Source organism: Desulfuromonas carbonis, from assembly GCF_054658035.1.
On sequence record NZ_BAAHXR010000002.1, the window covers coordinates 507185 to 621637 of the forward strand.

The window sequence follows — 114453 nt, forward strand, 5'->3', positions numbered from 1 at the left end:
CTACCTCTGATCATACAAAAGTTGTGCCGGAAAAGGAGAATTATTTTCCCAAAAAAGAAAGGCGTCACTCCTTGACAGCCACGACATCTTGTGGTTTAAATCACTCCCATCCACACAATGTTGAATTTCCTCCCCTGTAACTACCCGCTTCCCTGGTACCAATTCGGGCCCCCGGGTTCCGCTACCCAGCCGTAAAGGATAAGGATCATGAACAAAAAGACCAGTTCTGCCACCCTGGCCCTGTCGAAGAATGCCCTCACCGTGCTCGAACGGCGCTACCTGAAACGGGATGCCGAGGGAAAGGTCCTCGAAACGGCCAGCGACATGTTCCGGCGCGTCGCCGAGACGATCGCCAGCGCTGAGGACAAACTAAAGACCGGCATCGACAGCAAGGCCCTCGCCGATGAATTCTTCCGCATGATGACCAGCCTTGAGTTCCTGCCCAACTCGCCGACCCTGATGAATGCCGGGCGCGAGCTCGGCCAGCTCTCCGCCTGCTTCGTGCTGCCGGTCGGCGACTCGATGGAGTCGATCTTCGAGGCGATCAAGAATACCGCGCTGATCCACAAGAGCGGCGGCGGCACCGGTTTCTCCTTCTCCCGCATCCGCCCGGCCAACGACGTCGTCCTCTCCACCAAGGGGGTCTCCTCCGGCCCCCTCTCCTTCATGAAGGTCTTCGACGCCGCCACCGAGACGATCAAGCAGGGCGGCACCCGCCGCGGCGCCAACATGGGGATCATGCGGGTCGACCATCCCGACATCATGGATTTCATCATGTGCAAGCGCGACCAGACGGTGTTGACCAACTTCAACATCTCCGTCGGCATGACCGAGAAGTTCATGGAGGCGGTGGAGAGCGATGGCGAATACGAGATCATCAACCCCCGCGACGGCGAGGTCATCAAGATGATGCCGGCGCGCAAGGTCTTCGAACATATCGTCGATCTTGCCTGGACCAACGGGGAGCCGGGGATCATCTTCCTCGATCGCCTCAACCGCGACAACCCGACCCCCCTGGTCGGCGAGATCGAAGCGACCAACCCCTGCGGCGAGCAGCCGCTCCTCCCCTACGAGAGCTGCAACCTCGGCTCGATCAACCTGGCGAAGATGGTCAAGAACGGCGACGTCGATTGGGACCATCTCAAGAAGGTGGTTCATGCCGGCACCCGCTTCCTCGACAACGTCATCGAGGTCAACAAGTACCCGATCCCCGAGATCGACGAGATGACGCGCAGCAACCGCAAGATCGGCCTCGGCGTCATGGGCTGGGCCGACCTGCTGATCCTCTGCGGGATTCCCTACAGCTCCCCCGAGGCGGTGGCGCTGGGCGAGAAACTGATGAAGTTCATCACCGACGAGTCACGCAAGGCGTCGCAGGAGCTCGCAAAAGAGCGCGGCCCCTTCCCCAACTACAAGGGAAGCATTTTTGACAAGAAGGGCGCCAAGCCGGTGCGCAACGCCACCTGCACCACCATCGCCCCGACCGGCACCATCTCGATCATGGCCAACGCGTCAAGCGGCGTCGAGCCCCTCTTCGCCGTCTCCTATGTGCGCCAGGTCCTCGACAAGGACAAACTGATCGAGGTCCATCCCCTCTTCGAGCAGATCGCCAAGGAGCGCGGTTTCTACAGCAAGGAACTGATGGAGGAGATCGCCGAGCACGGCACGGTGCAGGATGTCAAGGGGGTTCCCGCCGACGTGCGCCGGGTTTTCGTCACCAGTCACGACATCACCCCGGAAGACCACATCAAGATGCAGGCGGCGTTTCAGAAATACACCGACAACGCCGTCTCCAAGACCGTCAACTTCACCCACGACGCCAGCCGCGAGGATGTCGCCACTGTCTACCGCCTCGCCTACAAGATGGGCTGCAAGGGGGTCACCATCTACCGCGATGGCAGCCGCGACATGCAGGTCCTCTCCGTCGCCAAGAAGGAGGAGCACCCGGAAAACGTGGTGCCGATGGAGTCGCGCAAGGGGAGCCGGAAACGTGACCGGCCCCGTGCGCTGAAAGGCGCCACCTACCAGATGGAGACCGGCTGCGGCCCCCTCTACGTCACCATCAACGAGGACAACGAGGGTCTCTTCGAGCTCTTCACCACCATGGGCAAGGCCGGCGGCTGCGCCGCCAGCCAGTGCGAGGCGATCGGCCGCCTCGTCTCCCTCGCCTGGCGCTCCGGCGTCCAGGCCCGCCAGGCGGTCAAGCAGATGATCGGCATCACCTGCCACAAGCCGGCCGGTTTTGGCGACAACCGCGTCACCTCCTGCGCCGACGCCGTCGCCAAGGCGATCCAGATGCATATGATTGACGAGGAAACGGACATGCACAGCCAGACCGGCGGCGCCTGCCCCGAGTGCGGTGGGCCGGTGGAACACGAAGGGGGTTGCTGCGTCTGCCATGCCTGCGGGTACAGCGAATGTGCCTAGGCTTTTAAAGCGATGAAGTCGGGAGGGGGAACCGATGAGTGAAACAACATTGAGATAAACGACCGTGGGGCAGATCGGCGCAAGCCGGCCTGCCCCGCTTCGTTTGAAGTTCATAGGACCTATGGGTCCCATAGGTCCTATAGGACTTAGGAACACAAGCGAGGGGGGAAACATGCCGGAGGGTTTCATCCCGCCGCACGGCGGCTATCGCAGTCTGTTGTCCTATCGCAAGGCCGAGATTGTCTACGACGCCACGGTCTTCTTCTGCGAGCGCTTCATCGACCGGCGCAGCCGCACCCGTGACCAGATGGTGCAGGCGGCGCGCTCCGGCAAACAGAACATTGTCGAGGCCAGCGTCGCCTCGGGGACCTCGAAGGAGATGGAGATCAAGCTGACCAACGTGGCGCGGGCCAGCCTGGAAGAACTGCTGGAGGACTACCGGGATTTCCTGCGCGTTGGCGGTGCGCCCCTGTGGGACAAGAACAGCCGAGAAGCCCGCTTCGTACGCAATCTCGGCAGTCGGTCCCAAAAGTCTCATGAGTCCTATGCGACCTATAGGACCTATATTGAAACCCGCCCGCCCGAGGTGGTGGCCAACATCCTCATCTGCCTGATCCACCAGGCCAATTACCTGCTTGACCGGCAAATCAGGCAGTTGGAGCAGGCGTTTCTTGAGGAGGGGGGCTTGCGCGAGCGGATGACCAAGGCGCGGTTGGAAGCGCGGAAAGCAAAATGAAGGTCTGAAGACCTTGGGGGTGATGGGAGGCCAGCGATGGACAAACCCCTGGGAATAAATTGGAAAACCTTTCGCAATTGGGTCCCGGAGTGGCGGGAGCGGTATCTTGAGGAGCAGAGGTTGAACTCGTGACGCGGGAGAAACTGAAGAAGCTGTCTAAAAGCGGTCTGGCCTGCGTTCATGGATGCCCTCCTGAAGTGCCAGGAAGGTATCACTCGAAGGCAGGTCGAAGCGATTTCAAATCGAAAAAAGAACAGTTATGTCAAAGATCAAAAATATTCAGTAAGTTACATGAGGGTGTAAAAAAGATTGTGTAAATGGCCATTCAGGGGTACACCGGGACCCCACCCTCTAAGGAGCCCCCATGGCCATCGAAAAAGATCTGCTGGACCGCCTGCTTGCCGACTACAAGAAGCCCGAAGACCTGATCGGCGAAACCGGCTTGCTTAAACAGCTCACCAAGGCCCTTCTGGAACGAGCTTTGGAAGCGGAATTGACCCAACACCTGGGGCACGAGAAGCATGCTCCCGTGGCCACGAAAGGCGGCAATGCCCGCAATGGCAAGTCGGCCAAAACCATCAAGGGCGAATTCGGCAAACTGCCGATCGAGGTTCCGCGTGACCGGGACAGCAGCTTCGAGCCGCTCATCATTCCCAAGGGCCAGACCCGCTTCGCCGGCTTCGACGGCAAGATCATCTCCCTCTACGCCCGGGGGATGACGACCCGGGAGATCCAGGGGCATCTGGAAGAGATTTATGGCGTCGAGGTCTCTCCCGCCCTCATTTCCAGCGTGACCGATGCCGTCGCGGACGAGGTCAAGATCTGGCAGAACCGACCGCTCGACGCCCTCTATCCCATCGTCTATATGGACGCGGTCCGGGTCAAGGTGCGAGACAACGGCCACGTCAGCAATAAAGCGGTCTACCTGGCCCTGGGCGTCACCCTGGACGGCATCAAGGAGGTCCTGGGCATGTGGGTGGCCGAGAACGAGGGCGCCAAGTTCTGGCTACAGGTGGTGACCGAGTTGAAAAACCGGGGTGTCGAAGACATCTTCATCGCCTGCGTGGACGGGCTCAAAGGTTTCCCCGAGGCCATCGAAGCAGTCTTTCCTCGCACCCAGGTCCAGCTCTGCCTCGTTCACATGGTGCGCCATTCTCTCCGCTACGTCTCCTGGAAACAGCGCAAGGAAGTGGCGGCCGATCTGAAGTCCATTTACCAGGCCGCGACGGCCGAGCAGGCCGAAATGAACCTGACGGAGTTCGAAGCGAAGTGGGATAAAACCCACCCCTCCATCGGCCAGTCCTGGCGGCGCAACTGGGAGAGAATCACCCCTTTTTTCGCCTACCCGGCGGAGATTCGCAAGGTGATCTACACCACCAATGCGATCGAATCGCTGAACATGTCGCTGCGCAAGGTCACCAAGAACCGGGGCTCATTCCCCAGCGATGCAGCCATGTTCAAACTGCTCTACCTGGCGCTGAATAATATCGCCAAGAAATGGACCCTGCCGATTCGGGACTGGAAGGCCGCCCTCAACCGGTTCTCCATCTTGTTCGAAGGCAGGTTGCCGGTTTACTGACGACAAAAACCCAAGCCATTTACACAAACTGATTTACACCGCCAGTTACATACGTACATTCGAAATTAGCCTTTATTCACCGCCATCCCCCACGGCCGCTTCCTGACCCTGCTCCTCGCCTACCCGGTGCGGGAAATCTATTTCCGCATCGCCAACGCCGAAGGTTTCTGGGGCTATTTTTCCCCCTCGACTTCATCATGTCGACCTCGATGATCTATAAGCTGGTCGAGTGGGCAGTGGCGGAAGTGTTCGGCGGCGATTTCGGTATGGCCTACCTGGGAACCCAGGGGGACATCTGGGACGCGCAAAAAGACATGGCGATGGCAAGTCTCGGCGCCCTGATCGCGATGCTTTTGACCCTGGCGTTGAACCGTTACATCCAGCGGGATTTTGCCCGCGAGTGGGCCGACAGCCTGCGCATCAAGCATCCGCAACCACTCCGGGAAGAGGAGATCGCCCGGCTCTGGAAGGAGAAAACGGGTCGTAACTCCTGACCTCCGGGAAATCACTTTATCGCGTGGCCGCGTTTGGCGTACAATCCGGCAACACCGGGAGAGGCATCCAATGCAAGAGGCACTGAACGATCTGGAGAACGCCGGCATCCTGAACCGGGAGCAGGCAGGGCTGCTGCGCCGGATCTACAGCCGCGAGCTCTTTTCCGTCCATTGGGAGCTGCGCCTGCTCCTCTACGCCGGCATCCTGCTGCTGACCACCGGCCTCGGCCTTTTGATCGCCAGGCACTTCGCGTCCATCGGCCACCTCGCCCTGCTCGCCGCCATCGCCCTCGGCTGCGCCGGCTGCTTCGCCTACTGTTTCAGCCGCGGCGGCGGGTTCTCGACAGAGAAGTTGTCGCCCCCCAATGCCGCCTACGACTACCTCCTTTTCCTCGGCTGCCTCCTCCTCGGCACCCTGCAGGGCTACCTGGAAATCCACTACCAGCTGCTGGCCGGGCGCTGGGGCTGGTGGCTGCTTGGCTCCGGGCTCTTCTACCTGCTCTGCGCCCACTACTTCGACAACCGCCTCGTCCTCACCCTCGCCCTTTCCACCCTCGGCGCCTGGCTCGGGGTCAAGTCCAGCCTGCTCGGCGGCGCCATGTGGGAGCATATCCTGCGCGGCAACGGCCTGCTCTTCGGCACCCTGGTGATCACCGCCGGCGTGGCCCAGCACCGGCTCGGCTGGAAGCGCCACTTCCTGCCGATCCACCTCCATCTCGGCGTCAACCTCCTCTGCGCCGCCCTCGTCGCCGGGGTCGGTTCCCGGCCGCAGGGGAGCTACTACCTCGCCGGGCTGCTCCTGGTCGGGGGCGGCAGCGCCTGCTACGCCGAGCGCAGCCGCAACTTCGCCTTTCTTCTCTACGCCGTTCTTTATGGCTACCTGGGGCTCACGATCTTTATCCTTTCCCGCACCCACTGGGACCTGATCGGCATCCTCGCCTACTTCCTGGTCACGGCCGCCGCCCTCGTTTCGGCCCTGGTCGTCTTTCACCGTCGCTTCCGGAGCGCCGAATGATCGAACTCTACCGCAACGGTGAAAAGCGGGTGCAGGTGGTGGAAGAAGCGCGGCGCTGGGAGCAGGCCGGCATCGTCTCCCCCGCCCAGGCGACGGTGGTGAGCGAACGCTATCGCCCCGAGCTGGTGCAGGTGAATCTCTTCATCCGGATTTTGCTCGCCCTCTTCACCGCCCTCGGTCTGGCCGCCCTGGCAGCCCTCCTCGCCGTCATCCTCGATGTCGAGGAGCTTGGCCTGGCAATCTTCTTCCTCCTCTTTGCCCCGGCCTGCACCATGATCGCCGATCGCACCCTGATTCACGGCCGCCGCCTCTACCGCTGCGGCGCCGAAGAGGTCCTGCTCGGCTGTGCCGTCGGCTTTCTCGCCCTGGCGGTGGGCATCTTCGGCCACGAACTGGGACGTACCACCGAGCAATTCGGCTGGCTCCTGGCACATGTGGTCGTCCTGGCCGGTGCGACGGCACTGGCGGTCCGTTACGGCTACGCGCTGGCAGCGCTGGCGGCCGTGGCAACCCTGGCCGCCCTCCCCTTCCATCTCGCCGACGCCCTGCCCTGGTACGGCCAGGCCTGGTCCCGGGCCATTCTTTTTCTTCTCCTCGCCACCACCGGGATCTGGGCGCAGTGGCAACGGGCGCGCCGGGACGACCTCCCCCGCGGTTACCGCTGGTGCCTGGAGGTTGTGCGCCTTGGCGCCCTCACCGGCATCTACCTTGACGTCAACCTCTACGCCCACCGCCTTCTCTGGCGGCAACTGCTCGGCGAGTCGCCCGGCACCGGTTCGGTCCCCTGGACCGACCCGCTCTGCGCCGCCCTCACTGCCCTCCTCCCGCTGGCGGCCCTGCTGCTGGGGCTGCTGCGCCGCGACCGGGCGCTGCTCTGGTACGCGGTGCTGACCGCCATCGCCTCCATCCTCACCCTTAAGTATTACATCCACTTCGGGCACCTCGCCGAGGAGCTGACCGCCGCCGGGCTGCTGCTGGCGGGGCTCGCTTTTTTTCTGCTGCGCTGGCTGCACAACGGCAAAGACCGGCGCCGCGGCGCCTTTACCGCCGAACCATTGCTGGAGCCCCGTCTCTACGGGCTCGACGCCGAGGCGTTGGCTGCGCTCCAGCCGGTCGCGCCGACCCCGCGGGAGGCAGCGCCCGCGGGATTCACCCCGGGAGGCGGCAGTTTTGGCGGCGGCGGGTCGTCCGGGGGGTATTAGGCATCCGGCAAAAAACGTCGCTGACGGCAGGAAAAGGGAAACCCGATCCCCGGATTGGCGGTTTTCGTCCGTCGCTCGACCTGCGACCGCAGGCCATTCTCAGCGGTTGTGCAACGACCGGAAGCTGACCATCTTTCCCGCTTCTTCATCGTAGAGGTTGAGGCACAGCGAACCGAGACTCTGGCGCCAGGAGAGGGGCGGTACGGTTTGCAGTTCGGGGACAGCCTCGTAACATTCCTGCAGGTGATAGTTCGGAATGCCGGGGCGCATGTGGTGGACATGGTGGAAACCGATATTGCCGGTACACCACTGCAGGAGTTTCGGCAACGGGTAATAGGAGGCGCCCCGCATCACGACCTGCCAGGGGTCCCAGGCGTCATGACGCGCCCAGTAGACCCCCTGGAACTGGTGCTGGATGTAGAAGAGCCAGACCCCTCCGGTCGCGGCGACCATCAGGACCGGCAGCTGCACCAGCAGGTAGGTTTTGAATCCGATGGTCAGGCTGGCGACGACGATAATGGCGGCGAGGGCGAGGTTGGTGGCGATCACGCTGAAAAAATCGATTCGCTTCGCGCCCGGTGAGGGGTAGCGGTTGCGCAGCAGAAAGTAGTAGAGGGGGCCGATACCGAGCAGAACGAAGGGATGCCGGTAGAGCCGGTAGGCAAGACGCTGCCGTGGCGGCGCGGCGCAGTATTCCGCCACGGTCATGGTGGTGATATCTCCCAGCCCGCGCCGGTCGAGGTCGCCGGCCGTGATATGATGCCCGGCGTGACTGCGCCGCCAGTCGTGAAAGGCGGTAAAGGCCAGGATGCCGCAGAGGTAGCCCAGATTCCGGTTCCAGCGCGGCGATTTAAGCAGGGAACCGTGGGTACAGTCATGAAAGAGGATGAAGATTCGGACCAGAAGGCCGCCGGCGATCACCCCGAGGGCGAGAGTAAGCGCATAGGGGACCCCCTTTTTGATAGTCCACACCATCAGGGCCAGCAGCAGGAGATACGGCAGGAGGGTGGTAAAAAGTTGCCGCCGGGCAATACCGGTATCACGCTCTGCGAAGCGGGCCGTCGACCGGTACCATTCCGGTTTCTCAACCCGGGTGACGACCAGGACGGGATTGAAGGACATGGCAAGCTCCTTCGCTATTGAGTGGGTAGGATGACAACGAAATCCTGCGCCAACGCAGCACACAATTCGCAGATAAATTTACCCAACCACCCTTCCCTCGTCAAAAGCATTTCTGCTAGGCTTTGCGTAGAGATAAACGACTGGCAGCTCTTCGCGGCCAGCGGAGGGATCATGTCCCCAATCCAATCTTGCCATCGCTATTGGAGATTACTTGGTGCGTTTTTTCTTGCCGCCCTACTGCTGGGCGTTGCGCCAGCTCTTGCGGCTCCCGCCAGCCCTCCCATCAGCGAACACCTGAAAAATTTCCACCGGCTCGATGACCGGGTATACCGCTCCGCCCAGCCGGACGAAGCGGGGTTTGCCGAACTCAAGTCCCTGGGAATCACCCATATCCTCAATCTTCGCGAATTCCATCGCGACGCCGCCGCCGACATCACCGGTCTCACCTTCTATCGGGTGCCGATGGCCGCCGGCTCGATCACCACCGAACAGGTCGTCGAGGCGCTGCGCATTATTCACCAGAGTGAAGGACCGATCCTGGTCCATTGCTGGCACGGCTCCGACCGCACCGGCCTGGTCAGCGCCATGTACCGGATTGTTTTCCAGGGCTGGGACAAGGAAGCCGCCATCCGGGAACTGACTGAGGGTGGCTACGGGTTCCACGCCTTCTGGTACGGGAATATCCCCAGGTTCATTCGTGACGCCGATATCGCGGCGATCCGGCAAGCGGTCCTGGCACCGCCGGACGACAACTGTTAGAATCGTCCCGGACCGGCGTATCGAGCGGAGATCCTTCACCACGAACGGGACCTCGCCCGCCGAACAGGAATAAACCGGATGAAAGCAGCCACTTTCAGCCCGACCAGTCGCACCCCCCGGGTTCTCCCCCATTGCACCGGTTGCGGCCACTGCGTCGCCGCCTGCCGTCCCCATGCCCTGAGCCTGGAGACGGAGAATCCCAACGGTTTCGGCCGCAAACGGGCCCGGATCGACACCGCACGCTGCAGCGGCTGCGGCGAATGTCTCCCGGCCTGCCCTTACCAGGCCCTGATTTTGTGAGGATTGACGATGCGAAGGATGCGCAGAAAGGATCGGGAATTGGCGGTGGATGCCGCAATGGAACTCCTCGCCCGGGGGGAATACGGGGTGCTGTCGACCACAGATATCGATGGCCAGCCCTATGGTATCCCGGTCAGCTACGCCTACCGCCATCCGGCCATCTACATCCACTGCGCACCGGAGGGGCACAAGCTCGACAACCTGCATTTCAACCCGAAGGTCTCCTTCTGCGTGGTCGGCAAGACCAGAGTACTGCCGGAGCTGTTCAGCACCGAATACGAGAGCGTCATCGCCTTCGGCGTTGCTGCCGAGGTGGCCGGCGCCGAGCGGGAGAAGGCCCTGGTCTGGTTGCTGGAAAAGTATTCGCCGCAGCAGATCACTGCGGGCGAGGCCTATATCGCCAGCACGGGGCACCTTGCCAAGGTGATCAAGCTGGAGATCACAGCGCTATCCGGCAAGGCGCGCCGCGCCTGAATCGTTCCGCCGGGCTCCTGGCATCGCCCTTCGGCTGCCAGGGACTTTATGGGCGGTAATTTATTTGCCCCGGGGGTTGGACAAACCCGTTCTCAAAGTTTAAAGTTTTCAGACTGTTGGAGAACGACCAGACGATTTGAGCCGGCTTTGGCCGCCTCTTTATTCCCCCGGATCGGCCCCTAAGCATATTCCGGCAGGCGCCCCCGCAATGGAGAACCTCAATGTCCCAGGCCCTCTTGATCATCGATATTCAGAATGACTACTTTGAAGGAGGTACCATGGAACTGGTCGGCAGCGCCACAGCGACGGCGCAGGCCGGGCACCTGCTGCGAACCTTCCGCCAGCGGGGGCGCCCCATCTTCCATGTCCAGCATCTTGCCGCCCGTCCTGAAGCGACCTTTTTTCTTCCCGGCACTCCCGGCGCCCAGATCCACCACGAGGTGGCGCCGCAGGGGGACGAACCGATCTTCCAAAAGCATTATCCCAACAGTTTTCGCGACACCGGGCTCCTCGCCGCGCTGCGGGAGCAGCGCATCGAAACCCTGCTGGTGGCGGGCATGATGACCCACATGTGCGTCGATACCACGGTGCGGGCCGCCTTTGATCTCGGCTTTTCCTGTACCCTGGCCGCCGACGCCTGCGCCACCAGGGCTCTCGACTACGGCGGGGTGACGGTCCCGGCGGAGCAGGTGCAGGCGGCCTATCTTGCCGCTCTGAACGCTGTCTTCGCCAAGGTTTTGCCAGTAGCGGAGATCCTCCCCTGAACCCCTCCCCGGTCAAGGAGCAAGCCATGGACCCCTTCCTGCAGGCCGCTATCGAAGAAGCACGCCAAGGACTCGCCGAAGGGGGTATCCCGATCGGCTCGGTCCTGGTTCTCGACAACAAGATTATCGGGCGCGGTCACAACCGGCGGGTGCAACGCGGCAGCACAGTCCTGCACGCCGAAATGGATTGCCTGGAAAACGCCGGTCGCCTGAAAGCCGCCGACTACCGGCGCTGCACCCTCTATTCGACCCTTTCCCCCTGCGACATGTGCAGCGGCGCCGTCCTCCTCTACGGTATCCCCAGGGTAGTCATCGGCGAGAACCGGACCTTCCAGGGGCCGGAGGATTACCTGCGCGCGCGCGGGGTGGATCTGGTTCTGACGGGGAACCTTGAATGCCAGAGTCTGATGGAAGATTTCATTAAAGCCAATCCTGAGCTCTGGAATGAAGATATTGGGGAATAAAGGGATTTTTTTGGTATTGCAGATATTTTTCCCAGCGGAGGATAGATGAAAAACCTGGTTTGCATCCTGCTCCTCGCCCTGTTCTGGGCCACTCCCGCCGTTCCCCTCGAGGCACCCGGCATAAAGGCGCAGCAACTGGCAAAATCGACCCGAAGCTGGAACGGCGAGCCCCTCTCTACCTACCCGTCTGGCCAGCCTGAGGTCACGATCCTGCGCATCACCATTCCGCCAGGGGCCAAACTCCCCCGCCATGAACATCCGGTGATCAACGCCGGAGTCCTGCTCAAGGGGGAACTGACGGTGGTCGCCGACAACGGCCAGACCCTGCACCTGAAGGCCGGGGACCCGATCGTCGAGGTAGTCGAGACCTGGCATTACGGCCGCAACGAGGGGACCGAACCGGCGGAAATCCTCGTCTTCTATGCCGGTGTCGTCGGCACGCCGATCACCATCAAGGAAACAACGAATCCCTGAAGCGCCCCCTTCCCTGGCAAAAGACTTGCCCGGAAAAGAGATTGCGGCACCCCCGGCTTCGAACCGGGAGGTGCCGCAATGGGCAAAGAGGCGGAGGGTATCGCATCTTTGGTTTAGAAACGGTAACCAACTCCCAAGCCTGCCACGACCGGGTTAAGGTCGAGATCATACTTGACGCCGGCGATTTTCATCTCCGTCTCCACACTGAGATATTTCACATCGACATTGGCAAACCAGCTGTTTCCAAGCGCCACGTCGGCACCAACCTGGGCGGCCCAGCCGAGGCTGTTGCTGATATTGAAATCATTGATTCCGTTGGCTTTTTCTTTGAAGGGAATCACGCAATTGACTCCCAGCCCCAGATAGGGACTGATCATATTGTTCGGCACGAAATGGTATTTGACGGTCAAAGTCGGAGGCAGGAGCCAGGTCGACCCCAGGGAATCACCCTTGGAGGTGATTTCGTGGCGGCTTACACCCAGAATCAGTTCGGTGGACAGGCTGGGCAGGAAAAAATACTCGAGGTCAAGCTCAGGAGTCAGGTCGTTGGAAACTTCCAGGTCAAGGCTGGCAAGTTGGCTGTCGGCATCTTCGTTCGGGATGACGGCCAGTCCCCGGAGACGGATACCGTAGGGTTTGAAGTCTTCGGCGGCGGCGGTAGCAACAAGACCACCGACCATGATAGAAGCTGTTAACAGGCAGACAACGACCTTCCAAATCCTCTCGAATTTCATAGTGCTCTCCTTAGGTTGTTTGTGCATGATGGCGCAGCTGTTTGCGGCAATACCCTCCGCTCCTGACCTTGCATTTTCTTCCCCTTTCCCTCGGCGTGAATGGACCGCCCGGCGATCCAAAATATAACCGCAACGGTCATCTTTGTTGTCACAGGGCTACGTAAACGACCAACCAGGAAGGTCAGCGACATTTGCTGACCTTCCTGGTTATATTTTAATTCGTCTTTATTTAAAATATTCCAACCTTGTTGTCAAGCGGATTTTTTACCTGAGGTGAATTTTCAGCCTGGCTCCAGACACCTGCCGTTGTCACCGAGGTGAGCCAGTTCCCAAGACAGAGGTGGCAGGAGGATGTACTTCTGGGCCGGTTTGCTGATCAGGGGGATTTCCTTGTTGCCTCATGCCCACCCCTCGCCCAATCGGCGCCGCTGCCAAGGAGAGTGGACAGGATCGTGGACAGGAGGAACGGGGCAGGCTACCTGTAGCGATCGGAAGCGCCGATTACCAGGAAGTTTCTTCCCCGAGTTGAAAAAGGGAGGAAATGCGGGTTGCATTTTCTCCGGCCACTGCGGCATGATGACCTCCGCCGCCGTACCTGCGGCGAAGTCGTCCCGGAACCGACCAGGCCCTCTTGCAGCTTTGGGCGCAGCGGCAACGCCGGGGCTTACCCGAAGACTCAACAGGAATAACCTCAAGGAGACTGTTATGAGTGAGCTCCCCCCCTGCCCCGAGTGCGGTTCGCCCTACACCTACGAGGACGGACCCCTCTATGTCTGTCCGGAATGTTCACACGAATGGGCGATAACCGGGGAGATGGCCGCGTCGGAAGAAGAGGGTCGTCCCAGTCGGGATGCCAACGGCAACCTGCTCGCCGACGGCGATACGGTGACGGTGATCAAGGACCTCAAGATCAAGGGTTCTTCGGCGGTGGTGAAAGTGGGGACCAAGGTCAGGAATATCCGCCTGGTCGAAGGCGATCACGACATCGACTGCAAGATCGACGGCATCGGCGCCATGAAGCTGAAATCGGAGTTTGTCAGGAAGGTTTGATCTCCGGAACTAAGGGCCTGCAGCCGGGATGGAGCAGGAAGGAGCGGTTTTCGGATTATCGACCCATCTTCAAGGAGATACCATTCGATGCGGGTACATATTCTCCAGCATGTTCCTTTCGAGGGGATCGGCAGCATCGCCGAATGGCTGGCGGAGCGCGGGGCCCGGGTGACCACGACCCGGTTTTTCGTCGATCCGGCCCTCCCCTCCGCCCATGACCTCGACCTGGTTATCGCCATGGGCGGACCGATGAGTGTCAACGACGCCGCCGACTACCCCTGGCTGGCTGCCGAGAAAGTATTCCTGCGGGCGGCTATCGAGGGTGGCGTGGCGGTCCTCGGCGTCTGCCTCGGGGCGCAGCTGATTGCCAGCGCCCTCGGCGCCGCCGTCTACCCGAATACCCACAAGGAGATCGGCTGGTATCCGGTCCGGGGCTGCCCCGGCCCGGCGGACCTTTTCACTTTCCCGGCCAGCTGCAAGGTCCTCCACTGGCATGGAGAAACCTTCGACCTCCCGCAGGGGGCCCACCTGCTTGCGAGCAGCGAGGCCTGCCACAACCAGGCCTTCCAGCTCGGCGACCGGGTCATCGGGCTCCAGTTCCACCTCGAATCGACACCGGAGAGTCTCGATGCCCTGCTGGAAAACGGTCGGGAGGAACTGGTCGGCGCACCCTTCATCCAGACCGAGGAGGCGATTCGCGGCGCCGCCCCCCAGTGGCTGCCGGCGGCCAACCGGCTGATGATTGAAGTGCTGGACTATCTCTGCCGCTGACCGCTTCACCTTGCCAGGGGCGCTCCCTTCATCCTCTTTCCATGAGTTCTGACAGAAGACGGGAAAATGGCCGTCGATTTTACCGGCGCCGGTTCTCTGCCAGCGAATCCCCCTCCTGAACCGGGAAGAAATATCCGGCCAGCATGCCGCTGCAAAGACCGACGAGGGGGACCAGCTGCCAGCCAAAGGCGGCGCGGAAGCTGTGCTCGATGGCGAAGCCGCCACCAAGTCCGGCGTAAAGAAAAAAAGCGAGCAGGGCCAGGGTGTTGAAGCGGACCGCGAAACCGAGGGGATAGACCAGCGGCAGGGCTCCGAGCAGGGGGAGGGAGAAGGTCAGAATCGGTCCGATCCCGCCGGTCAGACAGAACCCGAAAAGACCGGCAATCGCCCCGACCGGGCCAAAACCGTGGGGCAGGCTGCCGAAGAGGAGAAGGTGCAAAAGGCTGCCCAGCCCGCCGGCGACAACCGCCAGGCCGAAATAAAGCAGTCCAAAGCGCAGGCTGCCAAGGCGTGGTTCGAGGGCCATACCGAGCGCCCAGAGAAAGAGGAGGCTCCCCCAGAGTTGCCCACTGCGCACGTGCAGCAGGGGCGAGAGAAGCACACCCGGAATGACATTCCAGGCCGCCGGTCGCCCGGGGAAGAATGCGAGATTGTCCGCTACCATCCCTGGCGACAGATGGATTACCAGCCCGTAATAGAGGAGCGCTCCCAGCACCACCAGGGTATAGGTCACCTTGCGCGGCCACCATTCCTGGCGCCGATCGATGCGCAGGTAGGGTTCCATCTCGACGGCAAGGTTGTTGCCGAAGCCGTCAAGGAGGTCATGGTCACTGAAGACCGAGGAGAACAGCAGGACCAGCAACAGAATAGTCGTCAGGATGATAAAACCGATCAGTTCGAGGTGCCGGCCAAAGAAGTACCCCTGCAGCAGGGAGACCCCAATCCCCACTGCCAGCCCCGCCAACGCCAGCCGGGCGCGGGTGTCGAGTTGGGAAAAGGCGGGGCCTGCCTTGACGCTGACCTCATCGGCTTCGTTCGAGACGCCGAACATGCTCTGCTGCAGTTCCTCGGCCTTGCGTTTCTGTGCCGCCTCGTACTTCTCAAAGAAGATCCCGCAGGCGACGCAGGTTTGCCCCTTGACCTGAGCCTGCCCGCAGGCCGGGCACTTGAAGTCGGGGACCGCCCGGCGCGCCGGCGCCACCGTCCGCGGCCGCTCCGGCATCGGCGGCGACGGCGCCTGCATCGGTTCAACCTCGACCAGTGCCCCAAGCCGCATCAGGGCATCCCGAAAACGGTTTGCCGCGTCCAGCTCGGCATTCTTCTTCAGGACATGGGCCCCCCCTGCGAAGAGGCGCTCGATTTTGTCCATGCTGAACCCGGAAAACTTCTGCAGGTTGGCCTTGACTTCATCCTCGTCGAAATCGAAGCCGATCTCCCCCTTGAACACGACCTTGAACAGGTTCTCACTCATACCGGTCCTCCTGCAAAGCACGTCAAAAAACCGATCGCGTGCTCATTTTTGTCATTCCAGGCAGCACCCCTCCCCAGAGCCACCGGAGCATCCGCGTCCATACCCGCCACGGCAAAGCGCCGGAACCAACAGCTTCTGCACACCCCTCGCGAAAATTCACGGTTGCAGCAGCCTTGAACCGGCCAGGCAGAGGGTCGTCCGTTCGGGGATTGGCGTTCAACCGTAGCAAATAAAAGGCCAATCCGACCGCCCCTTGACAATCGCCGGGGATGGCGGCATAACAGCCCCATTGGCAACCCCCAACCATCCCCTTCCCTTTTCGATCAGGAGTTCGACGATGAGCACTGGCAACCCGTTAATCCAGATGGAGACCTCCCTGGGTGAAATCCTCCTCGAACTGGATGCCGCCAAGGCCCCCCTTTCGGTGGCCAATTTCATCCGCTATGCCCGGTCCGGCCATTATGACGGCACGATCTTTCACCGCGTCATCCCCGGGTTCATGATCCAGGGGGGCGGCATGACGCCGGAGATGCAGGAACGGCCGACCGCGGAGCCGATCCGGAACGAGGCTGCCAACGGGCTCAAAAACCGGACCGGGACGATCGCCATGGCCCGCACCGCGGAAGTTGACAGTGCGACCGCCCAGTTTTTCATCAATACCGCCGACAACAAATCTCTCGATCACGGCGGACTGCGCCCGGAACTCTTCGGCTACGCCGTCTTCGGCAAGGTCGTTGACGGCATGGATGTGGTCTACACCATCGAGCAGGTCGCCACCGGCGCCAGCGCCGGCCACCAGGATGTCCCCGAAGAACCGGTGGTCATAACCGCCGTAACGGTGATCGACTGACCGCCAAGGATCATAGCCTCTGCCACTCTGGCCGTCCGCCTGTTTCAAGGTAAACTGGAGAGAAGCCACTCCCTTGCCCTGCAACGAAAGAGGAAACCATGGCCGCAACTCTCGCCTTTGATGTCTACGGCACCCTGATCGACACTGCCGGAGTGGTCACCGGACTGCGCCAGCTGGTGGGAGACCGCGCCACCGAGCTATCCACCCTTTGGCGCAACAAGCAGCTTGAATACTCCTTCCGCCGGGGCTTGATGCAGAATTACGCCGACTTCTCCGTCTGTACCCGCCAGGCCCTCGACTGGAGCTGCCATACCCTCGGAGTCCCCATCGCAGCTTCCGACCGCGAGGAACTTCTGGCCGGGTATCGACGCCTCCCGGCCTTCCCGGAGGTGACGGAAGCCCTGCCGGCGCTGGCTGCGGCGGGCCATCGTCTCTTCGCCTTTTCCAACGGCAGGGCGGATGATGTCGCTTCCCTGCTGGAGCATGCCGGCATCGCCCATCACTTCCGGGACGTGATCAGCACCGGCGAGATTTCGAGTTTCAAGCCGAACCCCGCAGTCTATGCCCACTTCCTGCGGCGTGCCGGTGCGGCCGGGGCCGCCGCCTGGATGATTTCCGGCAATCCCTTCGATGTCATCGGCGCCCTCTCCGCCGGCATGCGTGCAGCCTGGGTACGCCGCAGCACGTCGAGCAGCTTCGACCCCTGGGAATTCACCCCGACCCTGACCGTCACCTCCCTAGGCGAATTGCAGCAGGGCCTGGCCGATGCCGCCTGCTGCTGAGATGCAACTGCGCAGCGTCGGTCACATCGAGACACCCTGGCGGCGGCTTGAGGATTGCCCGCGGAATATCGAGCCCGATGGCCCCGTCTGTCGGCTGGTGCTCGCTCCCGAGTATGCCCCGGCGCTCTGCGGACTGCAGCCGGGGCAGACGATTCTCGTGCTATACTGGCTCGACCGTGCCGACCGCCTCCGGCTTCACCAGGCCTCCCGCATTACCGGGGAAGAGGGCGGAGTCTTTGCCCTGCGCACCCCCAACCGCCCCAACCCGATCGGCGCCGGCGTGGTACGGATCGAACGTTGCTCCGGAAACAGCATCGAGGTACGGGGGCTCGATTGCCTCGACGGCACCGCGCTGCTCGATATCAAGCCGGCAGCGAAAGTCGAGCAGCCACCTTCTCCCGGGAAGAAAGGATCGAGATGAACGAAGCTGAAATCATCGAAGGGCTGAAGGTGGTCTGCATCTGCAAGGGAATCCGCCGCCGGACCTTTCTCAACCTGGTCGCCGCCGGAACCAGGACGCTCCCCGAATTGCAAAAGGCGACCGGCGCCGGCAGCGGACCCTGCGGCGGCAGGCGGTGTACGCCACGCCTGCAGGAGCTTCTTGCCAGCCTGGAAGACCTGGGCAGCAGCACCGCTGAGGAGAGTTTATGAAGAGCTGGCGTTACCTGTTCGCCCCCTTGACCGCTGCCCTGTTGCTGGCGACCGGGCCCGTGGCCGCCGCGGAGAACCGTCCCCTCGACCGCGGCGCCCTCTTCCCCGAGGTTACCCTGCCGACCCCCATCGATCCGGCCCGGCGCGCCTACCTCGGTCTCGGTGACCAGCCGACCTTCCGCCTTAGCGAGGTGGCCGCCGAAGTCGTCCTGGTGGAACTCCTCAGCGTCTATTGTCCCCACTGCCAGATGCAGGCGCCCTCCTACAACGAACTCTACCGGATGATCGAGGCCGACCCCGCCACTCGCGGCCGAATCAAGCTCCTCGGTATCGGGGTGGCGAGCAAATGGGATGAGATCGATCGCTTCACCAGCAGTTTCCAGGTTCCGTTCCCGGTCCTCCCCGACCCGGAATTCGCCGTCTGGCGGGCGGTCGGGGGGACGGCGACCCCCTTCAGCCTCTATGTCCGGCAACGTCCCCAGGGAGAGGCCGGGATCGTGGCCGCCACCCACCTCGGGCTCAACACCCATTACCGGGAACTCTTTGCCGAGCTCAAGGCGCTGGCGAATACGGACCCGGGCACCATTCGCCAGGCGGCCGGGCAGAATGCCGAGGGTCGCCAGGCGATCCGCCAGCTATTCACCTCCGAGGAACTCGATTCCCGGGTACGCCAGGCCTTTATCGCCCATGCCGACCGGATTGTCGATCTCGCCCCAGTAGAGCTGCCGAGCGGCCGCCAGGTCTACCGCGGCCTGGTGCAAAGCGGGGCCGAGCGCCGGACCCTCTTTGCCGAGGTCGTCAGCCGCTCCTCGATCTGCGATATCTGCCATGACGTTCACTTTATCTATCTCTTCACTCCCCAGGGAGAGGTGATCGGCTTTGTCCCGCTGCAATTGACCAAGTACGGCAATGTCGACTGGAACGAGGCTGAAATCGCCACCATGCGCCGGCGGCTCCTCGGGAGTTCCCTGGCCAGTCCCCGCCCCTTTTCCGCCCAGGTCGACGCCATCACTTCGGCGACGATGACATCAGCGATTATCTTTGACAGCTTCGCCCAGGGGCCGGCGCTTCTTGCGGAACTCGCCGCCAAGGGGTTGCGTTGACGCACCGGGGACAAGGAGGAGAATTATCGCCAGCGAACTTTCCAGCAGCCTGCTGCACATCAGCCCCGATCTGGCCATTCCTCTCAGCGAAGTGGAGCTGACCGCGATTCCCGCCCAGGGGGCCGGCGGCCAGAATGTCAACAAGGTCGCCACCGCCATCCATCTACGATTTGCGGTGGGCCCCTCCTCCCTTCCGGACTTCTACAAGGAACGCCTCCTCGCCCTTCATGACCGCCGCCTTACCAGCGACGGCGTCATCATCCTCAAGGCCCAGCGGCACCGCACCCAGGAACGAAACCGCGCCGATGCCCTGGAACGCCTGGCCACTCTGATCCGCAGCGTCGCGGCGGTCCCGAAGGCACGCCGTCCGACCCGCCCCGGCAAGGCCGCCCGGGAAAAGCGGATCGCCGGCAAGAGCCATCGCGGGCGCATCAAGGCCCTGCGCGGCAAGGTTTCCGAATAAATCGCCCCCACCAATTCCCTTCAAGGCCATCTCCAGGGCCCATAACTCAGCGGGGCGACCAGCCATTGCAGGTCGCCCTTTTTTTCCATGCGCCGGCGATGGAAATTTTTCCCGATCGGCATATAATGGCCAAAGGAGAACCTTGCTGGTCATCTTTAAAAGCCATCCGCACAAGGAGACATGACCATGATCCGGAACTTCCTCCTCTGCCTTGCTTTTTTCGCCCTTACCGGTACCGCCCTTGCTGATGTAGAGGGGCATGAAGTCGACTACTCTGCCGGTGACGGCACCACCCTCAAGGGATTTCTGGCCGCCGACCCCGCCCTCACCGGCAAGCACCCGGGCATCCTCGTTGTTCATGAATGGTGGGGCCTTAACGACTATGCCCGCACGCGTGCCAAGATGCTGGCCGGAATGGGGTATACCGCCCTGGCGGTCGATATGTACGGCGACGGCAAGACCGCCATCCATCCGGAAACCGCCGGCAAGTTCTCCAGCGCTGTCAGCAAGGACCTGCCGCTGGCAAAGAAACGCTTCCTCGCCGGCCTCGAACTTCTCAAGCAGCAGCCTGGGGTCGATCCCGACCGGATCGCCGCCATCGGTTACTGTTTCGGCGGCGGCATCGTCCTCGCCATGGCCCGGGCCGGTGTCGATATCGACGGCGTCGTCAGCTTCCACGGCAGCCTCGGCACCGGAGCCCCGGCGGAACCGGGGAAGGTGAAAGCCCGCATCCTGGTACTGACCGGCGCGGAGGACCCCTTCGTGCCGCCGGAACAGGTCGCCGCCTTCAAAGAGGAGATGACGACGGCCGGCGCCGACTTCCAGTTGATCAGTTACCCTGGCGCCAAGCACAGCTTCACCAATTCCGATGCCGATGCCTATGGCCAGAAGTTCAATCTCCCCCTGGCCTACAACGCCAAGGTGGACCAGGAATCGTGGCAGGCAATGGCCGACTTTTTCCAGCGGATCTTTTCTTCCCCGGCATCGCACTGATCCGGGGGCATCGACCGGTTCCCTTCCGCCCCGGAATAAGGGAGGACCGGAGAGGTGAAGATGGCAAGGATCGAAGACGAAGCAGCGCTCCCCTGGCAACCGGTTCGGCCACAATTTACCCAGGGGGTATTCGGCAAGACCCTGCTTGACGGCGCGACCCGGATCGTCTTGACCCGGGTCGCGCCGGGAGGTTCTTTTGCCGAGCACGCGGATTCCTACGACCACCTCTTCTACATCCTGGAAGGGGTCGGGCTGGTGGCGGTGGCGGACCGGGAATTTCCCGTCGCTCCCGGTTCGATTGTCAGGGTTGTCGCTGGTGAACGTCACGGCTATCGCAACAGCGGCAGCGACGACCTGCTGCTGATTTCAGTCAACATCCCACGCTCCTGACCGCCTCCCCGCTTCGGCTAGACCCTTCTCTCTCTGGCATTCCTCACGCCTGCTGCTATAATGCGCCTTCCCTACCTTCGGAGAGTGATACCGCCATGGATTTTCTGCTCGACCCGCAAATCTGGCTCGCCCTGGTCACCCTGACCGCCCTGGAAATTGTTCTCGGCATCGACAACATCATATTCATAACGATCCTGGTTGCCAGGCTCCCGCCCCACCAGCAGTCCAAGGGGCGCGTTATCGGGCTTGGCCTGGCGATGCTGACCCGGATCCTGCTGCTGGTCTCCCTCACCTGGATCATGGGCCTCTCCCGACCCCTGCTGACGGTCCTCGAACATCCGATTTCCGGGCGGGACCTGATCCTCTTCGGCGGCGGCCTCTTCCTCCTCTTCAAGAGCACCCACGAAATCCACAGCAGCCTTGAGGGAACCGAGGGAGAATCGGACCGGCGCCTCGCCTCTTCCTTTGCCGGCATCCTGATCCAGATCACCCTGCTCGATATCGTCTTTTCCCTCGACTCGGTAATTACTGCGGTCGGCCTGGCAAGGGACCTCTGGGTGATGATCGTCGCCATCGTCGTGGCGGTCGGCGTGATGATGTTCGCAGCCGGCCCAATCGGGCGTTTCGTCGAAGACCACCCGACCTTCAAGATGCTGGCACTCTCTTTTCTGATCCTGATCGGCGTCACCCTGATCGCCGATGGCCTCGGGCTTCACGTCCCCCGCGGCTATGTTTACTTTGCCATGGCCTTTTCCGTCGGCGTCGAGCTTCTCAACATGAAGGTGCGCAAACCGGTGCGCCCCCCGGTCCACCTGCGCAAGCCCCTCAGCGGAGAGAAGAGCGACTGAGCCCCTCGCGCCGCACCCGGATCGGGCGACTTGCCAAAGTACCTTCCAGGCACTAGGCTAGGAAGGAACCCACAGCCCCAACGGAGAACTTTCCCCCATGAATACCGGTAAAGCAATCGGCACCGGCATCTTCCTCTTCGTGCTGGCCCTGGCCGCAGGTATTTTCTTCCTCGTTGACAACCTTGACGCCCTGGTCAAGAGGGGGATTGAATCCGAAGGCTCCCGGGCCGCCGGGACCAGGGTCACGGTCGCTGGCGTCCAGATTGATCTTGACCAGGCCCGGGGGACCATCCGTGGCCTCGATGTGGCCAACCCCGATGGATTCAGCGCCCAGCCACTGTTCGCCCTGGGGGAGATCAGCCTGCAGCTCGAACCGGCCAGCATTACCGGCAACCTGCCAACCCTCGAAGAGATACGCATCATCGCCCCACGGCTGCGTTTTGAACTCAACTCCCGGGGCGAGTCGAATCTCGACCGCTTCAACCAGGGTCTTGCCAGCGGCAGCAGAGGATCGACCACAGAAACTTCCGCTGCCGGGGAAAAACGATTGCGGATCAGAACCTTGACGATTGCAGACGCCGGCGCAGAGATCGACCTTTCGGCCATCGGCCAGAAAAGTTACAGCGGCACCCTACCCCCCATCGTCCTGCACGAAATCGGCGGCAGCGCCGGGGTCACCGGGGAAGAGCTGGCGAAAATCGTCTTTGCCGCCATGACCAAGGCCTTGAAGAAGGAGGCGACCCGGCGGGGTATCGACGCCCTGATAGAACAAAAGCTCAACCGGGGGACCGGGAAGCTGCAGCGCAAGCTCGACGAGAAATTCGGTACCGGCGGAATCGACGCCGATCGAACCCTGAAGAAAATCTTCGGCAACTGAGTCCGTAATAGTTTTAACTCGATGCAACAAAGAACGGGGATGCCAGAGGCATCCCCGTTCTTTGTTCAAGGCAGCTGCTACTTCGGATCAGAAGTGAAAATCGAAGTTGGGGTCGACACCGGAGCTGCGCAGCAGCTCGAGAGTGTGCTGGAAGTCGTTGGCGGAAGTAATAACGTAGCCAAGAATGTTCAGGCCGGCCCGCGCCGATTTCGCCTCCTCGCTCTCGTCGCTCTGCAATTTGAGCAATATCCCGGTGAGACGCTTGACGAAGGCGGGATCGGTCTGTTTGGAAATAATCAGGGCGTCGTTCGGATTCTGGCCGGCATCGCTGCCGACTTCGACCAGGGCGGGATATTGGGCCTTGAGATTGTTCCAAACCAGGTTCTTGACGATGGCCACATCCGCCTCCCCCTTGGCAACAGCGTCAATCGCCGCCTGGTGGGAGGGGGCGATCGCCGTCGATTTGGCCGCTGCCAGGGCCCCCGGGAGGGAACGGAAGAAGAACTCACCGGACGAAGCGAGGGCGCAGTAGACGACCCGTTTCCCCTGGAAATAGCTGGCGTCGGGGACGAAGGGGGCGGCTCCCTTGGGAGCAATGACGACCGCCCAGTAGGTGCTGACGCCCTGCATGTTGACCGGGCGCACCACCGGATAGGCGAGGTCCTTGATGATCATCGTTCCGGCGACGCCGGAACCGCTGAACATGCCGTCGGCTTTCCCCTCGGCGAACATGTGGGCCGCCTGGGTGTAACCGGTGGTCGGGACCAGCTCGACCTCCACGCCACGTTTGGCGAGGTATTGCTCCAGGGGCGCGAATTTCTCAGCGGCCCCTTTCTGGGCCTGCATAATAGCAATACGGAAGGTCTCGGCGGCGGCCGGCAGGGCCCCCAGGGCGAGGACCGCAATCGCGGCAACCAGGATAATTCCAGCATGGACAAACTTTGAGCAACGACTCAACTTCATCATCTTCACCTCCGGCAAGGGCTGGCAACGGGACCGTCAAGGTCCGGGAAAAACTTAACGATGCCTAACCTAGCACGCTCCGCGCCAGTTCGCCAAGGACAATTGTTTAATCCAATCTCATGACGCGCCGTCCCCATCGCCGGCCTTGATGCCGTATTTCTCCGCCCGATAGAGAAACTGCTTGTAGTTCATGTGCAGTAGTTTGGCCGCCCGGGTCGCCACCCCGCCGGAGCGAACCAGCGCCTTGTGCAGCAACTCCTTTTCGACGGCCTCAAGGTCGATGCCGTCGGCCGGTAGTTCGGCCCAGAGATGGCGCTCGCTGCGGCGGCTCACCAGCAGGGGGCGGATATCCGCCAGGCTCAACACGTCGCTGTCGCTGAGGAGCAGGGCCCGCTCGATGACGGCTTCGAGCTGCCGGACATTGCCCGGCCAACGGAATTCCTGCAGCGCGCGCAAGGCATCGGGCCGGATTTCGCGCACCCGGCGTCCGAACTCGGCGTTGTACTTGGCCAGGAAGTGTTCGACCAGGGCCGGAATATCTTCCACCCGCTCGCGCAGGGGGGGCAACTCGATAAAGACGACATTGAGGCGGTAATAGAGATCCTCGCGAAAGGACTTCTGCTCCACCGCCTGCTCCAGGTCCTTGTTGGTGGCCGAGATAATGCGCACGTCGACCTTGACCTGTTCCTTGCCGCCAACGCGCCGGATTTCGCGGTCCTGCAGCACCCGCAGCAGCTTCGACTGCATGGTCAGCGGCAGATCCCCGATTTCATCGAGAAAGAGGGTGCCACCGTTGGCGACCTCGATCAGCCCTTCGCGACGCCCGACCGCCCCGGTAAAAGCCCCGGCTTCGTAGCCAAAGAGTTCGCTTTCGAAGAGGTTCTCGGGGATCGCGGCACAATTGAGCGCCGTGAAGGGACGGCCGCGACGGGGGCTGTTGTAATGAATGGCGCGCGCCACCAGCTCCTTGCCGGTGCCGCTCTCCCCCCGCAGCATCACCGTCGCCGGCGCTCCCGAAACCCGCTTCAGCAGTTCGATCACGGCATGCATGCGCGGCGACCGGCCAATGATCCCTTCCATGCGAAAACGGTCATAGAGCTGCTGCCGCAGCTGCATGTTCTCGCGCAGAATCTGGCTCCGCTCGCAAGCCTTGCGCACCGCCAGCAGGAGTTGTTCCTTGTCGAGGGGTTTGGTCAGGTAGTCAAAGGCGCCGCGCTTGACCGCTTCGACCGCCGAAGTGATGGTGCCGTGCGCGGTGACCATGATGACGGTCGGTGACGGCTGGCATTCGTTCAGGGCGTCGAGGAGCCCCATGCCGTCCATGCCGGCCATGCGCAGGTCGGAGAGGACCACGTCCGGCCGCAGGGAGCGCGTCCGCTGCAAAGCTTCGCGGCCGGTGGCAGCGGTCTGAACCTCGTAACCGGCCTCGGCGAGGATCGTTTCGAGAATGTCCCGTTGCAGCGGTTCGTCGTCGACGATCAGGACCGATGGTTTCATGCATCCCTCCCTGGCAGGGGCAGCCGTACCGACACGGTCGTACCGATCCCCGGACTGCTGGCAAAATCGACGCGCCCGCCATGTTCTTCGATCAGGCGCCGCGTCAGCGCCAGGCCGAGCCCCAGCCCCTTCTCCTTGGTGGTGAAAAAGGGTTCGAAGATCCGTTCCTGTTCGGCGGCGGCCACACCGCAGCCGTTGTCCCGAAACTCCAGCAGCACTTTCGCCCCGTCGATTTTTCCCGTCACCTCGAGGCCTCCTCCTTCGGGCATCGCCTCACAGGCGTTGACGATGATATTGAGCAGACAGGTGCGCAGAAAGTCCGGATCGGCCTGCAACAGCGGCAGATCGCCGTAATTGCGCTGCACTTCGATTCCCTGTTCCCGGGCGCGGGCGGCGATCAGGTCGAGGAGCTCATCGAGAAGTGCGGTCGGGGCGAGGGGCCGGCACTGGAGCTCCAGGGGGCGGCCATATTCGAGGTAGTTCTCGACGAAACGGCTGATCCGCTGGATCTCGCCCTTGATATTTCCGACCATGCGCTGGTAGCGTTCGGCCCCCTGCGGGTCGTCGGGGCAATAGACGTCGCGCATATGATCGATGGAAAGACTGATGAAATTGAGGGGATTGCGGATTTCATGGGCAATATTGCGGGCGACCTGGCCCAGGCTCGCCTGGTGCTCGGCGGCCCGCAGTCGTTCTCCGAGCTGGCGGTCCTCGCGCAGACGCAGCAGCATATCCTGAAAACTGCGCGCCAAATCCCCGATCTCGTCGCGCCGGGCAACCGGCAGTTCCTGCTCGAGGTTACCGCTGGCGACCTCACCGGCGGCGACCACCATCTGCTGAATCGGCCGGGTGTAGTGACCGGCGAGAAAGAAGGCCATCACCGTGCCCAGAGCCAGGATGATGAGGGCGCCGAGAATTCGGCGAATGGCGCTCGCCCGCAGGAAGACGGAAAAATCGTCCGTATTCAGGGCCAGGTGAATATAGCCCATGGTCTGGCCGTCGCTGGCCACCGGCACGATGACGTTGTAGACCTGCCCTTCCCCGGTCACCGGCTCCCCCAGCTCCGCCTTGAAGATCAGTTCCTTGCGGTGCTCGGTAATCCACTTGCCGACCGATTCGCGGTTGGTGCTGGCGAGAATGCGGTCGGCACTGCTGATCACCGAAATCTCCCGCACCCCCCGGGTATTGAGGCTGGAAAGGTAGGCCTGCAGCTGTTCCGGCGCCCCGAGATTGGCAGCGGCGCTGCCGTGCAGGCCGACTTCGATCGCCTTGGCAAGCTGGGTGGTCTGGCGCTGAAACTCGTTATAGAGAGCTTTTTCCGACTGGTAGTAGAAGAGGATGAGAACGGTGATCAGACAGGAGCTGGTGAGCAGCATCAGGCCCATCAGCCGGGTGCGCAGAGTCACCCTGGGGAAAAACCGGAACGCTTTCCGGCCATGATCGATTTGCAAAATAGGCCTCGCCGGGAGGGGGAGTGCCGAACTCAGGGCGCCGGCCACCGCAGCAGGCAGCGACCGCCGGCCGTAAAGGACCAGTAAAGCAGCCGCGCGTCATCGGGCTGCAACGCCAGCACCAGCTCAGTATAGGTCTTTCCACGCAGGAAATTCCAGTCGGAAATCAACGGCCGCGACAGGTACCAGGCCAACCAGCGCATGCCGGCAAGGATGCGGGCAAAGATTCCGGTCTGGACCGGGATCACCCGGATCACGGTACCGTCGTCGAGGATCAGTCGATAGCGCAGCGGCATGTCATCGAGTTCCAGCGCGTCGAGGTTGCCGGCCTCGGTAAGCGCCGGAGTTTCGGCCACCGGTGCGACCCGAATCCTGGTTCGCTGCGGTGCGGAAAGACTCTCCTTGCCGGTTAATATTGCAATGCGGTCAGCAGTGCGAGGGCCCCATCGCCCCCATCCCGCCACCGGCAGGAAAACGACGCTCAATCCTTTGGCGCGGAAGCTGACCGTCTGTTGCGGCAGATCGAAGACGAAATAGAGCGGATTCTCCCCCGCCAGCCGCAGTTCGTGCCGGAGCAACCGGTAATCGCGAGCCAGTTCCCCCGGGTCAGTGGCAGGAGAAGCCACGGCGATAGCCGAGAATAAGACAAATAGCGGGAAAAGGAGAATCAGGCGGTTCATCAGTAAATGATCACCCGGGTGCCGAGGGGAACGCTCTTCACCAGGGCGGTCAGATCTTCATCGCCGAGGCGGACACAGCCATGGGAAACATTGCGCCCGAGGAGGCGCTTGTAGAGGGTGCCGTGGATGAAATAGCCCTGGCCGATACCGACGGCGTACTCGCCGAGCATCCCCGGCTGGGCGCGCTCGGCCCGGTTGCGGGGGATCGCCTCCCCTTCTTCGAGATAGGCCCAGTCGGGTTTGATCCAGAGCGGATTATTGACCTTGGACTGGACCGAAAAACTCCCGCGCGGAGTTTCAAAGGTCCAGCTGCGGCCACCAGCTGGGTCCTCCAGCACATTCCCGCTGCCGCAGGACGCGACCATGGTGCGCAGGGTCTCCTCCCCGCGCCGTAGCATTACCCGGTTGGCGGCGGTATCGACCACAACGAAGATTCCTTTGGGGGCGAGCGCGGCGAGTTTACGTTGCAGGCTCTTGATGGCACCCGGCAGCTTGGCCGGGGCCGGCAGCGGATCGGCACTGCCGGTATCGTGCAGCAGGGGCACCTCCCGGTGGGCAATGAACCAACCCGCCCCCTGGGCCAGAACCAGCAGAAGAGCCAGGACCAAAACCGGAATCAGCAGCAGAGTCCGTTGTCGGCAAAGGCGCCACCGAGGACCCGCGGGCGATGGCGCCCAGCTGCCTAAGAGCTGAACCCGGGTCGGTTTCGATTCGACGTTCATTTGAGCTCCCGCAGGGCGACGGCCAGCGGGTTGTCCGGGCGCAGGCTGCCGACAATGGTGACGGCGGTCCCTACCGGCACCAGCTCGAAGAGGGTCGCCATGTCACCATCCTCCAGGGCGACGCAACCGTTGGTCAGCCCCTTGCGGCCACCGCCATGAATCTCGATCAGGCTGCCAATGCCGGCATGGGCGGGAATCTTCCCTTCCCGTTTCGCCTGCAGGAAGCGACGGCGGTCTTCGGTGTTCGGATAATCGAGGAGCAGGGCCTTGAAATAGCGGCTCTGGGGGTTTTTTCTGACCACCCGGTACCGCCCCTCGGGAGTCGCCTTGTCTCCGGCGTGGAGCTTGTCGCTGAGCAGGTTGAAACCGAATCCGGCCGGGTAGCGACGGATTTCCCGGTCGCCCCGGTAGACGATCACTTCCCGTTCCAGCTTACTGACGATCAGGAGATAGTCTCCCTGCCGGCGGGCTTCGGCGATCGAATCGTCGACCATGCGCCGCCATTGACGCAACTGCAGCGGCTCGCCAAAACGCGCGACCAGCGGCAGCACCAGACGCACCTTCTCCCGAATCTCCCGGCTGGCGCGATCGAGGAGCGGGGCGGCGGCCCGAACCTCGCCGGCCCGCATCAGACGCCTCGCCTCGCCGAGATCGACCTCGGCAATGGCCAGGCGGCGACCGGCGAGACGACCGTCCTTGAGCTCATCGGCGAGGTCGCGGAGCAACCGCAGCACCCCGGCCAGCTGTTCAAGGCGTTCCCGGGCCGCTGCCGATTCGGCAGAGCTGACGGCGGCAATCTGCTGCTGCAGACCTTCTCCCTGCTGCAGGACAGCGCGGAACCGGAGGGCCACCGGGTCGTAGTCGCGCAACCAGACCATGCGGGACCGCTCGTGGTTGAGGAGGTCGCGAGCCGCTTCGAGGGCGACCTTGTAGGCGGCGTAATCGCCCGGCGCATAAACGGATGCGCCGGCCCGCCAGAGGTCCTGTTCCTGGCGTAACGCCAGCGGGACCTCGGGCGGAACCGGCGGTTCCTTGCATCCGACGAGTGTGGCAAGCGCCACGATCAGCAGACCCGTTTTCAGGAAGTGGAAGCAGGACAACGGGTGTTATCCCTTACTTGCGGCGAATTTTCAGCGCAGCCAACCGCTCCTGGGCGGCGCGTACCTCGGCGGCGATGGTGCCGGCCTTCTCCTGGATCGAAGCAGCGCGCTCGCTGGCGGCGGCGTAGTCGCCGCTATCAATCAGGGGCTGGACTTCACCGAGGGCCGTCTGCAAGCCCTGGAGATCCCCTTTCATCATGGCGATGTCGGCGGCAGAACCTTTCCCCTGGGGGGCACTTGCGAGGAGAGCCTCGGCCTCGGTGATGCTGCTGCTGGCGCTGTCGAGGGCGGCGACGGCCGCTGCACGCTGCTCTTCCTTGACGGTAATCACCTTCGCCTTGAGGGAGTCGGCATCGACTTTCAGCGCGGTCAGCATCTGCTTGGCCTTGTCATAATTTTTGAAGAGCTTGCCATCCTGGACTTTGATTTCGTCCATGACCACGGCGAGTTTGTCATTGACCGCCTTGAGGTCATCGGCGGTGTACTTTTCGGCGCCCTCGCTGACAGCGGCGTCGATGGCGGAACGGGTGCTGTTGATCTCTTCTACCGGCTGTTTGCCACAGGCGGTCAGGGTGAAAGCGAGGGTCAGACCGATGAGGAGAAAAGACAGTTTCTTCATTTCGAGGTGCTCCTATTCTGGGAAAGAGTTTTGTCGCTGCATTTGCAGCAGGATGCCAAAGCCATGAGCAATCCTCGATCCAACCACTATCTATTTGTTATTACTATATTTGGCTGAATTTTCCTACCCCCGTATGAGGAATCTGTTCCGCAAATGGGGAAAATTTGCCCCCTCCCTTTCCCGGTTGTGGCCACGGTGCTTGGCCGGAAAGTGGAATTCAATTATCCTTGGATTAGACCCCGGTTGCGAAACGAGCGCGACTTTCCCCATCGGACCCCCCATGCCGACCCTCAGCGAAATTGAAAAGGCCTTGCGATCCTACCACCCGGGAAGGGTCCCGGCCGCCAACCGGACCCCTGCTGCGGTGGCAATGCTGCTGCGCGAAGCGCCTGGAGGAGCAGACCTGCTGCTGGTGGAGCGGGCCTGCCACCCCGGCGATCCCTGGTCGGGGGACCTCGGTTTTCCCGGCGGCAAGCTTGCTGCCGAGGATACCGATCTGCGCCAGGCGGCGCTGCGGGAAACCCGGGAGGAACTCGGCCTCGACCTGGCGCAGGCCCGCTATTTCGGCCGCCTCGCCGACCTCCCCGGAGCCCACCTGCCGGTCCTGGTCCGCTGCTTTGTCTACCAGGTGCCGGGCGATGTTGCGCTGCACCCCAATCACGAACTGCAGGCAACCCACTGGGTCCCCCTGGCGACGCTCTACGATCCGGCACGCCAGGTCATGGCAGCGGTACGTTTCCGCGAAAGCGACCTGCTGCGGCCGGCGATCCGGCTGCCACTCCCCGGTCGCGATATCCTCTGGGGCATCACCTATCGCCTGGTGATGGCGCTGGCTGACCAGGTTCCCGGGCTCGCCGGCGCCGCGAAGGTCTGATGCGCCCCCGGGGAGGGCGCCGGTCCCGCTTCCCCGTGGCATTCTGCCAGGAAATCTGTTATAGATAGCGACGCCAACTTGTTTACGGAGATCCCACTTGAGCGTCAGCCCGTCCAACGAAGCGGTTACCCTTCCGCTCCCTCTGGAAGTCTCCCCTGCGGATTGGGAGCAGCTCTGCCGCCGCTGCGGCGAGTGCTGTTTCGAAAAGTGGGTCGAGGAAGACGGGACCATCCGCCCCACCAGCATCGCCTGCCGTCACCTCGATATCGTTTCCCGCCAGTGCCGGGTCTATCACAAACGTTTCGACGTCGGTGAAGGGTGCCTGCAACTGACCCCGAGCGTCGTCGCCGGTCTCAGCTGGTTACCGGAGCAGTGTGGCTACCGGCAATGGCTGCATACCAGGCCCTCACCCCACCACAACGAAGGGAGTTAGCTTCATGCTGCGTTTCTTTTCATCCTGCTGTGCCTTCCTCCTCTGCCTTGCGCTGGCCCTACCCGCCCTGGGCGCCGAGCCTACTGCCTCCGCCCCGCTCAAGGACGGGCCGATCGGTGCCGCCCTCGCCCGGGACTACCCGCAGATCGGTACCGATGTCATCGCCATCAACCCGACACCGGTTCCGGACCTTTACGAGGTCCATGCCCGCAAGGGACTCCTCTACTATTTCCCCAAGCAGGGCTATATCTTTGTCGGGGAGCTTTACGACAAGAGCGGGAAGAACCTGACCCGGGAGACCCAGGAGCGCCTGATGCAGGAGAAGCTCGCGTCCCTCCCCCTCGACAAGGCGCTCAAAATCGGGTCCGGCCCCAGCACCGTTATCGAATTCACCGACCCCGACTGTCCTTACTGCCGCCGCGGAGCGGCCTACTTTGCCAACCGCAGCGATGTCACCCGCTATATCTACTTCTTCCCGTTGGCGATGCATAAAAACGCCGCCGAGAAGGCCCGTTTTGTGCTCTCGTCCGCAGATCCGGCCAAGGCCTACGAGGAAGTAATGGCGGGGAAATACGACCAGGGCCCGCTCCCCCCCTTCAAGGACAACGGCCTCGGCGACGAGCAGAAGGCGATCGGTGAAAAGTTCGGCATCGCTTCCACCCCGACCTACTTCGTCAATGGCCAGACCGTCCGTGGCGCCAACGCCGAACTCCTCGACAAGCTCCTCGGTCCCGGCCCGGCCCCCGCTCCGAAAACCGGCAATGGCCCCGCCAAGTAACCACCGCGCCCGCCTCGGCTGGTGCCTTTACGACTGGGCCAATTCCGCCTTCGCCACCGTAATCCTGGCGGCGGTCCTGCCGGTCTACTTTGCCGCCCTGGTCCCTGCGACCGGGGCGGTTCTTTATCTCCCCTGGGGGGTTCGCTCAATGCCGGCGAGCGCTCTTTGGGGCTATGCCGTCTCCCTGTCGATGCTCCTCGTGGCGATCGCTGCCCCCGCCCTCGGAGCCCTCGCCGACCGCCGCGGCGTCCGGCGCCGGCTCCTGATCACCTGCTGCCTCCTCGGCAGCCTGGCCACCATGCTGCTCGCCGCAACCGGCCCCGGCGACTACCTGCTGGTGGCCCTCCTCTTTGTCATCGCCAATATCGGGTTTGCCGCCGGCAACATCTTCTACAACGCCTTTCTCCCCGCCCTCGCCAGCGGCCCTGACCTCGACCGGCTCTCGGCACAGGGTTACGCCCTCGGTTATATCGGCGGCGGCCTCGTTCTCCTTACCGTCTTTCTGTTCATCAGCTTCCCCACTGCCCTCGGCCTTGCTGACACGGCGAGCGCCAGCCGTGCCGGTTTTTTGCTGACCGGCCTCTGGTGGCTCGGCTTTGCCCTGCCGACCTTCGCCTGGGTCCGGGAGGAGGCCTGTCTGCGCGCGCCGGCGACCCTGGTCCGCGGTTTTCGCGGCTACTGTCGCACCTTCTCCGACATCCTGCGCTGCCGTGACCTCGCCCTCTTTCTGCTCGCATTTCTTTTTTACAACGACGGCATCCAGACGGTGATCGCGGTCTCGGCGATCTTCGGCCGTGAGGAGCTCGGTCTCTCCCAGACCACCATCCTCGGCACCTTCCTGATGATCCAGTTTGTCGCCATGCCCGGTTCCCTGCTGTTTGGCCGCCTGGCCGCCCGCTACGGCGCCAGGCAGGCGATCCTCCTCAGCCTCCTCCTCTTTCTCGCGATGACGGTCTATGCCTTTCGCATGCAGCAGGCCTGGGAATTCTGGGTGCTCGGCCTGGTCGTGGCGCTGATCCTCGGCGGCAGTCAGGCGATCTCCCGTTCCCTCTTCGCCTCCCTCATCCCGCCGGGAAAGAATGCCGAGTTCTTCGGCTTCTACGCCATCAGCGGCAAGTTCGCTTCGATCCTCGGTCCCCTGGTCTTCGCCGCTATTGCCGACCTGACCGGTTCGACCCGCCTCTCGATCCTCGCCCTCTCGGCCTTTTTTCTCATCGGCCTGGTTCTGCTCCTGGCGGTCAACGTAGACCGCGGGCGCAGCAAGGCCCAGGCATAGGTCCTATAGGACCTATAAAATTTCTCTTCTAATTCGGTCTCTTTTGCAGTTTTTCCAGAAACGGCTTGAAGTCTTGCGGAAGGGGGGCGCTGATCTGCAGCGTCCGCTTTTCACTGGGGTGAATGAACTCCAGGCGGTGCGCATGGAGCAGGTGGCGGGGAGCGGTCAGCAGGTCATCGGCGCCAAGAGCGAGGGCCGGGGGACCACCGTAAAGGAGATCGCCAAGGAGGGGAAAACCGAGGTCGGCGAGGTGGACGCGAATCTGGTGGGTGCGCCCGGTGCGGGGACTGGCTTCGACCAGCGCAAAGCCGGAGCCCTGGCCGAGGGTTTTAAATTCTGTATGGGCGGACTGGCCACCGCTGGCGACCGCGACGGTCCTCCCCCGCACCCCGGGCCGGAGATAATTGGTCACGGTAAAGCGCGCGGGCGGCGCACCGCCCACCAGGGCCAGGTAGCGCTTGGCAACGCGCCGCGCGGCGAAATCGCTGGCCAGCGCCCGGTTGGCAGCGGCGTTGAGAGCAAAGAGGAGAACCCCGCTGGTATCGGCGTCGAGGCGGTGCAGCAGGACCGGATCTGTCGTCTCCCCAGCGAGCAGATTCCTGACCAGATCGAGAGCGTTGGGGCCGCCGGCGACCGTGGCATGCACCGGCAGCCCGGGGGGTTTGTTCACCGCCAGCAGGTCCCCATCGCGGAAGAGGATCTCCGGCATGACGGCGGGCAGGGGCGCCGCAGGCGCGTCAAGGGTCAGCAGGATCGATTCACCGCCGGCGAGAAGCCTGCCGGCGCGGCGTTCGACCCGGCCATCGAGAAAGAGTCGGCCGCCGTCGAGGGCGCGCTTGATCGCCTTGCGCGAGCAGGTCGCTATTGCTGCGGCGAGAAAGTGATCGAGCCGCTCCCCCCGCCCCTGCTGCGGCACGACCAGCTGCCAGCGGCGACTCCCGTTCGGGCTGGTCACAGCAAGACACCCTGCAGTTCAGCGCCGGCGACAGCCGTCACCCGCACCTGCGCCGTCCTTCCGACCAGGCTGGCCGGCCCGGAGAAACGGACATTCAGGTAGTTTCCGGTCAGGCCGCGCCGCTCCTCACCGTCCCCTCCCCCTTCGACCACCACCACCAGCTCCCGGCCGATGAAGCGCTCGGCAAAGGCCGCGGCCTTGGCCGCGCCAATCTCGCGCAACCGGGCGGCGCGCTCCTTGATTACCGTAGCCGCAACCTGGCCCGGCATGGTCGCCGCCGGCGTGCCGGGACGGCGGCTGAAGGGGAAGACATGAAGGTGGCTGATCGGCAGCTTATGCAGCAGGGCGCAGGTCTGTTCGAACTCTGCTTCGCTCTCGGCGGGGAACCCGGCAATGACATCGAGACCAATGGCGACATCGGCGATGGTGTCCACCACCCGCCTGAGCAGGGTTTGGACGAAGGCGGTGTCGTAGTGGCGGTTCATGCGCCGCAGCACGCTGTCGCTCCCCGCCTGCAATGGGATGTGCAGATGGGGGCAGAGGCCGGGAGAATCGGCAACCAGGTCGAGGAGCCGCTCGGGAAGCTCCGTCGGTTCGATGGAACCGAGGCGCAGCCGCGGCAGACCCGGTTCCGCCACCAGTTGCTGCAGTAACGCCAGGAGGGTCGTTGGCGGGGTGAGGTCGGCGCCGTAATGGCCGATATGGATGCCGGTGAGGACCAGCTCCGGGAAGCCGGCGGCCGCGAGCTCCCGCACCTGGGACACGACCTGGGCAGGCGGCACCGAACGGCTGCGGCCGCGGGCGTAGGGGATGATACAGTAGGCGCAGAAGGCGTCGCAGCCGTTCTGGATCTGCACGAAGGCGCGGCTGCGTTCGGCAAAGTTTCCCAGGGTCGCCACCTCGGCGGTCGCCGCCCGGCGGATGTCGGCGACCTGGATGCCGTCGCCCCCCGTTTCCAGCAGCTGCAGCAGGTCCCGCTTCTCCTCGTTGCCGAGCACCAGAGAGACCCCGGGGATGGCGGCCAGGGTCTGCGGATCGACCTGGGCGTAGCAGCCGGTGACTACCACCCTGCAGGCGGGGCGCAGCCGCCGGGCGCGGCGGATCAGGTTGCGGGACTGGCTGTCGGTGGCGCTGGTGACGGTGCAGGTGTTGATCACCACCAGGTCGGCCCCGACCTCGAAAGGGACGACTGTCCAGCCGCCGGCGGTCAACTGCTCGGCGATTGCCGCCGACTCGAACTGGTTGGTCTTGCAGCCGAGGGTGGCGATGGCGACGGAACCCTTCATGCGATGGTGCCGCCGCCGAGGACCAGGTCGTCCCGGTAGAAGACCGCCGCCTGTCCCGGGGTCACGCCGAATTGCGGCTTCTCGAAGAGAACCCGGGCCCGGTTGCCGGGAAGGGGCTCGATACGGGCCGGCACCTCCTGGTGGCGGTAACGGATGCGGCAGGAAGCCTCGATCGCTCCGTCAGGGGGCGTCCCCCCCCAGATCACGTCGCTGACCTCGAGGCGATCGCAGGCGAGGTGTTCCCGCTCACCGACCAGCACGCGCCGGTTTTCGGCATCGATGCCGACGACAAAGAGCGGATGGGGCCAGGCTATGCCGAGGCCGCGGCGTTGGCCGATGGTGTAGCGGTAGGTACCGAGATGCTGGCCGAGCACCCTGCCGTCGGCGACGTGCACGATCGCCCCGTTCATCTGCCCTTCCCCCCGTTCCTCTTCGAGAAAGCGAACGTAATCACCGTCAGGGACGAAACAGATATCCTGGCTTTCGGCCTTTGCGGCGACCGGCAGATTGAAGCGGGCGGCATGGGCCCGCACCTCCTCCTTGGTCATCTCGCCGAGAGGGAAACGAACCCGCTCCATCTGCGTCTGGTCGAGGGTGTAGAGAAAATAGCTCTGGTCCTTCTGGATATCGCGCCCCTTGCGCAACTGGTAACCACCTTCGGCGGCAACCACCCGGGCATAATGGCCGGTGGCGAGCCGGTCGGCCTCCAGCTCGCGGGCGCGCCGCAGCAGCCGTTCGAACTTGAGCTTCTGGTTGCAGAGGACGCAGGGATTGGGGGTGCGGCCGGAGAAGTAATCGTCGCAGAAGCGATCGATTACCTGGCGCTGGAACTCCTTCTCAAAATTGACCACGTAAAACGGAATGCCGATCGCTTCGGCCACCCGGCGCGCGTCATAGACGTCGTCGAGAGAACAGCAGGTGCCGAAGCTCTCGCCGTGATCGGCGGTAAAGGTGGAGTAGTCCCAGATCTGCATGGTCAGGCCGATCACCTCGTGCCCCTGCTCGGCGAGCAGGGCCGCGGTGACCGAGGAATCGACCCCGCCGCTCATGGCAACGACGATGCGCTCTTTTTTAACGGACATTTGATCACTTTGGCCACAGAGAGACGGAGACACAAAGAAGGATCCCGGTCCCCTCTGTGTCTCCGTCTCTCTGTGGCAATCTATTGGGTTCTGTCAGCCCTGGGGATGGGTATCCCGATAATTCTTGATCGCCTCGTGCAGCGCATCGGCGGCCAGGTTCGAGCAGTGGTGCTTCTGCGGCGGCAGGCCGTCGAGGGCCTCGGCCACGGCGGCGTTGGTCAGTTCCAGGGCTTCGTCGATGGTCTTGCCGAGGGCGAGTTCAGTCACCATCGAGGAGGTGGCGATCGCCGCACCGCAGCCGAAGGTCTTGAACTTGACGTCTTTGATGACGTTGTCCTCGACCTTGAGGTAAATCTTCATGATATCGCCGCAGGAGGCGTTACCGACCTCACCGACGCCGTCGGCATCCTCGATCTCCCCGACATTTCTGGGGTTGCTGAAATGATCCATCACTTTTTCGGTATACATGGCGGTCCTCCAAAGAATTTTGAATTTTGAATTTTGAATTTTGAGTTTTTAGTTTTGAGTCCTCAACCCAAAACCCATAACGCAAAACCCAAAACGTCCTTTGTTTCTTCAGCAGCGTCTCACGATACTGCACTCTTCGCAGGTCAAGGGTTCCTTGCGGTTGTAGAGGGGGCTCATCTCCCGCAGCCGCTGCACGATCGGCGGCAGCACTTCGAGGACATAATCGACATCCGCCTCGGTGTTGTCGCGGCCGAGACTGAAGCGGGTACTGGAGTGGGCGAGGACGACATCGACGCACATGGCGCCCATGACGTGGGAGGGCTCCAGGGAGCCGGAGGTGCAGGCGGAACCGGAACTCGCCGCGATCCCCTTGATGTCGAAGTTGAGGAGGAGCGACTCCCCCTCGATGTAGGCGAAACTGACATTGAGCGTATTCGGCAGGCGCCGGGCCGGATCGGGGTGACCGTTCAGCTTGATCTCGGGAATGGCCGCCTTGATGCCCGCCTCGAGCCGGTCGCGCAGGGCACCGATCCGCGCGGCGCAGGTTTCGATTTCCGCCCCGGCCAGTTCACAGGCGAGGCCGAAACCGACGATACCGGCGACGTTGTGGGTCCCGGCGCGGCGGCTGCGCTCCTGGTGGCCGCCGTGAATCAGCGGGTGCATGCGGGTCCCCTTGCGGATGTAGATGGCGCCAACCCCCTTGGGGGCGCCGAGCTTGTGCCCGGAGAGGACCAGCAGGTCGACATTCGCCTTCTGCACGTCGACCGGCAGTTTCCCCACGGCCTGGACCGCGTCGCTGTGAAAGCGGACCTTGTTCTTGCGGGCGATGGCGCCGATCTCCTCGATCGGGAAGATGTTGCCGGTTTCGTTGTTGGCCCACATCACCGAGATCAGGATCGTTTCCGGCGTGATCGCCGCTTCCAGCTCCTGCAGGTCGAGCATGCCGTCGCGGTCGACCGGCAGGTAGGTCACCGCGTAACCCTGCTTTTCCATGAAACGGCAGGTTTCGAGGACGGCGGGATGCTCGACGGTGGTGGTGATGATGTGTTTCCCCCGGTCGGCGAGGGCGGCGGCTGTCCCCTTGATCGCCATATTGTCCCCTTCGCTGCCACAGGAGACGAAAACGATTTCGGCCGGGGAGCAGTTGATCAGGGTGGCGACCTGCTGGCGCGCCTTCTCCACCGCACCGCTGACCGCGCGTCCGGCCCAGTGCACGCTGGAGGGGTTGCCGAACTGCTCCCGGAAAAAAGGGAGCATGGCATCGAAAACCTCGGGGCGAACCGGGGTGGTGGCGTTGTAATCCATGTAGATTTTATTCACGTCGGGCCTCCGGAGATTCAATCGGATAAGGCAGTCTGCCGTAACGGTCGCTTGGGCATTTTTTCCCGGGCCTCCCGGGTCAAATCGGCCAGGGTCATCGAGGCGAGGAAGCTGCGGATGCGGTCACCCAGCCCCTGCCAGACGCTGTGGGTCACGCAGTGGTCGCTGCAGACGCAGCGCCCGTCTTGGTCCATGCAGGAGACCGGCACCAGGGTCTCTTCAACGCTGTCGATGATCTGATCGACGCGAATTTCGGTGGCCGGGCGGGCGAGCACGTAACCACCCCCGGGTCCCCGGACGCTGCGGACGATCCTGGCACGCCGCAGCTTGACGAAGAGCTGTTCGAGATAGGCGAGAGAGATCTCCTCCCGGGCCGACATGTCACGAATCGAAACCGGCCCCTCGTCCCCATGAAGGCTGAGGCTCACCATTGCCCGTACCGCGTATTGGGCCTTGGTCGACAGGCGCATGTCAGGCCCGCTTGCGCTGGTGCGGGTTGACGTCGTCGGCGAGGTGCGCCTTCAACTCCTGCTGCTCTTCGGTCAGCTCCTGGACCTTCCGCTCCAGGGCGCGGATCTGGTCGAAAAGACAGCTGATCGCCTTCCCTTCCGGGTCGGGGAGCTGGCCATGTTCGAGATCGGTCTGTGGCTCGCTCTTCTGCCCCTCGGCAAAAACGACCCGCCCGGGGATGCCGACGACGGTCGTGTTGGCCGGGACTTCCTTGACCACGACCGAGTTGGAGCCGACCTTGCTGTTGCTGCCGACGGTGAAAGGTCCGAGAATCTTTGCGCCGCTGCCGACGACCACGTTGTCGCCCAGCGTCGGATGGCGTTTCTCTTTGGCCCAGGAGGTGCCGCCGAGAGTAACCCCGTGATAGAGGGTACAGTTGTCGCCGATTTCGGCGGTTTCACCGATGACCACCCCCATGCCGTGGTCGATAAAGAACCCGCGGCCGATACGGGCCCCGGGATGAATCTCGATCCCGGTCATGAAACGACCGAGATGGGAAATGAAACGGCCGAGAAAGTAGAACTGTCTGGTCCAGAACCAGTGGGCCACCCGGTAAAAAAGCATGGCGTGAAAGCCGGGATAGCAGAAAATGATTTCAAATACACTGCGTACCGCGGGGTCACGCTCGAATACAGCCTTGAAGTCTTCGCGCAGGGTCTGAATCACCGGTTCGCTCCTTGGGCGGCCAGGGGCCGCGGAGAATTCCCGGCCGCGCATTCGAGCTGGCGGCTGAGTGACTACAGGGATAGCATACCCGACAATAACTGTCAATTATTTTTGTTATGAATCAGGCTAGTTAAGGAGAGAAAACTGGCGGTCGCGGGCGGGGACAAGGAGAGGCCGAAAAACCGGTGGCGGGAGGGGGCAAGCAAAGTTCAGGCGGAGCGGGGCAGGCTGAAGTGGAAGCGGCTCCCTTCCCCGAGCCGGCTTTCGGCCCAGATCCGGCCATTGTGTGATTCAACAATCTTGCGACAGATCGACAGCCCGAGGCCGCTGCCGCGGGTCGAATCCTCCGGCAACGCCTGGGTAAACTCTTCGAAGAGTTCCGGAAGGCGCTCCGCGGGGACCCCCTTGCCGGTATCGCTGACGGAGACGATCACCTCCGCGGGCTGATCGCTGACCTCGATCCGGACCCGGCCGCCGGCCGCGGTGAACTTGATGGCGTTGCCAACCAGGTTGAAGAGGACGCGCTTGATCTTCTCGTCGTCAAACAGGGCGAGACAGTTGTCCGGGGCGGCAATATCGAGTTCCAGCCCCTGCTGCAGGGCGAGGGAACGGACCTCGCGGTAGACTTCGTGCACCGACGAGGAGAGATCGCGGGGACCGATATCCATCTGCATCTTCCCCGCGTTCAGGCGCGAAAGGTCGAGGATATTGCTGATCAGATCGACCAGCCGGTCGCTGCTCTCGACGGCAGCGTCGAGGAATTCGCGCTGCTGGGCGCTAAGGTTGTCACACCCCATGTCCTTCAACAGCGAACAGTAACCGCTGACGATTGTCACCGGGATCCGCAGCTCGTGGGCGGCGGTATTGAGGAACTCTGCCCGGCTGCGATCGAGGGCTTTGAGGCGCTCGTTGGCCTGTTCGAGCACCACCTTGGTCTCCTTCAGTTCCTGCTCGATGACGCGCCGCTCGGTGACATCCCGGAACGCCACCACCTGTAGGTCGCTCACCACTTCCCGTTCACTGAGGCTGATGGAGAGGCGTTTGAGCTGGTCCCCCTTGGCACGGATGGTGACATCGAGGCGCGGGTTGCTGCGCTCGGCAGGGCGACCCTCCCGCTGCAGGCTGAGCACCTTGCGGAGCGAGCGGATATCGAGGAGCCGCGGCAAGGTCAGGGTTTCGAGCTCGGCGCGGCTGTAGCCGATGATTTCGAGCCCCTTGCGGTTGATGTAGACGATTTTCCCCCCGCGATTGAAGGCGGCCAGCCCCTCCGAAGCGTTCTCGAAGAGCATTTCGTAAACCGCCTTGACTGCCAGCTCCTTCTCGAGACGCTGCTTGGTGTGGCGCAGCAGGTCGGACTCCTCCCGGACCAGGGCGAAGTGATGGGCATTTTTCAGCGAGTTGGCCGAGACATTGGCGACCAGTTGGCAGAAAGCGACCTCATCCCGGGAGATACCGGCCCGGGAGCGCAGGGCCCGTACCACCATGGCGCCGATGACGCGCTCCTGGTAACGGACCGGCAGGACCAGGATGGTGTTGAATTTTTCGGCGGCCAGGTTCGGCCGCACCTCGGCCAGGATCGGGTCGAGGTGGATATCCTTGATCAGCAGCGGCTCGCCGGAGCGGATGACCTGCCTGATTTCGGGGTATTTTTCGAGGTCGATACGCAGCTCGCCCATCCCGGGGTCATCGCTCGAGGCGAGCACGTAGCCAAACTGCTCGTCCTCCTGGATCAGGGCGATGGAGCAGCGGTAGACATCGCTGAGGAGGCCAGCGATGCGCTGCACGATCTGGCGCAGAATTTCGACGGTATCGAGGGTGGAGGTCACCGAGCCGGAGATTTCGAGAAGGGCTTCCGAATCGCGCGCCTTCTGCTCCAGGGCGGCGATGGCGCGGCGCTTGGCTAGACTTCCCTGCACCCGGGCAAGCAGTTCGACCTGGTCAAAGGGCTTGGAGAGGTAATCGTCGGCGCCGACCTGGAAGGGATTGACAGCACCCTCGAGGTCGACCCGCGAGGTCATCATCAGTATCGGGGTGTGACGAAAGAGAGGGTTGGCGCGCAGGGCCCGGCAGGCATCGATGCCGTCCAGGACCGGCATGACCAGATCGAGGAGGATGACGTCCGGCGGCGCGGCAAGGGCCCGACTTATCCCCTCCTCGCCGTTGGTCGCCAGCGCAACCTCGAATCCGCCCTGTTGCAGCAGATCCGTCAGCAGTTCACGCATGAAGCGGTCGTCATCGACAACCAGAACCTTCTCTGCCATCCGCCCATTCCCTCCGCAGCGCAGCGCCGGGGCGCGCACCCAATTACAGTCAGGCTTAACCACAAAGCACAAATTATACCAACCACCTCAGCATCAAAAGCAGCCGGCCGGCAGGGTCAACCGCAACCGGCCCGATCGTCCTTGACAGGCAAGTCGAGACAGAAACCTCGAAATTTTACCGGGAAAAGGCGCATGACATTCCGGCGAAAAGACCCGGCAAATTCAGAGGAAGAGCCGATAGGCGGGGTTGGCGCTCTCCTCGACGAACCGGTAACCGAGATGGTCGAGAAAGGCACGGAAGGCCTCCTCCTCCCCCTGCGGGATTTCCAGCCCGATCAGCACCCGGCCGAAGTCCCCCCCTTGCGTACGGTAGTGAAAGAGGGAAATATTCCAGTTCGCCCCCATGGCGGCGAGGAAGCGGGTTAGGGCGCCGGGGCGCTCGGGGAACCAGAAACGGTAGAGAACCTCCCGCCCGACCTGGCTGGAGCGCCCGCCCACCATGTAGCGGATGTGGGTCTTGGCGAGCTCGTTGTCGGTGAGGTCGATATTGGCAAAACCCTGGGAGGCGAGCTGCCGGGCCATGCTGAACCGCTCCTGCTCGTTGCGGACCGAGAGGCCGACATAGATGTGGGCCTGGCTGCGATCAGCGAGCCGGTAATTGAATTCGGTGATATTGCGGGAGCCGAGGACCTCGGCGCAGAACCGGCGCAGGGCTCCAGGCTCCTCCGGGATGGTCACGGCGAAGAGGGCCTCCTGCTTTTCCCCGACCTGGGTGCGCTCGGCCACATAGCGCAGGCGTTCGAAGTTCATGTTGGCGCCGCTGTTGATCGCCACCAGGGTCTGGTCCCGGTAACCGCTGCTCCGTACCTGTTTCGTCATTCCGGCGAGGGCGAGGGCGCCGGCCGGTTCGACGATGGAGCGGGTCGCCTGGTAGACATTCTTGATGGCACTGCAGATCTCGTCGGTATCGACCAGGACGATTTCGTCGACGCAGCGCCGGCAGAGGTCGAAGGTGAGCTTGCCGACTTCGCGCACCGCCACCCCGTCGGCAAAGATGCCGACGGTGTCGAGGGTCACCCGCCGCCCGGCCGCCAGGGAACGGGCCATGGCGTCGCTGTCCGCCGGCTCGACACCGATGACCCGGATCTCCGGGCAGAGCGCCTTGAGATAGGAGCCGACCCCGGCAATCAGGCCGCCGCCGCCGACCGGCACATAGACGGCATCAATCTTCCCCGAGCTCTGGCGCAGCAGCTCATCGCCGACCGTCCCCTGGCCGGCGATGACCAGCTCGTCATCGAAGGGGGGGATGAAATTGAGACCGTTGGTCGCCACCAGGCGGGCACAGTGATCGGCCGCCTCCGAGTAGTTGTCGCCGTGCAGCACCACCTCGGCGCCGTAGGTTTCGACGGCAGCCACCTTGATCCGTGGCGTCGTCACCGGCATGACGATGATCGCCCGGATGCCGAGCTTGCGGGCCGAAAAGGCGACCCCCTGCGCGTGGTTGCCGGCGCTGGCGGTGATCACCCCGCGCTCCCGCTCCGCCGGCGACAGGTGGGCGATGCGGTTGTAGGCACCACGGATCTTGAAGGAGAAGACCGGCTGCAGATCTTCCCGCTTGAGGAGTACCCGGTTGCCGAATTCCCGGGAGAGCCAGACCGACTCCTCCAGCGGGGTCTCGACCGCCGCTTCGTAGACCCGGGAGGTGAGGATCTGCCTGATCAGTTTCTGCATGCCGTATCCTGAAAGGAAAGGTGGATGAAGTGGGGACGACTTTAGCATAGCTGGTGCGGGATGGGAATGCGGGATGTGGGCGTGAGGCGTGAGGCCAGGAAAACCATTTGACCATTCGCGTTCCACGTCCCGAATCCCCCGTCCCATCTCAATGCATAAGTATCGACAAATGTATACAGCCCCTATATAATGTGCGACCGAATCCCTTGCGAACTGCGGTGCCGGCTGGCGTCGCCCCATTCAATTTCCAAAGGAGAGAACGTGATGGCAACTCCGGAATTCAAGTACCAGGATCCTTTTCCGCTGGCGAAGGAAACGACCACGTACTACAAGATCCCCGGCTCCGAGCAATACGTCAGCACGGTGCAGTTCGAGGGGAAGGAAATGCTCAAGGTCGCCCCCGAAGCCCTGACCGTCCTCGCCAACCAGGCGATGAAGGACGTCTCCTTCCTGCTCCGTCCCGCCCACAACGAGCAGGTCGCCAAGATCCTGCGCGACCCCGAGGCCTCCCAGAATGACAAGGGGGTGGCGATGGCCTTTTTGCGCAACGCCGAGATCTCCGCCCAGCTCGATCTGCCGGTCTGCCAGGATACCGGGACCGCCACCGTAGTCGCCAAGAAGGGGCAGCAGGTCTGGACCGGGGTGAAGGATGAAGAGTACCTCTCGAAGGGGATCTACCAGACCTACACCGAGGAGAACCTCCGTTATTCTCAGACCGTCGCCCTCGACATGTACAAGGAAAAGAATACCGGCACCAACCTGCCGGCCCAGATCGACATCATGGCGACCGAAGGGGACTACTACAAGTTCCTCTTCATGGCCAAGGGGGGCGGCAGCGCCAACAAGACGATGCTCTACCAGGAGACCAAGGCCCTCCTCACCCCCGAGAAGCTGGAAAAATGGCTGATCGAGAAGATGAAATACCTCGGCACCGCCGCCTGCCCCCCCTACCACATCGCCTTCGTCATCGGTGGCACCAGCGCCGACGCCTGCATGAAGACGGTCAAGCTCGCCACCGCCAAGGAACTCGACGGCCTGCCGACGACCGGGAATGACCATGGCCAGGCCTTCCGCGATCTCGAGCTCGAGGAGCGGCTCCTCGCCGCGGCGCAGAAGCTCGGCATCGGCGCCCAGTTCGGCGGCAAGTATTTCGCCCATGACGTGCGCGTCATCCGCCTCCCCCGCCACGGCGCCTCCTGCCCCGTCGGCATGGCGGTCTCCTGCTCCGCCGACCGCAACATCAAGGCGAAGATCACCAAAGAGGGGCTCTTCGTCGAGGAGATGGACCGCAATCCTGGGCGCCTGATCCCCGAGCAGTACCGCGGCAAGCACGAGCACGGCGTCAAGATCGACCTCAACCAGCCGATGCCGGCAATCCTCGCCGAGCTCTCCAAGTACCCGGTCTCGACCCCGCTGCTGCTGAACGGGACCATCGTCGTCGGCCGCGACATCGCTCACGCCAAGTTCAAGGAGATTCTCGACAGCGGCAAGCCGCTCCCCGACTACCTCAAGAATCACCCGATCTACTACGCCGGCCCGGCCAAGACTCCGCAGGGGAAAGCCTCCGGCTCCTTCGGACCGACCACCGCCGGCCGCATGGACAGCTACGTCGACCTGCTGCAGGCCAACGGCGGCTCCCTGATCATGATCGCCAAGGGGAATCGTTCCCAGCAGGTCACTGACGCCTGCAAGAAGCACGGCGGCTTCTACCTCGGTTCCATCGGCGGTCCCGCTGCCGTCCTCGCCGAGGAGAACATCAAGAAGGTCGAGTGCATCGACTTCCCCGAACTGGGGATGGAAGCGGTCTGGCGGATCGAAGTCGAAAACTTCCCGGCCTTCATCCTCGTCGATGACAAGGGGAACGACTTCTTCAAGCAACTCGGTCTGTAACAGGCAAAAAGCCCCGGCTGCCATGGCAGCCGGGGCTTTTTAGTGCCGAGTGATGAGCGATGAGTGGCGAGGGATGGCCAGTGATTCGTGGGCAAATGAGGGGGACGGGGGACGCGGGATGCGGAACGCGAATGGTCAAAAGACCTTCCTCGTCCCTCGTCCCCCGTCCCCCGCCCTACTGATACTGAATATACATCGGCATCGGCCGCAGGCGCAGGACATCCTCGGGGGTCATCAGGGGGTCGCCCTGCTTGGTGTCGTTATGGAAAAAGAGCTTGAATCCGGTGTACTGGACCGGCTCCGCGGCGACATAGTCACGGTAGGTCGCCCGCTTCACCGCCGGCGGTCCCCAGCCGTCCATGTGCATGACAATCTGCACCTGCGGGCGCAGCACGATCTCGTCGGCATTGGTGACGCCATTGCGGGTGAAGCGGTGGACCGTCAGCACTTTGGGCGGCAGGTGGTAGCGCTCCACCACCCCGGCCAGCCAGGCCGAAACGGCGTTGACATCGACCGCATCATAGCTGCCGACCTTGGTGCCGGGGATGGCCTTGCTGCCGACCAGGTTGAATTCGGGGTCGATGCCGAGGTGGACGTCAGGATTTTTCAGAATCCACTCGAAGCGCGGCAGGATGGTGCGGATATCCTCATGGCCGGTCTGGATATCGATGAAGAGGAGCGCCCCGGCTTCCCGGGCCCAGGAGTAGACCTCGCTGACGAGGGCATCGGTCATCAATTTTCGGTACTTCCCGGCCCGCCCCGGGCTGTCCTGGGCAACCACGGCGATCAGGTGCAGGGCCGGCTGCACCTCGGTGGAGGGATCGGCTGCGGCCCAGCGCTGCGCTGCAGCCGCGAGGCGGCAGAGGAGTTCTTCCTTGCGGCACTCACCCAACACGCCCATGCGCCGCGACATCGGGTTACCATAGAAGGCGACAATCCGTTTTTGCGGCAGGATCGCCCCCGGCAGCGGCTTCTCCGCGACGACCAGCAGCTGGCCGTCTCCGCCCGGCAAGGGGGCACCGCCTAGAGAAAAATCGGTTCCGGGCGGGAATGAGGGGGGAACGGGTGATGGGGCGATGGGGGGCAGCACCGATTGGCCGACCGCCGGTTTAGGCGCCACTGGTTCCGGAATCAGCGGCGCCGGGAGCAAGGGGACTAGGCGCACCTCGGGCCGACGGTAGCGATCGAGGTTCGATCCTTCGCCCCTTGCCACCATCAGGGGGATTATGGCAACCAGGAAGGCAACAGCTGTCGTGACACGACGGAACCGGCGAGAAGACGGCATCTTAACTTTGTCCCGGAAGGAGGTTCAGCACCAGACACCATGAAAGCAACCTTACTACACAACCGCCGCAAAATTTTGTCAAGCAGAGTCCACATTCATCTTGAAAATTAATGACTTTCTTTCATGGAGGGAGATTGCTGCGGCTTCAACTTCCGGTTTCTTCTTGCCAGTTTCTCTCCCCCTGCGTCAGAATAGTCCGATGATAAAGTCCTGGGGTCAAATCGTCGCCACCCGCCACGCGCGGTTCGACCGCGACCTTGCGCAGCTCCTCGACGCCCTCCGCAAGCAGGGAACTCCCATCCATTGCACGGCGGGTTGCAGCGGCTGCTGCACTCTCAACGTCCACACCACCCTCCCGGAGGCGGCGGCTGTCGCGACCTCCCTGGCGGGGCCGCAGTGGGCCCGGGTCGATGGCTACCTTTCGCGCCTGCGAGAAGTCCTGGCCGAAACCCCCTCCTTCAAGGAGTTCCTGCGCCGCCACCGATCCCAGGCCGGGCCCTGTCCTTTCCTCGCCGATGACGGACACTGCACGATTTACCCCCGACGCCCCCTCGCCTGCCGCGCCCTCATCTCCACCCGCGACCGCGACTGGTGTACCGTCGACTTTTCCACTCTCCACCCCGGCGAACGCCAGGCCTTCATGAGCAGCCTCGACCCGGCCCTGGTTGCTGTTCCGACCCATTACCTGGCGGCGCCCCAGGACCTGGCCCGGGACCTGGAAGAGGAGATCGAGGCCGAAGCGCTCAACCGCTCCGGTTACAGCTTGAGCGGGAACCTTCCGCTCCTGGTCCACCTCTGCCGCCAGGCGCAACGATCCGGGGTACTGCCGCCGGAGCGCTCCCTGCTGCAAAAGCTTCTCGCCGCAAGCGGCCTCGCCCATCCCTTCCTGGTCACCGTGCGGGACGGATAACCTCCCCCTGAAACGCTGCCTGGCCCCAGGGACAGGTCCTTGGGGCCAGGCATTGGTTTTCCGGGGTAAGGACCGGAAAACGTTTACACTCTTACAACTATTTCTGACATTTTTCTGAGTAATAGGAATCCCCGCGAAAATTTCTGGCTTGAAAATTCGAACCCGTCGCCCGCGGATCAGGTCTGATCACTTCGGATAAAATCGGATCAAACCGAAAACCAGATTCAAGATGTCTCACGCGACGGCGCAACGACGCGACGGAAACCCAATTCAAAAATGAACTACCCCGCAGCAAGCTACGGGGTATCAAAAAGCGTTAACTGCTCGCGGTGCAATTGCTGATACTCTTTTTCTCGGCCTTGATTTCTAACATAGGTCGCAATGGTTTTCTCATTACCCTTTTGGCCTACAGTGTTCACAAAATAGCCCTTTGTCCAAAATTCGCCACCCCATAGTTGCTTTTTAACCGATGGGACTCGTTTGAATATTTCTCTGGCCGTAATGCTTTTGATGACTCGTGCAATCTGCGTTGGGCTGTACATTGGAACCGACTGCACCAAAAAGTGAACATGGTCTTTGTCGGTCCCAATTTCTACGAACTGAATCTCGTATCTTTTGGCGATCTCAAGGCAGACCTCTTTGAGACAGCCATCAACCTCTGGGGTGAAAACAACCCGGCGGTATTTTGCTGGGCAAACAAGATGGTATAACAGCACAGAAACATTATGACTTTTGTGTACATATTCGCTCATGTCGCCAATATTTCATATTGGCGATAGCGAAGCAAGCTTCGGGGAATTGGACCCCCCTGAGATTCAAAATTCAAAATTCAAAATGCCCACTTCATCCCCTCTGGCAGCGGGGGCAGTAGAAGGTCGAACGCTGCCCCACCCGCTGCTGCCGGACATTCTCCCCGCAATGAAAACAGGCCTCACCTTCCCTGCCGTAGACCTGCAGCTGCTGGGAAAAATAGCCGGGACGCCCCCCTTCGTTCCGAAAATCCCGCAGGGTCGTCCCACCGGCAGCGATCGCCGCGGCGAGAACTTCCCGGATCGCGACCAGCAACTTCCGGTACCGTCCTGGAGCAAGGGCCCCGGCCACGGTGAAGGGACTGATCCCGGCCCGGAAGAGCGCCTCGCTGGCGTAGATATTGCCGACCCCGACCAGGATTTCCTGGTCCATGATGAAGGTCTTGATGGCGGTTTTGCGCCCCCGGGAGCGCCGGTAGAGGTAATCCCCGTCGAGTTCGGCCGCGAAGGGTTCCGGCCCCATACTGGCCAGCAGGGGGTGGCCGGCGGGATCTTCGCTGGTCCAGAGCAGGGCGCCGAAGCGGCGCGGGTCGTGGAAACGGAGCAGCCGGTCGTTATCGAGCAGGAGATCGACATGGTCATGCTTGCCGGCCGGGAGATCGCAAGGGACAACCTGGAGATGGCCGCTCATCCCGAGGTGCAGCAAGAGGGTCCCCTCTTCGCAACGAAACAGGAGGTACTTGGCGCGGCGGTCGACAGCGCGGATCGTTTCTCCGGTCAGTTGCTGGCCGAGGTCGGCGTCAAACGTCCAGCGCAGCCCCGGGACCCGGATGACAGCGGCGATGATGCTACGACCGATGAGGAGGGGGGCGAGTCCGGCGCGGGTGGTTTCAACTTCGGGGAGTTCGGGCATAGGTTCCTTTGGAAATTATTGAATGAGCGAGAGTCTACCTTAACACAGATCAATGCGTTGGGCGCATTCCGCCGACCTTGTTCTTTTTGGTTCGATAAAATCCTATGGTCAAGATCAGGACCGCCGGTCCCGGCCGGCAGCCGGGTGGCTTTCTTTGCTGGCCCAAAGAAAGTCACCAAAGAAAGGGCCGCCACTCGGCGTGGGGCCATGCCGTTACGGAACCGGGTGCTGGTCAAGATGGCGTGGTGCGGTTCCTGCCGTGTATCGATCCGCCCCCCAAGACGCCGGGACCCATCCGTCTGGGGTCCCGGGTGCGGTGCGAAGGGTGATCCGATTGACAAGGAGATTCTGCTGCTCGTTCTGGCGTTAACGGGCAAAAGCAGGTGCCTTTGACCTTAAACAACACGAGCTGTTTACGGCCACAGTACGGAAGAGGCAGCGCTCCGCGATGCTCCCTCGACCGGAGACGCGGTCCCACGAAGCGATGGCGGTCACTATCTGCTGCGCCGGAGATTGGAACCTGGACCGGCCGTGGCGGCATGCCCCCCGCGAGGGGACGGCCACTTTTTGCTTACTTTTTGTTGGCCTGGACAAAAAGTAAGGCGCCTGGCGGGGCGCGTCCCGCCGATCTTGAAATGGGACAAACAGCCCCAGCCGGAGAGAAAAATTCCGGCAGGATGATATTCAGGAAATCGGCGGAATCGGCGGGAAGAAAAGGATATCAGAAGAAAAGATTATCCGACAGCCGCTTGAACTCGTCCCAGCTGATTTCCTCCACCGGACCATCGAAAAGGCCCCGTTCGAGGCGGGCGCCGCTGAAGTAATGCCACTCCCCGTCGATGGCGACCAGATTGGCATACTCGAAGTAGGTGTGGAGTTCGTCACCATCGGAAAAGCGGTTCAGCAGCATCACCCGGGCGCGGTTTCCAACCACATTCTGCAGCAATACCCGGCACTCCTGGAAGACCAGGTTTCCCGCCAGTTCCTGCTCGCCGTAGGCAATATAGGCATCCCGCTCCGGGAACGCCTGGCGAAAGTTGGTGTCGGGATGATAGCCATCCCAAATGGCGCCGAAATCCCCGGCGACGAAATCACGGAAACGCTTGCGGATGAACTCTTCGGGTGTCATGAAAAACCTCGCTGGCGGCAGGGGTCAGTCGCGGATGCGCGGGTCGAGGGCGTCACGAATCCCCTCCCCGAGCAGGTTGTAGCCGAGGACGGTGAGGAGGATGGCAAAGCCGGGAAAAGCCGAGAGCCACCAGGCGGTGCCGAGGGTTTGCTTGCCGGCAATCAGCATATTTCCCCAGGAGGGGGTCGGCGGCTGCACACCGATGCCGAGAAAGGAGAGCGCGCTTTCGGTCAGGATCGCGCCGGCGACCCCGAGGGTGGCCGAGACCAGGACCGGCGACAGGGCGCTCGGCAGGATATGGCGAAAGATGATGCGGGCGTCGGAAGCGCCCATGGCGCGGGCGGCGACGACAAAGTCCCGTTCCCGCAGGGAGAGGAATTCGGCCCGGACCAGGCGCGCCACCCCCATCCAGCCGGTGAGGCCGATGATCACCATGATGTTCCAGATCGAGGGTTCCAGGAAAGCGATGACGGCGAGGATCAGGAAAAAGGTCGGGAAGCAGAGCATGATATCGACGAAGCGCATCACCACCGCGTCGGTCCAGCGCCCGTAGAAGCCGGCGACGGCGCCGATGACGATGCCGATCAGGGTAGCGATGCCGACGGCGACGAAACCGACCAGCAGCGAGATCCGCGCCCCGTAGAGGATCCGCGCCAGAACATCGCGGCCAAGGTCGTCCGTCCCCAGCCAGTGCTGCAACCCGGGCCCTTCCAGGCGCCGGGCAATATCAATGGCGCCGGGATCGTAGCCCGCCACCGGCGCCAGCAGCGCCAGCAGGAACATCGCGGCAACGATCACCGCGCCGGCCATTGCCATGCGGTTGCGCCGCAACCGCTGCCAGAAGATATCACGAACAAAGGGCATGGTTTAAAGATCCGGAAGGGGCGTAACTGGTGACACGTGAATCGAGTGAGATCAAAACCCAGATCCGTATCGCGCGGATCGAATCTGATCACTTCGGATTAACTTCGGATCGACCAAATTCAGGACCAGCCTCACGCGACGGCGCTGCGACGCGACGAAAACTTCAACCGAACCTGATCCACAAACCGTTGAGCCCATGATTCAGACCTTGATTTTTGCTTTGCGTTGCGTTGCGCCGTCGCGGCGTTGCGTGAGCTGATTTGCGGTTTTGCCTGAATCCGACCCTATCTGACCTTATCCGAAGTGATCCGCGCGAACCGCCTTTGAACCTTTCTCGCCTCAGCACTCAGCACTCAGTCTACTTAAGCCGTTCGAACTCCCGCAGCGACAACAGCCCCTTGTCCATCAGCAGCCGGATCAGGAGTTGAAATTTCTCTTGGAGTTTGGCCGGCTGCTGGTTTCCATTGCCAATAACTGCCGGGAAGTCGAAGACGGAGAGGCCGTCGTCGGCAGAAGCCGGCGCTTCCTCGACGGGGAGGGGTTCGATTTCCGGCAGTCCCTCCTCTTCCCGGGTTGACTCGGAACCGGGCGGGCCGTAGCAGCGATCGATCGCCGCCCGCACCGCCCCTTCGGCAGCGAGGGCGGGACGGACCTGGCAGCCGGTCATGAACTGGATAGCGTCGATGGCGAGGAGGTTGGTCGGGTCGGCCATCGCCACCAGCAGGTAGACGGTGCCGTACATCACCTTGCGGTCGACCGGAATGACGTTGTATTCCCGCGCCTTGTCGGCCGGCACCGTCGCCAGCACCTCGTCGGAAATGGTCCAGCGTTCGAGGTCAATGCGAGTCAACTTGAGTTGATCGGCGAGAAAATTGAGGAGCGTATCCTCGGGCAGGTAGCCGAGTTTGATCAGCGAATCACCAAGCCGCCCCCCCCAGTGGCGCTGGTAAGAGAGCGCCGAGTTGAGCTGGTATTCGTGAATGATCCCGGCTTCCATCAGCATTTCGCCGAGCTTCAGGTTTTTGCGGGGCAACAGAACCTCCTTTAGGGCATTGAAGCACTGAGTACAAAATAATTGAGTCGCGCAGGTCGCCAGCACTCAGCACTCAGCACTCAGCACTCAGCACTCAGCACTCAGCACTCAGCACTCAGCACTCAGCACTCAGCACTCATTCCTCAATCCTCACCACCACCCGCCGGTTGGCGAGGCGCCCTTCAGGAGTAGCATTGTCCGCCACCGGCCGCGTTTCACCGTAGCCGCGGGCGATGACCCGGTCGGACGGAACGCCATAGCGTTCGACCAGGGCAGTGCGGACACTGCCAGCGCGACGCAGGCTCAGCTGCTGGTTGTAGGAAGCGGAACCGACATCGTCGGTATGCCCCTCGATGATGATGCGCACTCCCGGGTGGGCATTGATAAAAGCCGCAGCTTTCTCCAGTTCGGGGTTATTAGCCGCCGAGATCGCCGCACTGTCGGTGCCGAACTCGATTGCCAGATCGAGGGAGGCCTTTTCCGGTTGCGGAACCGGGCAGCCGTCGCTGTCGACGGAGACGCCGGCCGGGGTTCCGGGGCACTTGTCGTCGATGTCGAAGACCAGGTCACCGTCGCTGTCGCGCGGGCAGCCGACGCTGTTGACCGGTACTTCAGAGGGCGTTCCGGGGCACTTGTCGGCGCTGTCGGCCACGCCGTCCCGGTCGCTGTCGAGAAGGGTCGGTACCGGCAGCGGGCAGCCCACCGCATCCACCTCAGTACCGGCCGGTGTATCCGGGCACTGGTCCTGGTCGTCGATGACCGAGTCACCGTCGCTGTCGGCGGCACAGCCGCTGGCATCGACACTTGTCCCGGCCAGGGTCCCGGGGCACTTGTCGTCCTGGTCATAAACGCCGTCGCGGTCGCTGTCTTCGGGGCAGCCAAAAGCATCGACGGCCGTACCGGCGGCACTCCCCTGGCAGCGGTCGACACTGTCGATAACGCCGTCGCGATCCTGGTCGATGACGCCGGCGGTTTCGACACCGCCGCCGAACTGGAACTGGAGACCTGCGGTCGCCGAGAAGTTATTGTATTCCGACCCATCCAACGATTCATTCTCGACCGTGAAGTAGTGGCGGGCATCGGCGCGCAGGGCGATATTGTCGCTCAGGGCCAGCTTGAAGCCGAGCCCCCAGTCGAGGAAGCCGTCCTTATCAACAGGGGCACGGTTCCGCTCCGGGTCGAAGACCAGCCCGCCGAGACCGATCGCCACATAGGGGACAAAGGCGTTGTCCGGTCCGAAATGCCGGATCAGATCGAGACGCCCGATGTAGGCGTTGAGATCGAAGTTCTCGTCGTCCTTCAGTTGCGTCGTTAGGTACCCGGCGGTCCCCTCGATGGCCCAGTGGGTTCCGAGGTTGTAACCAAGTCCGAGGGTGAAGAAGGGAGCATCTTCGATATTCTGCTGGCTTTCGAAGAAATAGCCGCCAGCGCCGAGATCGAGGGTGAAGGCATGGGGGCGGACCGCGGCCTCGGCATTGCTGACGACAAGGCCCGTCAACAGCCCGGCAAGAGCAAGCAACAGACACTTATTCATTTTGAACCTCCTGGATAAGGTCAAAGAATCAGCAAAAAGTTCTATATCGGATAATCTTTTACATTAAAGCCGGAAAGGGTTGGAAAGGCAAGGATTTTAAATGAAATGAGCGGATTGGCACGGGACGGGGGACGGGGAACGAGAATGGTCAAAAGACCTTTCCCGACCCCCGTTCCCCGTCCCTTCATTCTCCATCACGCAACTTCTTCTCCCACTCCCAGGCGCTGCGCAGGATGAACTCGAGTTCGTCATGGCGGGGTTTCCAGCCGAGTTCCCGACGGATCAGGGTTGAATCGGCGACCAGCGCCGCGGGATCGCCCTCCCGGCGCGGCGCGGTGACGACGGGAAAGTCGATGCCGCTGACCCGGCGTGCCATCTCCACCACTTCGAAGACCGAGTAGCCGCGCCCGTAACCGCAGTTGAAGACTCCCCCGGGATGCCCGGCGAGGAGCGCCTCAAGGGCGACGAGGTGAGCAGCGGCAATATCGTCGACATGGATGTAGTCGCGGATGCAGGTGCCATCGGCGGTCGGGTAATCGGTGCCGAAGATCTCCAGCCGCGGAAAGAGGCCGAGGGCGGTCTTCAGCGCCCGGGTGATGAGGTGGGTCGGGTTGCGGTAATCCTGGCCGATGCGGGCATGGGGATCGGCGCCAGCGACATTGAAGTAGCGCAAAGCGATGCGGCGAAACCCGGGGTCGGCGGCGGTGAGGTCGCTGAGGAGCCGTTCGCTCATCATCTTGCTGGCGCCGTAGGGGTTGATCGGCAGCAGGGGCGCGTCTTCAGCGACCGGAATCCGTTCCGGGGTGCCGTAGACCGCCGCAGTTGAGGAGAAGATGAAGCGGCCGATCTCCAGTTCGCGCAGCAGTTCAAGCAGTTGCAGGGCGTTGGCGGTGTTGTTGCGGTAGTACTTGAGAGGGGCGCGCATGCTCTCGCCGACCTCGATGGAGGCGGCAAAATGCATCACCGCGTCGGGCTGAAAGTCAGCGAGCGCCGAGCGCAGCTGTTCGCGGTCGGCCAGCTCCCCCACCACCAGCTCGCCGCAGAAGATCGCCCGCCGGTTGCCGGTCGAGAGGTTGTCGTAGCTGCAGACCGTGTACCCGGCCTCCCCCAGCGCCTTGACGACGTGGCTGCCGATGTAGCCGGCACCGCCGGTGACAAAAATCCGCGATGCGGAGTTTTGCAAGTGCCTAGTGTCAACTGCCATAGCTCATGACTCCTACGATAGAACAGGTAAAGTAAGAACTCAAAAGTACGAATCAGGGTCGGCGGGACGCGCCCCGCCAGCCGCCTTACTTTTTGTCCAGGCCAGTAGTGTCCGGTTAAGAAGTTGCATAGGCTCCGAAGTCCAAGTCAATGATATCGGGAGGCCCTAAGCCTGCGGCCGCATCCTCGGCGGCCTCGTTGCGAATATTGTTGCGAAGCTCACGCACCCTGTTGATGCTGACACGTTCGCCATGCTCTTCGTGGCAGTAGATGGCCAGCAGCAAATAAGTAATCAACCCTGCGAGGATCTGCACCAGCAGGCCGTAGGGACTGCGGGCAATCAGGTGATACACCTTGAGGTGGCGCTTCCACCAGGCGAAGAAGGACTCGATCGTCCAGCGTAGCTTGTAGATCAAGGCAATCTGCTCGGCGGTCAGATCGAAGCGGTCGGTGGCGACCCAATAGGATTTTTGGTCAACCTTGTAGCCGACCACACGCACTTCTCGTTCGGTCTGGTTGACATCTTTGGTGCCGAGCAACACCCTGGCGTCATAGAAAACATGACTGCCGGGGACAACAGGATTGGCGCTCAACTCCGTCTTACGAGAACTGGCTTTGATGCGGCAGACAAAGTGGCGCCCCTGATCCTGCCAGTCGTCAAAGTTTTTGTAACACTGGTAATAGCGGTCATAGACACCTGTCTGACCGGGAGCCACGAGCCGTTCCGCCTGAGGACGCTCGTCGCCCTTGCCGTCGGTTAATGTGACTTTCTGGGGGACACCACGACCGATATCGAACCCCAGGTGAACCTTGGCCTTTTTGGCTCCGTCTCGATAGTCCGCCCAGAGCATGGACAGCGTAGCGTCAATCAGCGAACCATCGACGGCGATCAGATCGCCGAGATCGGAGATGTCTTTGGCGACAGGAATCTTTTGTGAGACCTGTTTCTGCAGGTCTTCGTAAACATGAATCATCTGCTCCAGCCCTCGGGTATTGATCGCCTCAAAGAAGGCGCTTTTCCGGATACCGCCGGGCGGTGCAATATGAGTCGCGGCAAAATCTTCCTGCGTCAGAACCTGAAGCAGATGACGCCCCGAAGAATGCTCTTCGAGGTGATAGTAGGTCAGGATTTTCAACTGATCTTCAAACGTCATCTGCAGTGGCCTGTTGCCTCGGGCCTCAAGAACCGGGGCATGTTCGAGAGCGCCCTTGAACGGGGTAAAAAGTCGGACAATGGAGCGCCTGCTAAGCCGGGTACGGTGGCAGCGAACAAGTAATGACATTTTCGTAAATCCTCATATAAAATAGGTATTTACGAAAATCACCGCGCCGACTTCACGACGATTTGTCAAGCAAAAAATACGCTAACTTGTGAAAATATTTACAATTATCTGCAACTTTGGGTGAATGCAATTTGCTAACCGGACACTACTGTGTCCAGGCCAACAAAAAGTAAGCAAAAAGTGGCCTTCCCCTAGCGGGGGGCATGCCGCCACGGCCGGTTCCGATTTCAATCTCCGGCGCAGCAGAAAGTCACCGGTGGCGCTTCGTGGCACCGCGTCTACGGTCGAGGGAGCATCACGGAGAGCTGCCTCTTCCACACTGTGGCCGTAAACAGCTCATGTTGGTTAAAGGCAAAACCAAAGAGCCGATCACCAGAGTGGTCCCGCCAACTGAGCTACACCTCGCACCGCACCCGGGGCCCCAGACGGATGGGTCCCGGCGCCTTTGGGTGAAGATCAGAAAACAGCAGGAACCGCACCACTCTACCTTGACCAGCACCCAATTCCGTAACCGCATGGCCCCACGCCGAGTGGCGGCCCTTTCTTTGGTGACTTTCTTTGGGCCAGCAAAGAAAGTCACCCGGCTGCCGGCCGGAACCGGCGGTCACCCTCAGTTCCTTCGGCCAATGCCGAAATACTCAAACCCTTCCTCTTTCAGCTTCTTCGGGTCATACTGATTGCGCCCGTCAAAGATCAGCGGGTTCTTCAGCAGGCGCTTGATCGCAGCGAAGTCGGGGTGGCGGAAGGGCTTCCACTCGGTCACCAGAATCATCGCATCACATCCCGTAAGAGCGTCGTACTGGTGTTCCGCCAGGGTCAGCGCCCCACTCTCGAACCAGGCCGCGGGGAGCTCCTCGCGGGCGACTTCGCGGGCCTCGGGATCGTAGGCGCGCACCTTGGCGCCGGCACCGATCAGCTGGTGGAGGAGGACCACCGCCGGCGCCTCGCGCATGTCATCGGTCCCCGGCTTGAAGGCGAGGCCCCAGAGCCCGAAGTTGAGACCGGAGAGGTCGCTGCCGCAGCGGTCACTGATCTTGGCGAAAAGGACATCCTTCTGCGCCTCGTTGCGGCGGTGGACAGCGCCGAGAACCATCGGTTCGAGGGCCGAGGCTTCCGCCATGTGGATCAGCGCCTTGACGTCCTTGGGAAAACAGGAGCCGCCATAGCCGCAGCCGGGATAGATGAAGGAGTAGCCGATGCGGCTGTCCGAGCCGATGCCGAGGCGCACCTGCTCGACGTCGACCTCGTAGCGATCGCAGAGGGCAGCGACCTCGTTCATGAAGGAGATCTTGGTGGCGAGCATGGCGTTGGCGGCATACTTGGTCATTTCGGCGTCGCGCACCCCCATGAAGAGGATGCGGTCGTGGTTGCGGGAGAAGTCGGCGTAGAGGGTGTGCATGATCTCCCGCGCCGCCTTCGAGTCGGTGCCGACAACGATGCGATCGGGACGCATGAAGTCCTCTACCGCCGCCCCTTCCTTGAGGAACTCGGGGTTGCTGACGACATCGAAGTCGATAGCGACGCCGCGCCGTTCCAGCTCCTCGCGGATCGCTGCGCGAACCTTGTCAGCGGTCCCGACCGGCACCGTCGACTTGTCGACGATCACCGCATAACCCGCGAGGTTCCGCCCGATCTCCCGGGCCACCGCCAGCACGTACTGGAGGTCGGCCGAGCCGTCCTCGCCGGGCGGCGTGCCAACGGCGATAAAGTAGACGTTGGCTTCGGCCATCGCCGCGGCGAGGCTGGTGGTGAACTGCAGCCGCCCCGCCTCGACGTTGGAGCGGACCAGCGGCTCCAACCCCGGTTCGTAGATCGGGATCTCTCCCTGCTGGAGACGCTCGACCTTGCGAACATCGACATCGACGCAGGTGACGAAGTTGCCCATTTCGGCGAAACAGGTGCCGGTAACCAGGCCGACGTAGCCGGTTCCGATGACAGTAAGTTGCATGATTATAACTCCGTGCCTCGTGAAAAATAAGTGGAACGCGGGATGAGGGTTGCGAATGGTCAAAAGACCTTATTCGTCCCCTGGCTCTCGCGGATCAAATCTGGCTACTTTGGATTAAATTCGGATTGATAAAAATTAGAACCAGCCTCTCGCGACGGCGCAACGACGCGAGGAAGCCCGACTCAAAAGTCAAAACTTACCTCATCCCCCATCCCTCAGCAGCTTGTCAAAATATTCGATGGTCCTGACCAACCCTTCCCGCAATTGCACCGTCGGCTCCCAACCGAGAGTCTGCCGGGCCAGGGTGATATCGGGCTGGCGCTGCTTCGGATCGTCGGACGGGAGGGGTTTGTAGACTACCCGGGAAGGGCTGCCGGTCAGTTCGATTACCAGCTCGGCGAGCTGGCGGATGGTGAATTCGGTCGGGTTGCCGAGGTTGATCGGCCCGGTGACGGCGTCACCACTCTCCATCAGGGCGACCAGACCGTCGATCAGGTCGTCGACATAACAGAAGGAGCGGCTCTGGGAGCCGTCGCCGCAGAGGGTGAGCCTCCCCCCGCAGCGCCTGGACGATGAAGTTGGAGACCACGCGGCCGTCGTTGGGGTGCATGCGCGGACCGTAGGTGTTGAAGATCCGTGCCACCTTGATCCGCTCCTGGGTCGATTGGCCGTCGCCATCGCCTCAAGGTATTCCTCGATCCAGAACTGGAGATCCTTCTCTTTCAGGATCTTCTCCAGGCTCTCCTCCGCCGCCTTCGACAGAATGATCTCTTTCGCCAGTGCCTGCTGCAAAAGATCACCCCGGACAGTTAAATTTGGACAGTTAAATTCGTAGCTTGCCTCCGGGCGGTGTTTCCCATCGCCATCACCTACGCGCAAAGAATGGGCATATTATGCGGATGTTGCCAGGCAAGGTCAAGACAACTCAGAACAACAGACAACTCAGAACAAAAAAACCCAGAACAAAAAGAACAAAAAACCCAGCAGTGTCCGGTTAGAAAATTGCAGTTGGCATTTCGGTCGGCGGTTCCAATTGAAACTTGGCCGCACCGACCGAAAAAAAGTGGGCCTGGCAACTGCAAGTAAATAAGTTGCCAGACCTCAAGTAATTTAATCGGTCAAAAAAGATTAGAAGATTTTAACTAAAATTACCTAGAACAAAGAGGAGCGTACTCACTTCAATTAGTACAAGGTGTAAACCATACTGAAATTCCGCGCTTCAAAAAGCGCTGTTGATCCAACTGTCCTCACTCGCACTTCAATGCGGTAACGGCCAGGTCCGGCGGCCAAATTGGTATTCCAGTTCAAAATTGGGCTGGTCTGCCAGTTCACAGCTGTTGTCCAAAACGGAGTTGCTGCATCATAGGCATAGGTAAGAAGCTGATATTCCAGTGAAGCTCCACCACCTGTAGCCACTGCGGTGAAGTTAACGCTAGTACCGACGGCCTGGGGGCTCACCGGAGACGCCGTGTAAGTTACAGAGGTTACTGCCGTAGGGGATTGTAAAGTATAGACCATTGACGAATTTCGTGCTTCGAAAAGCGCTGTTGATCCAACTGTCCTCACTCGCACTTCAATGCGGTAACGGCCAGGTCCGGCGGCCAAATTGGTATTCCAGTTCAAAATTGGGCTGGTCTGCCAGTTCACAGCTGTTGTCCAAAACGGAGTTGCTGCATCATAGGCATAGGTAAGAAGCTGATATTCCAGTGAAGCTCCACCACCTGTAGCCACTGCGGTGAAGTTAACGCTAGTACCGACGGCCTGGGGGCTCACCGGAGACGCCGTGTAAGTTACAGAGGTTACTGCCGTAGGGGATTGTAAAGTATAGACCATTGACGAATTTCGTGCTTCGAAAAGCGCTGTTGATCCAACTGTCCTCACTCGCACTTCAATGCGGTAACGGCCAGGTCCGGCGGCCAAATTGGTATTCCAGTTCAAAATTGGGCTGGTCTGCCAGTTCACAGCTGTTGTCCAAAACGGAGTTGCTGCATCATAGGCATAGGTAAGAAGCTGATATTCCAGTGAAGCTCCACCACCTGTAGCCACTGCGGTGAAGTTAACGCTAGTACCGACGGCCTGGGGGCTCACCGGAGACGCCGTGTAAGTTACAGAGCTTACTGCCGTAGGGGATTGTAAAGTATAGACCATTGACGAATTTCGTGCTTCGAAAAGCGCTGTTGATCCAACGTTTCTTACTCGCACTTCAATGCGATATCGGCCAGCACCGGCGGCCAAACTGGTATCCCAGTTCAAAGTTGGGCTGGTCTGCCAGTTCACAGCTGTTGTCCAGAACGGAGTCGGCGCATCGTACGCATAGGTGAGCAATTGATATTCTAAGTTGGCACCACCACCCGTGGCAGTAGCTGTGAAACTTACAGAAGTACCTGTTAATTGGGGACTTGTCGGAGACGCGACGTAAGTAACCCCCGTTACAGGAGGAGGAACAACCGACAATGGGAGTATAGGAGACGTAGCCGTCATCCCATTGCTGTAATAGACCACCGCCGTCACACTCTTCGTCCCGAGCGTGGTCGGCGCCCAATCGAAGGTATAAGGCGCAATCATATCGACGGATATCGCCGTTGCCCCATCAAAGAAAGCAACCAGATTGACAGTCGCCGTCGGATCACCGGTAACGGCTGCCGGAACCGCCGTGAGGGTGATCGTGCTGCCCAAAACGTAGGAAGTGGCAAGGGGCGCGAGGGTAAAGGCCGGAGCATCCACACCGGTGACGGTGATCGGCACAATGCCCGAGGTCGAGGTGGTACCACCGACGTAGGTGGTGATTGCCTTCAGGCTATGCGTTCCCGTGCCGGTCGGGGAATAGGAGGCCGCGTAAGGGCCGGCGCCGGTAGCCGTCCCGATCAGGGTGGCGCCATCGTAGAAATCTACCTTGGAAACTGCATAGGCTGAAGTGGTGGTCGCCGTAGCTGCAAGGTTCACCCCCGCTCCGGGGTTGAAGGTCGCGTTGGCGGCAGGCGTGGTCAGGGCGGTGATGAGGATCGAGCAGCCGTTGCCGCCGGTAGTCCAGGCACTTGAGACAGCAGCCGGGGCGTCAGCCTTGACGCGGTAGTAGAAGAGACCGCTCACCTTGGTGATGGCCTGCGAGGTGGTCGTGATGCCGGTCGCCACCACACTGCTGGTGGCAAAGTTGTCCGTCGATTCTTCCAGCGTATAGGTCACGCCGGTGCCGGTGACGGCACCCCAGGAGACCGTGAAGCTGCCGCTGGTGGAGGTGGCGGGGACGGTGATGGTGGCCGGAGCGGCGAGCGTCGGCGGCGGCCCCACCGAGATGGTGGTGGCCAGCGTGGCAGCAGCACCCTTGCTGTCAGTCACCCGCAGGGTCATGGGACTGCCGGTAACCTGCCCCAGCATCTGATAAGCGACGGAATACCGGAGCGACCGTTTCTGGTTGGTGAAGTCGTAGATCCCGTCGTTGTTGATATCCCACGCATACGTCAGGGTGTTGGCGCAGGCATCGGTCGCAGCCGCAGTAGCAATCAGCTGGGTGTAACCGGCCGGCGAGGTGACGCCGGTATTCGGGTCGGTAAAGGTTGAATCCCAATTCAGGGTGTAGGGCCCCCCGGCGCTGGTAATGGTCGGCGCATGGGCAACGACGGTGAAACTGCCATTGACATTGACCGAACTGCCGGCGTCGGTCACGGTTAACACCACGGGATAGGTCCCGGCCGGCAAAGCCGGAACAACGACAGTCGCCCCCGCATAGGTGACACCATTCACCAGCCAGCTGTAAGTGGTGGTGGCGGTCTGGTTGGGGTCACTCACGGTCAGCGTGGTGGTATCGCAGACACTGATTTCACCAAAGAGATTGGCCGGGTTGGCCGGAACTGTCGCTTTGGCAGTCATGGTGACCAGCGTGTTGGATACGACCACCTGCTGTGGGGCCGAAGCCGCATAAAGGACCGCCGAATTGCCGTTGTTACCGGGGATCGGGTCGGGGACTTCGGCATTGACCACGGCAACGATGTTATAGGTTCCGGGCTGCAGATTCGCCAGGGAGAAGCTGAAATTGGCGCCGACCCCCATGCCGAGGGAGGTGTACCCCGTGGCCGCAGTCCCTTCGAAGTATTCGACCGAGAGGAGAGTTCCGGCGGTATTCAGGGGTGCGCCAACCGCGGTGGTGAGGGTAAGATTGGCCGGGGGAACATAGGGCCCCGGAGATGGGGTGATCGTCAGGGTGACATCGGCCAGCGGCGACGAGTAGGTCGAGCCGGCCTGCGTGTAGGCTTCGATCACATAGGTGTCGAGGCTCGGGTCGGCATTGGGGGCCGGGTCGGTAAAGCTGGTCTGGTTGGCCAGCGCCGAACCGACCTTTTTATAGGTGGCGGTACCGCCATCGGAACGCCAGATGTAATAGCCGATCTCGTTCTTGGGATTGCCAAAGCTCCCAATGGAACCGGTCAGGTAATTGGGGTAGTTGGTGTAATCGACCTGGGTCGGGTCAGTCCAGGAAAGTGCCGCACCGTTCCTGGTCAGGCTGAAGGCATCGGCCAGCAGCGTATTGACCTGGAGGATGATCGGCCGCATCATGTCCATCTCTTCGTGGCTGAGGATATGGCAATGCCAGACGTACTCCCAGCCGAAGTTATAGAGGACGTTATGCACCCCGGTGATACCAAAGGCCGGGCCAGCGTTCGGGTCGGGAGAGGCCCAGAAGGAGGGCGGTGCATAGGCCTGGCCGGTGACCGGGTCGACGTTGCTGAAGCCCATCTTCGAGCCGATGGGGATGGCCGGGTTGAGGGGTCGGATACTGTCGGGGACGCCGAAGGGGAGTGCCGGGGCCACCGGTCGCACGGCGACGATGGTGTCTTCCAGCGGGCTGATACGGATTGTATCCTTCCAGCCGAGCTCGTTGGGAAGCGGCATTTCGATCAGGTTGTCCCAACCGAGGCGGTTGATCAGCTGCACGTCGAAGATATGGAAGTGGATCGGGTGGGTATCGACGCCGTTGTGGGAAACATTCCAGATCTGGGTGCCGTCAGCGAGTTGCCCGAGGACATCGACCTGGACATCGGGCGTCGTCGAGTTGTCGACGATTTCGGTCGGCACATCGGAATAGCCATAGAGGTTGAGGTTGGCGTTGTTGGTCTGCGGCGGCTGAATTTCAATCGCCAGGTTGCCGCTCATGCGCCCATATTCGGGATCAAAGGAAGCGCCCATCTCGTCATGGATCCCTTTGGGCTTCATCAGGACGCTGACCTGCTTGTCATCGATGGTCTGGAATTTGAAGATATGGCCGTCGTTAATACTGTCACGGACCCCGCGCCAGGGCGCATTGGGGGGGAAGGTTTTGCCGTAGGCCTCGTTATAGGCGGTTTGCGCCACAATCGCCGGCTCCATCGCCCGTTCGAACAACGGCCGGCTGTTGGGGTTGACGGTGGTTGCCGGAGCGGCGGTGGTGAACTCCGCCTTGAGGGCGTCCATATTGAGCGGCGATGGTGTCGAGACGGTAGTGCCGACCTTGATCTGCATCACGGTGCGAGTGTTGGGAGCCAGGCCCGGTAACGGCCCGTGGCCGCCGTCGTAAACTCCGGTCACGGCATTGAAGGTACCGCCATCACCGTAGCCGCCGGAATCGCGGTAGTCGGGGGCGCCGGTCCAGTAGTCGTAGTTGAATACACCGGCCGGCCAAGCTGCCGGGGCATCGTTGTAGACAATCAGGGTCTGGCCGGCATATTTCGAGAAATCGACAATGACGTCGGCCCGTTCGGCCGGCATCAGGCCGAGGGCGGTTTTATAGACGTTGCCGACCCAGAAGGCGGTGGGATCGGTACGCCAGGTAATCGGCTGCGGGTCCCGGATCGCCGGCTGCGGCAGGAAGCCGGCATCAGTGCCGATCTGCACCCAGCTCGGTCCCCAGTTGCTCCAGCGGCCGGTGGCCGGATCATAGGTTCCCGGATCAGGGACCCCGCCATCGCGGCCGTCGATCGGCCAGTCCGCGGGCCAGCCGGCGGTGGCACTGGCGGGGACCATCTTGACCTCGGTTTTGGGGTCGAAGCCGGCCGGAACGGGTTGGCCGCTGAAGGGGAGCGTACCGCCCGGGGTCACCGGGCTCATGTTGGCCGGATCGCTGTCGGCCTTGTAGATCGACAGGTTGAGGCCACGGTCGTTGGCGGCGTTGAGAATGCGGAAGCGGTAGGCTTTGGGTTCCACCTCCAGACGCGGGAAGGTGGTGCCGTTGACGACCCAGGAGTCAAAGAAGGCTTCCATCCCCATGGATGGATGGGGAGTATCCGGCATCAGCGGCGGCTGGCCAGGCGTCTGGCAGTTGGCCAGAATCACGGGGTCGGTACTTTCGCAATCGGCATCGTAGTAGGGGTTGGCCACCGGCGGATGGGTAATCACCGTCGGCGGGTAGAACCAGGGACCATACATCCAGCGGCCGAAGGGGTTGGCTCCGCTGCCATCCGGGTTGTGCGGGTTTTGTGCCGGCATGTAGACATGAGGCATCCAGAGATCGCCGGTTTTCGGATTGCGAGTCACCCCGTCAGCGGCAAAGCTGCCGGTCCCCCAGTTCCAGAGGGGGTCGGTGACGCGGACTCGCGGCGTCATGACGTTGTTGTTCTGGGGATTAGGTACCGGAGTCGCGTCGACAAAAGTACGATCCTGCATGACCAGCGCGATCATCTCGTCCGGCTTATCGCCGGGGATGATATCACGGGCCGCCAGGTCCTTCTCATATTCATCCTGGATGACGTAACCTGCCGCCATCCCCGCCAGCACGTTGAGACGGGTAATGCCGAAGGCATGGTCGTGGTAGAACATGAGCCGGGCGGTCTGCTGGTTGGAGTAGTAAAAGGTCATGGAACCGTCACCCGGGTTCGGCATGTCGGGAACCATGGCGACACTCACCCCCTGGGGATAGGGGGTATTTTCGTCCTTGGGGGTAATCCACTGGTGCGGGGTCCCATCACTGATCCAGGGGGTACGGCCGCCATGGAGATGTACAGTGGCGCGGTTCTGGGAAAAGAACTCACAGCTGTTGTTAAGGGGATCGTCATGATTACACTGGGTGGCCGAGACGACACCGCGCGTTCCGGTCGGATAGGACGGCCCGGCGCCGGCGCCCATGACGGTCTCGTCGACAGGAATGAACAGGTCGCCATTACGGTGGCCACTGGCATCGGGAAGGCCATCGGTATCGGCCGGCAGTTCGTTGGTGAACTTGAGTCGTACCGGGCGATCGCGCTGGGCGATGATGATCGGGCCGAGGAAATGCCCCTTGTTGGGTGGCGCAACCGTGTTGCAGGTATTGTCGGAAGCGTTGAAGTTAGGGTCACCCAAAGGGAGGGGGTTGCTGCAGTTGGTCGCCCCTGCCGCGGTGCCGTCGTTGGTCTGGATATAGCCGCGCACCGGGGTGCCGAGGGGCATGTCGGAGTGCATCACCTCACTCCATTCCCGCAGGCTGATTTCATAGTAATCGGCGCCGGGATAGGTCACCGTGTCAGGGACCGCCACCGGCAGGCACTGGCCAAGATTGTTGGCCCTAATACAGTCACCATTGGCGTCGACGGCACTGAGGTCCGAAAGGGTGTCGACGAACTTGGCAATCGGCGGCGTAAAGGCCCAGTTGGCGGTAGTGAAATAGTCCGGCGGCTTGGGCCGGCCATCGAGGAGGAATTCGTTGGGACCGGTCGGAATGGTATCGAAGTCGACACCGGGAAGCCCCTGGGTCGTGACGCCGCCCCCTCCCTTGGTGCGCTTGGTCGGGTCGTTCTGCTGCTGCCGATAGAGGTGGATCTGCTCGCGCAGGGCCTTGAGGGAGTCGGCCGCAGCCTGGCGCTCCTGGTTGGAAATGCGCTGGTCCTGCTGCGAACGGATCCGCTCGATCTTGGCAGCCAGCTCCGGCGAAACAGTGCCGGCAGCGAATGCCGATCCGCACCAGGCAGTGAGCAATAAAACGACCAGGCCGAGAGTGCGCATCATCAATTGTCCGGTTTTTCTCATCTTTCCCTCCATCGTTCGTGTCGTCATGCCTTGTCCTCGTTCTGCAATGGCGCTGATTTTTATGGGAAAACGGGTACGTTTGGGCTCGGTTGCCGGGTCGTTGCCTTGAGCGAAAGTCAATAGCGAGAGGAGTATGGCGAAGGCACAGAATCCTCGCGTTCAAATATGACTGATTCAGATAGCATGCCAAAATGAAACAGGTGGGTAAAAAGGTCGTATCCACTGGATAGAGGGGCCGAAGATTAATGGCCCCCAAAATAAACGGGTGCAACTTTTGAGACAATGCACAGGAGTGGGGTGCGCATTTGCGCACAAGGGTGGGGGGGGGAGGAGTGATTCAGTTCGTGGTTCGTGGTTCGTGGTTCGTGGTTCGTGGATTGTGGATTGTGGATTGTGACGCGGTTTAGACAAAACTAACGCAGGTCTCTCTCGGATCAGGTTTTTGGCTTGGGTTAAATCAGATATTAATCAGACCTTATCTGAAGTTATCCGCGCGAAACGCCCTTGACCAGGTTTCATTTAAACCTTGAAGTCAATTCCGTGTCACGCGGATAAAATCTGATCACTTCGGATAAAGTTCGGATCAAACAAAAATCCCAATTCCAGTTTTCTCACGCGACGGCGCAACGACGCGACGAAAACCCAATTCAAAAATGAACTACCCCGCAGCAAGCTACGGGGTATCAACAGCCTACACCCTTAGTAAAAATCGCGCAGCAAGCTGCGGGGAATTGAACCCAACTTTTGATTCAAAATTCACCCCCCCCTCATCCCTGGATTCAATGAATCACCCACTCACTCCGCGGAATCAGTTCCGGTTCGGGGCCGGGGCCAAGCTGGATGATGTAACACCCCTTGGAAATATAGCGCTGGCCGGGACCGAAGCTGATGCGCTCGTAATCGAAAACAACGCGGTCCATCTGCATGCTCATTTCGTCGAGCAGGTGATCCCGATAGAGATTGTTTTCGATATCCTGCAACCCCTCGATGACACAACTATCAAGGACGGTGGCAATGCGTGAGGTAATTCGCGGGGCGCCGAAACTTTTCCAGGTTGTTTCGATCGGCTTGCGGGAGAGGAACCCGGTCCCCTCCTCGTCGCCGACATAGGGTTTAAGACGGAACGGCCAGCTAATGAAGACCTGTTCCCGGGCTGTTTCGGGAATCTCCGCAAGCGCCTTGCCGAGCAGGGTCGAGGAAACAAAGATTTGCGTGGGTGAGGCCGTTCCGCCAGGGATCTTTGCCAGCGCCGGCAACACGCTTGCGTCCGCCCACAGCAGCAGCACCCGGGGCTTGCGTTCCGCGAGCAGGGCAGCAAGGGCTTGCGGGTCTTGCAGCTGCTGGTCACTGAGGGTGAGCGAGACCGGCAGTTGCTGGCCCAGGTCGTCGCTGCCGGCAGTAAAGCCGGCAGCCAGGGCCCGCCCGGCCGGGGAATCCTGGATCAGCTGGAGAACTCCGTCCGTCGATGCGTGTCGGTACAGAAAGTGTGCCGCCGCATCCCCTTCCTGATAGTACCCCTTGTTGAAATAGAAGGTGTACCAGTCGTGGTCGGAGACCACCGGCAGATTGGTGACGGGGAAGAGGCAGGGGAGCCGCCGGCTTTCGCAAAAGGTATGAATCGGTCGCCAGTCCTGGTTGGAAATTCCCCCCAGAACCGCAAACACCTGATCGCGGTCCTGGTAGGCGGCCAGTTGCTCCCCCCAGGTTTCCGGCGGGCCCTTGAGATCCCAGATCGCCAGGGACGCGGAACGAAAGGCATACCTCATATCCCCGGTCGGCGTATAACCGGACTTGATAAAATTACGGAACATGGCGACCTGCTGGTTCTGTTCATAAATAAACCGTTGCAGCGGCTGCAGCGCCGCTTCACGATCGCGGGCACTCACATCATCGGTAATGATGGTGGCAAACCTGAAGTTGCCATTGGCTGCCCCCGGGGAGAAGTCGAGGGACAAAAGTTCCAGATAACGGACCAGGATGGCCAGAGCCCGGTCACCCAGGGGATAGCGCGGCATGACGTCGTTAAAGAGCTCACCGACCGGGTCCTCGCCGGTAAGCAAGGCATGTTTCAAGGTTTCCCTGTTGTAGGCCGGACGCTCGAGAATTGTTTTTGCGTAGATGTAGCGTCCCGATATCCGGTCCACATCATTCAACGAGGGGGGACGGCGATAGGGCTGGTAGAGTTCCTTGCCGGTGGTCGGCGGCGTCACCACGCCTCCCTCGAAGGAACCGAGGCCGGCGCGCTGATGGCAGCTGGCGCAGGAGAAGGCGGTGGAATCGACCTCGATATCGCCGCGGATGTATCCCTCCATCACTTCGCCGTCGGGGAGCAGGCCGTCCTGGTACATCTGGCGGCCGAGACGCAGAATCTCCGCTTCGGAGAGTCCCTCCAGGAGGGGATCGGGCTTCGCTATCTCCACCCGCCAGGGCTCGGTCGCCGTCGCCGCGGCCGCGGCGACTGACGACTCCCCTCCCCCTTCCCCGGCCATCACCGGCGTCGCACAGAAGAAGGTGAGGAGCAGCGTCGTCAAAAGGCTGTAAAATTGTCCTCTTAGTCTCATTTTTATAAATCCGCCACTTTCTTGTATTCTGCCATGAACTCCTTACTGCCCATGATGCCGAAGAGACGCACCCAGGTGCCGTCCTTGGGATTGCGGATCATGTTGAGCGGATAGTGGGACATCTTGTCAGGAATGTAGGCATCGAAGGCTGTCATCACCGCGTCGATATCGGCGCGACTGCCGGTGAGAAAGTCCCAGCCCGGCTTGGCGCGGTAGCGGGCGAGATAGTCCTTCATGACCCGAGGGGTATCGTTCTCCGGGTCGATGGTGATCGAGACCAGGTGCACGCTGCGCCCTTCCTTGGCTAGCTTGCGCTGCAGGTTGGCGTAGCCGGCGGAGAGGACGGGGCAGATGGTGGTGCAGGTGCCGTAGATGAAATCGACGATCACTGGTTCTCCCGTTTCAAGATAAGGCCGCAGGGCGACTTTCGCCCCGTCCTGGTTGACGAGGGTGACGTCAGGAATGGTGTAGCGTTCGACGCTGCGCTGGTAGCGGGCCTCGGCGCCCAGCACCGGCTGAACCGTAATGAGGGCCAGGAGCAGGAAGAAACACCATGTACCGAATAGCTTTTTGGGCATCAATCGATCTCCATTGTTGAAGTTAGTGATGCGCAAGGAGCGGGACGCGGGATACGGAATGTGGAACGCGAATGATCAAAAGGTCTTCCCCATCCCTCGTCCCATCACTCAAAGCTTACCCCCGTCTCGCGCGGATCAAATCTGATCACTTCGGATAAAGTTCGGATCAAACAAAAATCCCAATTCCAGTTTTCTCACGCGACGGCGCAACGACGCGACGAAAACCCAATTCAAATTTCAAAATTTAACCACCACCCCCACCAGCGCCGTATGGGCGGTGTACTCGAGCTTGACCTTGTTGCCGCTGGTGTTATTGAACTTGGTATTCTGGGTGGCGAAGTAGCGGTAACCGACATCGAGACGGAGCCAACGGGTGAGGTCGATGTCGAGGCCGCAGCCGGCCTGCCAGGCAAAAACCAGGGTGTCGTCATCGATCAGCGGCACGCCATCGACCACCAGATTGTCGACGGTCAGTTGGGCCACGCCGGCCCCGACCCCGAGATAGGGCGTGACGGGAGAACGGTTGCGAAAGGCGGCAAAGGAGTTGAGCAGCAGGCTGTCGGCGGAAACGGTCCCTTCGGCGCTGACTGCGGTGTCACTGAAGGTGGCCTGGCTGTAATCATTGCTGCGCCTGGCGACATCGAGTTCGAGGCGGCCATCCCCTACCGGCGAACCGGGCGGAAGTTCGTAGCCGAGGGTCAGGGCATAGAGGCTGCCGGGGTCGGTTTCGAGATTGTAACTGCCGAGGGCGTCCTGCGCGGTCGCATCTTCGAGAACCGGCAGCCCGCCATAGAGGCCGGCGTAAAGGCCGTCATGAACTTCGGCCGCGGCCGTGGTGCAGAGCAGTCCGACCAGGGCGAGGGCCATCAGGAATTGGCGCAGCTGTTTCATGGAAAAACCTCTTGCAGTTGGTTAAAGGAGCGGGACGCGGGATGTGGAATGTGGAACGGGAATGATCAAACTGTCTTCCCCTTCCCCCGTCCCACTCATAGCTTAAACCCGTCTCTCGCGGATCAAATCTGATCACTTCTGATGAAAATCGGATCAGGCTAATGAATCTCCCCGCAGCAAGCTACGGGGTATCAAAAGTTTAGATTGATCGCTTTCATCGAAGCAAGCTTCGGGGAATTCGACCCACCTGAGATTAAAAGGTCAAGGCTATCTCACGCAACGACGCAACGACGCGACGAAAACCGAATTCAAAATTCAAAATTCAAAAATGAATCTCCCCGCAGCAAGCTACGGGGTATCAAAAGTTTAGATTGATCGCTTTCATCGAAGCAAGCTTCGGGGAATTCGACCCACCTGAGATTCAAAATTCAAAATTCAAAATTCAACCCCCCCCCCGTCCCTCTTCCCTAAAAACTGCTGCTGAAATCGAGCCCGGTCCGATTCCCGGTGGTGACACTGATCACCGAGGGGTTGTTGCGCAAAGGATAGGCGCCGCAGGATTCGCCGGGGTCGCAGATCTGGCCGTCATGGTCCGAGTCGGTACCGGAGCGGACCAGGTAATTCCCGGGCGGAACCCCGGTAAAACTGTAGCTGTAGGTGCCGGTGACCGGGTCGGCGGCCTTGGTAAGGCCGGTCAGGCGGCTGCCGCTGGCGGCATCGACGAGCTCGATATGCTGAAAACCGGCGTTAGCAATACCGGACGCGCCGACCTGCATCAGGACGGTGACCGGGTAGCTCGCCGGCTGGTCGGTGACAATGGTGAGGGTCGCGGCGTAGGTGGCGCTGGTCAGACCGGTACGATCGATGTTGATGGTGTAGGTACCGAGGCCGCCGTGGGGGACGGCGCTGGCGTCCACGGTGAGCCAGGAGGCGTTGGGTGTGACCGCGGTGACATTGAGAACGCCGCCGCCGGAATTGCTCAGGGTCAACGACAGGCTGGTGCTGCCGGCACCAAAGTTAAGATAACTCGGACTGATTGCCAGGGACGCCGGCAGGGTGCCGCCGTTGGCGCGGCCGATGGCGGCGAGGACTGACTTCTGGGCATCGATGAGGCCGTAGCCGAAGGAATCGTTGCGCACCGCCGGGCCATCTCCGCCGAGATCCTCGGTGAGGCTGCCGGCAGCAAGGAGAGTGTCGAACTCGGCCGGAGTCAGAGCCGGATATTCCCCTTTCATCAAGCCGGCGACGGCGGCAACGTGGGGTGTCGCCATCGACGTCCCCTGGTAGGGGACGTAGGTATATTTAACCGGCAGGGTATGGTCGTCGCCGCAAGTGCTGATCACCCCGTCGGCGAAGCCGTCGCCGTTACGGTCGGTAGTGCTGTCACCGCCCGGGGCTGCAATATCGACAGCCGCACCGAAGTTGGAGTAAGGCGCCAATTTCTTGTCGATATCGACGGCACTCACGGCAACCACACCAGTCAGAGCAGCAGGATAATCGACCAGGTTGTGGGCGTTACCGGCGGCGGCAACGACGATAATGCCGAGGTCGCGAACCTGGGTAAAGATAGCCTGCTCGTAATCGGAAGCGCCGCCGCCGCCGAGGCTGAGGTTGATAACATCGGCCGGTTTTGCCGGAACGGCACCGGAATCGTTGGCGAGACCAGCGGCATAGAGGACCCCCTGCATGACATCGTAGCTGGTGCCGCCACCAATACCGAGGGTCCGTATCGGCATGATCCTGGCAGCCCAGTCAACCCCTGCAATGCCTGTCCCATTGTTGCCGGCAGCACCGGCGATACCAGCAATATGGGTCCCGTGGAAGCCGCTTGAACCGTCCGGCAACCCTTTATCGCCAACATCTTCGGGGTCAGGGTCAATGCCGTCGCCGTCGCCGGCGACAATCGGGTCAGCAATCAGGTCGTAGCCGCGGCAGTCGTCACTGGCGGTACAGAGCCGCCCGGCGAGGTCGGGGTGATTCATCAGCACCCCGGTGTCGAGGACGGCGACCACCACGGCAGGGTTGCCGGTGGTCAGCTCCCAGGCCTGGGGGAGGTTGATCAGCTCGGCGTTCCACTGGTGCGAAAAGAGGGTGTCGTTGGGTACTAGCGACGACCGCCGGATGTAGTTGAGGTCGGCGCTGACGACATCTGCGCGGCGGCGCAACGATTTGACCAGGTCGAGGGTCGCGCGCTTGGAGGGCAGCGGGACGCCCAGGGCACTCCTGCTGCTGGCTTCGGGGGTAATGGCAAGGGTGCGCGGCGAGGCCACCGCAACCTGCTGGCGAAAGAGCATTGGCGCTCCCGGACGCCCGGCCCGGTAATCAAGACCGAGCGCGGCGGCGCGGTCGCTGGCCGCCTGCGGAGTAATCCCGGCACCGTCGGCATTCTCGCGGAAGCGGACGATGACCTCCCCGGGAACAAACTCGTCTTCAATGTGCAGAGCGCTACCATTGACCATGGCGGGGGCCTGGCCGACGGTGAGGGTATAGTTAGAACCGCTGTTGAAGGCGAAGACCTGGACGTAGTAATCGCCGCTGTTCTGAACCAAAATGGTTTCCTGGGGGCCATGTCCCTCCGATGATTGCACGGTGGAGTTGGCCGGGTCCGTCTGGTAGAGGACAGGGTCGACCAGGAAGAGGTCGAGGTCGGGATTGGCGAGGTTTCCCGGATTTCCGTCATGGTCGGCAATGGTGAGGCTGATCGTCTGACCGGCCGCGAGGGTCATTCGGTACCAGTCCTGCTCATCGCGGGTCGAGACGAAGCGGTCTCCGTTTTGACCGGTAGCGACAAAGGTCGAGTAGCCGCCAAGCACAACCGGGTTGGGAAGCTGCTGGGCATTATCGGGAAGGTTGTTGGCCACCAGGGGCGCCGCCGGGTCGTTGGTGTCGCCATCGACGGCGCTGCCGGCTGCCGCGGTGATGGTCCCGCTGAGGCTGTAGGTGGTCACTGGCGGCGGTGTCACCGGGGCGAGCGATTTGGTCGGCGTGTTGTCGCCGCAGCCGGCAAGGAGCAACAGCAGGGTGATGGCCAAAATTTTTCGCAGCAGCAAGGTTCCAACGACCGCCATGAAATCCTCGTTTGAAGGGGTTCAGTACTTCAGGCTGGTAAATTTACCATATCCGGCAGCAAAAATGTGGTTCAGCGCGCCATGAACAGCCAATTTCGCTAAAACCGGGTCAGGCACGGCTCACGCAAATCAGGATATTGGCCTTGATTAAATCAGACCCTTATCAGACCTTATCCGAACCTATCCGCGCGAAACAACCTTGATCCTGCCCTTGGAACCTGAAGTCAAAACCCGTCTCTCGCGGATCAAATCTGATCACTTCGGATAAAAATCGGATCAGGCCAGAATCTGGATTCAGGCTGTCTCACGCAACGGCGCAACGACGCGACGTCAAAATTCAAAATTCTCCCATCCCCCCCTTCACCCCCCCTTCTTCTTCAACCGCTTGTTCAGGGTCTGCCGTCCCATGCCGAGAAGCTTGGCCGCCATCCCCTGGTTCCCCCTGGTACGGGCCATGGCCTGTTCGATGAGGTAGCTCTCCACTTCGTCGAGCGTGGGGAAATGCCCGAAAAATTCGATCAGAGGATTCCCCTCGGCCTCCTCGCTCGATGGCACTGTTGCCCCCCCGGTTTGTTGTTCCCCGATGATATTGCGAAAGGAGTCCATGGAGAGGACTCCCGATTCGTGCCGGGCGACGGCGTCGAAGACGAGGGCTTCGAGTTCGCGAATATTTCCCGGAAAAGTGTAGAGGGAGAGGAGAACGGCAAGTTCGGGGGGGGGCGTCGGCTTCTTCTTGTGCAGGCTGGTTGCGGCAACGGCGAGGAAGTGGTCGAGGAGCAGGGGGATATCCTCGCCCCGCTCGCGAAGCGGCGGGATATGGATGCGGTGGGCAAAGAGCCGGTAGTAAAGATCGTTGCGAAAGCGCCCGGCGTTGATCAGCTCCTGCAGGTCGCGGTTGGTGGCGAGGACGATGCGCGCATCGCTCTTGCGGATCAGATCGGAACCGACCGGATAGTATTCCTGCTCCTGCAACAAGCGCAGCAGCTTGATCTGGGACGCTTCGTTGAGATCACCGATCTCGTCAAGGAAGAGGGTGCCGCCAGCCGCCTTGGCAATCAGCCCTTCGCGGGCCTGGTCGGCCCCGGTGAAGGCCCCCTTCTTGTGGCCGAAGAGGGTGTCGGTGAAGAGGTTGTCGTCGAGGCCGGCGACGTTGAGGGGAACGAACTCCCCCTTGCAGCCGCTTAAGGTGTGGATGGCCCGGGCAAAGAGCTCCTTGCCGGTGCCGGTCTCCCCGCTGATCATGATCGGGGCCCGGGTTTTGGCGACGACCTCCACGTACTGGAAGAGGGCCCGCAGCTTCTTGTCCCCGGTGACGATGGCGGAAAAGGCCTCGGGGTGGTCGAGCTGGTCAAAAAGGAGCCGTTGCTTGAGGGATTGCAGCTCACTGGAGAGGCTGGAAACCTCAAGGGCCTTGCGCACGCTGGCGATCAGCCGGCTCGGTTCGACCGGCTTGACCAGGTAGTCGAAGGCGCCACTCTTCATGCAGTCGACGACGGTGGCGATGTCGTCGTTGGCCGTCACCAGGATCACCGGAACCTGGGGGTAGTCCCGGACAATCCGCGGCAGGAGTTCGGCCCCGGAGAGGTGCGGCATATGCAGGTCGAGGACGATGACAGAGGGAGGGCGCATCGCAAAAAACGATAAAACTTCGCGACTGTCATCGAGGGTTTCGATCTGGCCGACATTGGCGCCCTGCAGGCAAAGGCGACCGGTGGCGAGGATGTGGGGCTCGTCATCGACCAGCAAAATCATCTTTTCGGTGCTGTTCACTGGGGGCATGGGGCAGATTCCTTGGCCGGTTCGGCGGCCGGCAGGCGGGCAGTGAAGGTTGTACCCTGACCAGGCAGGGAAGAGAATTCGAGGACGCCCTGGTGTTCACGCAGAATCGACTGGCAGATGGACAACCCGAGACCGGTTCCGCCACTGTCGAGCTTGGTGGTAAAAAACGGATCCATGATCTGTCGCCCCTGCTCCGGGGTGATACCACACCCTTCGTCCCGGACTGTCACCAGCACCTGGCCGGCGCCAGCATCATAAAGGGTGGTCAGCCAGATGCCATGACTGCGGCCGGGCAGCGCCTGGCAGGCGTTCATCAGCAGGTTAATGACCACCTGGGCGATCTGCTGCCCGCTGCCGCGGACCAGGGGGAGATCCTCCGCCAGGTCGAGGTGAAAATATTCGGTGAACTTGACCAGCTGATGATGCAGGATGGTGACCGCCGCCGTCGCGACCTGGTTGAGGTTGAAACGGGCCCCGGCAATCTGCCGTTCCTGGCGGGCAAAGCCCTTAAGGTTATTGACGATCTCGTTGATGCGCGTGGCGCCGTCCAATATGCCGGCGAAGAGCTCCGGGGAGTGCCTATCGAGCTCGGAAAAGGCTATCCCCCCGAGCAGGAAATCGCCGTTTTCGGCTGCGTATTCCCGCAAAATCTTGCGGGCGTCATCCCAGGACCTGGCCAGAACCCCGGAGTTGGCGAGGATGAAATTGTTGGGGTTGTTGATCTCGTGGGCGACCCCGGATACGAGCAGGCCAAGGGAGGTCATCTTGTTGGCCTGGATCAGCTTGGCCTGGATTTCCCGGGCCTCCTTTTCCATCTGGATGCGCTCGGTCACATCGCGGAAGGTACAGTAGACGAGATCGATCCCCTGCAGGGTCATGATTTTGCAGCGGGTCGAAACGACGAACTCTTCACCGTCTTTGCGCTGTCCGGCAAAGGTATCGAGGCTGGTCGCGGTCCCCCGCCCCGCTCCGCTGATGGTCAGTTTGAGTCGCGCCAGGTCGGCGGCTCCGGTCAGGAGGTCGAGCCCCTCGGCAAAGAGTTCTTCTTTGTTGTAGCCGAAGAGATGTGTCGTGGTGTTGTTGACATCGATGATCGAACAGCTGCCAGGTTTAAAGAAGACGATCGCGTCCTCGCTCTGCTCGAAAATCTCACGAAAGCGGTTTTCGCTCTCTCGCAAGGCGCGTGCGGCCTCCTTGCGACTGCTGATATCCCGCATAACCAGCAGAAACTCGGTGCGTCCGTATTGCTGGATACGGCTGAGCGATACTTCCATGACCAGTTCCGACCCGTCCTGCCGGATTCCGGAAAGCTCCCGAAAGGGGTGCCCCTGATCATTTCCCGGCTCGACAGCCGAACCCGCCAGGTTTTCAAATTGTGGTTCATTGGGACCGAGCAGGAGGTTTACCGACCTTCCGACAACCGCTGCGGCAGGGTAGGCAAAAATTCTTTCCGCCGCCGGATTGAAGGACTGGACCCGGCCATCGGCATCAAGGGTCACCACGGCGTCGATCAGCTGGTCATGAATCGCCCGAATCCGGCTCTGTTCGTTGAACATCCGCCGGCGCAGCGGCAGCGCGACGAGAAACCAGAGTGCCGGCGCCACCAAAATGGTGGTGATGATGGCATCGACGATCTGCCAGGAGAGGTAGAGCGACCCGGGGAGAACCAGGGCCATCAGGTTTTCCTGCAGCAGGTCGGCCCCAAAGACCATGAAGAGGAGGAGGACATAGATCCCCATAGGGGTGCCGAGCAGGTCGGGAAGGGAGTCGGGCTGCCGTTGCAGATTGTCCCGGGTAAGGAGCACCCGCAGGATCGGGGCGCAGACCAGGGTCACCAGGCTGGCATCGATCAGGTTGCTGAGTTGGCGGTTGGTCCCGTCCCAGAGCTGGGGCTCGAAGAGCATTAGGGTCGTGTTGACGACGAAAATCGTGGCCAGGATTTTGAGAAAAAGAAGCACCTGGCGTTGGCGCCGAAGGTGGGCAACATCCCTGGGATTTGGCCGGTGGGACAGAACGATGAGGTACCAGACTGGCCACAGCAGCAGACCGATCAGGACGCCGCTATCAAGCAGGGCCGAGGGAATGCGGCCGATATGGAGAAAGGTGGCGGAGAAGAGTTCCATCACCGCCAGCCCGGTGGCGAAGAGGGCAAGCAGCAGGAGGATGAAGAGTCCCCCGTCGCTTCCGGCTGCGGAGTTATCGGCCTGGCGTTCGGTCATGGCGGCAATAAGGAATCCGGGCGGCTCGGGTTCAGGGTCCGGTGTGACACTGCGCAGAGCAGGAACGGTGTAAGCAACAGTATAAGGGATATGGTGGACAAAGAACAGCCCACCCCCTCAGGACTCAGCGCTGGGCCTTCCCTGCAACAAAGTCCCTCGTTGTCTGATTTTTTGCACCAATTGTATGTATTTGTTTTTAAAGTGAATCCTGAGAACATGCCGGATTTTTGCGGTTTTTGCCGACACCCATCGGGGAAGATAAACACCTCAATTTATATTGCATTTCAGGCACTTCCAGAATGGCACAATTAATGAAAGCACCCCAAGTGGATAGAACGCTTAAACCCGCGCGCAAGGCACCCCGGGATCCACACCATGGAACGGCCATCCATCTTTTCAGCAACGCTCGGGCTCTCTCCCCCCTGGAAGGTCACCGCGGTGACCTATGCCAGCGATGAAAATCGTCTCGACATTACGATCGACTTCGACCTTGGCAGCCAGTTTCGCTGCTCCTGTTGCGGCAAAGACCTCACCCCCGGCCAGGTCACCCAGGAAGTCTGGCACCACGATGACTTCCTCCGCTACTCCACCTACCTCCACGCCCGCGTCCCCCAGATCGAGTGCAGCTGCGGCCGCACCTTCCCGGTTGAGCGTCCCTGGTCGCGGCCGGGGTCAAGGTTTGCCCAGTTGCAATAGGGGTGGAAAGAATAGAACGTGGAATGCGAAACACATTGATCAAAGGACCTTCCCCGTCCCCCGTTTTTCATCCCCCGTCCCTCAATAAGCAAACACCATCTCCGCAGACAGGAGGTGCAGGTCGCGGTCATCTCCGGCAACCCGGTCAAAATTGCGGACCTGGTCATAGCGATAACCGGCCCTGATTTCATGGCGGGGGCGATAACGCCAGCGCGCCTCGATGCCGGGCTGCAGGTGGCGCTCCGTCACCGGGCCACTGACTCCGCGCTGCTCGTAATCGCAGGAAAAGGTGAGATCGAGGTCGGCGTCATACTGCCAGGCGACCGCAGCGAAGAGGTCACGGGAGTCGCCCCCGGCGTGGTGACCGAGAAGACGGCCATTGTAGGTATAACCGGAGCGGTAGGTGCTATGGCGATACCAGACCGGGCCGTTATCGCTGAACGCGAGGTTGGCGTACTCGAGGCGCAGGGAGAGCCGGCCGTTGGCGTCGAGCTGCGGCAGATAGGCGCCAGCGAGCCAGGCCGGCTTGGAGATGAAGTGGTTCGCTTCGTCCTCGCCGCCGAATTCGCCATAGAGTTCGAGCCCGCCCAAGGGGGCAATGCGCAGGCGGGCATCGAGGGCGGCAATGGAGTTGGCGTTGTCGCTGGAACCGGCCGGCGGGTTGCTGCCGATCACCACCTCGACAAAATCGCCGAAGCCGACGGAGGGGCGCCCCTCCCCGCCGAAGGTCGAGGTGCGGCTGGCGCCGAGTTCGAACCAGGGAAAGGGCTTGATGGCGAGGCGCATGCCGCTGAGGTACGGCTCAGGCACAACGCGCTCGGCTTCGAGGCGGCTGACGAAGAGGTCGAAATGGAACGGGCCGAGGTAACGGAACAGCCACGGCAGCGGCTTGGCCTCCGGAGTGGAGAGACGGATCATGTCGAGGGGGCGGGCGTTGTTGGAGAGGATCAGGGTTCCATGGCGCCCCTGCCCCCACCAGAGTTCCTGGCGGCCGGCGAAGAGATCGACCCGGCCGAGGGAGAGGGTCACCCCGCCTCCCTGCAGCCGCAGATCGCCCCCCTCCCCCTGCCGATATTCAAGCAGCGGTTCCCAGTCAGCAAGCAGAAATCCATAGCGCGCGGCGCCGGAGAAGCCGGCCTCCAGGTTGAACCCTTCGGCAGCACTGCGCCCGCTGCGGTTGTAGTCAGGGGCGAACTGGACCGCATTGACCCCGGGGAAGGTGTTCGCTTCCCCTTCCCGGAAGAGGAGACCGACCCGGGCGGTGTCGAGGGGGTGCAGGTAGCGCACGCTCTCCTGTGGCGGCAGAGTCTGCTCGGCCACTTCGGCGGCAAATTCACCCCGCAGGCGTTCGAGCAGCTCGCCGGCGGCGGGGACGACCCAAAGGTTCGGATTCACCTCTGCCAGCTGGCGCCCCACCTCGAGTCGGCTCCAGGGGCGGTTCCCCTGCAGGGCCGAATCGATCACCCCCAACCCTGCGAGCTTTTCCAGCGCCGGGTAGACCCAGCTGTCGAGGGGAACGGTCGGGGAGGGGTTGGCGAAGGCGGAGAGGGGGAGAAGAATGACGAGCAGAATAAGGAAATGCCTACATTGTTTCATATTCAGATTCCTTCCCATGAGACCGGATTGGGGAACGGGGGACGCGGGACTCGAATAACCCAATTCCAGTACAAAGATAAAATGAACTACCCCGCAGCAAGCTACGGGGTATCAAAAAGCGTTAACTGCTCGCGGTGCAATTGCTGATACTCTTTTTCTCGGCCTTGATTTCTAACATAGGTCGCAATGGTTTTCTCATTACCCTTTTGGCCTACAGTGTTCACAAAATAGCCCTTTGTCCAAAATTCGCCACCCCATAGTTGCTTTTTAACCGATGGGACTCGTTTGAATATTTCTCTGGCCGTAATGCTTTTGATGACTCGTGCAATCTGCGTTGGGCTGTACATTGGAACCGACTGCACCAAAAAGTGAACATGGTCTTTGTCGGTCCCAATTTCTACGAACTGAATCTCGTATCTTTTGGCGATCTCAAGGCAGACCTCTTTGAGACAGCCATCAACCTCTGGGGTGAAAACAACCCGGCGGTATTTTGCTGGGCAAACAAGATGGTATAACAGCACAGAAACATTATGACTTTTGTGTACATATTCGCTCATGTCGCCAATATTTCATATTGGCGATAGCGAAGCAAGCTTCGGGGAATTGGACCCCCCTGAGATTAACCAGCGGCATGAGATACCAGCCATCGGGGTCGTTCCCGTCCCTCGTTCCACGTCCCCCTCCTCCCTCCTTACCCATTCCGTATCCTTGGATCCGCAAGGGCATAGCCCAAATCGGCGAGCAGGTTGCCGGCCAGGGTGAGGACGGCCCCGATCACCAGCACCCCCATGATCAGGGGATAGTCGCGCATCATCACCCCGTCGTAGAAGAGCTTGCCCATGCCCGGGATGGCAAAGATGGTCTCGAAGATGACCGAGCCGCCGATCAGGCCGGGAACCGAAAGGCCGAGGATGGTGATGACCGGCAGCAGGGCGTTGCGCAGAGCGTGGCGGTAGATCACCGCCCGCTCGCCGAGCCCCTTGGCGCGGGCAGTGAGGATGTAATCCTGGCGGATCACCTCAAGCATGTTGGAGCGCATGTAGCGGGAGAAGCCGGCGAGCCCGCCGAAAGCGGAGATAAAGACCGGCAGGATCAGGTGACGACCATAGTCAGCGAGGCCGGCCCAGAAGCCGAGATATTCGTGGCCAAGGGACTTGAGGCCGGCAATCGGCAGCCAGCCGAGGCGGACGCCGAAGTAGTCCATGAGCAGCAGCGCCAACCAGAAACTGGGGGTTGCAAAACCGATAAAGACGAAGACGGTGGTGCCGCGATCGAAGAGGGAATTGCGCTTTGTTGCCGAGAGGATGCCGATGGGGATGGCGCAGGCGAGGATGGCGGCAATCGACAGGACGTTGATGAGGATCGTCACCGGCAGCCGTTCGGCGATCTTGCGGGCGACCGGGCGGTGGTCCTGGGCAAAGGAGTCGCCGAAGTCGAGGCGCACGATCCGCCCCAGCCACTTGCCGTACTGGACGATCAGCGGCTGGTCGAGATCATACTGGGCCCGCAGCCGCTCCCGCAGTTCCACCGAGACCTCGGGGTTGAGCTGGGTCTGCAGGTCGGTCGGCTCCCCCGGCGCCAGGTGGATGACGGTGAAGGAGATGATGGTGATCCCGAGCAGCAGCGGGAGCATGGTTAACAGTCGTTTGATTAAATACAAGAGCATTATTATGGTCTCGGGACGAGGGACGCGGGACGGGGAACGCGAACAATCTGAAAATCAAGCAATTCCGGATTATGCAAGACCGGACTCCTCAGCCGGCCAACTTCTTTCCTGATTAGGTCCGATTCTCAGCTTGATGCGGATCGCCCCTACAAGAGCCCAAGCCGTAGCGATGAATTGAACAATGGGGCCCCTACATATTGGATGCCCAAGGTGCTCTCGCCCCTCAGCTGAGAATTAGGGCTAATCAGGACTTCTTTTGCTTGGATCGGATCAAACCACCCAGGAGTGAAGAAATGATGGTGGTCTCTGCTATCCACTGCCGGCCAATTTCCCGCTGGATATAGTCGATTTCCATGCCGATGTAAACCTGGGTTCTTAATTCTCCACAGGAACCCTTGGCATAACGTAGAAATTTAATGCAATCGGCCGGAAGGGAACGTTCTATTCCTTCGGCAATATTGCTTGGAATGGAGAGCCCCGAGCGGGTAACCTGGTCCTTGAAACCGAAATCCCGCAAATCCCTGAGCTCCCGATAAAGGTCGGCACTTAAACGGGCCGCCCTCCGCCAAACTTCGAGATTTTCAAATCGCGCCGGAGCCCCGACATTTCCTCCTGCCATAGATTGCACAATTCATCCCCCTTGCGGATATCGTCCTTCCTCGTCCCCCGTTCCCCGTCCCTCGTCCCGGCGTTAGATTGCCGCAGCAATCTAACGCCCGTACTTCTGCTCGCTCGCGGGAACGTACCACTTGATGAAGTTGTACGAAATCCCGGCCGGGGCCGGTTCGATGCCGTGAATCCGGGCGGCAACGACAGGGAGGGCGTCGGGGACGTAGAGGAAGGTGTAGGGCTGCTCCTCGGCCAGGATCTCCTGGAAGCGGTCGTAGTAGACCTTGCGCTGCGCCTGGTCGAGGGTACGCCTTCCTTTTTCAAGCAGCTCGTCGACCTCGGCATTCTTGAAGCCGACAAAGTTGAGTTCGCCGGGCCCGGTCTTGCTTGAGTGCCAGACGTTGTAGCCGTCGGGATCGATGGGGATGGTCCAGCCGAGGATGGTGGCATCGAAGTTGCCGGGGTTGATGAACTCCTTGAGAAAAGAGGCCCACTCGATGACCCGCAGCTTGACATCGACACCAATCTCGCGGAAGCGCCGCTGGATGATCTCGCCGCTCTTGGTGCGCTGGTCGTTCCCCTGGTTGGTGACGATGGTGAAGGCAAAGGGCTGGCCATCCTTGTCAAGGATGCCGTCACCGTCACTGTCCTGCCAACCGGCTTCAGCGAGCAGCTCCTTCGCCCGGGCCGGTTCGTAGGGGTAGCGCCTGACCGCGGCGTTGTAGGGCCAGGTGCCGGGCTTGTAGGGCCCGGTCGCTTCCTGACCGAGGCCGAGGAGAACACCGTCGATGATCTCCTGCTTGTTGATGGCAAAAGCCAGCGCGTGGCGCACCCGCCGGTCCTTGAACAGCGGCCGGTTCAGGTTGTAGCCGAGGTAGGTATAGGCGAAGGAGAGGTAGCGATACTTGTTGAAGCGGCGGCTGAATTCGGCCGCGTCGGTCTGGCGGGCGTACTGCAGCGGGGTGAGCCCCATCATGTCGAGGCCGCCGGCCTTGAGCTCGAGAAACATCGTCGATTCGTCCGGGATGATCCGGTAAACCACTCGGTTCAGCCGCGGCCGGCCTTCAAAATAGTCGGGGTTGGCCTCCAGCACGATCTTCTCGCCGGGAAGCCATTCGACGAACTTGTAGGGGCCGGTACCGACGGGAGCCCGGGAGAGGGGGCTTTTGGTGACGTCCTGGCCGGCGAGCAGGTGCTTCGGCATGATCCCCACCGCCCAGCTGATCAGCGCCTTGGCGAGCGGCTTCTTGTAGCTGACGCGCAGGGTCAGCGGGTCGAGGACTTCGACCTTGTCGACCTGCTTGTAATTTTCGGCATAGGCGGTCGGCACCGCGGGGTCGATATAGGTCTGGTAGGTAAAAAGGACATCTTCGGCGCTGAAGGGGGCGCCGTCGTGCCACTTGACCCCGGGGCGGAGATGGAAGGTGATGACCAGGTTGTCGGCGGAAACCTCCCAGGATTCGGCGAGTTCCCCTTCCAGCCGCAGGTCCTTGTCGTAACGGACCAGCCCGTTGTAGATCATGCCGGCGATCTCGGAGGAGGAGGCGTCGGAAGCGAGAACCGGCAGCAGGTTGCTGGCATCACCGATGGACCCCTCGATGATGGTGTCGCCATAGGCCGGCTCCGCCGCCTTCCCTTCGGCAGGGATGACCGGCTCGCGCCGGTCGCAGCCAGCGAGAAGGAGCGTTACCAATAGAAAAATGATGAATTTTGAATTTTGAATTTTGAATTTCAATGTCCGATTCTCCAAATTGAAAGGTCCTCCATGATGTGGATGTTTCCTGAATAATGTTCAGCAACAACTGCGCCGGGAATCCCCATGGAGTTATTCCTGACCAGTAAATTCAAAATTCAAAATTCAAACCGCCTCATCACGGCAGTTCCTCCACCACCACCCCCACCGGAGGCAGGAGGTGAAACAGGGCGGCGGCCAGGTCGACATTGAGCTCGACTTCCGTGAAGTGAATGGTGGCCGTTACGGCGTAGCCGGGCAGCAGCAATTCGGCGTGGCGGGGAAAGGGCGGCGGGCCGGAACCGAAATCACTGTAGCCGACTTCAAGCAGGAGTTCCTTGCCGTCGTAGTAGGCGGCACCGGTCAGCTGAAGATCCGCGGCGAAACTAAAGACCTGCCGCCGCGTCCCCGGCCCGTCCAGGAAGAGCCGGTAGCTGCGGTCAGCATCCCCGCTGTCGCCGCGCATCTCTTCCCAGGGGAGGAGCGGCGGACGATAGAGGAGCAGACCGACGAGGTCGCCAAGACGGAGCGGCAGACGGGTAAAACGCCGCAGGTTCTCGGCGCTGGCAGGTCCCTGCAGAAAGCGCCCTTCACCGGGGAGCAGGGCAGCGAGGGTTTGGCCGTCACTTGCGAGTACCAGCAGCGGCGAACCGAAGGGGCTGAGGGTTTCGGTGCGCAGCCGGTCGGGGTAACCGGCGAGGATAACCTGCCGGACAGTGAAATTTTTTTCGCCGTTGGCGAGCTGGACCTTGGCCAGCCCGCGCAGGGAGGTGACATCAGCACCACAGCTCTCCACCTGCTGCAGCAGCACGCCAGCGGCAATCGGCGGGAGGGCCGGCAACGGTATCGGCGCCTGGGGCGGTGCACAGCCAGGCATCATGAAAAGCAGAAGCGCGACAAGAGCCGCGAAGCAGCCTCGGTTCCATCGGGGCCAGTAAATGCCGGCCCGGCAGCGGTCGGTCGGCACAGGTCTCACTCTTTCAATTGTTGCAGAGATTTCTCAAGTTTCTGCTTTATCGCCCTGTTTTCCGGGTCTTTTTCGAGAATCCTGCGATAGTAGAGGGCCGCCAGGTCGTAAAGCCCGGCGGCCTGACAGACATCGGCGAGGTGTTCCAAGACAACTTCGTCGCCCGGCAAGCCATCGGCGGCCTTCTGCAGGTGCCGCAGGGCGGCATCGTATTCGCCGCGCTGGTAGAGCACCCAGCCGAGGGTATCATGAATGTGGGGCAGGTCGGACAGCGCCAGCGCCCTCCGCGCATAGGCCAGGGCCTGCTCCAGGTTTTCGTCCCTTTCGGCCCAGCGGTAGGCGAGGTAGTTAAGGGCCTCGGCATGTTTCGGGTCAAGGTGAAGAATCTGCTTCATGACCTCGGCGGCCTGGTCATGCTGACCCTTCTTCTCGAACAGAATGCCACGCTGGTAAAGGAGCTGCAGGTTGTCCGGAAAAACCGCAAGCCCGCGGTCTACGATTTCCAGGGCGGCCGGCTCCTGGCCGGTGGCGCCATAAAGGGACGAAAGGAAAACAAAGATATCGGGGCGGTCGGCGGGGGACTTCAGCCGGGTTTCGAGCAGGTCGATCGCTTCGCCGCTGCGATCGAGAGAATCAAGCAGATAGGCGCGGTGCATCAGGGCGTCGTCAGCAAAGGTAGAGTCGTCGGCAATGGCGGCAAAGGTGTCGAGGGCTGCCGGCAGATCCCCCTGGCGCTCGAGGGCGACGCCAAGATAGTAGCGCACCTGATCAAAGTCGGGCTGTTCTTCGACCAGTCCTCGGAAGAGGGCCACCGCGGCGGGCCAGCGCTCCTGCTCGATGGCGATCAGGCCGAGCTTGCGCCGGGCCTCAAGGTCCTCGGGGTCGAACTGCAGCAGGGCCTCCAGTTCGTCCCGGGCGGCGCCGAGCTTGCCGACGCTGATCAGGACCGCGACGAGGTGATGGCGCAGACGGCTGTCGGCCGGGTCTTCGGCGAGCAGCTGCCGATAAATCTCCAGGGCCTGGTCGAGGCTCCCGGGCGCGGACTCATAAAAACGGGCGAGATCGAGCTTTGCTTCGCGCAGATCCGGCCGTTCCTTGAGCAATTGCAGATAGGTCGACTCGGCGCGCCCGCGCAGACCGGTCTCCTGGTAGAGGCGGGCCAGAGCGAGGTAGCTCGTCTCCACCTCGGGGTGGGCGATGATAAAGGCCTTGAGGGAATCGATGGCGGCCCCGGCCTCGCCATTCTTGGACAGTGCCACAGCGAGCTGCAACTGGAGGTTTTCATCGTCCGGGGCAAGGGCGACAGCGGCCCGGAATTCAGCGACGGCAGCCGCATATTCCTTGCGGTTGAAATGGAGCCGGGCGAGCATGACATGGGCGTCCAGGGAGGCGGGATCGGTGGCGAGGGCATCTTCTACAGCCCGCAGAGCCGGCTCCTCCTCACCCTGGCGCAGATAGACCTCGGCCACGGCAAGACTCAGGAAGCTGGAACCGGGGTCGAGTTTCCGTGCCTTTTCAAGCGCCGCCAGTGAGCCGTCCAGGTCCCCGTCGGTCGCCAGCAGATTGGCGAGGCTGAAATAGTAAAAGGCGGTTCCGGCAGGGCGATCGGCCAGGCTGGAGGGAATTTCCACCACGGCTGAAGGTGCGGCCTGGTCGATAGGTCCCGGCTTGAAACCGGACCACCCGCACCCCCCGAGCAGGAGGACGAGGACGAGACCGAAGTGCCGGAAAGAGCGGAGTGGATTCACGGCGGGCAAGAACTCCAGGTGGCGGGGGAAAATCGTTCCGGGTCAAACATTTGCCGGCTGCTGCCAACTGCCGCATGAAATTATCACACCCCCCCGGCAGCGTCAATCGCCTTGCCGCCGTTCCGGCCACTTTACAGGAGCGATGGACGTGATAATGTTTCATGTAAAAACGCTGGGTTAGAGTTTATGGCCAGGTCTGGCGAGGAAGGGAAACCGATGGAGGAAGCGGAACTGCATCAGCAGCTGCTGAGCCGGGAAGCCTGGCCGGGGAGCCGGGGCCGGGTCGTGTGCCGGGAGACCCATGCCTCCCGCGTCTATCTCGTCGGCGACCACGTCTACAAGGTCAAGAAACCGGTCAATTTTGGCTTCCTCGACTTTTCCACCCTGGAGAAAAGAATTCACTTCTGCACCGAAGAGGTCCGCCTCAACGACCGCTTCGCTCCTGGCACCTACCTTGGCGTAGGCGAGTTGCGCCTCGCCGCGGGCCGGGTGCAGCTTGGCGGGGCCGGGGAACGCGTCGAAGTGGCAGTGATCATGCGCCGTTTGCCCCGGGCCCGCATGCTGGAACACCTGATCGCGCGCAATGCGAGCGAACTGCCGGCGGCCATCGAATTGGTGGGGAAGCGTATCGCCCATCTGCATGAAACCTCTCCCGTCGCGCGCGGGCCGGCAACGGCCGACCGCAACCAGGTCAGGGCCAACTGGGAAGAAAATTTTCGTCAGAGCGAGCCCTTCATTCCCGCCCTCCTCTCAGAGCGCGCGGCAACCTTGGCACGCCGCTATGTCGCGGACTTTTTCCGCGAGAACGGCGCTCTCCTCGTCAATCGGGCCAAAGCGGGCTTCGTTCGTGACGGCCACGGCGATCTGCACAGCGCCCACATCTGCCTGACCCGACCGATCCGGATCTTCGATTGCATCGAATTCAACCCCCGCTTTCGCATTGCCGACACGAGCGCGGATCTCTCCTTCCTGCTCATGGACCTCGAATTTCTCGGCCGTCATGACCTGGCCGCAGCCCTCCTCGCCGGATACCGCAAGGGGGGTGGTCCCGACCCCGGCCCGCGGCCGCTGGTGACCTTTTACAAGGTCTATCGTGCCTGGGTGAGGGGCAAGGTCGACGGCCTGCTGGCGACGGCGCCCGCGGCCGAGGGCCGGGCCCGGGAAGGGGGCGCAACCCTGGCCCGCCGCTATTTCAACCTCGCCCTCGGCTACCTCGCTCCCCGCCGCCTGTTGTTGACCTGCGGCCTGATGGGAAGCGGGAAATCGACCCTGGCCGGGACCCTCGCCCGCAGTCTCGGGGCGAAGGTCTTTCGCTCCGATCTGGTGCGCAAGGAGCTCGCCGGCACCATTGGTGAGGAGACGGCCGCCCTCCCCTTCGGCGCCGGGATATACGGGCGGGAAATGACCCGCGCCACCTACCAACGCCTCTTCGACCTGGCAACGGAATCGGCCCAAGAAGGAACTGTGATCATCGATGCCGCCTTTACCGACGGGGAAGCACGGCGGGATTTTCTCGCCCGGGCCGCCGCCCGGGGGCTCGCCCCCCTCCTGCTCTACTGCCACTGCCCGGAGCCGGAAGCCCGGCGGCGTCTGGTTGCACGCCAGCAGCAGGGGGAAGACCCTTCGGACGGGCGCCCTGAGCTCTATAGCCGTCAGGCCGCCGGGTTTGCCGCACCGACGGCGGCGGAGCCGTGCATTACGGTCGACACCACCCGGGATGTCGACTATAATGTGCAACTCGTCATCTGCCAGCTCCTCGATGGCACCGACCCCAGGTAGCAACGGCAGCTAACACCTGGCCTCAATCCTTTCGGGACGCTGAAATGGGCGATCACTCCGACAACCAACCGCGCCTGCGGGAAGCATGGGTCCTCTTCTTCATTCTCGGGGTCGTCATGCTCAACTACCCCTTCCTGCAAATCTTCAACAAGACGACCACCTTCTTTGGCATTCCCCTGCTGATACTCTACTTTCTCCTCGGCTGGCCCGCGTCGATCCTGGTCATCTATCTCTTTTCCCGTTCCCTCCCCCGGCGCCCCAGGAACCAGCCGGCGGATAAGCAGGACCCGGGAGGGAGCGAATGATCCCGGTCTGGCTGCTTGCCATTACCTCGCTCCTCTATTTCGGTCTCCTCTTCGGGGTCGCCTACTATGCCGACCAGCGCCGGGCTGCCGGCCGCAGCCTGATCTCCAATGCCCACACCTACAGCCTCTCACTGGCCGTTTATGCAACTTCCTGGACCTTCTACGGCAGTGTCGGCCGCGCCGCGACCAGCGGCCTCGACTTCCTCCCGGTCTATCTCGGTCCGACCCTGATTGCCTTCTCCTGGTGGTTTTTGCTGCGCAAGATGGTTCGGGTCAGCAAGGAACAGAACCTCGTCAGCATCGCCGACTTCATCTCCAGCCGTTACGGGAAATCGGCCACCCTGGGCGCCGTGGTGACAGTCTTCGCCGTCCTTGGCATCATGCCCTACATCGCCCTGCAGCTGAAGGCGGTGGCCCATACCTTCGACCTTTTGTCCAATCCTCTCGCCGGTCCCGGGAAGTCACTGCACCAGCTGCCGAACCTCGGTTTCCGCTTCGATACGGCCCTGGTCGTTGCCCTGATCCTGGCCCTTTTCGGCGTCCTCTTCGGCGCCCGCAATCTCGACGCTTCCGAGCGGCACGAGGGGCTGGTCGCGGCAATTGCCCTCGAATCGCTGGTCAAGATCGTCGCCTTCGTCGGCGTCGGCATTTTTGTTACCTTCGTCATGTTTGACGGTTTCGGTGACATTTTCACCGACTTTATGAGCCGTTTTCCGGACCGCCAGGACCTGCTCCTGATCAACAGCGGCGACAACAGCTACGCTCACTGGGTTTCCCTGACCTTCATCTCGATGATGGCGGTGATGTTCCTCCCCCGCCAGTTTCACATCATGGTCATTGAAAACTCCGATGAGGAGCATATCAAGAGTGCCATGTGGCGTTTTCCGGCCTACATGTTCCTGATGAACCTCTTCGTCATTCCCATCGCCCTCGCCGGCCTGCTGATGTACAACGGCGACACCCAGGGCGCCGACTACTTCGTTCTGACCCTGCCGCTCCAGTTCGGCCAGCCCTGGCTTGCCCTCCTCGTCTTCATCGGCGGCTTTTCCGCCTCGGCCGGGATGGTCATGGTCTCTTCGGTCGCTCTGGCGACCATGGTCCTCAACCACCTGGTCATGCCGCTGATCATCCGCATGAAGATCGAGGCCGCGGACATCTCCGGCCTGCTGATCATTATCAAGCGCCTCGCCATTATCGCCGTGATCTTTCTCGGCTACCTCTACTACTGGCTGCTCGGCGAATCCTACGCCCTGGTCAACATCGGCCTGATCTCCTTCATGGCCGCAACCCAGTTTGCACCGGGCCTGATCGGCGGCCTCTACTGGCGCCATGCCACCCGTGGCGGCGCCCTGACCGGGCTGATTCTCGGTTTCATCCTCTGGTTCTATACCCTGCTCGTTCCCTCCTTCGTCCGTTCCGGCTGGCTCGACCATTCGATTCTCGACCAGGGGCTGTTCGGGATTTCCTTTCTGCGCCCGCTCGAACTCTTCGGACTGACCGGTTTCGACATCTGGACCCACGCCCTCTTCTGGACCCTCCTCTTCAATGTCGGCGCCTTTCTCGCCATCTCCCTCCTCTCCGCAACCTCCCGTGCCGAGGCGGAGCAGGCGATCAAGTTCGTCGACGTTTTCGTCCCCCAGCGGGCACCGCTGCAGCGGGAGAGGATCAGCAAAGCCCCCTCGGTGATGGAATTCGTCGAACTGATGACCAAGTTCATCGGGGAAAAGCAGGCCCACACCGCCATCAGCCAGTACCTGGGAAATCGGGAGATCGACGAGCGGGGGAGCCTTTCCGAATACGAGCTGCCGAACCTCAAGCGTTTTACCGAACGGACCCTGGCCGGTTCCGTCGGCGCCGCCCCCGCCCGCATCATTATCGAAAACTACCTGGCGACCCGCGGCAGCCGCATGGAGGATGTTTTCGATATTTTCGGCTCGGTCACCTTAAGCCGCACTTCGAGCCGTGAGCAGCTCGGGGTCCTTTACGAATCGGCCCGCCTGGTCGCGAGCGGCGCCAATCTCCAGTCAATCCTCGACGACATCCTCCAGTTGCTGCAGCAGCAGTTCAAGTTTGACCTCGGCGTGATCCGCATTCTCGACGACGACCGCAACACCCTGGTGGTACAAAGCCAGGTCGGCATGAGCAGCGAGCATCTCGGCGAATCGGAACGGGACCTCAACATGGAGACCTATATCGGCGCCACCTACCTCACCAATTCGACGACGGTGGTCAATGATACCGACTTTATGGACAAGGCCTTTTCCGCGGTGATCATCCACCGCGAGGGGATCAAGTCCTTCGCCCACACCCCCATCGTCATCGAGGGACAGCCGATCGGCGTCCTGTCGGCCTTCTCCCGCACCTCCAAGGGGATGCTGACGGAAGAATTCATCGCCCTGTTCGAGAACCTCGCCGGGCTGATCGGCGTTGCCTGGCGCAACGCCCGGCAGACCGCCGGCCTGATTGCCGCCCGGGAACAGGAACGGGAACTGCAGATCGCCAAGAATATCCAGGTCAGCCTCCTCCCCGACCATACGCCCGATTTCCCCGGTATCAAGCTGGCCGGAATCTGTGTGCCCGCCAGCCAGGTCGGCGGCGACTACTACGACTTCCTCCCCCGTACTGACGGCCGAATCGACCTGGTTATCGCCGACGTCTCCGGCCACAACGTTGGCGCCGCCCTGATCATGGCCGAAACGCGCACCTTCATTCATGCCCGCACCACCGATTTTGGCGAGGTCCACCGGGTCATGGAAGAACTCAACGAGTTCTTTTACGCCGATCTCACCCGGGCGGAACTCTTCATCACCATGTTCTACTGCTCCTTCCACCCGGAGACCCACCGCCTGACCTACGCCAGCGCCGGTCACAACCGGCCGCTCCTCTGGCGCAGCAGCCGCGGCGCCTGCGATCGGCTCGATGCCGAGGGGATGATCTTCGGCATCAAGCGCCAGATTGTTTTCGAAGAAGAAGCCACCGACCTCGCGCCAGGAGATATACTCTTTCTGTACACCGACGGCGTGACCGAGGCGATGCATCCAGATTCGGGAGAACTTTTCGGCGAAGAACGCCTCTGTGAACTCCTGGCGGGTCTCAAGGACCTCCCCCCGGAGGGAATCATCGAGGAGGTTCTGCGCCAGGTCCGAACCTTCACCGGCCTGCACAGTTTCCAGGATGACGTTTCCCTGATCGTGATGAAGGTGGAGTAAGGGACGGGGGACGGGGAATATCTTTTGACCATTCCCGTTCCGCATCCCGCGTCCCTCTCCCTCCCCTTTCTCCTGTTGCCGGGCGCATCGTTGTGTTATCTTTTACAAAACCATCCAGAGGGAGGAGTCGGGATGAATCTCAATATTGAGGAACAGGGGCAGGTGGTACGGATCGATATCAGGGAGGAACGCCTCGACGCTCACAATAGCGGCGAATTGAAGGCGGAGATGCTCAAGCTCTTTGACGAGGGGAAAAGCAGTATCGTCATCGACCTCAAGGATGTGCGCTTCGTCGATTCATCGGGCCTGGGCTCTCTCGTCTCCGGCTTCAAGAATGCAAGCGCGCGCAACGGTAATCTCAAACTGTGTGGCCTGCAACCGCAGGTCAAATCGATGTTCGAATTGACCAGGCTGCATCGGGTCTTCGAAATTTTCCCGGCGGCCGATGAGGCGCTGGCCAGTTTCTGACCAATCCTTCTGTCAGGCCGGGGGCAGAAGACAAGGATAGTCTGGCAACGAACGGTTCCCATGAAAAAGTTCGGCTGGTTGTTGCAGGGGAAAAGGCAGAGGGTCGAAAACGATGGCGGAAAACATCGAGGTCGATATCAAGGTGCCGAACCAGACCCGTTACCTGGGCCTGATCGGCAAGATTGGCGAGGATATCGCCCGAACCCTGAAACGTTATCGGGGGGACCGGGAAGAGTTGGCTTACCAGATGAATCTGGTGCTGACGGAAGCCATGACCAACGCCATCCGCCATGCCAACGAGGATGACCCGGCACGGGAAGTCCATATCACCATCAGCATTCTCAACCGCACCCTCTCGATCAAAGTCTATGACCAGGGGCAGGGATTCGACGTGACAACCCTGCCCAGCCCTGACTTCAAGGGGCTTAACGAACATGGCCGGGGGGTCTACATTATCCGCTCAATCATGGATACGGTCTCCTACCGCCGGCATAATGGTGGCCATGTCCTGGAAATGACCAAACTCCTCCAGTAACCTCCCCTGCCCCGGCCGACCTCAAGCGCCAGGCAATACCCCCTCCGACTGCAGCAGCTCCACCAGCTCCCGATGGGCATTGATACGCACCCCTTCCCCTTCATTTTCCCCATCCGGTTTGTAGCCGACAAAACGGATTCCCGCCGCCGCTGCCGCCTGGCGGTCGAGTTCGGAGTCACCGACAAAGAGAAGCTCCTCCGTTGCCAGCCCGAGACGCCGGGCGGCGAGGTGCAGCATATCGGGCGCCGGTTTTGGCCGCGGCACATCCCGGCTGGTGATCACCACCTGGAAGAACTGGCCCAGGGAAAAATGGGAAAGGATCTCGCTCATGCTGTTGCCGCGGTTGGTCGCCACAGCGAGAGGCAAAAAGGTGGAAAGCGTAGCAAGAGCCTCGACCAGGCCCGGTTCGGGGGACATGTGGGGAATGAATTGCCGGTAGTCGAGTCCCTGCGCCACTACCATTGCCGATGTGACCCGGTCCGCTCCGAGCAGGGCGCTGAAGACCTCGGGACTGGCGGCGGTATGGCAGATCCGGGCGAGTTCCCGGTCCGCGGCCGAGACCGGCGCTGCGTCAAAACTTTTCAGCACGCTGTTGTAATAAGCGAGGTTGGCAGCGCGACTTTCGAAAAGAACCCCGTCGCAGTCGTAGATAATCCCCCGTACCGGTTTCATCCGGCGCCTCCCCGTTGTTTCCCGAGCCAGAGAAGTCCGACCAGGCCGCCAATTATCATTGGCAGTGAGAGAAGTTGCCCCATGGTCGCCCCCCCCCACAAGAACCCGAGCTGGGCGTCAGGCTGCCGAAAAAACTCGACCAGGAAACGGAAGGCCCCGTAGCCAAGGAAAAAGCTGGCCATGGGAATTCCGGGGCGAACCTGGCGACGGTGCAGATACCAGAGAATAAGCCAGAGCAGGGGGCCTTCCAGGACCGCCTCGTAGAGCTGGCTGGGGTGACGCGGCAGGGGGCCGGCGCCGGGAAAGACCATCGTCCAGGGGAGATCGCTCACCCGCCCCCAGAGTTCACCATTGATGAAATTGCCGATCCGTCCGAGACCGAGCCCGATCGGGGTCGCGGCGGCAACGATATCGCCCACCAGCAACGGTGGCAATTTCCGGCGCATACAGAAAATGGCGAGAGCGGTCACCACGCCGATCATCCCGCCGTGGAAACTCATCCCTCCTTCCCAGATGCGGAAGATCTGCAGGGGGTGGCGAAAATAGAACTCGGCGTTATAGAAGAGGGTATAGCCAAGACGCCCGCCGAGAATGACCCCGCAGACCCCCCAGAAGAGCAGGTCCGACAGCTGGTCGTCCCCCAGCTGCAGGTTGCGGCGCCGGGCCAGGTAGCGGATATTGAAGTAACTGCCGACAAAACCGAGCAGATACATCATGCCGTACCAGCGTACGGCGAGGGGGCCGAGGCGGAAGATAATCGGGTCGATCTGTGGATAAGGGATCATGGTCAATCTTTCCTCGTCAGAGCGTCAGGAGAGTGCCAGGTTTTCGATCGCTTCGCCGCTGCGAAGGTGCTCGAGAACGGCCGCCATATCCGCCGGCAGCGGCGCCTCAAGAGCCAGCAGCTTTCCGGTTAGCGGATGCGGCAGGGTGAGACGGAACGCGTGGAGCATCTGGCGCCGGGGCTCCCCGCTCGCCTTACCGTAAAGGCGGTCGCCGAGGAGGGGATGGCCGGCTTCGGCGAAGTGAACCCGGATCTGGTGGGTGCGCCCGGTAAGGATTTCGACCTCGACCAGGGTCGCGCTGGGAAAACGTTCCAGGACCCGGAACCGGGTTACGGCTTCTTTGCCCCCCCGGGGGACGGAACTGACCCGGTTGCCGTGGCGGCTGCGGGCAAGATAGCTGCAGAATTCCCCGCTGTCGGCGGCGACAACGCCCTGAACCAGGGCCAGGTAGATTTTTTCAACCCGGTGCGCGGTGAAGCAGGCGGTCAGTTCCTTGTGGGCACGGGGATGAATGGAGAAGATCATGACGCCGGAGGTCTCACGGTCGAGACGTTGCACCATGCCGAGGGAGGGACGGTCAAGGGGACGAAAAGGGTTGTGCAGAAAATCGAGGAGCGCCGCGTACAGGGTCCCGCGGTAACGGGCCGGCGTCGGCTGGGTTTCGATTCCGGCGGGCTTGGCCACTGCAAGGAGCCATTGATCCCGGAACAGGAGATGACGCTCTCCGAGGATGAAGGGCTCCAGGGGAGCCTCATCCCGGAATAGTTCGATTTTTTGACCGGCCTGCAAAAGCTGCCCGCACTTGCGCACCCGCCGCCCTTCGAGGTGTACCCCCCCCAGTTCCACCAGTTTGCGCGCCAGGGTGCGGGAGAGCTCCCCGTGCCGCAGGGCGAGAAGTTGGTCGAGGCGCAGCCCGGAGTCTTCGGCCGCTACGGTATGCCGCCAGATTTCAGCGCCCACCGCGCCCCCGGTTTAGGTCAATGCCAGAGTGGCGGGAGGAACTGCAGCCAACCCATTTTTTCGACAAAATGCGAGATAAGCATTTTCTCATTTTTTGCATTGACAGCCCATTTTCACCTGTTAGCATGAAACTACAAACGGCTCTTTGAATTCTCTGGGATGCATGACATGCGGCTCAGGCTGTAACCAACACACAGTTTGCGCGCCCCTGGTCAAAGTCGTGGTGAGCCAGCCTGCCACCGAGCAGGACGCCTGAAGCGATTTTCAAGGATAGCGCTAATTTCCCCAAGGTTCCACTCTGAAGCAGCGGCCGGCATCCCGGAGAGACAGACAGGCAATTGGCAGACGCAATTGGAATCACGATGCCGGCTGAGAAGACCTTTGCGGCACCGAACCATCCTCCCGCGTTGCCAGTTGCCTTACCAAAACCAAGGGCCCCGTTGAAACAACGGGGCCCTTGGTCGTTCCAACCGGCAACAGGTCGACCTGGAAACACTCAGGCTTCGCCGACGTTGACCCGGGCGCGCAACTCCTTCCCGGTCTTGAAAAAGGGCGTCTTTTTGGAAGGGATCCTCACCACCTCGCCGCTCTTCGGGTTCCGCGCTTCACGGGCATCCCGTTCGCGTATGGTAAAAGAACCGAAGCCGCGAATTTCGACGCGATCCCCCCCTACCAGCGCGTTGCCGATGCTGTCGAAAATGGTATTGACGACCATCTCCGCTTCTTTCCGGTTCAAGGCCGCAGCATTGACGGAAAGTTGTTCGATCAATTCACTTTTGGTCATTACCTGACACCTCCTAATTCGAGTGGGTCCAGAGATATTGCAAACCGGGCGACATCGCCCCGGTGAGTCCTTTTGCAAAGCGGGTGGTCGTCTCCTCCACCAGGTAATCGAGAAACGCCGGTTTCTTTTGCGGGGGATAGAGCAGGCGCGGTTCGCCCTCCAGGCCGGCGAGTTGACCAGCGACAGCAACGGCATCCTGAAAGTTTCCCAGTTCGTCCACCAACCCCTGGGCAAGAGCCTGGCGGCCACTGAAAATCCTGCCGTCGGCGAGGGCCTTCACCTGGTCGAGGGGGAGCTTGCGGGAATGGGCGATCTGGTTGACAAACTGATCGTAGACATCGTCAATCATCCCCTGCAGAATCGCCCGGTCGGCCGGCGTCATGGTGCGCGTCGGGGAACCGATATCCTTGTGCGCCCCGCTCTTGACCACTTCACTGCGCAACCCGACTTTTCCCAACAGTTCTTCGATGTTGGCAAACTCCATGATGACGCCGATACTGCCGGTAATGGTCCCGGGATTGGCGAGGATCCGCGTCGCCGGCGCCGCAATATAGTAACCACCCGAAGCGGCCACCGACCCCATCGATACCACGACCGGTTTGACGGCGGCCAGTTTGCCGACCTCTTCGCATATTTCCTGGGAAGGACCGACGCCACCGCCGGGCGAATCGACCCGCAGAACGACCGCCTTCACCGACTCGTTATTGCGGAAATCGACAATCTGCCGGGTCAGTTCCCGGGAATCGGCAATTACCCCGAGCACCTCGATAACCCCGACCTTATCGCCAAGGGCGAGACCGGACGCTGGCCCACGCAGCCCGGAGACCGCGACAATCAGGAACAGAAAAAAAAGAAAGATGGCACCAAGAGTCAACAGGGCCATCAAAAATGGACGCTTTTTCATGAGAGAACCCCGAAGTCTGAGAGCCCCCGCAGCGTTGCTACGGGGGCTCTCGACACGGTCAGTTATTACTCTTCGCCCTTCTCGCTGTTACTCTTGCCAATGGCACCCTGGAGAAGGTCACCGAGGTTCGAGGTGGCGTTGCGCTGGGCGCCAAGGAAGGCGTCGACTTCCGCCTTTTCCTTCTGGTCGGCGAGATGCTTGATCGAAAGCGCGATCTTGCGCTCAACGGTATCGACATGCAGGACGACCGCTTCCAGCTCGTCACCGATATTGGCAAACGACTTGGGAGTGTCGATCTTCTCCTTGCTGATTTCGGAGACGTGGATCAAACCTTCAATCCCCTCCTCAACCTCCAGGAAGATCCCGAAGTCGGTGACCGAGGTCACCTTGCCGCGAATAATCGTCCCGGGCGCATAACGCTTGGGGATTTCCGACCACGGATCGGGAGTCAGCTGCTTGACGCCAAGGGAGAAGCGCTCGTTTTCACGGTCGATATTGAGAACAACGGCCTTGACCAGGTCCCCCTTCTTGTAAAGCTCGGAGGGATGCTTGATGCGCTTGGTCCAGGAGAGGTCGGAGATATGCACCAACCCGTCGATCCCCTCGTCGACACCAACAAAGATGCCGAAATCGGTGATGTTCTTCACCTGTCCCTCGATGATCGTCCCCATCGGGAATTTCTCGCCGATGACGTCCCAGGGATTCGGTTCGACCTGCTTAAGGCCCAGGGAGATGCGGCGGTTGGCAATATCGAGGGCCAGGACGACCGACTCGACTTCGTCACCGACATTGAGGATCTTGTTGGGATGCTTGATCCGCTTGGTCCAGCTCATTTCCGAAACGTGGATCAGCCCTTCGATCCCTTCCTCGAGTTCGACGAAAGCACCGTAATCGGTCAGGCTGACGACCTTGCCGGTCACCTTGTTGCCCACCGGGTATTTGGTGTCAACATCGAGCCAGGGGTCAGGCGTGATCTGCTTGAGCCCGAGGGAGACGCGTTCCTTCTCCCGATCGAATTTGAGGACCTTGATGTTAACCTTGTCGCCGACGGCGAGGATATCCGAAGGGTGATTGACCCGCCCCCAGGACATGTCGGTGATATGCAGCAGGCCGTCAATGCCGCCAAGATCGATAAAGGCGCCGTAATCGGTAAGATTCTTGACCACGCCTTCGACAACCTGACCCTCTTCGAGGGTGCGCAGGGTTACGCTGCGCTGGCTCTCACGCTGCTCCTCAAGCAGAACCCGGCGGGAAAGGACGATATTGCCGCGTCGCTTGTTGAGCTTGATGATTTTGAACTGGAAGGTCTCGCCGATCAGCTTGTCGAGATTGCGAACCGGGCGCAGATCGACCTGGGAACCAGGCAGAAACGCGCTGACGCCGATATCGACCGAGAGGCCCCCCTTGATGCGGGAGATGATCCGGCCATCGACGACCGCATCCTCTTCGAGAGCGTTCCAAACCTTCTGCCGGTCTGCCTTCTCCTTGGAGAGACTGATCAGCCCGTTTTCATTTTCGGTGCGCTCGATCAGAACATCGAATTCGTCACCGACCTCGACCTTCATCTGGCCGTTTTCATCGACGAATTCGCTGAGCGGAATCACGCCCTCGGATTTGCCACCGACATCGACAACGACGGTATCCGATGTGACCTGAACGGCTGTGCCGGTAACGACGTTGCCCGGCTTGAGCTCCTTGAGGCTGTTCTCGAACATGTCCTCGAAGCTCTGTTCCATTTCTTCGCCGAACTCTTTGTCGTCGTCCATCAGTTCGGCCTCGTCATGCTGGTTGAAAGTACTGTTATTGTCCGCCATTAAACCTGTTACCCCCTAACGATTTTGCTGTCGTTTCCGACAGCTGGCCGTGCGGCCATGAAAAGGGACCTTAACACAAGGTCCCTGAAAAAACAAATTATTATTTCGGACCGGCACCGGGTCCTGCGCGCCGGCAATCAAGCCCGTCCGGCGGCGATGGTTTCGACCCGGGAGACCACCTCGTCAATGATCCAGCGCGGGGTCGAAGCCCCGGCGGTGATGCCGACCGTCCCGACCCCGGAAAACCAGGCGGCGTCGATTTCTTCGGCAGTTTCCACATGATAGGTGCGCGGTTGCAGCTCCTGGCAGAGCTGGGCCAGGCGGTTGGTATTGGCACTGTTGAAGCCACCGATGACGAGCATCAGGTCGGCTTTTTCCGCAATCTGTCGGGCCTCGTTCTGGCGTACCGCGGTCGCATCGCAGATCGTGTTGAAAATCCGCAGCTCCTTGCTGCGCTGCAGGCAGACCGCGACCACCTCCTGGAAATTTTCGAGGGACTGGGTGGTCTGGGCGACAATTCCGATCCGGGCGACGCGCGGCAGGGTCTCGGCCTCAAAACGATCGGCCACGACCCGCACCTCGCCATGACGGGCGTAGGAAACAATACCCTGGACTTCGGGATGATCCTTTTCTCCGACCAGGACGACCAGGTACCCTTCCCTGCTGAGCAGCGCCGCATAATCCTGGGCCTTCTTGACGAAGGGACAGGTGGCATCGACGACGACCAGTTCCCGCTCGACGATACTCTCCAGTTCCTCGGCGGTCACCCCGTGGGAGCGGATAATGACGGCGGTATCCTCCAGTTCCTCGACCCGCCCGACCACCCTGACCCCCTTCTCCTCCAGCTTGCGCACCATTTGCGGAGAATGGATGATCGGGCCGAGGGAGCAGATGCGTTCCACCTGGTCGGCGGCATCAAAGGCCATCTGCGTTGCACGCTTGACACCAAAGCAGAAACCGGCGCTCTTGGCGAGGATGATCTTCATAACCAGGCTTCCCTTCCACCGGAAGTGCGGGTCCGCCTCAGGACCTGGCGCACGCTGTCCGTTCCTCAATGATCTGCAGCATCTCCGCCAGCACCGCGTCGATCCCCTTGCCGGTGGAATCGATGACGACGGCATCGGCAGCCTGCAGCAGCGGCGCATGTTCGCGATCGCTGTCGGCCTCGTCCCGGGCCCGGACCTCGGCAATAGTCTGTGCCAGGTCAACTTCCACCCCCCGGGCGCGCAGCTCGTCGAAACGGCGGCGGCCGCGCTCTTCGGCGCTGGCCATCAGGAAGAATTTGACGTCGGCGCGGGGGAAGACCACGGTACCGATATCCCGCCCTTCGAGGACGACGCCGCCGGCTCTGCCGAGGGCCTGCTGCAGTCCGACCAGCGCCTGGCGAACCGCGGGGGAAGCGGCCACCCGGGAGGTCAGCAGGCTGATCTCCGGAGTGCGGATGGCCAGGGAGACATCCTCCCCATCGAGGAGGACCCGCTCCCCCGCTGCGGAACGGCAAAAATCGATGCGCAGCTCGCCACAGAGCTGACCGAGGCGGGCATGATCTTCCGGGTCGATGCCGCGCCGTGCCGCCGCCAGAGCAACACAACGATACATGGCGCCGGTATCGATATTGACCAGCCCCAGCTCGCGCGCCAGGAGTTTGCTCAAGGTGCTCTTCCCGGCCCCGGACGGGCCGTCAATGGCAATGATTGGCTGCTTATCTGTCATTGGCTTCCAGCTGTCCCCTCGTAAATAATCAGTTACCCGCCGTCCCCAGCAAATCCCAGAAGGTCGGGAAGGAGGTGGCGGTACAGGCAGTATCCTCGATCGTCACTTCTCCCTGCGCAACCAGCCCGGCGATCGCCATGCTCATGGCGATGCGGTGATCCCCCTGGGAAGAGACGCGGGCTCCGGTCAGCAGGCTGCCGCCGGTAATCTCCATTCCGTCCTCCCGGGGAACGATCTGCGCCCCGAGCTTGCCGAGTTCGGTGGTCATGGCCGCGATGCGGTCGGTCTCCTTGACCCGCAGTTCGCGAGCGTCGCGAATTGTCGTGACCCCGCGGGCACAGGCGGCCGCCACACTGACGACCGGGAATTCGTCGATGGCCCGCGGCACCACCTCGCCGCCGATCTCGATCCCCTGCAGCTCGCTGCTGCGCACCAGCAGGTCGGCCACCGGCTCGCCGGAGAGCTCCCGCGGCTCGAGCAGCTCGATGGAGCCCCCCATGGCCTGCAGGATGTCGATAATGCCGCTGCGGGTCGGATTGACGCCGACGTTGCGGATCAGCAGCTCTGAACCCGGGGTGATCAGGGCCGCGACGAGGAAAAAGGCCGCGGAAGAGATATCCCCGGGGACCAGAACTTCGCGCCCCTCCAGAGGCTGCCCCGGGACCAGGGTGACCCCGCCGGGGAAGGGACGCACGTCGACGCCAAAGTAGCGCAGCATTCGTTCGCTGTGATCCCGGCTCAGGTGGGGTTCGCGCACCGTCGTCTCGCTTTCGGCGTAGAGGCCGGCGAGGAGCAGCGCTGACTTGACCTGGGCACTGGCAATCGGTGAATCGTAGCTGGTCCCCCGCAGGGAGCCGCCCTGGATCGCCAGCGGCGCCAGGTCGCCGCCGCCGCGCCCCCAGATCCGGGCTCCCATGCTGGCCAGGGGATTGAGCACCCGCTTCATCGGCCGCTTGCGCAGGTAGCGATCGCCGGTGAGAACCGAAAAGAAGTTCTGGCCGGCGAGAAGGCCGGTCATCAGGCGAATCGTGGTCCCGGAATTGCCGCAATCGAGGACATCGGCCGGCTCCTTGAGGCCGTGCAGGCCGAGACCGGCAATGCGGAGTTCGCCCGCCTCCCCTTCCGTCACCTCGACACCCATGGCACGAAAGGCGTTGAGGGTCGAATGATTATCCTCGCCATGGAGAAAGCCCCTGACGACGGTCGTTCCCCGGGCGAGGGAGCCGAGCATGATCGAGCGATGGGAAATCGACTTGTCGCCGGGAACGGTGATTTCACCGCGCAGGCCGGTGACCGATTTGACAGTGCGGGTTTCCATGCAAACCTCAAAGAATGAGTCAGTTCTGAGTTCTGAGTTCTGGGTTAGGGCTTCTACCCAAAACTCAAAACCGATTTTACAGTATGGCGTCGCGGCTCTGCTTGGAACGGAGGAAAAACTCGTAGAGGCGCTCGGCGTCACTGCGGCGGATATCCTCCTTGAGTTCGGCGAGGTGGGTCTCGAACTGTTCTATCATCTCCAGCAGCGCTTCACGGTTGGTCACCGCGATATCGCGCCACATGGTCGGATCGGAGGAAGCGATACGGGTAAAGTCCCGAAAACCACCGGCCGAATATTCGAGGATATTCTCCTGGTAACGGTCGTAGGCGCCGACCGCGTTGACCAGGGCATAGGCGACCATGTGTGGCAGATGACTGATCGCCGCCAGCACCCGGTCGTGCTTCTCCACCCCCATCACCACCACTTCGCTGCCGGCAACCTCCCAGACCCGGCGCACCAGGTCGAGGGCGTCCGGGTCGGTGGCCGCCGTCGGCGTGAGAATGCAGCGCCGCCCCTGGTAGAGAGTCGGGAAGGCGGCTTCGGCGCCGCTCTTTTCGGTGCCGGCGATCGGATGGCCGGGGACAAAGTGGATCCCGACCGGAACCAGGGGCGCGATCGCTTCGATCACCGCCCCCTTGACGCTGCCGCCATCGGTGAGAATCGCACCCGGCTTCATCGCCGGCAGCACCCGGGCCGCCACCGCAGCCAGACTCAGCACCGGGGTCGCGAGGAAGACCAGGTCGGCGTCGGCAACGCCCGCCACCGTATCACTTTCGATCCGATCGATTACGCCGAGCCGCAGGGCTGTCTCGAGATTCGCCAGGCCGCGACCGATACCGACCACTTCACCGACCGCACCGGCCTGCTTCAGAGCCAGGGCGAGGGAACCGCCGATCAGACCGACCCCGATAACCGCGAGCCGGGGGATGAACAACTTATCCTGAGACGAACCAGCCATGGATGCTTCCTGTAGAAATGGATGGAGATCTTGAAGATGCCGCGACAGGATTTCCGCCCTTATCGCGCCTTCGGGTAGGAGCCAAGCACCCGGAACAGGGTGCAGTACCCCTTGAGTTCTTCGAGGGCATCATGCACCGACGGCTCCTCGGCATGCCCCTCCAGGTCGAGAAAGAAGATATATTCCCAGGCCTTCTTCTTGAAGGGACGACTCTCGATTTTCGACAGGTTGAGCTGGCGCTTGCTGAAGGGTTCGAGCATCCGGTAGAGGATCCCCGGTTCGTCGCGGACGCTGAACATGATCGAGGTCTTGTCGCGCCCGGACGGGGCCGGCGTCTGCATGCCGATCACCAGAAAGCGGGTGAAATTGTTGGGATTGTCCTCGATCTTCTTTTTCACCACCTGGAGATCATAGAGGTTGGCGGCCATTTCGCTGGCAATCGCCGCGGCGCTGTCGTCCTCGGCCACCATCTGCGCCGCCAGGGCGGTGCTGGCGACATCGACCAGCGGGATGTCGGGAAGGTTCTCCTGCAACCACTTGCGGCACTGGGCCAGCGCCTGGGGGTGCGAAACGACCTTGCGCACCCGGCTGAGATCACCGGAGCGCGACAATAGATCATGGGAGATTTCCAGGAGAATCTCGGCATGGATCTTCAGCTCGGACTCCATGAACATGTCGAGGGTGTGCGAGACGACCCCCTCGTTCGAATTCTCCACCGGCACCACGCCATAGTCGGCGCGCCCGCGCAGCACCTCGTCAAAGACGGTGGCGATCCCCTTTTGCGGCACCAGCTGCGCCGAGAGTCCGAACTGCTGCATGGCGGCGACATGGGTATAGGTGGCCAGCGGCCCGAGAAAGGCGACCTTCATCGGCTGTTCGAGGGAGAGGGAAGCAGAGATCACCTCCCGGAAGACGCGGCGGATGGCATCGGTCGGAAAGGGACCGGGGTTATGCTCGGCGAGGCGCCGGTAGATCGCCTGCTCCCGGCTGGGAACATAAAACTGCTGGCTGCTTCCGGCCTTCGCCTTGCCGACCTCGAGCACCACCCGGGCCCGCTCGTTGAGCAGGTCGAGTATTTTGTCGTCGATGCTGTCGATCTTCTTTCGCAACCCGTCCAGCTTTCCTGCCGCCATTGCTCACCTCGTCACAGTCATAAGGGATGGGAAATGTAGCCCATCCGCCACGAAATTGCAATTCCCGTCGGCGCCGGCCGCCCGGCCGCAGTTTCCCTTGACCACCTCGCCGGGCGCGGCTAAACTGCTCGCCACTGACCCGAATCTGCCGCCGGAGGCCTGTATGTCCATCTCATTGAAGGTTCGCGCCTGTATCGAACGCTCGTCCTGGATCCGGAAGATGTTCGAGGAGGGGGCGCAGCTGCGCGCCATCCATGGCGACGAAAATGTCTTTGACTTTACCCTCGGCAACCCTTCGGTGGAGCCGCCGGAGGCACTGCGCCTTGAGCTGGCGCGCCTCGCCGCCGCGCCCCTCCCCGGCATGCATCGCTACATGAACAACGCCGGCTACGAGGAGACCCGGGCCGCAGTTGCCGCGGTCGTCTCCGAGAAGTCCCCGCAACCGCTCGGCGCCGAGCATGTGATCATGACCTGCGGCGCCGGCGGCGCCCTTAACGTCGCGCTGAAGACGGTTCTCAACCCCGGCGAGGAGGTGATTATTCTCACCCCCTACTTCGTCGAATACAAGTTTTACGTCGACAATCACGGCGGCGTTACCCGGGAGGTCTGGACCGACCCGGAGACCTTCCAGCTTGACATTCCGGCGATTGAAAAGGCGATTACCCCGAACACCCGGGCGCTGCTGCTCAATTCGCCCAACAACCCGACCGGCGTCGTCTATCCGGCGGCCAGTCTTAAGGCGCTGGGGGAAATGCTGGCGCGCAAGGAGCAGGAGCTGGAGCGGACCATCTTCGTCATCTCCGACGAACCCTACGCCCGCCTCAGCTACGATGTCGAGGTTCCGGGAATTTTCCGTTACGTGCGCAACGCGGTGATTGCGACCTCCCACTCCAAGGACCTCGCCCTCCCGGGTGAGCGGATCGGGTACCTGGCGGTCAACCCGGCGCTGGAAGACGTCAAGCTCTTTCTGGAGGGGGCGATCTTCTGCAACCGGGTGCTCGGCTTCGTCAATGCGCCGGCGCTGATGCAGCGACTGGTCGCCGGCTTGCAGCGGATAAGCGTCGACGTCGAGGAGTACCGCGCCAAGCGCGACCTCCTCTACGACAACCTGACCGCCCTGGGCTTTTCGATGGTCAAACCGCAAGGCGGGTTTTATCTCTTCCCCAAATCCCCCCTCGCCGACGACCTCGCTTTCGTCCGGCTCGCCCAGAAGCACAACATCCTGCTCGTCCCCGGCACCGGCTTCGGCGCCCCGGGCTTCTTCCGCATCGCCTATTGCATCGATACGGCAATCATTCAGCGCAGCCTGCCGGCCTGGGAGAAAGTGGCGAAAGAGGCGGGGCTTTAGGGGGAATTTTGAATTTTGAATTTTGAATTTTGAATTTTGAATTTTGAATTTTGAGTTCTGAGCTCTGAGTTCTGAGGGCAGCGAGACGACGAATCACGAATCACGAATCACGAATCACGAATCACGAATCACGAATCACGAATCACGAGTCACGGTATCTAATTAATGGAAAAACGATTTCTCTCCCCCGCTGAAACCGTCGAGGCGATTGTCGCTGCCGGCCGCCGGGTGACCACCCAGCCGCTGTCGCGGACCATGGTGCTGAGCCTGCTGGCCGGCTTCTATATCGCCTTCGGCGCCGAACTGGCGACGGTCGTCACCGAGGACGCGGCGATCCACCTCGGCCAGGGGGTCGCCCGTTTCCTGGGGGGGAGCGTCTTCTCGCTCGGCCTGATGCTGGTGGTCATCTGCGGCGCCGAACTCTTTACCGGCAACAGCCTGCTGACCAAGGCGGCGCTGGTGCGGGAAATTTCCTGGGGGAAGCTGCTGGAAAACTGGCTGGTGGTGATCGTCGGCAACTTTCTCGGCTCGCTCTTCTTCGCCTGGCTGATGTTCCGCTCCAACCTCTGGCAGAGCGGCCAGGTCGCCGAGCACGCCGTCAGGATCGCCGCCGCCAAGACCGCCCTCCCCTTCGACGTCGCCCTGGTGCGGGGGATTCTCTGTAACTGGCTGGTCTGCCTGGCGGTTTTCATGGCAACCGCGGCCCGCGACATCCCAGGGAAGATTCTCGCCTGCTACGGTCCGATCATGGCTTTCGTGGCGAGCGGTTTTGAACACTCGGTCGCCAACATGTACTTTATTCCGACCGGGCTTTTTCTCGCCGAGCGCCTCGGCACCCCCGCCGCCGGCCTGACCTGGACCAACTTCTTTGTCGCCAACCTGGTTCCAGTCACCCTCGGCAACATCATTGGCGGTGTCGTCTTCGTCGCCTTCGCCTACTGGTTCGTCCATCTGAAAAAGGCCTGAGCACTTCCTCTGCTACCACTCAGCACCCAGCACTCAATCCGTCCCCAGCGCCGGTCGCACATCCCGCACCCGCAATTGCAACTGTCTTCGCCCCTGCCACTCGTTGAATTCCGGATGGACCAGAAGGTCGACCGGGGCATCGAGCAGCTGCCGCTGTCCGGCCAGCCGCCAGGCCACGCAGGGGAGGCTATAGCCATCCTGCTGGGCAGTAAACCTGAGGTGCTCCTCGCCGAGCAGGCGAACCTGCCGGGCGGATATGTCGCGCAGGACGAAAGCCGGCTCCGCATTCCCCATCCCGAAGGGGGCGAGCCGCTCGAGGTCTTCGACGGCGGCGGCATCGAGCTCCGCGAGCAGAAGCTCCCCGTCGAAGAGAACCTCGGGAATCAGGTTTTCCGCAACCAGGCGTTGCCGCGCCTGCGCTTCGAAGGCGCGGCGGAAAAGCTCCAGAGAAGATCCCGCCAGGCTCAGACCGGCCGCGAACTCGTGCCCTCCGAACCCCTCCAGGTATTCCCGGCAGGCCGCCAGGGCCTGGTAGAGGTGAAAACCGCGGATCGAGCGCGCCGATCCCTTCCCCTGCTCCCCTTCCAGCGCGATCAGGACCGTCGGCCGGTGGTAGCGCTCGACCAGGCGGCTCGCGACGATGCCGATGACCCCCGGATGCCAGCGCTCGTCGGCCAGGACAATACTCTGGTCGGCCTGGTCCGCAACCGATTCGAGCGCGGCAATCGCCTGTAGCAGGGTCTCCTCCTCAAGACGCCTCCGTTCCTGGTTGAAACGATCGAGCTGGCTGGCCAGCGCCTTGGTCTCGCGCCCTTCCCGGTCGAGCAGGAGGTCGACGCCGCGGCCGGCATCCTCAAGGCGACCGGCGGCATTGAGGCGCGGGGCGAGCTGGAAGCCGACGCTGCCGGCCGTCACCCGGCGCACCCCGGCGACCTCGCGCAGGGCCCTGACCCCCGGGCGCCGATTCTGTTCGAGCAGGGGGAGCCCGGCCCTGACCAGGATGCGGTTGATCCCGGTCAGGGGGACGAGGTCGGCAATCGTCCCCAGAGCGACCAGATCGAGGCCATAGCGCAGGTCGGGTTCCGGGCGGATTGAAAAGTGACCCATTTCGCGCAGTGCCTGGCGCAGGGCGACCAGCAGGAAAAAGGCGACGCCGACGCCGGCGAGCTGTTGGCCGGGAAAGGTCTCACCGGGGAGCTGCGGATTGACGATGGCGTGGGCGACGGGGAGCGGGTCGGGAGGCTGGTGATGGTCGGTGATGATCAGGTCGAGGCCCAGCTCACGGGCGATCCGGGCTTCGGTAACGGCGGAGACGCCGCAGTCGACGGAGAGGACCACCGTTACCCCCTGGGCAGCCGCTTCCTTGAGGGCGGCAGCGGACAGGCCGTAGCCGTCGCGCAGACGCAGAGGGATGTGGGAGAGGACCTCGGCGCCGAAACTCCGCAGGTTCTCCACCAGCAGCGCGGTGCCGGTGATGCCGTCGACATCGTAGTCGCCATGGACCAGGATGCGCTCCCCGCCGCAGACGGCGCGAACCAGGCGCGCCACCGCCGTTGCCATCCCGCCGAGGGCGGTCGGGTCGGGGAGGTCACGCAGCCCGGCGGCGAGAAAGGCCCGGGCCGAATCGCCGTCGGTGAAACCGCGCCCGTGCAGAACCCGCGCAGTCAGGGGGCCAACACCGAGGTCGCGACAGAGGCGGGTGAGGGACGGAGCGTCCGCTTCCGTCCCGCGCTGGCGCCAGCGGCGCTCGGTTACCGGCTCCATGGCGGCCCCGCACCGGCAATCGGTGCAACGCGGTAGGGTTCGATCAGGACCCGACCGAGATAATCGACCCGGCTGTGGTCAAAAAATCCGCGGTGGATCATTTCGGGGTCACGACTCCCCCAGAAGTTCCCGCCCAGTTCGACATCTTCGGGGACGTCTTCGCCGAGGACAACGCTGAATTCATGGCTGGCGAGGATTTCGTTGCCGGTAATGAGATAGTCGCGCGGTTCGGCGGTAATGAAGATGCCGCGGACGTTTTCAACCAGGCGGTTGCCCCGAATGCGCGGAGCCCCGTAATGAAACCGGATCGCCGTGCCGTTGTTGCGTAGCAGGTTGTGCTCGATGCGGATGGCACTGCCGAAAAAGCGGATGCCGACCAGATTGCCGTCGAAGAGGGAATTTTCGACGAGGAGGGTCGACTCCTGGCTGTGCAGGGCACTGTCCGCCTGCCGAAAGATGCAGTTGCTAAAGCGACTGCCCGGACTTGCGCTGAGGTTGATCCCGCCCCAGCTTCCGGCGGGTGCGCCAGGATCGGCGGCGGCAAAAGTGATCGGTTTTTCCGGCAGGCCATCGGCCACCAGGGTGCCGCGGACAATCAGTTCACTGCCGGGGAAATTGGGGTGGTCCTGCAGCAGATCCTCACCGGGGCCGGGGGGGAGGAAGAGCACCCGGCTGCCGGGGGCGATCCGCAGCTGGCTGTCGGCAAGGAGGGTGACGTCACCGGAGAGATAGACCGTCCCCTGCCAGAAGAGGTCCCCGCTCAGCTCGCCACGCAGCACCCGCTGGGGCTGACATCCGGTGAGGAGGAGGGTGAGCAGAAGGAAAACAAGGAGAGCGGATTGGCGGCGCGGAATCATGGGACTCCAAAACGCTTCCGGCCGGCGCTCTGCGCCGGCCGGAAGGAGGGGGTTCTATTTCATCCCCTGGGTCGCCTCGGCCGGCAACTCCGGGTGCGCTTTCAGGAATTCGAGTTCGGCCCGGATCTTGTCGGCCCCCGGGCCGCTGGGGCTGATCGCGAGGTAGCGTTCCCAGGCTTTGCGGGCCTTTTCCAGGTCTTTCAGGTCGTAGCGGTAGACAATCCCGAGATTGAAAAGGCTCTGGGCATGGTCGGGCGCAATCTGGTTGGCCCGGTTGAAATTTTCGATGGCGCGGTCGTACCAGCCGAGTTGACGGAACATGACCCCCTGGTCGGTCAGGACATCGGGATCGTTGCCGTCAAGCTCGAGGGCCTTGCCATAGGCCTCGACCGCCTTCATCGGCTGCTGCGAATCGAAATAGTTGTGCCCGAGCTGCACCCAGGCGTTGCGGTTACCGGGATCCTGGGCGACGATCCCTTCCAGCATCGAGATCTGCTGCTGGTAGTTGACCGCCGGCACCGGTGCCGTCGGCGGTGCAGAGGAGGCTGTCGTGGAAGAGGGACCCTGAAGACGACTGGCGACCAGGACCCCGACGAGGATGCCGACGATCAGGGCCACTCCGGCAAAAAACCAGACTTCCTTTTTCATGCGCCCCTCCCGCTGCTGACCGGTTCAGCATTCCCCTTGCGCCGCTCCCAGAAGAGAATCACCGGGCTGGCGACGAAGATCGAGGAGTAGGTGCCGATGAGGATGCCGACGAGCATGGCGAAGGCAAAGCCATGGATAACCCCGCCGCCGAAGATGAAGAGGGCGAGAACCACCAGCAGGGTCGTCCCGGAGGTGAGAATCGTTCGCGACAGGGTCTCGTTGACACTGCGATTGATGATCGCAGCCAGCCCATCCTTGGAATGTTTCCCCATGTTCTCGCGGATCCGGTCGCAGACGATGATGGTGTCGTTGAGGGAATAACCGATGATGGCGAGGAAGGCAGCGATGATCGGCAGGTCGATTTCCATGTTGAAGAGGGAAAAGGCGCCGAGGGTGATCAGCACGTCGTGGAGGGTGGCGATAACCGCACCGAGGCCAAAACGGAATTCGAAGCGCCAGGTGATGTAGATCAGGATGCCGACAATGGCCCATACAACGGCCAGCAGCCCCTTCTGGCGGAGGTCCTTGCCAACCTGGGGCCCGACCATTTCAGCCCGCCGCAGATCGACCTTGCCGCTGCCGTAGGTCTGCTCGAGCATCGTTTGCACCTTCTGTGACAGGCCTTCGAGCTCGTCGCTGGTGTTCTGGGCCCGGATCAGGAATTCGTTCGGCTGGTCACCGAACTGCTGCACGCTGATCGAGCCGAGATCGAGCTCCTTGAGGGCGGCCTTGATGGCGCCGGCATCGGTCGGTTGTTCGAACTTGACCTGGACCAGAGTCCCCCCGGCGAAATCGATGCCGTAGTTGGGTCCCCCCTTGGCCACCAGCGAACCGATGCCGATCAGGATCAGCACCCAGGAGAAGATGACGGCCATTTTGCACTTGCCGACAAAGTCGATATTGATATCCGGTCTGACGATTTGCATGCCGGGCTCCTTAAATGCTCAACCGCTTGACCTGGCGCTGGTCAAGGAAGTAGTCGAAAATGACGCGGGAAACAAAGATGGCCGTGTAAAGGGAGGCGAGAATCCCCACCGAGAGTGTTACCGCAAACCCCTTGACCGGACCGGTCCCGAACTGGAACAGGATCAGAGCCGCCAGCAGGGTGGTGACGTTGGCGTCGATAATGGTGACAAAGGCCTTGGAAAAGCCGGCGTCGAGGGCCGCGCGCGCTGGTTTTCCGAGACGCAGTTCCTCGCGGATACGCTCGAAAATCAAAACGTTGGCATCGACCGCCATCCCCAGGGTAAGCACGATACCGGCGATACCGGGCATCGTCAGGGTCGCCTTGAAGAGGGAGAGAAGCGCCAGGATCAGCACGAAATTGAGGATCAGGGCGATATTGGCCACCACTCCGGAGAGCCGGTAGTAGATCAGCATGGTGATGATCACCAGGATCGCGCCGACGATCGCCGAGAGGGTCCCCTGTTCGATGGAATCGCGACCGAGGGACGGTCCGACGGTACGATTCTCGAGGATTTTCACCGGGGCCGGCAGGGAACCGGCACGCAGGACGATGGCGAGATCGGTCGCCTCCTGCTCGGTGAAGGAGCCGCTGATCTGGGCACTGCCGCCGGAGATCCGCTCCCGGATTACCGGGGCCGAGTAGACGGTATCATCGAGGACAATCGCCATCCGCTTGCCGACGTTGGCCGCGGTGATCTGGTCGAAACGCTTGGCCCCGACGCTGTTGAAATCGATGGCGACATAGGGTTCATTGAAGCGGGTATCGATGCGCACCTGGGCATCGGAGAGGAGGTCTCCGGTCAGGGCGGTCTTGTCATAAACCACCAGCGGGGTCTCGCTGACGGCCCCACTCCGCGGATCGACCCGGCGTTCGTAGAGGAGCTGCGAACCGGGCGGGAGGTTCCCCTTGACCGCGTCCTGGGGGTTGACCTCCTCGTTGACCATCTTGAACTCGAGGCGGGCAGTCTTGCCGAGCAGGCTGATGGCACGCTGGGGATCTTTCACCCCCGGCAGCTGGATCAGAATCCGGTTATCGCTCTGGCGCTGCAGGGTCGGTTCGCTGACCCCGAACTGGTCGACGCGGTTGCGCATGGTTTCCAGGGCCTGGCGCACGGCGTAGTCCTTGATGGAATCGATCTCCCCGGCGCTGAGGCGATAGTTCTTTTCGATGTATCCGCCACTGTCGGTCAGGGAGAGCGCCTCCAGGGAAGGAAAGCTCTCCTTCATCAGCGCATCGACCTGGCTGCCGGCCTCCTGATCATAGACAATGATCGTCAGGCGGTCGTCACCGGACCGAACAATCCGCTTGAAGACGATGTCCTTCTCGCGCAGCAGCCCGTCGGTCTGGTCGATGATACTGTCAAGACGGCTATCCACCGCCTTATCGACTTCGACGCCGAGGACCAGGTGCATGCCCCCCTGTAGGTCGAGACCGAGATGAATCGGATTAACCGCCCTGGTCCACCACTCGGGGAGGCTCTCCCGGGCGAAGGTCGGCGCCAACGCGATCACCGCAATGACCAGCGAGAGGAAAACCACGAATCCCCGCAACTTTAAGCTTTTGGACATGACAGCCTGTAACTCCTTTCGGATACCCGGATCGGGGCGACTAAAACGCCGCCCGCAGCCGAGACGATGGCGGATTTATTGTTGTTCGCGGCTGGTTCCAACAATGGAGCTGCGATTGATCTTGATCTTGACGCCGGTAGCAATCTCCAGCGTTACGATCGTCTCCTGAACGCTGACGATCTTGCCGTGAACTCCCCCGGCAGTGACGACCTGATCACCGGCGGCCAAACTTTCAACCAGGGCCTTGTGCTCCTTGGCCCGTTTCTGCTGGGGCCGGATCAGCAGAAAATAGAAGATGGCGAACATGATCACCAGCATGATGATCCCCTGGTAGGCGGGAGCGCCACCCTGCTGGCCCTGGGGATTGCCGGCCATGGCAAAGGCTTCGGACGCGGTAAAAAGATTCATGATCATAATATTTCCTCCTTGGGCAGTATGGGGTAATGAAGAACTGGACAGCCTGGTTAAGGTCCCGTCCGCCGGGAATAGAATTCGCGACGGAATGAATCGAATCGATCTTTTTCAATGGCTTCTCGCGCCTGCATCAACAACTGCTGATAGTAGTGCAGGTTGTGCCAGGTATTGAGAACCGAGGCGAGAATCTCGTTGCTCTGGTAGAGGTGCCGCAGGTAGGCCCGGCTGTAGTTGCGACAGACATAACAGCTGCACTCCGGGTCGACGGGATCGGCGTCGTCGGCAAAGCGGGCCTGCTTGATGCTGATGCGACCGAAACTGGTAAAGAGGACGCCGTTACGTGCGTTGCGGGTCGGCATCACGCAATCGAACATGTCGACGCCGCGGGCGATCCCTTCGATCAAATTTTCCGGGGTTCCGACCCCCATGACGTAACGCGGCTTCTCCCGTGGCAGGAGCGGCACCGCCTCTTCCATCATGGCGTACATCAAGTCGGCCTCTTCACCGACCGACAGCCCTCCCAAAGCATAGCCTTCAAAGCCGGTCTCGATCAACTCGGCGGCGCTCTCGGCTCGCAGTTCGGGAAACATCCCGCCCTGTACAATGCCGAACAGGGCGGCCCCGTCATCGGTGCGGCGCGCGTCACGGCACCGCCGGGCCCAGCGTCCGGAACGCCGGGTTGACTGGAGCACGTAGTCCCGGCTGGCGGGATAGGGAATGCACTCGTCAAAGGCCATGATGATATCGGCCCCGAGTGCCTCCTGAACGGCAATCGAAGACTCGGGCGTCAGGACCTGGGACGAGCCGTCGAGGTGCGACTGAAACCGCACCCCTTCCTCATCAATCTTGCGCAGGTCGCCGAGGCTGAAGACCTGAAATCCGCCGCTGTCGGTCAAAATCGGCCGGTTCCAGTTCATGAACCGGTGCAGACCGCCGAGGCGCGCCACCCGCTCGTGGCCGGGCCGCAGGAAAAGGTGGTAGGTATTGGCCAGAATGATCTGGGCACCGACCTCGACCAGCGATTCGGGCAGCATCCCCTTGACCGTCCCCTGGGTTCCGACCGGCATGAAGACCGGGGTCTCAACCACGCCGCGGCGGGTCAGAAGCCGGCCGCGACGGGCACGGGTTTGCGCATCCTCGTGTAAAAGAACAAAGCTGAAAGGGTCCAAAAGATCACCCGCAACCGGTCACAGGACCAGCATACAGTCGCCGTAGCTGAAAAAACGGTACCGGGCTGCCACCGCCTGGCGATAGGCTTCGAGGACAAATTCCCGGCCTGCCAGGGCCGCGACCAGCATCAGCAGGGTTGAACGGGGCAGATGGAAATTGGTCACCAGCCCCGAAACCACCCGGAAGCGGTAGCCGGGATAGATGAAAATATCGGTCTCGCCGGGGCCGGCCAGCAGCCGGTCGTCGCTGCCCGCCGCCGCTTCCAGAGCGCGGGCGCTGGTGGTGCCAAGAGCGATGACCCGACGCCCTTCACTGCGAGCACGGTTGACGGCGGCCGCCGTCACTTCCGGCACCAGGTAGGTTTCGTGGTGCATCCGGTGTTCACGGGGGTCTTCGACCCGAACCGGCAGAAAGGTTCCCAGCCCGACATGGAGGGTCAAAGCCTGGATTTCGACGCCGCGCTGGCGCAGTTCCTCAAGGATCACCGGCGTAAAGTGAAGACCGGCGGTCGGTGCGGCAAGGGCGCCGGCCTCCCGGGCGAATATGGTCTGGTAGCGTTCCCGGTCAAGGGTTCCGGCCGCCCGGCGGATATAGGGGGGCAACGGCATTTCGCCATGGGCTTCCAGCCAGGCCGAAAAATCACCTTCCCCCTCGAAGCGAACCCGCCGCAGGGTCGATTCGCCACCGGCGACAAAGACGGCCCGTCGCCCGTCTTTGAAGATGACCGCGCTGCCCAGCCGGGGCGGCTTGGAAGCGCGGGTCAGGCAATCCCAGGTCTCCTCGACGCCGGGGCATCTGCGCACCAGGAAGATTTCGATCCGGCCGCCACTCTCCTTGCGGCCGAGCAGACGAGCCGGGATCACCCGGGTATCGTTGGCGACCAGCAGATCTCCCGCGCGAAACGATTCGGTGATCGCGGTAAACGGTCGCTGGCTCACGGCCCCGGTCGCGCGCTCAAGGACCATGAGCCGCGAATCCTCGCGCCGTGCAGCCGGTTCCTGGGCAATCAGCTCACCGGGGAGGTCGAAGTCGAAATCATCTAGCCGCACAACACTCCCAAACGCTCAAAATTCAGCGCTTAAAGAAACCATAATGAGGGTGCAAAGTCAATGTTCTTTCGTGGCCCATCA

The 114453-nt window shown here is 61.7% G+C and carries 100 protein-coding genes, 1 other RNA gene and 4 pseudogenes (1 of these 105 running past the window's edge); 39 read left to right on the forward strand and 66 right to left on the reverse strand.

The genetic code is table 11. The features are described from left to right. The first annotated feature begins 207 nt into the window (after positions 1 to 207). Together ACYQ8E_RS04705 and ACYQ8E_RS04710 are read left to right on the forward strand one after the other, a co-directional pair. Positions 208 to 2427, forward strand: a complete 2220-nt coding sequence (locus ACYQ8E_RS04705) for a vitamin B12-dependent ribonucleotide reductase (RefSeq protein WP_066727412.1) — start codon at positions 208 to 210, stop codon at positions 2425 to 2427. Positions 2428 to 2599: 172 nt separating this feature from the next. Continuing rightward, positions 2600 to 3163 (forward strand): four helix bundle suffix domain-containing protein, encoded by a 564-nt coding sequence (locus ACYQ8E_RS04710; RefSeq protein WP_066727414.1) that lies wholly within the window; start codon positions 2600 to 2602, stop codon positions 3161 to 3163. Here ACYQ8E_RS04710 and ACYQ8E_RS04715 read toward each other — a convergent pair. Beyond that, the gene (locus ACYQ8E_RS04715; RefSeq protein WP_082820289.1) at positions 3055 to 3345 is read right to left on the reverse strand and encodes a DUF4372 domain-containing protein; all 291 of its coding nucleotides are present in this window, start codon (positions 3343 to 3345) and stop codon (positions 3055 to 3057) included. The two genes, ACYQ8E_RS04710 and ACYQ8E_RS04715, sit on opposite strands and share 109 nt — an antisense overlap. A gap of 182 nt (positions 3346 to 3527) precedes the next feature. On the opposite strand from ACYQ8E_RS04715, the gene ACYQ8E_RS04720 reads away from it, so the two are divergent. The 4 genes and pseudogenes from ACYQ8E_RS04720 (at position 3528) to ACYQ8E_RS04735 (ending at position 7453) form a co-directional block, all read left to right on the forward strand. Continuing rightward, entirely contained in the window at positions 3528 to 4742 is a 1215-nt protein-coding gene (locus ACYQ8E_RS04720) for an IS256 family transposase (protein WP_459860291.1), read from the forward strand. A gap of 108 nt (positions 4743 to 4850) precedes the next feature. Continuing rightward, a pseudogene (locus ACYQ8E_RS04725) lies at positions 4851 to 5236 on the forward strand (DUF2238 domain-containing protein); the annotation flags it as partial. A gap of 70 nt (positions 5237 to 5306) precedes the next feature. Then, entirely contained in the window at positions 5307 to 6251 is a 945-nt protein-coding gene (locus ACYQ8E_RS04730; RefSeq protein ID WP_066727420.1) for a DUF2157 domain-containing protein, read from the forward strand. Further along, positions 6248 to 7453: a hypothetical protein gene (locus ACYQ8E_RS04735; RefSeq protein WP_066727421.1), complete on the forward strand. Its 1206-nt coding sequence runs from the start codon at positions 6248 to 6250 to the stop codon at positions 7451 to 7453. Before ACYQ8E_RS04730 ends, ACYQ8E_RS04735 begins: the two co-directional genes overlap by 4 nt. 99 nt (positions 7454 to 7552) lie before the next feature. Here ACYQ8E_RS04735 and ACYQ8E_RS04740 read toward each other — a convergent pair whose 3' ends face one another. Next, complete coding sequence (locus ACYQ8E_RS04740) at positions 7553 to 8575, reverse strand: fatty acid desaturase (protein WP_066727423.1); 1023 nt, start codon at positions 8573 to 8575, stop codon at positions 7553 to 7555. 171 nt (positions 8576 to 8746) lie between these two features. On the opposite strand from ACYQ8E_RS04740, the gene ACYQ8E_RS04745 reads away from it, so the two are divergent. The 6 genes from ACYQ8E_RS04745 (at position 8747) to ACYQ8E_RS04770 (ending at position 11810) form a co-directional block, all read left to right on the forward strand. Next, a complete protein-coding gene (locus ACYQ8E_RS04745) occupies positions 8747 to 9334 on the forward strand; it encodes a dual specificity protein phosphatase family protein (RefSeq protein WP_066727425.1) in 588 nt (195 codons plus the stop codon). A 78-nt stretch (positions 9335 to 9412) separates the two neighbouring features. Beyond that, complete coding sequence (locus ACYQ8E_RS04750; RefSeq protein ID WP_066727426.1) at positions 9413 to 9634, forward strand: 4Fe-4S dicluster domain-containing protein; 222 nt, start codon at positions 9413 to 9415, stop codon at positions 9632 to 9634. An 18-nt stretch (positions 9635 to 9652) separates the two neighbouring features. Continuing rightward, a complete protein-coding gene (locus ACYQ8E_RS04755; protein WP_231875317.1) occupies positions 9653 to 10108 on the forward strand; it encodes a pyridoxamine 5'-phosphate oxidase family protein in 456 nt (151 codons plus the stop codon). 221 nt (positions 10109 to 10329) lie between these two features. After that, the gene (locus ACYQ8E_RS04760) at positions 10330 to 10872 is read left to right on the forward strand and encodes a cysteine hydrolase family protein (RefSeq protein ID WP_066727428.1); all 543 of its coding nucleotides are present in this window, start codon (positions 10330 to 10332) and stop codon (positions 10870 to 10872) included. A 26-nt stretch (positions 10873 to 10898) separates the two neighbouring features. After that, positions 10899 to 11336, forward strand: a complete 438-nt coding sequence (locus tag ACYQ8E_RS04765) for a nucleoside deaminase (protein ID WP_066727429.1) — start codon at positions 10899 to 10901, stop codon at positions 11334 to 11336. Between the two features lie 45 nt (positions 11337 to 11381). Then, complete coding sequence (locus ACYQ8E_RS04770; protein ID WP_066727430.1) at positions 11382 to 11810, forward strand: cupin domain-containing protein; 429 nt, start codon at positions 11382 to 11384, stop codon at positions 11808 to 11810. A gap of 113 nt (positions 11811 to 11923) precedes the next feature. On the opposite strand, the gene ACYQ8E_RS04775 is transcribed toward ACYQ8E_RS04770, so the two are convergent. Continuing rightward, a complete protein-coding gene (locus ACYQ8E_RS04775) occupies positions 11924 to 12544 on the reverse strand; it encodes an OmpW/AlkL family protein (RefSeq protein ID WP_066727431.1) in 621 nt (206 codons plus the stop codon). Positions 12545 to 13249: 705 nt separating this feature from the next. Here ACYQ8E_RS04775 and ACYQ8E_RS04780 point away from each other — a divergent pair. After that, a complete protein-coding gene (locus ACYQ8E_RS04780) occupies positions 13250 to 13594 on the forward strand; it encodes a zinc ribbon domain-containing protein YjdM (protein WP_066727432.1) in 345 nt (114 codons plus the stop codon). 87 nt (positions 13595 to 13681) lie between these two features. Then, positions 13682 to 14365, forward strand: coding sequence for a type 1 glutamine amidotransferase (locus tag ACYQ8E_RS04785; RefSeq protein WP_066727433.1), 684 nt, complete (start codon positions 13682 to 13684; stop codon positions 14363 to 14365). A gap of 79 nt (positions 14366 to 14444) precedes the next feature. On the opposite strand, the gene ACYQ8E_RS04790 is transcribed toward ACYQ8E_RS04785, so the two are convergent. Continuing rightward, a complete protein-coding gene (locus ACYQ8E_RS04790) occupies positions 14445 to 15836 on the reverse strand; it encodes a rhomboid family intramembrane serine protease (RefSeq protein ID WP_066727434.1) in 1392 nt (463 codons plus the stop codon). A gap of 337 nt (positions 15837 to 16173) precedes the next feature. Here ACYQ8E_RS04790 and ACYQ8E_RS04795 point away from each other — a divergent pair, with 337 nt between their 5' ends. The 10 genes from ACYQ8E_RS04795 (at position 16174) to ACYQ8E_RS04840 (ending at position 22793) form a co-directional block, all read left to right on the forward strand. Next, positions 16174 to 16686, forward strand: coding sequence for a peptidylprolyl isomerase (locus ACYQ8E_RS04795; RefSeq protein WP_066727435.1), 513 nt, complete (start codon positions 16174 to 16176; stop codon positions 16684 to 16686). Between the two features lie 98 nt (positions 16687 to 16784). Beyond that, positions 16785 to 17468: a haloacid dehalogenase type II gene (locus tag ACYQ8E_RS04800; RefSeq protein ID WP_066727436.1), complete on the forward strand. Its 684-nt coding sequence runs from the start codon at positions 16785 to 16787 to the stop codon at positions 17466 to 17468. Continuing rightward, positions 17452 to 17889 (forward strand): tRNA (N6-threonylcarbamoyladenosine(37)-N6)-methyltransferase TrmO, encoded by a 438-nt coding sequence (gene tsaA, locus ACYQ8E_RS04805; protein WP_066727437.1) that lies wholly within the window; start codon positions 17452 to 17454, stop codon positions 17887 to 17889. Before ACYQ8E_RS04800 ends, tsaA begins: the two co-directional genes overlap by 17 nt. Then, positions 17886 to 18119, forward strand: a complete 234-nt coding sequence (locus ACYQ8E_RS04810) for a (2Fe-2S)-binding protein (protein WP_157471863.1) — start codon at positions 17886 to 17888, stop codon at positions 18117 to 18119. The genes tsaA and ACYQ8E_RS04810 overlap by 4 nt, the downstream gene beginning before the upstream one ends. Continuing rightward, positions 18116 to 19222, forward strand: coding sequence for a TlpA disulfide reductase family protein (locus ACYQ8E_RS04815; RefSeq protein WP_066727438.1), 1107 nt, complete (start codon positions 18116 to 18118; stop codon positions 19220 to 19222). The genes ACYQ8E_RS04810 and ACYQ8E_RS04815 overlap by 4 nt, the downstream gene beginning before the upstream one ends. 49 nt (positions 19223 to 19271) lie before the next feature. After that, entirely contained in the window at positions 19272 to 19685 is a 414-nt protein-coding gene (gene arfB / locus ACYQ8E_RS04820; protein WP_066729786.1) for an alternative ribosome rescue aminoacyl-tRNA hydrolase ArfB, read from the forward strand. 186 nt (positions 19686 to 19871) lie between these two features. After that, on the forward strand, positions 19872 to 20678 hold the full coding sequence (locus ACYQ8E_RS04825; protein WP_157471864.1) for a dienelactone hydrolase family protein: 807 nt from the start codon (positions 19872 to 19874) through the stop codon (positions 20676 to 20678). Positions 20679 to 20738: 60 nt separating this feature from the next. Continuing rightward, positions 20739 to 21068: a cupin domain-containing protein gene (locus tag ACYQ8E_RS04830; protein WP_066727440.1), complete on the forward strand. Its 330-nt coding sequence runs from the start codon at positions 20739 to 20741 to the stop codon at positions 21066 to 21068. A 95-nt stretch (positions 21069 to 21163) separates the two neighbouring features. Beyond that, the gene (locus ACYQ8E_RS04835; protein WP_066727441.1) at positions 21164 to 21916 is read left to right on the forward strand and encodes a TerC family protein; all 753 of its coding nucleotides are present in this window, start codon (positions 21164 to 21166) and stop codon (positions 21914 to 21916) included. 97 nt (positions 21917 to 22013) lie between these two features. Beyond that, positions 22014 to 22793 (forward strand): DUF748 domain-containing protein, encoded by a 780-nt coding sequence (locus ACYQ8E_RS04840; protein ID WP_459860299.1) that lies wholly within the window; start codon positions 22014 to 22016, stop codon positions 22791 to 22793. 87 nt (positions 22794 to 22880) lie between these two features. Here the strand turns inward: ACYQ8E_RS04840 and ACYQ8E_RS04845 are convergent, their stop codons facing one another. The 7 genes from ACYQ8E_RS04845 to ACYQ8E_RS04875 all read right to left on the reverse strand — a co-directional run bounded on the left by ACYQ8E_RS04845 (position 22881) and on the right by ACYQ8E_RS04875 (position 29825). Further along, complete coding sequence (locus tag ACYQ8E_RS04845; protein ID WP_066727443.1) at positions 22881 to 23759, reverse strand: phosphate/phosphite/phosphonate ABC transporter substrate-binding protein; 879 nt, start codon at positions 23757 to 23759, stop codon at positions 22881 to 22883. A 114-nt stretch (positions 23760 to 23873) separates the two neighbouring features. Continuing rightward, complete coding sequence (locus ACYQ8E_RS04850) at positions 23874 to 25253, reverse strand: sigma-54-dependent transcriptional regulator (RefSeq protein WP_066727444.1); 1380 nt, start codon at positions 25251 to 25253, stop codon at positions 23874 to 23876. After that, a complete protein-coding gene (locus tag ACYQ8E_RS04855) occupies positions 25250 to 26659 on the reverse strand; it encodes a sensor histidine kinase (RefSeq protein WP_066727445.1) in 1410 nt (469 codons plus the stop codon). The genes ACYQ8E_RS04850 and ACYQ8E_RS04855 overlap by 4 nt, the downstream gene beginning before the upstream one ends. A gap of 77 nt (positions 26660 to 26736) precedes the next feature. Continuing rightward, positions 26737 to 27330 carry a hypothetical protein gene (locus ACYQ8E_RS04860; RefSeq protein WP_157471866.1) on the reverse strand — a complete coding sequence of 198 codons (594 nt, stop codon included), beginning with the start codon at positions 27328 to 27330 and terminating at the stop codon, positions 26737 to 26739. 53 nt (positions 27331 to 27383) lie between these two features. Continuing rightward, on the reverse strand, positions 27384 to 28106 hold the full coding sequence (locus ACYQ8E_RS04865) for a L,D-transpeptidase (RefSeq protein ID WP_066727447.1): 723 nt from the start codon (positions 28104 to 28106) through the stop codon (positions 27384 to 27386). After that, positions 28103 to 29206, reverse strand: a complete 1104-nt coding sequence (locus ACYQ8E_RS04870; protein ID WP_066727448.1) for a L,D-transpeptidase family protein — start codon at positions 29204 to 29206, stop codon at positions 28103 to 28105. The genes ACYQ8E_RS04865 and ACYQ8E_RS04870 overlap by 4 nt, the downstream gene beginning before the upstream one ends. Before the next feature lie 13 nt (positions 29207 to 29219). Beyond that, the gene (locus ACYQ8E_RS04875; RefSeq protein WP_066727449.1) at positions 29220 to 29825 is read right to left on the reverse strand and encodes a DUF4398 domain-containing protein; all 606 of its coding nucleotides are present in this window, start codon (positions 29823 to 29825) and stop codon (positions 29220 to 29222) included. A 280-nt stretch (positions 29826 to 30105) separates the two neighbouring features. On the opposite strand from ACYQ8E_RS04875, the gene ACYQ8E_RS04880 reads away from it, so the two are divergent. The 4 genes from ACYQ8E_RS04880 (at position 30106) to ACYQ8E_RS04895 (ending at position 33186) form a co-directional block, all read left to right on the forward strand. Further along, on the forward strand, positions 30106 to 30699 hold the full coding sequence (locus tag ACYQ8E_RS04880; protein WP_066727450.1) for an NUDIX hydrolase: 594 nt from the start codon (positions 30106 to 30108) through the stop codon (positions 30697 to 30699). Between the two features lie 97 nt (positions 30700 to 30796). Beyond that, complete coding sequence (locus ACYQ8E_RS04885; RefSeq protein ID WP_231875319.1) at positions 30797 to 31132, forward strand: CxxCxxCC domain-containing protein; 336 nt, start codon at positions 30797 to 30799, stop codon at positions 31130 to 31132. A gap of 4 nt (positions 31133 to 31136) precedes the next feature. Beyond that, positions 31137 to 31910, forward strand: coding sequence for a DsbC family protein (locus ACYQ8E_RS04890; protein ID WP_066727451.1), 774 nt, complete (start codon positions 31137 to 31139; stop codon positions 31908 to 31910). After that, positions 31894 to 33186: an MFS transporter gene (locus tag ACYQ8E_RS04895; protein ID WP_066727452.1), complete on the forward strand. Its 1293-nt coding sequence runs from the start codon at positions 31894 to 31896 to the stop codon at positions 33184 to 33186. Before ACYQ8E_RS04890 ends, ACYQ8E_RS04895 begins: the two co-directional genes overlap by 17 nt. 28 nt (positions 33187 to 33214) lie before the next feature. Here the strand turns inward: ACYQ8E_RS04895 and ACYQ8E_RS04900 are convergent, their stop codons facing one another. From ACYQ8E_RS04900 to ilvA, 9 genes are all read right to left on the reverse strand, one after another. Next, on the reverse strand, positions 33215 to 34141 hold the full coding sequence (locus tag ACYQ8E_RS04900) for an RluA family pseudouridine synthase (RefSeq protein WP_066727453.1): 927 nt from the start codon (positions 34139 to 34141) through the stop codon (positions 33215 to 33217). Further along, positions 34138 to 35427, reverse strand: coding sequence for a tRNA (N(6)-L-threonylcarbamoyladenosine(37)-C(2))-methylthiotransferase MtaB (gene mtaB, locus ACYQ8E_RS04905; RefSeq protein ID WP_066727454.1), 1290 nt, complete (start codon positions 35425 to 35427; stop codon positions 34138 to 34140). The genes ACYQ8E_RS04900 and mtaB overlap by 4 nt, the downstream gene beginning before the upstream one ends. Further along, complete coding sequence (gene mnmA / locus ACYQ8E_RS04910) at positions 35424 to 36509, reverse strand: tRNA 2-thiouridine(34) synthase MnmA (RefSeq protein ID WP_066727455.1); 1086 nt, start codon at positions 36507 to 36509, stop codon at positions 35424 to 35426. Before mnmA ends, mtaB begins: the two co-directional genes overlap by 4 nt. A 93-nt stretch (positions 36510 to 36602) precedes the next feature. Beyond that, a complete protein-coding gene (nifU, locus tag ACYQ8E_RS04915; RefSeq protein WP_066727456.1) occupies positions 36603 to 36977 on the reverse strand; it encodes a Fe-S cluster assembly scaffold protein NifU in 375 nt (124 codons plus the stop codon). Between the two features lie 108 nt (positions 36978 to 37085). Then, positions 37086 to 38297, reverse strand: coding sequence for a cysteine desulfurase NifS (gene nifS / locus ACYQ8E_RS04920; RefSeq protein ID WP_066727457.1), 1212 nt, complete (start codon positions 38295 to 38297; stop codon positions 37086 to 37088). Positions 38298 to 38314: 17 nt separating this feature from the next. Then, positions 38315 to 38767, reverse strand: coding sequence for an RrF2 family transcriptional regulator (locus ACYQ8E_RS04925; RefSeq protein WP_066727458.1), 453 nt, complete (start codon positions 38765 to 38767; stop codon positions 38315 to 38317). 1 nt (position 38768) lies between these two features. Further along, positions 38769 to 39473: a serine O-acetyltransferase gene (cysE, locus tag ACYQ8E_RS04930; RefSeq protein WP_066727459.1), complete on the reverse strand. Its 705-nt coding sequence runs from the start codon at positions 39471 to 39473 to the stop codon at positions 38769 to 38771. Between the two features lie 209 nt (positions 39474 to 39682). Further along, positions 39683 to 41734: a hybrid sensor histidine kinase/response regulator gene (locus ACYQ8E_RS04935; RefSeq protein WP_066727460.1), complete on the reverse strand. Its 2052-nt coding sequence runs from the start codon at positions 41732 to 41734 to the stop codon at positions 39683 to 39685. Between the two features lie 222 nt (positions 41735 to 41956). After that, entirely contained in the window at positions 41957 to 43465 is a 1509-nt protein-coding gene (ilvA, locus tag ACYQ8E_RS04940) for a threonine ammonia-lyase, biosynthetic (RefSeq protein ID WP_066727461.1), read from the reverse strand. Between the two features lie 264 nt (positions 43466 to 43729). On the opposite strand from ilvA, the gene ACYQ8E_RS04945 reads away from it, so the two are divergent. After that, entirely contained in the window at positions 43730 to 45355 is a 1626-nt protein-coding gene (locus ACYQ8E_RS04945) for a fumarate hydratase (RefSeq protein ID WP_066727462.1), read from the forward strand. Between the two features lie 175 nt (positions 45356 to 45530). Here ACYQ8E_RS04945 and ACYQ8E_RS04950 read toward each other — a convergent pair whose 3' ends face one another. Beyond that, complete coding sequence (locus tag ACYQ8E_RS04950; protein WP_066727463.1) at positions 45531 to 46640, reverse strand: hypothetical protein; 1110 nt, start codon at positions 46638 to 46640, stop codon at positions 45531 to 45533. A gap of 199 nt (positions 46641 to 46839) precedes the next feature. Here ACYQ8E_RS04950 and ACYQ8E_RS04955 point away from each other — a divergent pair, with 199 nt between their 5' ends. Then, positions 46840 to 47550, forward strand: a complete 711-nt coding sequence (locus ACYQ8E_RS04955; protein ID WP_066727464.1) for a YkgJ family cysteine cluster protein — start codon at positions 46840 to 46842, stop codon at positions 47548 to 47550. 296 nt (positions 47551 to 47846) lie between these two features. Here the strand turns inward: ACYQ8E_RS04955 and tnpA (ACYQ8E_RS04960) are convergent, their stop codons facing one another. From tnpA (ACYQ8E_RS04960) to ACYQ8E_RS05045, 18 genes and pseudogenes are all read right to left on the reverse strand, one after another. Beyond that, positions 47847 to 48302: an IS200/IS605 family transposase gene (gene tnpA, locus ACYQ8E_RS04960; RefSeq protein WP_082820217.1), complete on the reverse strand. Its 456-nt coding sequence runs from the start codon at positions 48300 to 48302 to the stop codon at positions 47847 to 47849. A 91-nt stretch (positions 48303 to 48393) separates the two neighbouring features. Beyond that, on the reverse strand, positions 48394 to 49212 hold the full coding sequence (mutM, locus tag ACYQ8E_RS04965; RefSeq protein ID WP_066727465.1) for a bifunctional DNA-formamidopyrimidine glycosylase/DNA-(apurinic or apyrimidinic site) lyase: 819 nt from the start codon (positions 49210 to 49212) through the stop codon (positions 48394 to 48396). 721 nt (positions 49213 to 49933) lie between these two features. Continuing rightward, positions 49934 to 50341, reverse strand: coding sequence for a YchJ family metal-binding protein (locus ACYQ8E_RS04970; RefSeq protein WP_066727466.1), 408 nt, complete (start codon positions 50339 to 50341; stop codon positions 49934 to 49936). Between the two features lie 24 nt (positions 50342 to 50365). Continuing rightward, complete coding sequence (locus tag ACYQ8E_RS04975) at positions 50366 to 51205, reverse strand: ABC transporter permease (protein WP_066727467.1); 840 nt, start codon at positions 51203 to 51205, stop codon at positions 50366 to 50368. 358 nt (positions 51206 to 51563) lie between these two features. Continuing rightward, complete coding sequence (locus ACYQ8E_RS04980; RefSeq protein WP_066727468.1) at positions 51564 to 52238, reverse strand: GspE/PulE/PilB domain-containing protein; 675 nt, start codon at positions 52236 to 52238, stop codon at positions 51564 to 51566. A gap of 136 nt (positions 52239 to 52374) precedes the next feature. Then, positions 52375 to 53772: an OmpA family protein gene (locus tag ACYQ8E_RS04985; protein WP_066727469.1), complete on the reverse strand. Its 1398-nt coding sequence runs from the start codon at positions 53770 to 53772 to the stop codon at positions 52375 to 52377. 184 nt (positions 53773 to 53956) lie between these two features. Beyond that, positions 53957 to 54976 carry a UDP-glucose 4-epimerase GalE gene (galE, locus tag ACYQ8E_RS04990; RefSeq protein ID WP_066727470.1) on the reverse strand — a complete coding sequence of 340 codons (1020 nt, stop codon included), beginning with the start codon at positions 54974 to 54976 and terminating at the stop codon, positions 53957 to 53959. Between the two features lie 181 nt (positions 54977 to 55157). Beyond that, positions 55158 to 56258, reverse strand: a pseudogene (locus ACYQ8E_RS04995) (IS4 family transposase); the annotation flags it as partial. A 610-nt stretch (positions 56259 to 56868) separates the two neighbouring features. Beyond that, positions 56869 to 58206: a UDP-glucose dehydrogenase family protein gene (locus ACYQ8E_RS05000; RefSeq protein WP_066727471.1), complete on the reverse strand. Its 1338-nt coding sequence runs from the start codon at positions 58204 to 58206 to the stop codon at positions 56869 to 56871. A gap of 201 nt (positions 58207 to 58407) precedes the next feature. Beyond that, a pseudogene (locus ACYQ8E_RS05005) lies at positions 58408 to 58858 on the reverse strand (NAD-dependent epimerase/dehydratase family protein); the annotation flags it as partial. Between the two features lie 20 nt (positions 58859 to 58878). After that, positions 58879 to 59085, reverse strand: a pseudogene (locus ACYQ8E_RS05010) (type II toxin-antitoxin system CcdA family antitoxin); the annotation flags it as partial. A gap of 303 nt (positions 59086 to 59388) precedes the next feature. Further along, the gene (locus tag ACYQ8E_RS05015) at positions 59389 to 66174 is read right to left on the reverse strand and encodes an Ig-like domain-containing protein (RefSeq protein WP_066727472.1); all 6786 of its coding nucleotides are present in this window, start codon (positions 66172 to 66174) and stop codon (positions 59389 to 59391) included. A gap of 779 nt (positions 66175 to 66953) precedes the next feature. Further along, positions 66954 to 68705: an ABC transporter substrate-binding protein gene (locus ACYQ8E_RS05020; protein WP_066727473.1), complete on the reverse strand. Its 1752-nt coding sequence runs from the start codon at positions 68703 to 68705 to the stop codon at positions 66954 to 66956. Positions 68706 to 68737: 32 nt separating this feature from the next. Next, positions 68738 to 69313: an SCO family protein gene (locus ACYQ8E_RS05025; protein WP_066727474.1), complete on the reverse strand. Its 576-nt coding sequence runs from the start codon at positions 69311 to 69313 to the stop codon at positions 68738 to 68740. Between the two features lie 237 nt (positions 69314 to 69550). Continuing rightward, the gene (locus ACYQ8E_RS05030; RefSeq protein WP_066727475.1) at positions 69551 to 70204 is read right to left on the reverse strand and encodes an outer membrane protein; all 654 of its coding nucleotides are present in this window, start codon (positions 70202 to 70204) and stop codon (positions 69551 to 69553) included. 467 nt (positions 70205 to 70671) lie between these two features. Further along, entirely contained in the window at positions 70672 to 73272 is a 2601-nt protein-coding gene (locus ACYQ8E_RS05035; protein WP_066727476.1) for a S8 family serine peptidase, read from the reverse strand. A 360-nt stretch (positions 73273 to 73632) separates the two neighbouring features. Next, positions 73633 to 75051 (reverse strand): sigma-54-dependent transcriptional regulator, encoded by a 1419-nt coding sequence (locus tag ACYQ8E_RS05040; protein ID WP_066727477.1) that lies wholly within the window; start codon positions 75049 to 75051, stop codon positions 73633 to 73635. Further along, entirely contained in the window at positions 75039 to 77270 is a 2232-nt protein-coding gene (locus ACYQ8E_RS05045; RefSeq protein ID WP_066727478.1) for a PAS domain-containing sensor histidine kinase, read from the reverse strand. The genes ACYQ8E_RS05040 and ACYQ8E_RS05045 overlap by 13 nt, the downstream gene beginning before the upstream one ends. A 375-nt stretch (positions 77271 to 77645) precedes the next feature. Between ACYQ8E_RS05045 and ACYQ8E_RS05050 the strand changes: the two genes are divergently transcribed. Beyond that, a complete protein-coding gene (locus ACYQ8E_RS05050; protein WP_066727479.1) occupies positions 77646 to 77966 on the forward strand; it encodes a hypothetical protein in 321 nt (106 codons plus the stop codon). Positions 77967 to 78047: 81 nt separating this feature from the next. On the opposite strand, the gene ACYQ8E_RS05055 is transcribed toward ACYQ8E_RS05050, so the two are convergent. The 7 genes from ACYQ8E_RS05055 to ACYQ8E_RS05085 form a co-directional block, all read right to left on the reverse strand. Next, a complete protein-coding gene (locus tag ACYQ8E_RS05055; protein WP_066727480.1) occupies positions 78048 to 79562 on the reverse strand; it encodes a capsule assembly Wzi family protein in 1515 nt (504 codons plus the stop codon). Between the two features lie 101 nt (positions 79563 to 79663). Continuing rightward, entirely contained in the window at positions 79664 to 80119 is a 456-nt protein-coding gene (gene tnpA / locus ACYQ8E_RS05060; protein ID WP_082820217.1) for an IS200/IS605 family transposase, read from the reverse strand. Positions 80120 to 80253: 134 nt separating this feature from the next. Continuing rightward, the gene (locus ACYQ8E_RS05065; RefSeq protein ID WP_066727481.1) at positions 80254 to 81228 is read right to left on the reverse strand and encodes an ABC transporter permease; all 975 of its coding nucleotides are present in this window, start codon (positions 81226 to 81228) and stop codon (positions 80254 to 80256) included. Positions 81229 to 81472: 244 nt separating this feature from the next. After that, the gene (locus ACYQ8E_RS05070; protein ID WP_459860319.1) at positions 81473 to 81847 is read right to left on the reverse strand and encodes a four helix bundle protein; all 375 of its coding nucleotides are present in this window, start codon (positions 81845 to 81847) and stop codon (positions 81473 to 81475) included. A 90-nt stretch (positions 81848 to 81937) separates the two neighbouring features. Continuing rightward, a complete protein-coding gene (locus ACYQ8E_RS05075; RefSeq protein ID WP_082820297.1) occupies positions 81938 to 83572 on the reverse strand; it encodes a peptide-binding protein in 1635 nt (544 codons plus the stop codon). Between the two features lie 136 nt (positions 83573 to 83708). After that, positions 83709 to 84410 (reverse strand): hypothetical protein, encoded by a 702-nt coding sequence (locus tag ACYQ8E_RS05080; RefSeq protein ID WP_066727482.1) that lies wholly within the window; start codon positions 84408 to 84410, stop codon positions 83709 to 83711. A 131-nt stretch (positions 84411 to 84541) separates the two neighbouring features. Next, positions 84542 to 86284, reverse strand: a complete 1743-nt coding sequence (locus tag ACYQ8E_RS05085) for a tetratricopeptide repeat protein (protein ID WP_157471868.1) — start codon at positions 86282 to 86284, stop codon at positions 84542 to 84544. 186 nt (positions 86285 to 86470) lie between these two features. Between ACYQ8E_RS05085 and ACYQ8E_RS05090 the strand changes: the two genes are divergently transcribed. The 5 genes from ACYQ8E_RS05090 (at position 86471) to ACYQ8E_RS05110 (ending at position 92580) form a co-directional block, all read left to right on the forward strand. Beyond that, complete coding sequence (locus tag ACYQ8E_RS05090; RefSeq protein WP_157471869.1) at positions 86471 to 88063, forward strand: bifunctional aminoglycoside phosphotransferase/ATP-binding protein; 1593 nt, start codon at positions 86471 to 86473, stop codon at positions 88061 to 88063. 44 nt (positions 88064 to 88107) lie between these two features. Further along, the gene (locus ACYQ8E_RS05095; protein ID WP_066727485.1) at positions 88108 to 88368 is read left to right on the forward strand and encodes a hypothetical protein; all 261 of its coding nucleotides are present in this window, start codon (positions 88108 to 88110) and stop codon (positions 88366 to 88368) included. Further along, the gene (locus ACYQ8E_RS05100; RefSeq protein WP_066727486.1) at positions 88365 to 91577 is read left to right on the forward strand and encodes a SpoIIE family protein phosphatase; all 3213 of its coding nucleotides are present in this window, start codon (positions 88365 to 88367) and stop codon (positions 91575 to 91577) included. Before ACYQ8E_RS05095 ends, ACYQ8E_RS05100 begins: the two co-directional genes overlap by 4 nt. Before the next feature lie 132 nt (positions 91578 to 91709). Further along, positions 91710 to 92045 carry an STAS domain-containing protein gene (locus ACYQ8E_RS05105; RefSeq protein WP_066727487.1) on the forward strand — a complete coding sequence of 112 codons (336 nt, stop codon included), beginning with the start codon at positions 91710 to 91712 and terminating at the stop codon, positions 92043 to 92045. Positions 92046 to 92157: 112 nt separating this feature from the next. Continuing rightward, positions 92158 to 92580 carry an ATP-binding protein gene (locus ACYQ8E_RS05110; RefSeq protein ID WP_066727488.1) on the forward strand — a complete coding sequence of 141 codons (423 nt, stop codon included), beginning with the start codon at positions 92158 to 92160 and terminating at the stop codon, positions 92578 to 92580. Positions 92581 to 92601: 21 nt separating this feature from the next. On the opposite strand, the gene ACYQ8E_RS05115 is transcribed toward ACYQ8E_RS05110, so the two are convergent. The 3 genes from ACYQ8E_RS05115 to ACYQ8E_RS05125 are packed head-to-tail and all read right to left on the reverse strand — an operon-like array spanning position 92602 to position 94997. Beyond that, on the reverse strand, positions 92602 to 93252 hold the full coding sequence (locus ACYQ8E_RS05115; protein ID WP_066727489.1) for an HAD family hydrolase: 651 nt from the start codon (positions 93250 to 93252) through the stop codon (positions 92602 to 92604). Next, positions 93249 to 94034, reverse strand: a complete 786-nt coding sequence (gene lgt, locus ACYQ8E_RS05120; RefSeq protein ID WP_197463783.1) for a prolipoprotein diacylglyceryl transferase — start codon at positions 94032 to 94034, stop codon at positions 93249 to 93251. Before lgt ends, ACYQ8E_RS05115 begins: the two co-directional genes overlap by 4 nt. Before the next feature lie 27 nt (positions 94035 to 94061). Beyond that, positions 94062 to 94997 carry an RluA family pseudouridine synthase gene (locus tag ACYQ8E_RS05125; RefSeq protein WP_231875320.1) on the reverse strand — a complete coding sequence of 312 codons (936 nt, stop codon included), beginning with the start codon at positions 94995 to 94997 and terminating at the stop codon, positions 94062 to 94064. Between the two features lie 148 nt (positions 94998 to 95145). Between ACYQ8E_RS05125 and ssrS the strand changes: the two genes are divergently transcribed. After that, positions 95146 to 95326: non-coding RNA, 6S RNA (gene ssrS, locus ACYQ8E_RS05130), on the forward strand. A 167-nt stretch (positions 95327 to 95493) separates the two neighbouring features. Here the strand turns inward: ssrS and ACYQ8E_RS05135 are convergent. The 8 genes from ACYQ8E_RS05135 to pheA form a co-directional block, all read right to left on the reverse strand. After that, positions 95494 to 95781: an integration host factor subunit beta gene (locus ACYQ8E_RS05135; protein WP_066727491.1), complete on the reverse strand. Its 288-nt coding sequence runs from the start codon at positions 95779 to 95781 to the stop codon at positions 95494 to 95496. Between the two features lie 13 nt (positions 95782 to 95794). Beyond that, positions 95795 to 96685 carry a signal peptide peptidase SppA gene (gene sppA / locus ACYQ8E_RS05140; protein WP_066727492.1) on the reverse strand — a complete coding sequence of 297 codons (891 nt, stop codon included), beginning with the start codon at positions 96683 to 96685 and terminating at the stop codon, positions 95795 to 95797. A 65-nt stretch (positions 96686 to 96750) separates the two neighbouring features. Continuing rightward, positions 96751 to 98499 carry a 30S ribosomal protein S1 gene (locus ACYQ8E_RS05145; protein ID WP_066727493.1) on the reverse strand — a complete coding sequence of 583 codons (1749 nt, stop codon included), beginning with the start codon at positions 98497 to 98499 and terminating at the stop codon, positions 96751 to 96753. A 137-nt stretch (positions 98500 to 98636) separates the two neighbouring features. Further along, complete coding sequence (ispH, locus tag ACYQ8E_RS05150; RefSeq protein ID WP_066727494.1) at positions 98637 to 99485, reverse strand: 4-hydroxy-3-methylbut-2-enyl diphosphate reductase; 849 nt, start codon at positions 99483 to 99485, stop codon at positions 98637 to 98639. A gap of 37 nt (positions 99486 to 99522) precedes the next feature. Beyond that, complete coding sequence (gene cmk / locus ACYQ8E_RS05155; protein WP_459860324.1) at positions 99523 to 100212, reverse strand: (d)CMP kinase; 690 nt, start codon at positions 100210 to 100212, stop codon at positions 99523 to 99525. Positions 100213 to 100240: 28 nt separating this feature from the next. After that, on the reverse strand, positions 100241 to 101530 hold the full coding sequence (aroA, locus tag ACYQ8E_RS05160; RefSeq protein WP_459860325.1) for a 3-phosphoshikimate 1-carboxyvinyltransferase: 1290 nt from the start codon (positions 101528 to 101530) through the stop codon (positions 100241 to 100243). A gap of 76 nt (positions 101531 to 101606) precedes the next feature. After that, entirely contained in the window at positions 101607 to 102488 is an 882-nt protein-coding gene (locus ACYQ8E_RS05165) for a prephenate dehydrogenase (protein ID WP_459860327.1), read from the reverse strand. Positions 102489 to 102547: 59 nt separating this feature from the next. Further along, positions 102548 to 103621 (reverse strand): prephenate dehydratase, encoded by a 1074-nt coding sequence (pheA, locus tag ACYQ8E_RS05170; protein WP_066727498.1) that lies wholly within the window; start codon positions 103619 to 103621, stop codon positions 102548 to 102550. 163 nt (positions 103622 to 103784) lie between these two features. On the opposite strand from pheA, the gene ACYQ8E_RS05175 reads away from it, so the two are divergent. Then, positions 103785 to 104969 (forward strand): pyridoxal phosphate-dependent aminotransferase, encoded by a 1185-nt coding sequence (locus ACYQ8E_RS05175; RefSeq protein ID WP_459860329.1) that lies wholly within the window; start codon positions 103785 to 103787, stop codon positions 104967 to 104969. Positions 104970 to 105134: 165 nt separating this feature from the next. Next, on the forward strand, positions 105135 to 105935 hold the full coding sequence (locus tag ACYQ8E_RS05180) for a formate/nitrite transporter family protein (RefSeq protein WP_066727500.1): 801 nt from the start codon (positions 105135 to 105137) through the stop codon (positions 105933 to 105935). Between the two features lie 33 nt (positions 105936 to 105968). Here the strand turns inward: ACYQ8E_RS05180 and recJ are convergent, their stop codons facing one another. From recJ to ACYQ8E_RS05225, 9 genes are all read right to left on the reverse strand, one after another. Then, positions 105969 to 107699, reverse strand: a complete 1731-nt coding sequence (recJ, locus tag ACYQ8E_RS05185) for a single-stranded-DNA-specific exonuclease RecJ (RefSeq protein ID WP_459860331.1) — start codon at positions 107697 to 107699, stop codon at positions 105969 to 105971. Next, positions 107687 to 108556 (reverse strand): right-handed parallel beta-helix repeat-containing protein, encoded by an 870-nt coding sequence (locus ACYQ8E_RS05190; RefSeq protein ID WP_459860332.1) that lies wholly within the window; start codon positions 108554 to 108556, stop codon positions 107687 to 107689. Before ACYQ8E_RS05190 ends, recJ begins: the two co-directional genes overlap by 13 nt. 54 nt (positions 108557 to 108610) lie before the next feature. Next, positions 108611 to 109204 (reverse strand): tetratricopeptide repeat protein, encoded by a 594-nt coding sequence (locus ACYQ8E_RS05195; RefSeq protein WP_066727503.1) that lies wholly within the window; start codon positions 109202 to 109204, stop codon positions 108611 to 108613. Further along, on the reverse strand, positions 109201 to 110130 hold the full coding sequence (secF, locus tag ACYQ8E_RS05200; RefSeq protein ID WP_066727504.1) for a protein translocase subunit SecF: 930 nt from the start codon (positions 110128 to 110130) through the stop codon (positions 109201 to 109203). Before secF ends, ACYQ8E_RS05195 begins: the two co-directional genes overlap by 4 nt. A gap of 10 nt (positions 110131 to 110140) precedes the next feature. Then, on the reverse strand, positions 110141 to 111739 hold the full coding sequence (secD, locus tag ACYQ8E_RS05205; RefSeq protein ID WP_459860334.1) for a protein translocase subunit SecD: 1599 nt from the start codon (positions 111737 to 111739) through the stop codon (positions 110141 to 110143). Positions 111740 to 111814: 75 nt separating this feature from the next. After that, positions 111815 to 112153 (reverse strand): preprotein translocase subunit YajC, encoded by a 339-nt coding sequence (yajC, locus tag ACYQ8E_RS05210; protein ID WP_335339833.1) that lies wholly within the window; start codon positions 112151 to 112153, stop codon positions 111815 to 111817. Positions 112154 to 112203: 50 nt separating this feature from the next. Beyond that, complete coding sequence (gene tgt / locus ACYQ8E_RS05215) at positions 112204 to 113322, reverse strand: tRNA guanosine(34) transglycosylase Tgt (protein WP_066727506.1); 1119 nt, start codon at positions 113320 to 113322, stop codon at positions 112204 to 112206. A gap of 18 nt (positions 113323 to 113340) precedes the next feature. After that, a complete protein-coding gene (gene queA, locus ACYQ8E_RS05220) occupies positions 113341 to 114372 on the reverse strand; it encodes a tRNA preQ1(34) S-adenosylmethionine ribosyltransferase-isomerase QueA (RefSeq protein ID WP_066727507.1) in 1032 nt (343 codons plus the stop codon). A gap of 78 nt (positions 114373 to 114450) precedes the next feature. Continuing rightward, a protein-coding gene (locus ACYQ8E_RS05225) for a DUF2065 domain-containing protein (RefSeq protein ID WP_066727508.1) crosses the window boundary here: on the reverse strand, positions 114451 to 114453 show its 3' portion. Its footprint extends 180 nt past the window's final position; 3 of the gene's 183 nt are visible here — the last part of the coding sequence; its start codon lies beyond the right edge, outside the window; it ends in the stop codon at positions 114451 to 114453.

Bases quoted from the DNA above. Each gene is read 5' to 3' on its own strand.
- ACYQ8E_RS05105 (WP_066727487.1), top strand. From the start codon at position 91,710: ATGAATCTCAATATTGAGGAACAGGGGCAGGTGGTACGGATCGATATC.
- ACYQ8E_RS04750 (WP_066727426.1), top strand. From the start codon at position 9,413: ATGAAAGCAGCCACTTTCAGCCCGACCAGTCGCACCCCCCGGGTTCTC.
- ACYQ8E_RS04950 (WP_066727463.1), bottom strand. From the start codon at position 46,640: ATGCCGTCTTCTCGCCGGTTCCGTCGTGTCACGACAGCTGTTGCCTTC.
- ACYQ8E_RS04745 (WP_066727425.1), top strand. From the start codon at position 8,747: ATGTCCCCAATCCAATCTTGCCATCGCTATTGGAGATTACTTGGTGCG.
- ACYQ8E_RS05110 (WP_066727488.1), top strand. From the start codon at position 92,158: ATGGCGGAAAACATCGAGGTCGATATCAAGGTGCCGAACCAGACCCGT.
- ACYQ8E_RS04815 (WP_066727438.1), top strand. From the start codon at position 18,116: ATGAAGAGCTGGCGTTACCTGTTCGCCCCCTTGACCGCTGCCCTGTTG.
- ACYQ8E_RS04880 (WP_066727450.1), top strand. From the start codon at position 30,106: ATGCCGACCCTCAGCGAAATTGAAAAGGCCTTGCGATCCTACCACCCG.
- ilvA (WP_066727461.1), bottom strand. From the start codon at position 43,465: ATGCAGAAACTGATCAGGCAGATCCTCACCTCCCGGGTCTACGAAGCG.
- mtaB (WP_066727454.1), bottom strand. From the start codon at position 35,427: ATGAAGGGTTCCGTCGCCATCGCCACCCTCGGCTGCAAGACCAACCAG.
- galE (WP_066727470.1), bottom strand. From the start codon at position 54,976: ATGGCAGTTGACACTAGGCACTTGCAAAACTCCGCATCGCGGATTTTT.
- secF (WP_066727504.1), bottom strand. From the start codon at position 110,130: ATGCAAATCGTCAGACCGGATATCAATATCGACTTTGTCGGCAAGTGC.
- ACYQ8E_RS04785 (WP_066727433.1), top strand. From the start codon at position 13,682: ATGCGGGTACATATTCTCCAGCATGTTCCTTTCGAGGGGATCGGCAGC.
- ACYQ8E_RS04845 (WP_066727443.1), bottom strand. From the start codon at position 23,759: ATGATGAAGTTGAGTCGTTGCTCAAAGTTTGTCCATGCTGGAATTATC.
- ACYQ8E_RS04895 (WP_066727452.1), top strand. From the start codon at position 31,894: ATGGCCCCGCCAAGTAACCACCGCGCCCGCCTCGGCTGGTGCCTTTAC.
- ACYQ8E_RS04765 (WP_066727429.1), top strand. From the start codon at position 10,899: ATGGACCCCTTCCTGCAGGCCGCTATCGAAGAAGCACGCCAAGGACTC.
- ACYQ8E_RS04755 (WP_231875317.1), top strand. From the start codon at position 9,653: ATGCGCAGAAAGGATCGGGAATTGGCGGTGGATGCCGCAATGGAACTC.
- ACYQ8E_RS04985 (WP_066727469.1), bottom strand. From the start codon at position 53,772: ATGAATAAGTGTCTGTTGCTTGCTCTTGCCGGGCTGTTGACGGGCCTT.
- recJ (WP_459860331.1), bottom strand. From the start codon at position 107,699: ATGGAGCCGGTAACCGAGCGCCGCTGGCGCCAGCGCGGGACGGAAGCG.
- ACYQ8E_RS05015 (WP_066727472.1), bottom strand. From the start codon at position 66,174: ATGAGAAAAACCGGACAATTGATGATGCGCACTCTCGGCCTGGTCGTT.
- ACYQ8E_RS05090 (WP_157471869.1), top strand. From the start codon at position 86,471: ATGGCCAGGTCTGGCGAGGAAGGGAAACCGATGGAGGAAGCGGAACTG.
- ACYQ8E_RS04760 (WP_066727428.1), top strand. From the start codon at position 10,330: ATGTCCCAGGCCCTCTTGATCATCGATATTCAGAATGACTACTTTGAA.
- ACYQ8E_RS05050 (WP_066727479.1), top strand. From the start codon at position 77,646: ATGGAACGGCCATCCATCTTTTCAGCAACGCTCGGGCTCTCTCCCCCC.
- ACYQ8E_RS04730 (WP_066727420.1), top strand. From the start codon at position 5,307: ATGCAAGAGGCACTGAACGATCTGGAGAACGCCGGCATCCTGAACCGG.
- ACYQ8E_RS04825 (WP_157471864.1), top strand. From the start codon at position 19,872: ATGATCCGGAACTTCCTCCTCTGCCTTGCTTTTTTCGCCCTTACCGGT.
- ACYQ8E_RS04970 (WP_066727466.1), bottom strand. From the start codon at position 50,341: ATGACACCCGAAGAGTTCATCCGCAAGCGTTTCCGTGATTTCGTCGCC.
- ACYQ8E_RS05040 (WP_066727477.1), bottom strand. From the start codon at position 75,051: ATGCCCCCAGTGAACAGCACCGAAAAGATGATTTTGCTGGTCGATGAC.
- ACYQ8E_RS04955 (WP_066727464.1), top strand. From the start codon at position 46,840: ATGATAAAGTCCTGGGGTCAAATCGTCGCCACCCGCCACGCGCGGTTC.
- mutM (WP_066727465.1), bottom strand. From the start codon at position 49,212: ATGCCCGAACTCCCCGAAGTTGAAACCACCCGCGCCGGACTCGCCCCC.
- ACYQ8E_RS04810 (WP_157471863.1), top strand. From the start codon at position 17,886: ATGAACGAAGCTGAAATCATCGAAGGGCTGAAGGTGGTCTGCATCTGC.
- ACYQ8E_RS04865 (WP_066727447.1), bottom strand. From the start codon at position 28,106: ATGAACGTCGAATCGAAACCGACCCGGGTTCAGCTCTTAGGCAGCTGG.
- pheA (WP_066727498.1), bottom strand. From the start codon at position 103,621: ATGGCGGCAGGAAAGCTGGACGGGTTGCGAAAGAAGATCGACAGCATC.
- ACYQ8E_RS04795 (WP_066727435.1), top strand. From the start codon at position 16,174: ATGAGCACTGGCAACCCGTTAATCCAGATGGAGACCTCCCTGGGTGAA.
- ACYQ8E_RS04715 (WP_082820289.1), bottom strand. From the start codon at position 3,345: ATGAACGCAGGCCAGACCGCTTTTAGACAGCTTCTTCAGTTTCTCCCG.
- yajC (WP_335339833.1), bottom strand. From the start codon at position 112,153: ATGATCATGAATCTTTTTACCGCGTCCGAAGCCTTTGCCATGGCCGGC.
- ACYQ8E_RS04890 (WP_066727451.1), top strand. From the start codon at position 31,137: ATGCTGCGTTTCTTTTCATCCTGCTGTGCCTTCCTCCTCTGCCTTGCG.
- secD (WP_459860334.1), bottom strand. From the start codon at position 111,739: ATGTCCAAAAGCTTAAAGTTGCGGGGATTCGTGGTTTTCCTCTCGCTG.
- ACYQ8E_RS04780 (WP_066727432.1), top strand. From the start codon at position 13,250: ATGAGTGAGCTCCCCCCCTGCCCCGAGTGCGGTTCGCCCTACACCTAC.
- ACYQ8E_RS04925 (WP_066727458.1), bottom strand. From the start codon at position 38,767: ATGCGCCTGTCGACCAAGGCCCAATACGCGGTACGGGCAATGGTGAGC.
- sppA (WP_066727492.1), bottom strand. From the start codon at position 96,685: ATGAAAAAGCGTCCATTTTTGATGGCCCTGTTGACTCTTGGTGCCATC.
- ACYQ8E_RS05055 (WP_066727480.1), bottom strand. From the start codon at position 79,562: ATGAAACAATGTAGGCATTTCCTTATTCTGCTCGTCATTCTTCTCCCC.
- ACYQ8E_RS05100 (WP_066727486.1), top strand. From the start codon at position 88,365: ATGATCCCGGTCTGGCTGCTTGCCATTACCTCGCTCCTCTATTTCGGT.
- ACYQ8E_RS04850 (WP_066727444.1), bottom strand. From the start codon at position 25,253: ATGAAACCATCGGTCCTGATCGTCGACGACGAACCGCTGCAACGGGAC.
- mnmA (WP_066727455.1), bottom strand. From the start codon at position 36,509: ATGTCCGTTAAAAAAGAGCGCATCGTCGTTGCCATGAGCGGCGGGGTC.
- ACYQ8E_RS04705 (WP_066727412.1), top strand. From the start codon at position 208: ATGAACAAAAAGACCAGTTCTGCCACCCTGGCCCTGTCGAAGAATGCC.
- ACYQ8E_RS04735 (WP_066727421.1), top strand. From the start codon at position 6,248: ATGATCGAACTCTACCGCAACGGTGAAAAGCGGGTGCAGGTGGTGGAA.
- ACYQ8E_RS05025 (WP_066727474.1), bottom strand. From the start codon at position 69,313: ATGCCCAAAAAGCTATTCGGTACATGGTGTTTCTTCCTGCTCCTGGCC.
- ACYQ8E_RS05145 (WP_066727493.1), bottom strand. From the start codon at position 98,499: ATGGCGGACAATAACAGTACTTTCAACCAGCATGACGAGGCCGAACTG.
- ACYQ8E_RS05070 (WP_459860319.1), bottom strand. From the start codon at position 81,847: ATGGCAGGAGGAAATGTCGGGGCTCCGGCGCGATTTGAAAATCTCGAA.
- ACYQ8E_RS05115 (WP_066727489.1), bottom strand. From the start codon at position 93,252: ATGAAACCGGTACGGGGGATTATCTACGACTGCGACGGGGTTCTTTTC.
- ACYQ8E_RS04840 (WP_459860299.1), top strand. From the start codon at position 22,014: ATGAATACCGGTAAAGCAATCGGCACCGGCATCTTCCTCTTCGTGCTG.
- ACYQ8E_RS05190 (WP_459860332.1), bottom strand. From the start codon at position 108,556: ATGATTCCGCGCCGCCAATCCGCTCTCCTTGTTTTCCTTCTGCTCACC.
- ACYQ8E_RS05180 (WP_066727500.1), top strand. From the start codon at position 105,135: ATGGAAAAACGATTTCTCTCCCCCGCTGAAACCGTCGAGGCGATTGTC.
- ACYQ8E_RS05175 (WP_459860329.1), top strand. From the start codon at position 103,785: ATGTCCATCTCATTGAAGGTTCGCGCCTGTATCGAACGCTCGTCCTGG.
- ACYQ8E_RS05030 (WP_066727475.1), bottom strand. From the start codon at position 70,204: ATGAAACAGCTGCGCCAATTCCTGATGGCCCTCGCCCTGGTCGGACTG.
- tsaA (WP_066727437.1), top strand. From the start codon at position 17,452: ATGCCGCCTGCTGCTGAGATGCAACTGCGCAGCGTCGGTCACATCGAG.
- ACYQ8E_RS05000 (WP_066727471.1), bottom strand. From the start codon at position 58,206: ATGCAACTTACTGTCATCGGAACCGGCTACGTCGGCCTGGTTACCGGC.
- ACYQ8E_RS04945 (WP_066727462.1), top strand. From the start codon at position 43,730: ATGGCAACTCCGGAATTCAAGTACCAGGATCCTTTTCCGCTGGCGAAG.
- cmk (WP_459860324.1), bottom strand. From the start codon at position 100,212: ATGACAGATAAGCAGCCAATCATTGCCATTGACGGCCCGTCCGGGGCC.
- tnpA (WP_082820217.1), bottom strand. From the start codon at position 80,119: ATGAGCGAATATGTACACAAAAGTCATAATGTTTCTGTGCTGTTATAC.
- ACYQ8E_RS05135 (WP_066727491.1), bottom strand. From the start codon at position 95,781: ATGACCAAAAGTGAATTGATCGAACAACTTTCCGTCAATGCTGCGGCC.
- ACYQ8E_RS04835 (WP_066727441.1), top strand. From the start codon at position 21,164: ATGGATTTTCTGCTCGACCCGCAAATCTGGCTCGCCCTGGTCACCCTG.
- ACYQ8E_RS04830 (WP_066727440.1), top strand. From the start codon at position 20,739: ATGGCAAGGATCGAAGACGAAGCAGCGCTCCCCTGGCAACCGGTTCGG.
- ACYQ8E_RS04775 (WP_066727431.1), bottom strand. From the start codon at position 12,544: ATGAAATTCGAGAGGATTTGGAAGGTCGTTGTCTGCCTGTTAACAGCT.
- aroA (WP_459860325.1), bottom strand. From the start codon at position 101,530: ATGGAAACCCGCACTGTCAAATCGGTCACCGGCCTGCGCGGTGAAATC.
- ispH (WP_066727494.1), bottom strand. From the start codon at position 99,485: ATGAAGATCATCCTCGCCAAGAGCGCCGGTTTCTGCTTTGGTGTCAAG.
- ACYQ8E_RS04935 (WP_066727460.1), bottom strand. From the start codon at position 41,734: ATGGCAGAGAAGGTTCTGGTTGTCGATGACGACCGCTTCATGCGTGAA.
- ACYQ8E_RS04740 (WP_066727423.1), bottom strand. From the start codon at position 8,575: ATGTCCTTCAATCCCGTCCTGGTCGTCACCCGGGTTGAGAAACCGGAA.
- ACYQ8E_RS05065 (WP_066727481.1), bottom strand. From the start codon at position 81,228: ATGCTCTTGTATTTAATCAAACGACTGTTAACCATGCTCCCGCTGCTG.
- ACYQ8E_RS04875 (WP_066727449.1), bottom strand. From the start codon at position 29,825: ATGAAGAAACTGTCTTTTCTCCTCATCGGTCTGACCCTCGCTTTCACC.
- ACYQ8E_RS04710 (WP_066727414.1), top strand. From the start codon at position 2,600: ATGCCGGAGGGTTTCATCCCGCCGCACGGCGGCTATCGCAGTCTGTTG.
- nifU (WP_066727456.1), bottom strand. From the start codon at position 36,977: ATGTATACCGAAAAAGTGATGGATCATTTCAGCAACCCCAGAAATGTC.
- ACYQ8E_RS04975 (WP_066727467.1), bottom strand. From the start codon at position 51,205: ATGCCCTTTGTTCGTGATATCTTCTGGCAGCGGTTGCGGCGCAACCGC.
- ACYQ8E_RS05165 (WP_459860327.1), bottom strand. From the start codon at position 102,488: ATGGCTGGTTCGTCTCAGGATAAGTTGTTCATCCCCCGGCTCGCGGTT.
- ACYQ8E_RS04790 (WP_066727434.1), bottom strand. From the start codon at position 15,836: ATGAGTGAGAACCTGTTCAAGGTCGTGTTCAAGGGGGAGATCGGCTTC.
- ACYQ8E_RS04800 (WP_066727436.1), top strand. From the start codon at position 16,785: ATGGCCGCAACTCTCGCCTTTGATGTCTACGGCACCCTGATCGACACT.
- ACYQ8E_RS04720 (WP_459860291.1), top strand. From the start codon at position 3,528: ATGGCCATCGAAAAAGATCTGCTGGACCGCCTGCTTGCCGACTACAAG.
- tnpA (WP_082820217.1), bottom strand. From the start codon at position 48,302: ATGAGCGAATATGTACACAAAAGTCATAATGTTTCTGTGCTGTTATAC.
- ACYQ8E_RS04770 (WP_066727430.1), top strand. From the start codon at position 11,382: ATGAAAAACCTGGTTTGCATCCTGCTCCTCGCCCTGTTCTGGGCCACT.
- ACYQ8E_RS05195 (WP_066727503.1), bottom strand. From the start codon at position 109,204: ATGAAAAAGGAAGTCTGGTTTTTTGCCGGAGTGGCCCTGATCGTCGGC.
- ACYQ8E_RS05035 (WP_066727476.1), bottom strand. From the start codon at position 73,272: ATGGCGGTCGTTGGAACCTTGCTGCTGCGAAAAATTTTGGCCATCACC.
- ACYQ8E_RS05095 (WP_066727485.1), top strand. From the start codon at position 88,108: ATGGGCGATCACTCCGACAACCAACCGCGCCTGCGGGAAGCATGGGTC.
- ACYQ8E_RS05045 (WP_066727478.1), bottom strand. From the start codon at position 77,270: ATGACCGAACGCCAGGCCGATAACTCCGCAGCCGGAAGCGACGGGGGA.